Genomic DNA, 81,408 nt, shown 5'->3' on the forward strand with positions numbered 1-81,408 from the left:
GCGCAGGGCGGTGTGCAGGACCGCGCGGTCCTCGGTCACGTTGATCTTCTCGCCGCGGAACATGGCGTCCCGGAGGCCGAACACGTCCGTGGCGGCGGCCAGCGCGTGCAGCAGCCGCAGGGTCTCGTCGGTGACGAGGTGCTTCGAGTAGTCGAGGTGCAGGTCACCGACCCGGAGCGTGTAGCCGGTGCCACGTCCGGGATCGGCGGCGAACAGCTCCCGCAACCGGACCTCGCCGAGCTCCTCACGGTGCTTGGCCAGAGCGGTCCACTCGGGCGTCTGGTTGAGCCTGGTACGGCCGTCTGCGTTCATTGCGACTTCAGCCTTCTTTCCTACCGACCTGGGGGCCGGTTCCAACCTAATTGATCAGCCCGTGGCGCGAGCCGTCGTCGCGCCGTCCTGCGGGGCAACAACAGGTACGTCCGGCTTGACCCCAGGTATCAGTGCGATGACCGACAGGACGAAGAAGGCGGCGGTGAGCAGGGCCGGTGTGTTCAGGCCCCAGGCCGTGGCGGCGGCACCGCCGAGGAGGGCGCCCAGCGGGGCCCCGGCGACGGCCAGGGTGCGGAAGGCGGAGCTGACCCGGCCCAGCATGTCGGCGGGGGCCCGCTGCTGCATCAACGTGGTCGTGTTGACGTTCCACAGCATCCCCATGAAGCCGAAGGCCGCGAGGGCCGCCACCACGGCGGCCAGGCTCCGCACACTGCCCATGACGACGAGGGCGGCGATCTGTACGAGGCCCGCGAGCAGCACGCTCCGCAGTGGGCGGAGCCGGGCCGTGATCCGCCGGTTCAGGACTCCCCCGGCCAGGCCGCCGACGGAGTACGCGGTGGTCGCCACCGCGTATCCGGCGGTGCCCGCGTCCAGCCAGCCGGTCACCAGAATGACCAACGTGGCGATCAGAGCGCCCATGCCGATGTTGCACAGGGCCGTCGCGGCGCACAGCCCGCGCAGGGGCCGGTCGTGCCACAGGGTGCGCAGTCCGTCGGCGATCTCCCCGCGCAGTGTGCCGCCGGCCGGTCTGGGCGCCCGCTCGGGTGCCCCGGCCCGCAGGGAGGCCACCAGCGCGGCGGCGAGGAGGAAGGTCCCCGCGTCGGCCACGAAGGGGACCGCCGCCCCCGCGGCGATCAGCAGGGGCACCACGGGTGCCCCGATCAGGCCGCCCGCGATCTGCTGGCCGGTCATCAGCCGGGCGTTGGCGCTGCTGAGCGCCGCGCGGTCGACGAGGGCCGGCAGCAGGGCCGTGGAGGCGTTGTCGAAGAGGGTCTGGAGCGTGGTCAGTGCGAAGGCCAGCGCGATGAGCAGGAGGATCGACGCATGGCCGAGGGCGACGGCCGCGGCGAAGGCGGCGACGAGAAGGGCGCGGACCGCGTCCACCGTCCACATCGCGCGCCGCTGGTCCACCCGGTCGGCGACCGCGCCGCCGAGCAGCCCGAAGACGATCCAGGGCAGATAGCCGCAGGCGGTCACGGAGGCGATGAGCAGGGGCCGGTCGGTGAGCGAGACGGCGAGCAGGGGCAGGGCCGCACCTCGCAGTGCGTCCCCGAACCGTGAGATCACGGCGGCGCTCCACAGCCGCCCGAATCCCCCGTGCCACGTGGGCACATGACTGCCCGTCACCTCGACCGTCGTCACCACTCCCCCTCACGGTTCGCCGATGCACAAACCGTAGAGGGTGCCACTGACAACCGGTCCGGAGGCGGGGTCGGCCACCGGCTGGCGAAACAGCTCCGGCCAGACACCTTGTGGGCGTCCGGCCGGTTCAACTCCTAGATTTCTCCCCGCAGTTTGGCGAGTGCCTCGGCGAGGATCGCCTCGCCGTCCGCGTCGCTGCGCCGCTCCCGTACATACGCGAGGTGCGTCTTGTAGGGCTCGGTGCGCGGCGGGTCCGGCGGGTTGTCCCGGTCCTGTCCGGCGGGAAAGCCGCAGCGGGGGCAGTCCCAGGTGTCGGGGACCTGCGCGTCGCTGGCGAAGCTGGGCTGCGTCTCGTGCCCGTTGGAGCACCAGAAGGAGATGCGCAGCCGGGGCGCGGACTCGCCACGCTCGGCCTCGCCCATCGGCCCCGCCCCGACCCGGCTTCCACGGATCGCGTTGCCACTTGCCACGGTCGTAACTCCCTGCGTGATGGTGCCGCGAAGCGAGTCGGCGTTTTCGCTCCGTTGCGAGCGCCTCAGTCTACGTAAGGCCCAACGCGCGTCCAGTGGTTGGAGTTACAGCCCCTACACCTAGACGCAAGCCCCATGATAGGCCGCGCTCAGCGGCGCGTACCGAACATGGGGCCTTACGTACGGAATGTGCGAAGGAACGTGCGGTCAGTTCGTCTTCATCAGCAGGCCGAGCACGACGATGCAGGCGAACCAGAGCAGACCGAGCACCACGGTGATGCGGTCGAGGTTGCGCTCGGCGACCGAAGAGCCACCGACGGACGACGCCATGCCGCCACCGAACATGTCGGAGAGACCGCCGCCCTTCCCCTTGTGCATCAGCACCAGCAGCATCAGCAGCAGGCTGAAGACGATCAGGGCGATCGAGAACCCCAAAACCACGGCTGGACCAACTTCCTCGGATACGGACGGACGACGGGGACATGGCTGTGGAGCCATGTCCCCGCAAGGGTACGACGGATCGCCGCTACGGCCTACTCACGGTCTCACTGATCGCGGAAGCGCACGATCTTGACGAACTCGTCGGCGTCCAGCGAGGCACCGCCGACCAGGGCGCCGTCGACGTCGGGCTTGGCCATGATCTCGGCGACGTTGCCGGACTTGACGGAGCCGCCGTACTGGATGCGGACCTGGTCGGCCAGCTCCTGGGTGTACAGCTCGGCGAGCTTGCCGCGGATGGCCTGGCAGACCTCCTGTGCGTCGTCGGCGCCGCAGACCTTGCCGGTGCCGATGGCCCAGACGGGCTCGTAGGCGATGACCACGGACTCGGCCTGCTCGGCCGGGACGTCCTTGAGGCCGCCCTCGACCTGGGAGAGCGTGTGGGCGACGTGGTTGCCCGCCTCGCGGATCTCCAGTTCCTCGCCGACGCACAGGATCGGGGTGAGGCCGTGCTTGTAGGCGGCCTTGACCTTGGTGTTCACGATCTCGTCGGTCTCGGCGTGGTACTGGCGGCGCTCGGAGTGGCCGACGGCCACGTACGTGCACTTCAGCTTGGCCAGCATCGCTCCGGAGATCTCGCCGGTGTAGGCGCCGGAGTCGTGCGCCGAAATGTCCTGGGCGCCGTACTTGATCTTGAGCTTGTCGCCGTCGACCAGGGTCTGCACGGAGCGCAGGTCGGTGAAGGGCGGCAGGACGGCGACCTCGACGGCCTCGTAGTCCTTGTCCGCGAGGGCGAAGGCGAGCTTCTGGACGTGAGCGATGGCCTCGAGGTGGTTGAGGTTCATCTTCCAGTTGCCCGCCATCAGCGGCGTGCGCGTGCTCATGTAGGTCAGTCCTCCAGTGCGGCGAGGCCGGGGAGCGTCTTGCCCTCGAGGTATTCGAGGGAGGCGCCGCCGCCGGTCGAGATGTGTCCGAATGCCGTCTCGTCGAAGCCCAGGATGCGGACGGCGGCGGCGGAGTCGCCACCGCCGACGACGGTGAAGGCCTGGGAGTCGACGAGGGCCTGGGCGACCGCCTTGGTGCCCTCGGCGTAGTCGGGGTGCTCGAAGACGCCCATCGGGCCGTTCCAGAAGATGGTGGCCGCGTCGGCGAGCTTCGAGGCGTACAGCGCACCGGTCTCGGGACCGATGTCGAGGCCCATGTGGTCGGCCGGGATGGCGTCCGCGGCGACGGTGACGGGGTTGGACGGGGCCTTCGTCTTCAGGTCCGGGAAGGCAGTGGCGGCCACGACGTCCACGGGGACGACCAGTTCGACGCCGTTCTTCTCGGCGCGCTCGACGTACTCGGTGACGGCGGGCAGCTGGTCGTCCTGGACCAGGGAGGCGCCGATCTCGTAGCCCTTGGCCTTGAGGAAGGTGAAGGCCATGCCGCCGCCGATGAGCAGCCGGTCGGCCTTTCCGAGGAGCTGGTCGATGACGGCGAGCTTGTCGGAGACCTTGGAGCCGCCGAGGGCGACCACGTAGGGCCGCTTGACGTCCTCGGTGAGCTTCTTCAGGACGCCGACCTCGGTGGCGATGAGGTAGCCGGCGTAGTGCGGCAGCCGGGCCGGGAGGTCGTACACGGAGGCGTGCTTGCGGTGCACGGCGCCGAAACCGTCGCCCACGTAGATGTCGGCCAGGGCGGCGAGCCGGTCGGCGAACTCGCCGCGCTCGGTGTCGTCCTTGGAGGTCTCACCCGCGTTGAAGCGCAGGTTCTCGATGACCGCGACCTGGCCGGGTTCGAGGCCGCGCACCGCGTCGTGGGCGGCGGGGCCGACGGTGTCCTGGGCGAACGCGACGGGCGCGCCGAGGAGTTCGGCGAGTCGCTCGGCGGGCTGGAGCAGGGAGAAGGCCGGGTCCGGGGCGCCCTTGGGGCGGCCCAGGTGCGAGGCCACGATCACCTTGGCGCCCGCCTCGACGAGGGCCTTGACGGTGGGCAGTACGGCGCGGATGCGGCCGTCGTCGGTGATGAGGCCGTCGGCCAGCGGGACGTTGAGGTCGGCGCGGACGAAGACCCGCTTGCCGTCCACACCTTCGGCGAGAAGTTCGTCGATCGTCTTCATGAAAAGGGCTCCTAGGGAAGGCTCTCAGGCTCTTCAGGCTCTTCGGATCCGAGAGGGCTGATCGATCACTACGCAGTAGCCGATCGATCTCTACGCAGTACAGGGCTCGGACAGCGCGGCGTGCGCTGCCCGAGCCCTGGCTCACATCGAGTTGCCTGGTCCGGGAACTAGAGCTGGCCGCCGACGAAGACCGTGAGGTCGACGAGGCGGTTCGAGTAGCCCCACTCGTTGTCGTACCAGCCGAGGATCTTCACCGTGGTGCCCTCCTGGACCATGGTCAGGGAGGAGTCGAAGGTGCAGGACGCCGGGTCGCTGACGATGTCCGAGGAGACGATCTCGTCCTCGGTGTACGCCAGGTAGCCCTTGAGGGGGCCGTCCTCGGAGGCCTTCTTGAACGCGGCGTTGACCTCGTCCTTGGTGACCTCGCGCTGGAGGGTCACGACCAGGTCGGTGGCCGAGCCGGTCGGGACCGGGACGCGCATCGCGATGCCGTCGAGCTTGCCCTTGAGCTGCGGGAGGACCAGGGCGGTCGCCTTGGCGGCACCGGTCGTCGTCGGGATGATGTTCTCGGCGGCGGCGCGGGCGCGGCGCAGGTCCTTGTGCGGGAAGTCCAGGATGCGCTGGTCGTTGGTGTACGCGTGGACCGTCGTCATCAGGCCCTTGACGATGCCGAAGTTCTCGTCGAGAACCTTGGCCATCGGCGCCACGCAGTTGGTGGTGCAGGAGGCGTTCGAGATGACGTGGTGCTGGGCCGCGTCGTACTTGTCCTGGTTGACGCCCATCACGATCGTGATGTCCTCGTCCTTGGCCGGAGCCGAGATGAGGACCTTCTTGGCGCCGCCGGCGATGTGCTTCTCGGCGTCGGCCTTCTTCGTGAAGATGCCGGTCGACTCGATGACGATGTCGACGCCCAGATCGCCCCACGGGATGTCCGCGGGGTTGCGCTCGGACAGCACCTTGATGGTGTGTCCGTCGACGGTGATCGTGTCGGCGGTGTGCGACACCTCGGCCTTGAGTCGGCCCAGGATGGTGTCGTACTTCAGAAGGTGAGCGGTGGTCGCGGTGTCACCCAGGTCGTTGACAGCCACGATCTCGATGTCAGCACCCTGCTCCAGCAGCGCGCGGAAGTAGTTACGACCGATGCGGCCAAAGCCGTTGATGCCTACGCGGATCGTCACGAACCGATCTCCTCGTTGGTACGCCGGCTCAGTGCCGGCGAGTTGTATGGGATGTCCCCGACCGCCTACGACCCTACCTCCCTGAGCCCTCCGTGGTGACATCGAGATGCCCCATACACCGCAGGGCGGTCCGTACCCGCCAGTAGGGGTACGGACCGCCCTGGATGTTCATGACATCGTCACACCGAGTCAGCTCTTCAGAGCCGCCAGTGCCTTCTTGAGCAGGGCCGCGCGGTCGGCGGTCGAGGTGACCTGCTCCAGACCGAAGCCCAGCAGTACGGTCCGGTCGGTGGTGACCGCGCCGTACGTCTGGAAGAGGGCTCCGGTGCGGGTCCAGTCGTTCAGGACCGCGGGGCTGCCTGCGGGCGGACCCGTGACGGTCCAGGCACCGAGGGAGGTCTCGAAGCCCTCGGTCTGGGTCGCCGTGCCGCCCACGACGAGCGAGGTGTCGTCGGCGAGGACGCCGTGGCCGCCGGTGCCCGGGTCGGTGATGTAACTGATCGAGACGTCCACGGACTTGCCCGCGTAGGCGCTCAGGTCGAAGCCGACCTGCTGCCAGCCGTTGGAGGCGCCGGTGAGGCTGTTCCACGAGCCGGTGGTGCCGGTCGCGGTGCAGCCGCTGCTCGCGACCGTGAGGTAGTGCTTGAGCCAGGGGTGCTCGGCGACCAGGAATCCGGCCTCGCACTCCGTCGGTACGGCGGTGCTGGTGGCGCCGCCCACCTCCGGGAGCGTGGTCCAGTCGTCGGCCCCGGTGGTGTGGATCTCGACCACGGCGTGGTCGTAGCCGGGCTCGGTGTCCCACAGCAGCTCGGTGCGGAGCGTGGGCTTGTCGGCCGCGCTCACCCCGGTGAGGTCGATGGTGCGGGTGAGGCGCTTGTAGGCGTCGTCGGTGTGGACGGCGGCGGCCATGTAGGAGCCCGCGTAGGGCCCGTACGGGTTGACGGTTCCGGCGAACTTGCCCGCCCCCGCGCTCGCGAACTGCGGGTACGTGGTGGGCGACAGCGAGTCGGAGGTGACGCTGTAGGTGCCCGCCCGGTCCAGCGGGTTGCCGGGCGCGCCGCTGAGCGGTCCGGTGAAACCGTCGAGCTTGCCGGAGCCGGTGAAGCCGGTGGCCCCGGGGGTGGACGTACGCGAGTAGGCGCCCAGGTAGTACTGGCTGAAGTCGTTCGAGGGGGTGCCGTCGGCCAGGGCGACGAAACCACCGGCCTGTTCACCGGCCTCGATCAGCTTGCCGCCCTCGTTGAGGAAGGCGCGCAGCTGGAGCTGGGTGTCGTTGCCCGGTCCGGCCGGCCCCGAGTAGTGGACGACCGTCTTGAAGTGGTCGAGCACACCGAGCGCGTCGGGCGCGCCCTGGGTGGCGACGTCCCAGACGATCGCCTTGCGGCCGTTCGCCTTCAGCGCGTCCACGTATGCCTGCGCCTGGGTGGCGGCAGCGCCCTCCTCGGCGACCACCAGGGTGTCGGCGGCCGGCCGTTGGGCGACCGTGTACGTGAAGTGGGCGCTGGAGGTGGGCTTCCCGGCCTTCGTCCTGCCGGTGAACCACACCTCGACCTTGTCGCCCGGGTCGCCGTCCTTGACCTTGGCCCGGTACTCGTCGAAGTACAGGTTGTCGTCCCCGCCGTAGGTCTGGCCGCCCTTCCACGCCTTGAGCGCCATGTCCTGCGTACGGCCGCCGTTGACGCGGTACTTGAGCTCCTTGTCGCGCACGGACTTCCGTACGACGACGGAGACCTCCTGGTCGGCGCCGCGCGAGTACGACGTCGCGAAGCTGGCCGGGGTGAAGTCGGCGGCGCTGAGGCCGACGGACGACTTCGGCTGGTCGGGGTGGACGGCCGTCTCGGCGACGGAGAGCGCGAAGGGGATGTTCTTCGCGAACTCGTCCTGGATCAGCTTCTCGTCGTCGGGGAAGTTGAAGACGGACTGGCAGTCGGCCGCGTTCCAGGCGTCGTTGGAGTCGATGTTCGACGCGGTCTGGCAGGTCGACATCTCCGGGGTGAACATCGACATGCCGTTGACGTTCGACGCGTGGCCGTCCGCCTCGCCGTTGGTCGTGTACAGCTCCGAGGAGACCTGCGAGTGGTAGCCGGGGATCGCCGGGTTGTCGGGCGTGCCCGCGAGTGCCTTGTAGAGCACGTCGTCCGGGGTCGGCGTCGCGACCTGCCAGCCGACCCCGTAGAGGAGGAGTTCGGCGGCGGAGTGGTAGTTGATGCCGTAGGTGAAGCCGATCCGCTTCTCGAAGTTGTCGAGCGCCTGCGTCTCGGGCTCGGAGGCGGGGGCCGTGCCGCGGTAGGTCTCGCTCGTCGGGTTCGGGGACGAACCCTCGTCGTCGTAGCCCCACTTGTAGGCGAAGTTGCGGTTGAGGTCGACGCCGTCGCCGGTGGAGATGGTGCCGTCGCCGTTGACGTCCCGCAGGTTCTTGCGCCACAGGCGGGTGTCGGAGTTCTTGAAGGTGTAGTCGTAGCCGTCCGGGTTGGCGGAGAGCACGAACCACAGTTCCGTGGAGTCGACGATCTTCTTGATGCGCTTGTCGGTCTTGTAGTTGTCCAGGTAGTAGTGCATCAGCCGGCGGGTCATTTCCGGTGTGATCCACTCGCGCGCGTGCTGGTTGGACACGTACAGCACCGAGGGCTTGGAGCCGTCCTTGGTCTTCTTCGCGTTCTTGGTCAGTTTGAGCGCGAGGATGTCCTGGCCGTTGATCGTCTTGCCGATGGACTCGACCTTGGTGAGACCGGGGTTGGCCTGCCCGGTCCTGACGATCTCCTCCTTCAGGCCGCCGCTTCCGCCGTACGGCCGGAACACGCCCTGCGCCGCGTTCTCGACGCGCGTCTCGGCCTTCGCCGAGAGGGTGTGCTCGGTGAGGTCGACGCCCTGCTTCTCCAGCTTCTGGGCCTGCTGGTCGGTCAGATAGACCTCCACGGAGGTCTTGCCGGCGGCCGAGAACTGGTTGTCGCCGAGTTCGTGCGCGTCCTGTCCGGCCTTCAGAAGCAGGGGTATCTGCTTCTGGGTGACGTCGGCGTGGAAGACCTTGACCTCGTCGGGGTCGGCCTTCGCGGAACTCCCGCCCTGCGCCTGGGCGACGGGTGCGATGCTCGCCCCGGCCATCAGGAGCGCGCCGACAGCGAGGATCGATCTCGCTCTGTGTCTCATGAACCCCCCTTGCGACTGTCCGCCACAGCAGCGAACAGTTGCCAGGCTCATGACACTTCATGATCGAGTCAAGGGCGCGCATCGGGACGGTCAAACGCCGGGTGGGGTCCAAGGAGGCGTCCGCACCGGCGTGTTGAACCGGCGCCGCGCCGTCGGCGAGCGGTGCGAGGCAGGGGCATCTATCCGAGGAAGCGTGACACCCCTCTCGGGAGTGTCACGCTTCCTCGACTCCATACGTCCCCGACCCGCTCCGACCGCTCGTCAGCCGACCATGTTGTCGGCCATCTCCTCGGTGATGCTGGACTCCGTGCCCGGGATACCGAGGTCCTGGGCCCGCTTGTCGGCCATCGCCAGCAGGCGGCGGATACGGCCCGCCACCGCGTCCTTGGTGAGCGGCGGGTCGGCGAGGGCGCCCAGCTCCTCCAGGGAGGCCTGCTTGTGGTCCATGCGCAGCCGACCGGCCGCGGCGAGGTGCTCGGGGACCTCGTCGGCGAGGATCTCCAGCGCGCGCTGCACACGGGCGCCGGCGGCGACGGCCGCGCGGGCCGAGCGGCGCAGGTTGGCGTCGTCGAAGTTGGCGAGACGGTTCGCCGTGGCGCGCACCTCGCGGCGCATCCGGCGCTCCTCCCAGGCCAGCACCGACTCGTGCGCGCCGAGCCGGGTGAGCAGCGCGCCGATCGCGTCGCCGTCACGGACGACCACCCGGTCGACCCCGCGCACCTCACGGGCCTTCGCCGCGATCGAGAGCCGGCGGGCGGCGCCGACCAGCGCGAGCGCGGCCTCAGGACCCGGGCAGGTCACCTCCAGGGAGGAGGAGCGGCCGGGCTCGGTCAGCGAGCCGTGGGCCAGGAACGCGCCTCTCCAGGCCGCCTCGGCGTCACAGGTGGCCCCGGAGACCACCTGAGGCGGCAGGCCCCGGATGGGGCGTCCACGGCCGTCCACGAGCCCCGTCTGCCGGGCCAGCTGATCGCCGCCCGCGACCACCCGGACGACGTAACGGGAGCCGCGGCGCAGTCCGCCGGGCGCCATCACGATCAGTTCGGAGCTGTGGCCGAAGATCTCCAGGATGTCCCGCTTGAGCCGGCGCGCCGCCATCGCGGTGTCCAGCTCCGCCTCGATCACGATGCGCCCGCTCACCAGGTGGAGGCCTCCGGCGAACCGCAGAATGGCGGAGACCTCCGCCTTCCTGCAGCAGGTCCGGGTGACGGGGAGCCGGGAGATCTCATCCTTCACCGCTGCCGTCATCGCCATGGGCCGATCCTTCCATGCATCCGAAAAATACGGTCGTACGCGGCGGCCAACAGCTCCGGGTCGTGCCTTGGAGTTCCGTCCGGCCGGGCCACCGGCGCCAGCTCGACCGCGGCGCCGAGCCGCTTGGCGGCCTCGGTGAGCAACGCGCGATCGGGCACGGCGGCCTCGTCGGCCAGCACCACGTCCAGGGCGAGTTTAGGGGCGTGTCGTCCCAAAACCTCCAAATGACGCTGCGGGGAGAAGCCATCGGTTTCTCCGGGCTGCGGAGCGAGGTTCAGGGAGAGTACCCGGCGCGCCTTCGTCTCGGTGAGCGCGTCGAGCAGTTCCGGCACCAGCAGATGCGGGATGACCGACGAGAACCAGGAACCGGGACCGAGCACCACCCAGTCCGCGTCGAGCACGGCGGCGACGGCCTCGGGCACGGCCGGCGGGTCGTGCGGCACCACGTGCACGGACTGCACCTCGCCGGGTGTGAGCGCCACGGTCGCCTGGCCCCGCACGGTGTCGACGTCGTCGGGCCGCTCCGGATCGTGCCCCTTGACCAGGGCCTGCAGCTCCAGCGGTACGGCGGACATGGGCAGCACGCGCCCGTGCGCGCCGAGCAGCTTGCCGACCAGGTCGAGAGCCTGGACATGGTCCCCTAGCTGCTCCCACAGGGCGACGATCAGCAGATTGCCGACCGCGTGCTCGTGCAGGTCGCCCTTGGACTGGAATCGGTGCTGGATGACCCGGGCCCAGGTCTGGCCCCAGTCGTCGTCGCCGCACAGCGCGGCCAGCGCCTTGCGCAGGTCGCCCGGGGGCAGGACGCCCAGTTCGTCGCGCAGGCGTCCGCTGGAGCCGCCGTCGTCGGCCACGGTGACGACGGCGGTGAGGTCGCCGGTGATGCGGCGCAGTGCGGTGAGCGAGGCGGACAGGCCCATGCCGCCGCCGAGGGCGACCACCTTGGGCTGGGTGCCGCGCCGGCGGGGCTTGCCGCCACGGGCCTCCACGGGCCTGGTCGTACGTCCCTCGGGCACCGCTCGGCGCAGCCGGCCGAGCCGTGGGCTGCGTCCCGTCATTCCCGTCCCATGTCCCGGTGTACGACCACCGTCTCCACGCCTTCGGCCACGAGCCGCGCGGCGAGCTTCTCCGCCGTGGCGACCGAGCGGTGCTTGCCGCCGGTGCAGCCGATCGCGATCGTCACGTACCGCTTGCCCTCACGGCGGTAGCCGGCCGCGATGAGGCGCAGCAGCTCGGCGTACCGGTCGAGGAACTCCTTGGCGCCGGGCTGGTTGAAGACGTACGCCGAGACCTCCTCGTTGAGGCCGTTGAAGGGACGCAGCTCCGGGATCCAGTGCGGGTTGGGCAGGAAGCGCATGTCGGCGACGAGGTCGGCGTCGACCGGGAGGCCGTACTTGAAGCCGAAGGACATGACGGTGGCCCGCAGTTCGGGCTCCTCCTCGCCGGCGAACTGGGCGTCCATCTTGGCGCGCAGTTCGTGGACGTTGAGGCTGGAGGTGTCGATGACGAGGTCGGCGTCGCCGCGCAGTTCGCGCAGCAGCTCGCGTTCGGCGTCGATGCCGTCGACGATGCGGCCGTCGCCCTGGAGGGGGTGGGGGCGGCGCACGGACTCGAAGCGGCGCACCAGGGCGTCGTCGGAGGACTCCAGGAAGACGATCCGCCGGGTGACGTTCTTGGACTCCAGGTCGGCGAGGGACTCACGGAGGTTGTCGAAGAAGCGCCGTCCGCGTACGTCGACGACGACCGCGATCCGCGCCACGTTGCCCTGGGAGCGGGCGCCGAGCTCCACCATGGTGGGGATCAGGGCGGGCGGGAGGTTGTCGACGACGAACCAGCCGAGGTCCTCCAGACACTTGGCGGCCGTGGACCGCCCGGCCCCGGACATGCCGGAGATGATCACCAGCTCGGGGATGGCCGCCTCGGGCACCCCGCCGGCTGTCGTGCTGTCCGTACTCACCTGTGCTCCGTCGTCCTGGACCGCCTGCTGCGAGGCCTGATCCTCGCTCGTTTCCTTGTGCGTCCGATCTCGGCCCGCTGTGGGCTGCTTGTCCTGCTCGGTCATGTCTCCTGCCCCCGTCGCTCGTCCGGGGCGCCCGCGGGTACGGGCTCCCCCGGTGCACCCGCCGTCGTCACGGGTGTCCCGTCTTCCATGTCATCCATGATCTCTCCAGTCGCCGTGTTCACGGCGGGTGCGGCCGGGGCCGCCTGGGCGAGGGCCACCGCGATCGTCTCGGCGGTCTTGCGACCTATGCCCGGAACCTCGCAGATCTGATCGATTGTCGCGGATCGCAGCTTCTTCACCGAACCGAAGTGCTTGATCAGCGCCTGCTTGCGGGTCTCGCCGAGTCCGGGCACGTCGTCCAGGGGGCTCGCCCGGAACCGCTTGGCGCGCTTGGCACGCTGGTAGGTGATCGCGAAGCGGTGCGCCTCGTCGCGGACGCGCTGGAGAAGGTAGAGACCCTCGCTGGTGCGGGGCAGCACCACCGGGTCGTCCTCGTCGGGCAGCCAGACCTCCTCCAGACGCTTGGCGAGACCGCACACGGCGATGTCGTCGATGCCCAGCTCGTCGAGGGCCTTCTTGGCGGCGGCGACCTGGGGCTGTCCGCCGTCGACCACCACGAGCTGCGGCGGATAGGCGAACCGTTTGGGACGGCCCTCCTCGTCCTTGAGCTCGTCGCCGTCCGCCCACTCCCCCGTCTTCTCCTTCTCGGCGAGATAGCGCCGGAAGCGGCGGGTGATCACCTCGTGCATGGAACGGACGTCGTCCTGACCCTCGAAGCCCTTGATCTGGAAACGGCGGTACTCGCTCTTGCGCGACAGCCCGTCCTCGAAGACGACCATCGACGCCACGACGTCGTCGCCCTGGAGGTGCGAGATGTCGTAGCACTCGATCCTGAGGGGGGCGCTGTCCAGGTCGAGGGCCTCGGAGATCTCCTCCAGGGCGCGCGAGCGGGTGGTGAGGTCGGAGGCGCGCTTGGTCTTGTGGAGGACGAGGGACTGCTGCGCGTTGCGCGCGACGGTCTCCATGAGGGACTTCTTGTCGCCGCGCTGCGGGATGCGCAGCGACACGTTCGCACCGCGCCGGTCGGTGAGCCACTGCTGGACGGGCTCCACCGGGTCGGGCAGGGCCGGGACGAGGACCTCCTTGGGGACGGAGTCCCCGGTCTCCTCGCCGTAGAGCTGCTGCAGGGCGTGCTCGACGAGGGCCGCGGTGGTGACGTCCTCGACCTTGTCGGTGACCCAGCCGCGCTGACCGCGCACGCGTCCGCCGCGGACGTGGAAGATCTGGACGGCCGCCTCCAGTTCGTCCTCGGCGACCGCGATCAGGTCGGCGTCGGTCGCGTCGGCGAGGACGACCGCGCTCTTCTCCATGGCCTTGCGCAGAGCCTCGATGTCGTCGCGCAGGCGGGCCGCCCGCTCGTACTCCATCTCCTCGGCGGCCTCCGTCATCCGCTGCTCCAGGCGGCGGATGTACGTGCCGGTGCGGCCGGCCATGAAGTCACTGAACTCCTCGGCCAGTTCGCGGTGTTCTTCCTCGGAGACACGGCCGACGCAGGGCGCGGAGCACTTGCCGATGTAGCCGAGCAGGCAGGGGCGGCCGGTGCGGGCGGCGTTCTTGAAGACGCCGGCCGAGCAGGTGCGGACGGGGAACACGCGCAGCAGCAGGTCCACGGTGTCGCGGATCGCCCACGCGTGTCCGTACGGCCCGAAGTAGCGGACGCCCTTCTTCTTGTGACCGCGCATCACCTGCACACGCGGGTACTCCTCGTTCATCGTCACCGCGAGGTACGGGTAGCTCTTGTCGTCGCGGTACTTGACGTTGAACCGGGGGTCGAACTCCTTGATCCAGGAGTACTCCAGCTGAAGTGCCTCGACCTCCGTGGACACGACCGTCCACTCCACCGACGCGGCCGTGGTGACCATCGTGCGCGTGCGCGGGTGGAGTCCGGCCAGGTCCTGGAAGTAGTTCGCCAGGCGCTGGCGCAGGCTCTTCGCCTTTCCGACGTAGATCACCCGGCGGTGCTCGTCGCGGAACTTGTAGACCCCGGGCGAGTCCGGGATCTCTCCCGGCCTGGGGCGGTAGCTGGAGGGATCGGCCATGTTTCACACCCTACTGGCGCGGAGTGACAGCGCGGCGGGGCTGTGGACAACGACGGGCACGCCCGGCGGGACTCCGGACGGAACTCCTACCGCGACTCCAGAAAGGTGAGAACCGCCAGGACCCGGCGGTGGTCGTCGGCGGCCTCCGGAAGGCGGAGTTTGCCCAGGATGCTGCGGACGTGCTTCTCGACCGTGCCCTCGGTGACCCACAGCCTGCGGCCGATGCCCGCGTTGGAGCGGCCCTCCGCCATCAGTGCCAGGACCTCGCGCTCACGGGTGCTGAGGACGGACAGCGGGTCGTCGCGGCGCTGCGCCGAGAACAGTTCGTGCACCAGGGAGGGGTCGACGACCGAGCCGCCCTTGTGGATGCGGTCGAGGGCCTCGATGAAGTCGTCGACGACCGTGACGCGGCTCTTGAGGAGATACCCGATCCTGTGCCCGCCGGCCAGCAGTTCCAGGGCCTCTTCCACCTCGACGTACGCCGAGAGGACGAGGATGCCGGTGCCCGGGTGGCGCTCCCGGATCGTACGGGCCGCCTTCAGACCCTCGGTGGAGTGGTCCGGGGGCATCCTGATGTCGACGATCGCGAGGTCGGGCCGCTCGGTGTCGACCAGTTCCAGGAGCTGTACGGCGTCGCCCGCCTGGCCCGCCACCTCGTAGCCCACGCGTTCGCACAGGCTCGCCAGGCCCTCTCTGAGGAGGACGTCGTCGTCCGCGAGAACGATCCGTCCCCGCGCGGTCTGCTGCGATGCGTCCATCGTCTCGGCTCCCCTTGCCCGACCGGTGCCGTGCGCCGGGCACAGCCTGCCGGACCCGTTCGGGTACGGCTAGCGGGTAAGGGAATTGGGGGGACCATGACGACAAGGGGCCGGGTCCGGACGATTCTCGTAGCAGTGCCGACGCAAGCGGACCGCCCGCCCCGGGTGAGGGGCAACGGGCCTCGGGTCGGAAGGGCTGCGGGAGATGCGGCGGACACGGACGGAGCGACGACGACGGTCGGTCCGTGTCCGCCGGTACGCGGACGACACCCGGTCCCCGAAGGACTTACTGGACCCCCGGGACCCGGACACAGTGCGCGCCGAGCAGCTGCGCGCGAGTCCCTCGCGGCACGCCTGAAGCCGGACGGTCGCCTCTCCGTCCAAGAGGACCGCCCGAGGCGTACGCAACGTCACCGAGTCCACGCTCCCCCGGCCTGGACCCCCATCGCGTACGCCTCGGGCGGTCACGACTCCGTCCGGGGCAGCGGCAGCCGTACGGTGAGTGTCGTGCCCTCCCCCGGTGGGCTGTCGACGCGCAGCTTGCCGCCGATCGCCTCGACCCGGTCGACGAGTCCGATGAGCCCGGAGCCGTGCCCGAGGTCGGCGCCGCCCACTCCGTCGTCGGCGATCGTCACCTCCAGGACGTCGTCCCCGGCCCGCGCCGTAACCTGCACGAAGCTCGCGCGCGCGTGCTTGGCCGCGTTGGTGAGGCACTCGGAGGTCACGTAGTAGACGGCGACCTCCGTCTGTTCCGGGAGGCGGCCCGGAGGCAGCCGCAGGTCGAGTTCCACCGGGACGGCCGAGCGGCGGCCGAGCGCGCGCAGGGCGGGGCCCAGACCGCCCTTGGAGAGGATCGCGGGGTGGATGCCGCGCGCGACCTGCAGCAGGTCGGTGAAGGCGTCGTCCAGGCCCTTGGCCATGTGGTCGAGTTGCTCGGCGAGTTCCTCCGGCTGCTCGTCCAGCATCGACTGGGCCGTTCTGAGGTCGAGTTGGAGCGAGACGATCCGCTGTTGGACACCGTCGTGCAGATCGCGTTCGATACGGCGCCTGGAGGCGTCCCCGGCGGCCACCACGCGCGCGCGTGACGCCGTGAGCTGGTCGCGGCTGTCGGCGTTGGCGAGGGCGGTGGCGACGAGTTCGGTGAAGTCGGCGAGCCGGGACTCGGTGCCCGGGGGCAGTGGTTCGGGCCCGGTGGCGGTCGCGACGACGGCACCCCACAGCCGGTCGTCCACCACGATGGGGGCGCCCACCGAGCAGCCCACGCGCGCGGGGCGGGCGGTGAGTGCCACCTCCTCCGCAGCCGCCGTCGCGGCCGTGTCGCTCTCGGCAGTGGGCCCGTGGGCTGAACCGAGGACGGTGGCCGTCCCGTCGGCGCCGTAGCGCAGAACGGCGGCCGAGCCGCTGCTCAGGACCTTGCCGACCTGGTCGGCGACTTCGGAGAACACCTCGTGCGGTGGCACCCCGCGCGCGACGAGGGTGGCGACCCGGCGCAGCGCGGTCTGTTCGCGGGCGGCGCGGCGGCTCTCGGTGACATCGCGCGCGGCGGCGTAGATCAGGCCCTCTCGGGTGACCGGGCGGGCGCTCCACTGGAGCCAGCGTTCGGTTCCGTCGTCCCGGAGGAAGCGGTTCTCGAACTCGTCCAGTGCGACGCCGCTCGCCAGCCGGTCGAGGGCGGCACGCGTGCGTGCCCGGTCCTTTGGGTGCACGAACTCCAGCCACGGTCTGCCGAGCAGCGCCTCGGCGGAGTGGCCGAGGGTCCGCTCGAAGGCGGGGTTCACGCGCTTGAAGTAGCCGTCGAGTCCCGCGATGCACAACAGGTCGAGGGAGAGATGGAAGATGCTCGCCAGTTCCTGCTCGGCCTCGTCGCGTCGCCCGTGGGCGGCCGCGAAGGACGCCATGGTGCCGTTCATGCCGCCCAGCAGCTGCGCCCAGGCCCCCTGGAAGGCGACGACGTCCGCGCGGTGGCCGAGCCGGTTGTCGTCGATCGCCGCGCTCATGGCGTTGATCTCGGCGGCGAGGCGTCCGGTGGTGACCCGCAGTTCGCGGAACGTGTCGGCGACGGCGCCGAGTTCGTCCCGGCCGGCGTACCGGATGTCGTACGACAGATCACCCTCGGAGAGCGCCCGGGCGCCCGCGGAGACCTCGCTGAGCGGGCGGGTGATCGACAGCCGCAGGGCCAGCGCGAGGACGGTGACGCCAACCAGGACGGTCAGCGACACGCTGAGGTCGCGGATCTCACGCGCGCGTGCGGTGTCCAGGTCGCGCGTGGCGTCACGGCCCAGTTCCGCGGCGGCCCGGTGCTGGATGACGCGCAGTGCCTCGATGAGTCGGGTGGAGGCGGTCAGCCAACTGTCGTACGTGGGCCAGGCGTTCCGTTTGGCGTGCGGGTCGGCGAGCGTCTCTCGGATCTTGCGGACGACGAGGCCGGGGTGCTGGAGGAGGACGACGTACAGCCTGCCCTTGAGGCCGGCGGGCGCGGTCTGGCCGAAGTCGTCCAGGAGCGACTTCTCCAGGGCGGACCAGCGGTCCGTGGCGGTGGGGTGCGGGGCGTCGGGGGCGGCGAACAGGACGGCCAGCTCGGTGCGTTCGCGTTCGGCGGCCTCGATGGCGTTCAGGAGCGCGATGTGGGCGTCGGCGGCCTGGCCCGATGTGCGGGTCGGGCGACCGGACTCCAGGGTGGCGGCCAGCTCCAGGAGATCGTTCTCGATCGTGTCGTACTGGCCGGCGAGTTGGGGCGCGGTGAGGGAGCCGGTCCCGGTCTGCAGCCGCAGGGCGCGCAGTTGACGGCTGCGGGCGTCGAGCCGGCCCGGCACGTCGAGCGGTCCGGTCCGGTCGGCGGTGTCGAGGAGGGCCGCGTGCAGGGCTCCGTCGGTGGCGTGCTGCGCCCCGGCACGTTCCTTCAGGGTCGCCGGTCCGGGACGCAGCCGGGCCTTCACTGCGGCGATGCGTTCCCTGGCGAGCGCGTCGGTCAGCGCGGTGGTCCGGAACGACAGCTCGGTCGCCGTTCGGAAGTCCCGCAGGGTCTGCGCGTCGTGCCACTGCGAGACGGCGCCGAAGGCGGTGAACGCCATCATGCCGGTCACCGGGAGCAGCACCAGGAGCATCAGCTTGCGCCCGACGCGCAGCCGGGCGAGGAAGGGGATGCGGAGGGCGGCGGTGGGCCGGGGGCGGCGCATGGCGGGTTCTCAGCAGCGGCCGGTGGGTGGGGAGTGCGGGTGGTGGTCGGTCACGTGCTCAGCCTGCCCCGAACCGGCCATGATCGTCAGGGTCTTGGAGAGGACGGGTAACGCGACGTCGGGCACGCGCGCGTGGCGCTCGGGGCGGGCACACGCGCGTGAGGCCCGTTTTCACGAGGTGTTCGTCGGATACCCGTCGTGCGCCGCGATGTCCTTGTCGATCTTCTCGGCGGCCTCGTCGAGGGTGGCCCGGACCGGAGCCCGATTGAAGATGATCTTCGCGAAGGCCCGGGAGAAGGCGTCCGTGATCGCCGGGTAGGCCGGCGTCTGCGGCCGGGGGCGGGCCACGCCGTCCCGGAGCTGCTCGATGAGCAGGTGCTCGGGTCCGCCGGGCGCGTACTGCGGCGAGAGTCCGATCGCGCTCTCGGTGGCCGGGATCGCCCCGTTGGCCACGGTCATCCGGTGCACCTGGGCGGGCTGGAGCAGGAAGGACAGGAAGCGCCAGACGGCGTCCCCGTCGGCGTTGCCCGCCGGAACGCCCCACTGGAAGGAGCCCATGCCGGTGACGGTGCCCTGGCCGAAATCGGGCAGCGGGACGATCGTGACGTCCCCGGGGAAGGCCTTGTTGAATTCCGGATAGGTCCAGTGGCCGCACCAGGAGATCGCGCTGCGGCCGCCGACGAACGCCTTGTCGTCCTTGACCATGTCGATGAGCCCGGCCTTGGCCCAGTTCTGCATGGTGGTGAGCGCCTTCACCGAACCGGGGCCGTTCACATAGCCGTCGGCGGTGCGGTGGTTCCCGGGTTCGACGAGGTCGCCGCCCGCCGACCACACGGCGGGCACGAAACCGTAGGTGTTCCACTCCTGGCCCGGCTGCGAGTGGACGAGCCGCAGGTCGAGCGGCGCCTTGTAGCCCTGGGTGCGCAACTTGCGCAGGATGCCGGTCAGTTCGGTGGCCGTCCAGGCGTCCTTGGGACCGGTCGGGATGCGTATTCCGGCCTTCTTCATGACGGACTTGCGCACATACAGGCCCATGCCCGAGTCGAAGGTGCCGATGCCCCACAACCTGCCCGCGTAGGTGCCCTGTTGACGGATCGTCGGCAGCAGGTCGGCGCGGACGCTCGCGGGCACGCAGGAGTCGATCGGCCGGAGCTTGCCCGACCATGCGTAGCTGTAGAGGTTGGGCCCGTCGAAGTCGAGGAGGTCGGGCAGGTCCCCGCTGGCGGCGGCGGACAGCACCAGGTCGGTGTAGGCGCGGTTCTCCGGGAGGGTGACCAGTTCGACCCGCACCTTCTTCTGCCGCTTGTTGAACTCCTTCACCTGGCTCTGCAGCGTGGTGAGTTCGCCGCTCGGGCCCGCGTGGAACCACACGGTGATGTGCGCGGTGCCGTTGATCTTCCCGTCGCAGGTGGTGTCCTTCGGGGACGCGCTCACTCCCTTGGCGTCGCTTCCGCCGCCGTCGCACGCGGCCAGCAGCAGGGCCGCGCACAGCACCCAGGGGATCAGGGTGCCCCGTACCCGGCGGACCGCAGGGCACGCGCGCGTGGTGCTCGTACCGCTCATGGCACTCCCCCACTCGACCAGACGACTCGGCCTCCCCAGGGTGGCGACATGCTACCGCCCGTCGTATCGCCATCGCCCTGTGTGCCCGAGAACCTTCGTACGCGGCAAGGGACTTCAGTACTTTCCGGCTAGCCGGAAGGCGCGACCGACCGCTCGTTGGCAAGCTGTGGACATGTCGCTGCGCTGTCTCCTCGTCGATGACAGCGCCCGGTTCCTGGAGGCGGCTCGCGCCCTGCTGGAACGCGGTGGAGTCGAGGTCGTCGGTACTGCCTCGACGGGCGCGGACGCCGTCTCCCGAGCCCGGGAGACGGCACCTGACGTCGTCCTGGTCGATCTCGACCTCGACGGCGAGAACGGCTTCGACGTCGCACGCCGCCTGGTGGGCGACGTACCGGCGGTGATCCTCATCTCGACCCACTCCGGGGAGGACTTCCAGGAACTGGTCGCCGCCAGCCCCGCGCGCGGATTCCTGCACAAGTCGTCCCTGTCCGCACGGGCGATCAGAGACGTCCTGAACGACGGCGGGCCGACCGCACCACCCTGAACCCACCCACCACGACTCGGCCAGGTCACACCGGGCTGTTGGGCGACAGGTGTTGTCGGGACTTGGTCAACACGCTTCAATGCGGGGGAACTCGGGGCGTGAACGACGGCGTACGGATGTGAAGACCCTTCTCCGGCGCCGACGGGGGCCCCGAAGCAACCCGCGTGAACGGCCTGACCAGCCGTTGCGAACATTCACAGAAAGGGCCCCTGCATGCCGCACGCCACACAGCAGGCGGATGCCGCCACCGCCGAACTCGACTCGGCCCTGCGCGGCGGCCCCTTCCATGTCGCACTGCGCGCCGCCATCGCCGCCCGCGGACTGCCGCTGCAGCGCGTCCAGCACCATCTGACGCGCTACGGGGTCAAGGTCGGCGTCACCAGCCTGAGCTACTGGCAGCAGGGCGCCCGCCGCCCGCAGCGCCCCGAGTCGCTGCGCGCCGTACGAGCGCTGGAGGAGATCCTCCAACTCCCGGAGGAGTCACTGATCCGGCTGCTCGCCGAGGCCGAGGAACGCTCGGTCGCCGCCCGCCCCGCGGCCCGCTCCTACCGCTCCTTCGTCGAGGCCTCGGGCGTCCTGGAGCAGCTGCTGGCCGAGCTGGAGTCCACGCCCGACAGCGGGCTGCACACCTTCGGGCACCACGAGCGGGTGCGCGTCGGCCCGCGCCGCGAGCTGGCGAGCCGCGAGTCGCACCACATCGTCCGCGCCCACCGGGACGGCATCGACCGCTTCATCGCCGTCCACTACGGCGACCCGGGCTGCACCCCGGAGCACATGACCGTGCACGCCCTGGAGAACTGCCGCACGGGCCGCGTCCGCCGCCATCACGACACCGGCATGCTGGTCGCCGAGCTCCTCTTCGGCACCCGGTTGCGCTCCGGAGATACGTTCCTCTTCCGCTACGGCGTCGAGGACGGCACCGCCGGCGTCTCCCGCGAGTACGTGCGCGACTTCGGTTCCGCGGGCGGTCAGTACGCGCTCCAGGTGAGCTTCGACGAGAGCGCACTGCCGACGCGCTGCCACCGCTTCACCCAGCACTCGGCGGCGGCCCCGCGCAGCGGCCGTCAGGAGCTGCGTCTGACCGGACACCACTCGGTGCACCTCGTGGAGCCGCGGATGCGGTCGGGGATCGTGGGGATCGGCTGGGACTGGGAGTGAACCGCCGCGGCCTCGGCGCCCCAGGGGTCAGGCGCCCGGTCCCGCGACGATCCTGCCGTTCTCGGCCGTCGCCTTCAGCTCCTGCAGCGGCTCGGTGGCCGGGGACTGGAGCACCTTGCCCGTGGTGGCGTCGAACTGGCTGCCGTGGCACGGGCAGATGAGGGTCGTGCCGTCCAGCTTGTTGATGGGGCACTGCGCGTGCGTGCAGATCGTGCTGTACGCCTTGAGGGTGCCGTCCGGACCCCGGCTGACGACCACGTTGCTGTCCCGGTAGAGCTTGGCGCTCCCCTTGGCGACCTCGCTCTCCGCGCCGAGGTCCACGGGCGCGGTCGGCGTCGCGGGGGCCCCTGAGCCGCCGCCCGAGCAGGCGGCGAGCCCGAGCCCGGCGACGGGCGTGAGGGCCGCTCCACGCAGGACGGTACGACGGCTCGGGACGGGTCGGCGGGACATACGGGTCTCCAGCTGTTCGGGCTGTTCAGAGGTCGTACAGGCCGACGATACCGGTGGTGTTCCGCCCGCTTTGAGTCAGGATCACCCTATGACCGCTCACGGTACGTAAACGTTTGCGCAAGCGTTTACGTCAGGCGCCGGATGGGATACGTTCCCGACCGAAAGGCTCGCCGTAATTCGGGGAGGGGACCCATGATGGCCACCATGGCCGATGTCGCCCGCAGCGCCGGTGTGTCCGTCGCGACCGTCTCGCACGTCCTGAACGACACCCGCCCGGTGCTGCCCGGCACCCGGCAGGCCGTGCTGAGCGCGATCGAGGAGCTGGGCTACACCCCCAACACCCTCGCCCGCTCCCTGGTGACGTCCCGCACCCGCTCGATCGGTCTCGCGGTGTCAGCGATCAGCAACCCGTACTTCACGGAGATCCTCCAGGGCGTCGAGGCCGGCGCCCTGGAGCATGGCTACAGCCTGCTCATCGCCGACCCGCACGACGACCCGGAGCACGAGCTCAAGGTCGTCCAACTCCTGCACGAGCGCCGGGTGGACGGCATGATCGTCGCGCCGTCGGCGGACCCCGACTCCCTCGTCGCGTACCTGGGGCGGCACTCCGTACCGACGGTGTTCCTGGACCGGGTGGTCGAGGCGCCCTCGGACGACCCGGTCACCTCCGACGACCCCGTCACCTCCGACCAGACAGTCACCTCCGGCCAGGCGGGCGCCTTCGACCAGGTGTGCGCCGAGAACGTCGAACCGACGGCGCGGCTGGTCACCCACCTCGCCGGACTCGGCCACCGCCGGATCGGCCTCGTCGCGGGCCTGCCCGGGCTCAGTACCACCGGCGAGCGGATCGCCGGATACCGGCACGGCCTCGCCGCCGCCGGACTCCCTTACGACGAGCGGCTGTTGGCGCACGGCGACTCCGAGTCGGCCGCCGCCGAGCGGGCCACGGCGACCCTGCTTTCCCTCGCCGCCCCGCCCACGGCCCTGGTCACCGCCAACAACACGATGACCATCGGCGCCCTGCGCGCCCTGCGCGAGCGCGGTCTGTCCGTCCCCGGCGACCTCGCGCTGTGCTGCTTCGACGACTTCACCTGGGCGGACCTGTTCGAGCCCAGGCTCACCGCGATCGCCCAGCCCAGCAAGGAGATCGGCGCCGAGGCCGTACGGCTGCTGCTGGACCGGCTCGCCGCGCCGGACCGGCCCGCCCGTGTGCTGCGGCTCCCCTGCGCGTTCGTCCACCGCACGTCGTGCGGCTGCCCGGACCAGCCCGAGAAGTCCACGAAGGGAAACGTCTCGTGATCGTCGTCGCCGGTGAGGCCCTGATCGATCTGGTACCGCAGGGCCCGGGCGCTCTCGCGGTCCTCAAGCCGGCGCTCGGCGGCGGCCCCTACAACACCGCCCTCGCCCTCGGCCGCCTCGGCTCCGCCACCGCCTTCTGCTCGCGCGTCTCCCAGGACGCGTTCGGCGAGGCCCTGCTCGCCGGGCTGCGACAGGTCGACGTGGACGTCCTTGACGTACAGCGCGGCCCGGAGCCGACCACGCTCGCGGCGGCCACGCTCGACGCGAACGGCTCGGCCACCTACTCCTTCTACGTCGACGGCACCGCCGACCGGCTCTTCGCGATGCCCTATGCGCTGCCGGCCGAGACCGAGGCGGTGTCCTTCGGCACCTGTTCGCTCGTGCTGGAGCCGGGTGCGAGTGCCTACGAGGAGTTGATGGGAACCGCTGCCGCACAGGGCGTGTTCACCGCGCTCGACCCGAACATCCGGGCCGGTCTGATCCCCGACGCCGATGCCTACCGGGCGCGTTTCAGGAGCTGGCTGCCGCACGTGTCGCTGCTGAAGCTCTCCGAGGAGGACGCGCTGTGGCTCGGGGGCAATCCCGTCGAGTGGCTTGACGCGGGTCCCTCGGCCGTCGTGATCACCCAGGGCGGCGACGGGCTCACCGCGTTCACCCGGGACGGCAAGGTGTATCCGGTGCCGGGCGAGAAGGTCGACGTCGTGGACACGATCGGGGCCGGCGACACGGTCAACGCGGCCCTGTTGCACGGTCTGTCCGCCCAGGACGCGCTGTCTCCGGAGGGGCTGGCCGGCCTCGGCCGCGACGGCTGGACGCGGTTGCTGCGGTTCGCGGCGCGGGCGGCGGCGATCACCTGTTCACGGGCCGGGGCGGAACCGCCGTACGCCTCCGAACTGGGCGCCCTGTAGGGGGCGTTGAGTGGATGCGGCGCCCTACGGGAGTTCCCGTAGGGCGCCGCATCCGTGTGTCTGCTCCGCGACGGTCAGGCCTTGCGGGCCCGCGTCGTCTTCTTCGCGGGCGTGGCCTTCCTGGCAGGCGCGGCGGTCTTCTTCGCGACCGCCGCGGTCTTCTTGGCGGCCACCTTGCGCGGGGCCTTCACCGGGGCACCGTCGCTGATCCGGTCGGCGTCGAGGATCTCGCGCAGGAACTTGCCGGTGTGGCTGGCCCCCACCGCGGCGACCTGCTCCGGCGTTCCCTCGGCGATGACGAGACCGCCGCCCGCTCCACCCTCCGGGCCCATGTCGACGACCCAGTCGGCCACCTTGATCACATCGAGGTTGTGCTCGATGACGATGACCGTGTTGCCCTTGTCGACCAGGCCGCCGAGCACGGTGAGGAGCTTGCTGATGTCCTCGAAGTGCAGGCCGGTGGTGGGCTCGTCCAGGACGTAGACCGTACGGCCGGTGGAGCGGCGCTGGAGCTCGCTGGCGAGCTTGACGCGCTGGGCCTCACCGCCGGACAGGGTGGTCGCGGACTGGCCGAGCCGGACGTAGCCGAGGCCGACGTCCTTGAGGGTGTTGAGGTGGCGGGCGATTCCGGGGACCGCCTCGAAGAACTCCGTGGCCTCCTCGATCGGCATGTTCAGGACGTCGGCGATGGACTTGCCCTTGTAGTGGACGTCCAGGGTCTCGCGGTTGTAGCGGGCGCCGTGGCACACCTCGCACGGGACGTAGACGTCCGGCAGGAAGTTCATCTCGATCTTGATGGTGCCGTCGCCCGCGCAGTTCTCGCAGCGACCGCCCTTGACGTTGAAGGAGAAGCGGCCGGGCAGATAGCCCCGCACCTTCGCCTCGGTCGTCTCCGCGAACAGCTTGCGGACGTGGTCGAAGACTCCGGTGTACGTCGCCGGGTTGGACCGGGGGGTGCGGCCGATGGGCGACTGGTCCACGTGCACGACCTTGTCGACGAGGTCGTCGCCGTCCACGCGCGTGTGCCGCCCCGGTACGTTCCTCGCGCCATTCAGCTCGCGGGCCAGGTGCGTGTACAGGATGTCGTTGACCAGGGTCGACTTGCCGGAGCCGGAAACGCCGGTGACCGCGGTGAACACGCCCAGGGGGAACGAGACGTCGATGTCCTGGAGGTTGTTCTCCCGGGCGCCGTGGACCGTGAGCTGCCGGGACGGATCGCGCGGACGCCGGATCTCGGGCAACGGGATGGCCTTCTTGCCGGACAGGTACTGCCCGGTCATCGACTCCTCGTTGGCGAGCAGTTCCTTCAGCGAGCCGCTGTGCACGACCTTGCCGCCGTGCTCGCCCGCGCCGGGGCCGATGTCGACGATCCAGTCGGCGACCTTGATGGTGTCCTCGTCGTGCTCGACGACGATGAGCGTGTTGCCCATGTCGCGGAGCCGGACCAGGGTCTCGATCAGCCGGTGGTTGTCGCGCTGGTGCAGGCCGATGGACGGCTCGTCGAGGACGTACAGGACGCCGACGAGTCCGGAGCCGATCTGGGTGGCCAGGCGGATGCGCTGGGCCTCGCCGCCGGAGAGGGTGCCGGCCGCGCGGTTCAGCGAGAGGTAGTCGAGGCCGACGTCCACCAGGAACCGCAGTCTCTCGTTGCACTCCTTCAGCACGCGCTCGGCGATCTTCTTGTCGCGGGCGTCGAGCTTCATCGCGCCCAGGAACTCCGCGCAGTCGCTGATGGACATGCCGGAGATCTCGGCGATCGACTTGTCCATGATCGTGACCGCGAGCACGACCGGCTTCAGGCGCGTGCCGTGACAGGTGGGACAGGGCACCTCGCGCATGTAGCCCTCGAAGCGCTCCCTGCTGGCGTCGCTCTCCGCCTCGCCGTGCCGGCGCTTGACGAAGGGGACGGCGCCTTCGAAGGGCGTCGTGTAGACCCGCTCGCGGCCGTACCTGTTGCGGTACCGCACCTCGATCTGCGTCTTGTGGCCGTAGAGCAGGGCCTTCTTGGCGCGCTGCGGGAGGCCCGCGAAGGGGATGTCGGTGCGGAAGCCCAGGGCGTCCGCGAGGGCGCCGATGAGGCGGCCGAAGTAGTCCTTGGTGTGGCCGTGCGACCACGGGTGGATGGCGCCCTCGTCCAGGGACTTGTCCTCGTCCGGGACGATCAGCTCGGCGTCGACCTCCATGCGCGTGCCGATGCCGGAGCACTCCGGGCAGGCGCCGAAGGGCGAGTTGAAGGAGAAGGAGCGGGGCTCCAGCTCCTCGAAGGACAGGTCGTCGTACGGGCAGTACAGGTGCTCCGAGAACATGCGCTCGCGCTCGGGGTCGTCCTCGGGGAGGTCGACGAAGTCGAGCACGACCATGCCGCCGGACAGGCCGAGGGCGGTCTCCACGGAGTCGGTGAGGCGGCGCTTGGCGGAGTCCTTCACCGTGAGGCGGTCGATGACCACCTCGATGGTGTGCTTCTCCTGCTTCTTCAGGACGGGCGGCTCGGAGAGCTGGATGGTCTCGCCGTCCACGCGCGCGCGGCTGTAGCCCTTGGTCTGGAGGTCCGCGAACAGGTCGACGAACTCGCCCTTGCGCTCGCGCACCAGCGGCGACAGGACCTGGAAGCGGCTCCCCTCCGGCAGCGCCAGGACCTTGTCGACGACGGCCTGCGGCGACTGGCGCGTGATCGGCCGGCCGCACTCCGGGCAGTGCGGCTTGCCGATGCGCGCGAAGAGCAGGCGCAGGTAGTCGTAGACCTCGGTGATGGTGCCGACCGTCGAGCGCGGGTTGCGCGAGGTCGACTTCTGGTCGATGGAGACGGCCGGGGAGAGACCTTCGATGAAGTCGACGTCCGGCTTGTCCATCTGGCCGAGGAACTGGCGGGCGTACGAGGAGAGCGATTCCACGTAGCGCCGCTGGCCCTCGGCGAAGATCGTGTCGAAGGCCAGGGAGGACTTGCCCGACCCGGACAGGCCCGTGAACACGATGAGCGAGTCGCGTGGCAGGTCGAGCGAGACATTCTTCAGATTGTGCTCGCGCGCGCCACGGACGATGAGACGGTCGGCCACGCCGGTCCGCACCTTTCTTGAGAGAAGTGACAGGGGCGGGGCCCCCGTCGTTCTCAGACTAGGGGGAGCCACTGACAACGCCGGTCGGAATCCCGGCCGAGGCATAACAACCTCCGGCCTTCCAGCATGCCCGACGCCGCACCCGACGATATAGCACGTGCATTCGATTTACGGCACAGCTTCACCACCTTCACCCAAAGGTGTGGCGGGGCTAGGGTCAGCAGCATGATTGATCACGCTCATGACCTGGCCTCTGTACATGACGCGACCGAACGGCTGCTCACCGCAGCCGCCGCACTGGACAACGCCTCGGCCGCCGAGCCGTCACGGCTCCCCGGATGGAGCCGCAATCACGTTCTCGCGCACGTCGCCCGCAACGCGGACGCCCTCGTGAACGTCCTGGAGGGGCGTCCCATGTACGCCACGGCGAGCGTCCGTGACGCCGACATCGAGCGCGACGCGCCGCGCCCCCTCGACGTCCAGCTCGCCGACGTGCGCGAGAGCGCGGCCGGCTTCCAGTCGGCGGGCGCGGCTCCGGCGGACTGGTCGCGCACCGTGGAGCTGCGCAACGGGGTCGTCGACACCGCGTCCCGGATCCCGTTCCGGCGGTGGGTCGAGGTCGAGCTGCATCACGTGGACATGGGGGTCGGGTACGAACTGGAGGACCTGCCCGAGGAGTTCACCGAGCGGGAGATCGACTTCCTGGCCGAACGGTTCACCGGGCACCCTGATGTGCCGTCGACACACCTTTCGGACGGCACGCACGCGTGGAGCACGGGCAGGCCCGCCGAGAAGCCCGAAGTCACCGTCACCGGCAGCCCGGCGGATCTGCTCGGCTGGCTCTGCGGGCGCCGTGACGGGTCCGGCCTGACGGTCGACGGCGGCCCCTTGCCGGCGCTTCCCCCGCTATAGGCCTCCGGCCCTGTCGTAGAGCCGCTGATGCCACTCGGTGGCGTCGTGTGCGGGCCGCGCGGTGAGCACCGGGTTCGGGCCGGTCTCGATGAGGTGGAGAAGTGTCCAGGCGACGCCGTAGCAGTCGTCGGGGCCGAAGCAGGAGACGAGCACCAGGGCCTCCTCCGCCGTGACCGGCTTCGGGATCGCCACGAGTTGGCGGTCCCGCCGGTCGTTCTCCTCTTCGCTCGCGTCCCAGTCGGGAAGCGGGCCGCCGGCGACGAACGTGCGCACTTCGGGGCTCATGGGGGAATGTTCGGCCTCCGTCGCCGCCGCGCTCAAGGCATCCCGTTTCCGCACCCGAACGGCCGGGAGACGTCGGCCACTTCAGAAGGTCCTCCGGAAACGGATTAGGCTGGCCGCCATGACGTACAGCGGAGAGGTGACGGTCGGTGGCCCGGCGGACGTGCATGAGCTCACGGACCTGATGATCACCAAGATCGCGGTCGGACCCATGAACAACAACGCCTATCTGCTGCGCTGCCGGGCCACGGACGAGCAGTTGCTGATCGACGCGGCCAACGACGCGGAGACCCTGCTCGGCACGATCGGTGACGACGGCATCGCGTCCGTAGTCACCACCCACCAGCACGGCGACCACTGGCAGGCGCTCGCCGAGGTCGTGACGGCCACGCGCGCGCGTACGTACGCGGGCCGCGAGGACGCCGACGGCATCCCGGTGCCGACCGACGTCCTGGTCGACGACGGCGACACGATCCGGGTGGGGCAGGTCGAACTGACCGCGCGTCACCTCGTGGGCCATACACCGGGCTCGATCGCGCTCGTCTACGACGACCCGCACGGACACCCTCACGTGTTCACCGGCGACTGTCTGTTCCCGGGGGGCGTGGGCAACACATGGAAGGACCCCGAGGCGTTCGCCAGCCTGATCCGCGACGTCGAGACGAAGATCTTCGACACGCTCCCCGACGAGACGTGGGTCTACCCGGGGCACGGCAACGACACGACGCTGGGCGCGGAGCGCCCGCATCTGCCGGAGTGGCACGCGCGCGGGTGGTGAACTCCTGGGCGTGAAGCGGTTCCCGCGCGCCCCGTGTGAATCCTTCGCACGCGCCGGTGTCGTACGCGCGCTCCCGGCACACATGGTTGAGCGGTCAACTGGAAGCAGCCCCGCTCAGGATGACGGCTCCTGTGCGGATGGGCCGCCGGTCCATCGATCCCCGCCCTCGACCGGCGGCCCCGGCAAGCGTGTCGCGGGCGGGATCGCACAGGGATTGTTCACGAAAACGCAACACCCGTTCCCAATATGCGGACATTGAGGGCTGTGACCTCGACAAACAGGACGTTTGGCTGTCACTCTCCCGCCATGCACCTTGCCCCTCGCGCACCGCGTCGCGCGATAGCCGCCGTCACCATAGCCCTCTTCGCCACCGCTGTCGGCTGTGCTCCGCAACCGGACGACAAGGCCTCCGACAAGGCCTCCTCCACGTCCGCCGGGACCACCTGCGCCAAGGGCAAGCTGGCCACCCAGACCTCCGGCAAGCTGACGATCGCGACGGACGAGCCGGCGTACGAGCCCTGGTTCGAGGACGACAAGCCCGCCAACGGCAAGGGCTTCGAGTCGGCGGTCGCCTACGCCGTGGCGAAGCAACTCGGCTACGACAAGAGCGCCGTCGTCTGGCAGAGCGTGCCCTTCAACAAGGCCTTCGCGCCCGGTGTGAAGACCTTCGACTTCGACATCAACCAGGTGTCGATCAGCGCCGAGCGCAAGAAGGCCGTCGACTTCTCGTCCGGCTACTACGACGTCCGCCAGGCCGTCATCGCGCTCAAGAGCAGCAAGGCCGCCAAGGCGACGAGCATCGCGGACCTCAAGGGCCTCAAGCTGGGCGCCCAGGTCGGCACCACGAGCCTGAACTACATCAGCGACGTGGTGAAGCCGACGCAGCAGGAGGCCGCGTTCTCCAAGAACGACCAGGCCGTCTCCGCGCTCAAGAACGGCCAGGTCGACGCGATCGTCGTCGACCTGCCGACCGCCTTCTACATCACCTCGGCCGAGGTGACCAACGCCAAGATCGTCGGCCAGTTCGAGAACCAGGGCGGCACGCCCGAGCAGTTCGGGCTCGTGCTCGACAAGGGCAGCGACCTCACGTCGTGCGTGACGTCGGCCGTTGACGCCCTCCGCAAGGACGGCACCCTGGCGGCGCTGGAGAAGCAGTGGCTGTCCGACGCCGTCGACGCCCCGGTCCTCAAGTGACCGTGGTGAAGGACGAGCCGGGCCGGGAGGCCGCGGACGACAAGGGCGACATGCCCGGCGGGGGCGACGCGTACGTCCCCTCGCAGCGGCGGCTGGAGCGGGAGCGGCACAAGCGCGCGCGTGCCCGCCGCGCGACCGCGATCGCCGCGGTGTCGACCCTTGTCACCGCCGTCGTCCTGTACGTGGTCGTGGTCAGCGCGCCGGGCTGGGAGCGCACCAAGGAGACGTTCTTCGACGGGCACTACGCGCGTGAGGCGTTCCCCAAGGTCCTCGAAGGGCTCTGGCTGAACATCCGGCTGCTGCTGATCTGCGGTGTCCTGGTGCTCGTCCTGGGGATGCTGATCGCCGTCGCGCGCACCCTGCGCGGACCGGTGTTCTTCCCCCTGCGGGTGCTGGCCGCCGCCTACACGGACTTCTTCCGCGGGCTGCCGCTGATCATCAACCTGATGATCGTGGTCTTCGGAGTGCCCGCGCTGCGCCTCCAGGGCGTGACCGTCGATCCCGTGTGGCTGGGCGGTACGGCGCTGACGCTGACGTACTCGGCGTACGTGGCCGAGGTGTTCCGCGCAGGCATCGAGTCCGTGCACCCCTCGCAGCGCGCGGCGGCCCGTTCGCTGGGCCTGACCAACCGGCAGGCGCTGCGGCACGTGGTGCTCCCCCAGGCCGTACGCCGGCAGGTGCCGCCCTTGTTGAACGATCTGGTGTCCCTCCAGAAGGACACCGGACTGGTGTCGATCGGCGGCGCGATCGACGCCGTACGAGCGTCCGACATCATCGCGCAGCGCGCCCTGAACTACACGCCGTACATCGTCGCGGGGCTCGTCTTCGTGGCGCTGACCATCCCGATGACCCGCTTCACGGACTGGGTGACGGCCAGGATGGACCGGCAGCGCGCCCAGGGAGGCACGACATGAGCACCGCCGAGAACTCCACCGCCTCCCCCGTGCTGCGCATGGAGTCCGTCCGCAAGACCTTCGGTACGTCCGTCGTCCTGCGGGACGTCGACCTGGAGGTCCCGCAGCACACCGTGACCGCGCTGATCGGCGCCTCCGGCTCCGGCAAGTCCACGCTGCTGCGGTGCGCGAACCTCCTGGAGGACATCGACGACGGCGCGATCTGGCTCGACGGCGAGGAGATCACCGATCCGCGCGTCGACCAGGACGCGATACGGCGCCGTATCGGCGTGGTGTTCCAGGCGTACAACCTGTTCCCGCACATGACGGTCCTGGAGAACATCACCCTCGCCCCACGCCGGGTGCACGGCGTGTCCCGCGCGGAGGCCGAGGCACACGCGCGTGAGCTGCTGGAGCGGCTCGGACTCGGGGACAAGGCGGGCGCCTATCCGGACCGGCTGAGCGGCGGCCAGCAGCAGCGGGTCGCGATCGTGCGCGCCCTCGCCGCACGGCCCCGGCTGCTGCTCTTCGACGAGATCACCGCCGCGCTCGACCCCGAGCTGGTCGGTGAAGTGCTCGCCGTCGTCCGGGACTTGAAGGACGAGGGCATGACCATGGTGCTGGCCACGCACGAGATGGGCTTCGCCCGGGACGTCGCCGACCAGGTGTGCTTCCTGGACGGAGGCGTGGTCCTGGAACGCGGCACGGCCCGGCAGATCTTCGGCGACCCGCAGCAGGAGCGCACACAGCGCTTCCTGCGACGGATCGTGGAGGCGGGCCGGCTGTGACGGGGCGTCTGTAACTGGTGGTCTGTAAGGGGCGGGCTCCTGGAGGCCGGTGCTTACGCGTCGGCCTTCCCCGCCCCCGCAAGCGCGGCGACCCGCTCCACACCGAACACGTACCCCTGCACACCGCACCCCGCGATGACACCGTCGGCACGCAGCGAAACGTAGGAGTGGTGCCGGAACGACTCGCGCTGGTGGATGTTGGAGATGTGGACCTCCAACACCGGCAGCCCGTCACAGGTGTTGAGGGCGTCCAGGATCGCGACGGAGGTGTGCGAGTACGCCCCCGGGTTGATCACGATGCCGCAGTGGTTGAGCCGCGCCTCGTGGATCCAGTCGACCAGTTCGCCCTCGTGGTTGGACTGCCGGAAGTCCACCGTGCCGCCGTGCCCGGCCGCCGCCTTGACGCACAGCGCCTCGACGTCGGCGAGCGTGTCGGAGCCGTAGATCTCAGGCTGGCGCTGGCCGAGGAGGTTCAGGTTGGGGCCGTTGAGGATCATGATCGGGGCGTTGGCCAGGGTGCGGGGCACGGTTCCTCCGGTCCGTTCGGACATGTCGTTCGAGATGGGCCGCCGATTGACGACCACTGCTCGGTCCCGGTCTATCACGCCGCCTCCGCACCACCGTGCGCCCCCGTAACCGTTGTTCACTGTGGGTAGTTGACGCGGCATGCACGATGCACGCACCGTAGTTCCACCGTCCATGCTGCGGCTCGCCGCCGCCTCCCTCGCCGGAACCGCGATCGAGTTCTACGACTTCTTCGTCTACGGCACCGCGGCGGCCCTGGTCCTCGGGCCCCTGTTCTTCCCGACGTTCTCGCCGGTCGCGGGGACGCTGGCCGCCTTCGGGACGTTCGGTGTGGGCTTCGTGGCGCGACCGCTGGGCTCGATCCTGTTCGGGCACTTCGGGGATCGGCACGGGCGGCGGCCGGTCCTCGTCGCCTCGCTGCTGCTGACCGGTGCCTCGACGGTCGCGGTCGGCTGCGTGCCGTCGTACGGCTCGATCGGGGTGGCCGCTCCCGTACTCCTCCTGGTGCTGCGATTTCTGCAGGGCCTGGGGCTCGGCGGGGAGTGGGGCGGGGCGGTGCTGCTGACCGCCGAGCACGCGCCCGCCGGGCGGCGCGGTCTGTGGTCGAGCTTTCCGCAGATCGGGCCCGCGGTGGGGTTCCTGCTCGCCAACGGCGTGATGCTGGCGCTGTCCGCGACCCTGACCGACGCACAGTTCGGGCAGTGGGGCTGGCGCGTGCCGTTCTGGGTGGCCGGGGCGCTGGCACTGGGCGGGCTGTGGTTGCGTTCGTCGCTCGTCGAGAGCCCCCGGTTCCTCGAAATCGACGACCACGCGCGCGTGCCGCTCGCCGAAGTCGTGCGCGACCACTGGCGGCTGGTCCTGCTGACCGCCGGCGCGCTGTCGGTGGGGTACGCCATCTTCTACGCCGTGACGACCTGGTCCCTCGCCTACGGCACGGAGCGGCTCGGGGTCGGCCGTACCGTCATGCTGGCCTGCATCATGGCCGCCGTGGTGGTGAAGGGCTCGCTCACCCCGCTGGTGGCACTGCTGAGCGACCGCTACGGGCGCCGGCCGCTGTGCCTGCTGGGGTGCGCGGCCGCCGCGCTGTGGATGCTCCCGATGGTCGCGCTGCTCGCCACTGGGGCGCCCCTGCTGATGTTCCTCGGATTCCTGGGGGCGCTGCTCGCGTTCGTGACGATGTTCGCCGTGCTCGGCGCGTATCTGCCGGAGCTGTACGAGCCGCGGGTGCGCTGCACGGGCGCCGCCGTGGGTTACAACCTCGGCGGGGTGCTCGGTGGCGCCCTCACCCCGATCGTGGCGACGGCGCTCGCCGAGCACGGCGGGCGGGTTCCCTGGGGTGTGGGCGCCTATCTGACGGGGGTCGCGCTGTTCAGTCTGGGGTGTTTCGCGCTGCTGCCGGAGACGCGGCCGGTGGCGACGGCAGTCCCCGAGCCTGCCGTCGGGTGACACGCTACGGATTGATCGCGAGCTCCAAGTACGCCGCGAACAGCACCAGATGGACCCCGCCCTGGAGCGGTGTCGCCCGTCCCGGCACCACTGTCAGGGAGCTGACCACCACGGTCAGGGCGAGCAGCACCATGTGGGTCGAGCCGAGTCCGAGGACGAGCGGTCCGGAGAGCCAGATGGATGCCAGGGCGACGGCGGGGATGGTGAGGCCGATGCTGGCCATCGCCGAGCCGAGCGCGAGGTTGAGGCTGGTCTGTACGCGGTCGCGGCGGGCGGAGCGCAGGGCAGCGATGGTCTCGGGGAGCAGGACGAGCAGCGCGATGATCACGCCGACGACGGCGTGGCGCAGGCCGGCCGCCTCGACGCCGGACTCGATGGTCGGCGACACACCCTTGGCCAGTCCTACGACACCGATCAGGGCGAGGCCCAGCAGGCCCAGGCTGATCAGGGCGGTACGGGCGGTCGGCGCGTCCGCGTGGTGGTCCTTGGTGATCACCGCACCCTGCCGGGAGACCGGCAGGAAGTAGTCGCGGTGCCGCACGGTCTGCGTGGCCACGAAAAGGCCGTACAGGGCGAGTGAGGACAGCGCGGCGAAGGTGAGCTGGGCGCCGGAGAACTCCGGGCCCGGCTTGCTGGTGGTGAAGGTCGGCAGGACCAGGCTGAGCGTGGCCAGGGTCGCCACAGTGGCGAGGGCGGCGCCGGTGCCCTCGGGGTTGAAGACCGCCGTGCCGTGCCGCAGCGAGGCGACGATGAGGCACAGGCCGACGATGCCGTTGCAGGTGATCATGACGGCCGCGAAGACGGTGTCTCTGGCGAGGGTCGAGCTCTTGTCGCCACCGTCGGCCATCAGGGTGACGATCAGGGCGACCTCGATGATCGTCACCGCGACGGCGAGGACCAGGGAGCCGAAGGGTTCACCGACGCGGTGGGCGATGACCTCGGCGTGATGGACCGCGGCCAGGACGGCCCCGGCGAGGACCAGGGTCACCAGGGCGACGACCACGCCGGGCAGGTCCTTGCGCCCCCAGGTGAAGACCAGCAGGACGGCTGCGAGCACCGGCACGAAGGTCGTCCACGGGGTGGTGAGCGACCTGAGCCGAGTGATCATGAAGAGATCCTCGCAGAGGCGTACGGGCCCCGCACTCCGGCGTCATGGGGCCCGCCCCGCGCTACTTGAACTCGGTCATGTCCAGTACGTCGCAGTCGGTGAAGGACGGCGGCCTGGTACACAGCGCGGCCATCTGCTCGGCCATCTTGCCGGTCTCGGGGTCCTGGCTGTTGCGCATGGCGTCCTCGTACGAGTCGAACTCGACGACCACGAGGACATGGCCGGGATTGCTCCGGTCCCGCAGGACGAGCCGGTGCGTCGGTCCGTCGGCCCGGCCCGCGAAGCGCTTGTCCGCCTCCTCCGCCACCGCTCGCATCTCGTCGAAGCGGTCGGTCTCGAAGTCGACGATCTGCACGAACTTCATCGATGCGTCCATGGATGCCTCCACCCGGCCGTGCCACCCCCGGGGCGGGGGCGCTCGGTATCCAACGAAGCACCGGGAGCGGTGGTCGGCAATTCATCGTGCGGTGCTCCCGGTGATCGTTGTTCCTACGTCCGGCGTGGTCAGGCGTCGATGCTGTCCTTCGGAGCGCCTTCGGTCCCCGTCTGCGCCGCCTCGGCCGCCGCCTGCTTCTTGTTGGCCATCAGGCTGGTGATCGTGGTGACGATCAGGACCCCGCAGATCACACCCAGCGAGACCGGGATGGAGATCTCCGGGACATGGACCCCGGACTCGTGCAGCGCGTGCAGCACCAGCTTGACGCCGATGAAGCCGAGGATGACCGACAGGCCGTAGCTGAGGTGGACCAGCTTCTTGAGCAGGCCGCCGATGAGGAAGTACAGCTGCCTCAGGCCCATCAGGGCGAACGCGTTGGCCGTGAACACGATGTACGGGTCCTGCGTCAGGCCGAAGATCGCGGGGATGGAGTCGAGGGCGAACAGCACGTCCGTCGTACCGATGGCGAGCATCACGACCAGCATCGGGGTCATGACCCGCTTGCCGTTCTCCTGGATCCACAGCTTGGTGCCGTGGTACCGGTCGGCCACGCCGAAGCGGCGCTCGGCGGCCTTGAGCAGCTTGTTCTCCTCGAACTCCTCGTCCTCCTCGTCGGCCCGGGCCTCCTGGACGAGCTTCCAGGCGGTCCAGATGAGGAAGGCGCCGAAGATGTAGAAGACCCAGGCGAAGTTGGCGAGGACGGCCGCGCCCGCCGCGATGAAGATGGCGCGCAGGACCAGGGCTATGAGGACGCCGACCAGCAGCACCCGCTGCTGGTACTGCGAGGGCACGGCGAACTTCGCCATGATCAGGACGAAGACGAAGAGGTTGTCGACGCTCAGCGACTTCTCGGTGATGAAGCCGGCGAAGAACTCGCCGCCGGCCTGGCCGCCTCCGAAGGTGAGAAGGCCGAGTCCGAAGAGTCCGGCGAGGACGATCCAGACGATCGTCCAGATCCCGGCTTCCTTGATCGACACGTCATGCGGCTTGCGGCCGATGAAGAAGTCGACGGCGATGAGGGCGGCCAGCCCCACAACGGTCAGGACCCACAGGGTCACGGAAACATCCACTACTGCTCCTCCGGCGGTATTAACGGCAAATGGTCAGCGTCGTCGCTACCGGAGGTCTCTTCCACCTTGGACGGGCGTCCAGGGCCGACGCCCCGGGATCTGGCCTGATCCGTATTGACGGGTACGCCGCAGCAGATAGGGAGTACTCCCCTCCGTACGGAAGAGCTTACCCCAATCACCAAGGAAAGGTAAAGGTATGGGCAAAAGAAAGGCAAAACAGCAGGTGGGAGCGCTTTACCTGTACTTGGTACGCGCAGTCGCGACCTCGGTCAGCACCCGCTGGAGCACCTGGCTGCCGGGCGGTACGAGCGAGGGCTCGTACGTCCAGGCATGTCCCACCCACGGGTCGGCGAGATGGTCGTCGGGCAGCGGGGTGAGTCGCATCAGCGAACGCCAGAGCGGGTCGAGCAACGGGCCGTAGCCCGCCGCGTCCTCGCGGTCCGCGACCATCATCAGATGGACGCCGACGGCCGGGCCCTCGTCAGCGAGATAGCGCAGCTGGGTCACGGCACGGTCGTCGAAGCCGTGCGGGAAGTCGTTGACGATCAGCAGCTGTTCGGCCGTGTCGAGGCCGGGCGGCAGCGAGTCGGCGGCTCCGCCGCGCACCGCCATCTGCACCAGATCCACCCGCTGGGTGAGCCGGGCCAGCACGTCCGCGACCCCGGCGGCCCCCACGGCGGGCGGCGCCGCGAGCACGCCCGTGTGCACCAGGGGAACCAGCGCCTGCGCCGCCGAACCGGCCGGGTCGATGACATGCACGGCGAACTCGCCCACCGGGTAGACGGCCAGCAGCCGGGCCGCGTGCGCCACGGCCGTGTCGAGCGCGAGGCGCCGCAGCTCGTGGGAGTCGGCGAACGAGCCGTCCAGGGACTCCCCGCCACCGCTGTCGATCCACATACCGCGCTCCAAGGGGAGCCGGACCAGCATCGGGATGCGCAGGTCGGGGCTCTCCGGGAGATGAAGGGCTCCCAGGCGCAGGGCCATGGGGATCTCCATCGGGACGCGGTAGCCGTGCCAGACCGGATTGTCCCAGCCGGCGAACGCAAGCGGGAGCGCGGGTTCGACCACGTCGGACTCGGCGGCCAGCTGGGCGAGGTCCCGGTCGAGGGCCGCTCGCGCCTGGTCGACGAGTTGGGCGTGCTTGGCCTGGGCCGCCTCACGGGCCGCGTCGCCCTGGCCGCCGATCCGGCTGCGCGGGTCGGACAGCGCCTGGTCGAGTTCCTTCTCCATGCGCGAGTCGGCGAAGTCGACCGCGCTGCGATACGCGGCCATGGTGCGGGCCAGGTCCTCGAACATGCCCCACACCTGGTTGTAGAGCCGCTCCTCCATCGACCACCCGGTCGCGTCACCGGCGACCGGCTGGGCGGCCTGTCCGGGCGGAGCCGGGGGCGCGGTCGGCGCGGGCGACGGGGGCGCCCCGGCCTGCCGGCGCGGGTGGCTGTAGTCGATCGGGCCACCGGCGGCGGGGGCGGCGGGCTGGGTGGCAGCCGGGTCCGCGGGATATCCGGACGGCGGCGCCACAGCACCTTGTGCACCGTACGGAGAGGTCGACGGCTGCGGGGCCACGGCGCCGGAGCCACCTGGTGTCGTAGGGCCGCTCCCGTCGGGGCCGATGCCCGGTGTGGCCGTCTGGCGGGTGCGGTCGCCGTCCGGGGTGCGGGGTGGGGGCGTAGCCACCGAGCGGGCCAGGCCCCGGGCCACCGCTTCGTTGATGCTGCCCGCGAGGTGGGCGGCCTGGGGCAGGCCCTGGTCGGTGAGGAGTTCGGCCAGGCCGCCCGCGTAGCCCTGGCCGACGGCGCGCACTTTCCAGGCGCCCTGCCTGCGGTACAACTCCAGGGCCACGAGGGCCGATTCGGCGTCCAGGCCGGTGATCGTGTAGCTGGCGACCTCGGTGCCGTCCAGGCCGGTGACCGCGACGAAGGGTGCGGCGACCGCCCCGAATCGGGTGGGGCGGTCGGCGCCGAGGGGCAGCGCGAGCAGCACGCTGACGCGGTGCACGGCCTCCGGCATGGCACCGAGGTCCACCGCGAGACGGTGATCGGCGGCGGCCTGCTTGGAGACCTCCAGGCCGGGCAGAGTGGGGGTGCCCGGGTGGGCCACCCACTCGACGCCATGGATCCTGCCGCGCTCGTCGCCGAGCGTGGCGGCGGCCACGACCGGCTTGCCGGCCGCGACCCGGATCTCCAGACGCATCTGGGAGAGCGGGTGGTTCTGCCCTCGCACCAGCTCGGCCGCCATCGCTCTCGTCCCCCTGCTCAGCCGTGTCGTCTCGTGTGCGCCGGGCCGCCCTAGAGGTGCGGCAGGATCGCCGGCATCAGGTCCTGGAAGGTGCGGCCGTTGGTCGGTGTGCCGAGGGCCGTCAGCGTCCAGCCGGAGCCGGAGCGGTGCACCTTCGCCATGATCTGGGCCGTGTACTGGCCGCCGCCCGCCAGCGTGTACCGGGCCAGTTCCTGGCCGTTGGTCTCGTCGACCAGACGGCAGAACGCGTTCTGCACCTCCTGGAAGGTCTGGCCCGTGAAGGAGTTCACGGTGAAGACGATCTGGTCGATGTGGACCGGCACGCGCGCGAGGTCGACGAGGATGGCCTCGTCGTCGCCGCCCTGGCCCACCCCGCCGACGAGGTTGTCACCGGTGTGGCGCACGGAGCCGTCGTCGCTCACCAAGTGGCGGAAGAACACCACGTCGACCGGCTGCTTGTCGGCGAACAGCACGGCGGACGCGTCGAGGTCGATCTCCCGGGTGCGCGAGCCGAACAGGCCGCGCCGGGGAGCCGCCTGCCAACCGAGACCCATGCGCACCGCGGTCAGGCCGGTCCCGTCGTTCTTCTCAAGACTGATGGCCTGACCCTTGGTCATGTTGACGGTCACGGCTGTTCCCCTCTCGAACGTCCCCTGTTGCCGCGGAATCCGCGGCTGCCCAGAACCCTACGCAGCGGCACTGACAGTGCCGAACCCCGCATCGGACTTTGTGTCGGTCTTGCAACACAGAGCGCATATCCCGAGGTCCGGCACTCCCCCGAGGGGATCAGGCGATGCCCGCCTCCTTCATCTGGCGCAGTTCCTTCTTCATCTCGTGCACCTCGTCGCGCAGCCGGGCGGCGACCTCGAACTGGAGGTCCGCGGCGGCGGCGCGCATGCGTGCGGTCATCTCCTCGATCTGCTCGGCGAGTTCGGCCGCGGGACGGTCGGTCGGCACCCCGTCCTTGGCCTTCCCCTTGGCCGACCTGGACGCCTTCGCGGCCTTGCCGCCGAGCGCGGGCACGGGGGCCTTCGCGCCCTTGCCGTCCTTGGCCGCCTTGCGGTAGCCGGAGCCGAGCAGCTGCTCCGTGTCGACGTCCTCGCGGGCGATCTGCGCGACGATGTCGTTGATCTTCTTGCGGAGCGGCTGGGGGTCGATGCCGTGCGCCGTGTTGTACGCGACCTGCTTCTCCCGGCGGCGGTTGGTCTCCTCGATGGCCTTCTCCATCGCCGGGGTGATCTTGTCGGCGTACATGTGGACCTGGCCGGAGACGTTGCGCGCCGCGCGGCCGATGGTCTGGATCAGGGAGGTGCCGGAGCGCAGGAAGCCCTCTTTGTCGGCGTCCAGGATGGCGACCAGGGACACCTCGGGCAGGTCCAGGCCCTCGCGGAGGAGGTTGATGCCGACCAGTACGTCGAACTCGCCGGAGCGCAGCTCGCGCAGCAGCTCGATGCGGCGCAGGGTGTCGACGTCGCTGTGCAAGTACCGGACCTGGATGCCGAGTTCGAGGAAGTAGTCGGTGAGGTCCTCGGCCATCTTCTTGGTGAGGGTGGTGACCAGAACGCGTTCGTCCTTCTCGGTGCGCTTGCGGATCTCGTGCACCAGGTCGTCGATCTGACCCTCGGTGGGCTTGACGACGACCTCGGGGTCGATGAGGCCGGTGGGGCGGATGATCTGCTCGACGGTGCCGTCCGCGCGCGAGAGCTCGTACTTGCCGGGGGTCGCCGACAGGTAGACCGTCTGTCCGATGCGCTTCTGGAACTCCTCCCACTTCAGGGGGCGGTTGTCCAGGGCCGAGGGCAGCCGGAAGCCGTGGTCGACGAGGGTGCGCTTGCGGGAGGCGTCGCCCTCGTACATCGCGCCGATCTGCGGAACCGTGTTGTGCGACTCGTCGATGACGAGGAGGAAGTCCTCGGGGAAGTAGTCGATCAGGGTGTTCGGCGCGGAGCCGGGCTCGCGGCCGTCGAAGTGCATCGAGTAGTTCTCGACACCGGAGCAGGAGCCGATCTGGCGGAGCATCTCAAGGTCGTACGTGGTGCGCATCCGCAGGCGCTGGGCCTCCAGGAGCTTGCCCTGCTTCTCCATCTCGGCCAGCCGCTCGGCGAGTTCCTTCTCGATGTCGTTGACGGCCCGCTCCATGCGCTCGGGGCCCGCGATGTAGTGGGAGGCCGGGAAGACGTAGAGGTGCTCGTCCTCGCTGATGATCTCGCCGGTGAGCGGGTGGAGGGTGGAGAGGGCCTCGATCTCGTCGCCGAACATCTCGATGCGGACGGCCAGTTCCTCGTAGACCGGGAAGATCTCGATGGTGTCGCCGCGGACGCGGAAGGTGCCCCGGGTGAAGGCCATGTCGTTGCGCGTGTACTGGATGTCCACGAAGCGGCGCAGCAGCTGGTCTCGGTCGATCTCGTCGCCGACCTTGAGGGGGACCATGCGGTCCACGTACTCCTGCGGAGTACCGAGGCCGTAGATGCAGGAGACCGAGGCGACCACGATGACGTCGCGGCGGGTGAGCAGCGAGTTGGTCGCGGAGTGGCGCAGGCGCTCTACCTCCTCGTTGACCGAGGAGTCCTTCTCGATGTAGGTGTCCGACTGTGGGACGTAGGCCTCGGGCTGGTAGTAGTCGTAGTACGAGACGAAGTACTCGACCGCGTTGTTCGGCAGGAGCTCGCGGAACTCGTTGGCCAGCTGGGCGGCCAGGGTCTTGTTCGGCGCCATCACGAGGGTGGGGCGCTGGAGCTTCTCGATCATCCACGCGGTGGTGGCGGACTTGCCGGTGCCGGTCGCGCCGAGCAGGACGACGTCCTTCTCACCTGCCTCGACGCGCCGGGCCAGCTCGGCGATGGCCGCCGGCTGGTCGCCGCTGGGCTGGTAGGAACTGACGACCTCGAAAGGCGCCACCGTGCGTTCGATGTGGGAAACGGGCCGCATGGAACCAACCGTACGACCCGCCACTGACAACGGGGTCGGATCAGCGGTTCTGTGGGGTGCGGGGGCGGCGGTGTCCGAGGTCGCGGTCGGTGCGGACCGGGGTGCGCCGGGGGTGCGGGACGACGGCGCCGGCCGGGACACCGGGCTTGTGCTCGACGGGGAACCGGGCGGGCTTGCCCATGACCATCAGCGGGTCGAACATCACGACGACACCGGCCAGGAGGAGGAAGGCGAGGGGGCCGATCATCATGGGCGCCAGCAGTGACGCGGCGGAGACTCCGTCGGTGGTCGCGGCCGTGCCGTGGACGTGGACGGTGAGGGCGGCCATGCCCGTGTAGTGCATGCCGGTGACGGCGAGTCCCATGACGAGGCTCGCGCCCACGCTCCACAGGAACCCGCGGACCTGTCCGGCCGCCCACAGGGCGCTGATCGCGGCGACAACCGCTATGACGACGGAGGCAGTGACGGTGAAGGTGTTGTATTCGAGCTTTCCGTTGAGGCGCATGCCGGCCATGCCCAGGTAGTGCATCGAGGCGATGCCCAGGCCGGTGAGGGTGCCGCCGGTGAACAGGGCCGTCCCCCTGGCTCCCCGGTAGCCGACGATGAAGATCCCGACGCCCACCATGACGATGGCGACGGCGAGGCTCGCGAAGGTCATCGGCTTGTCGTAGTGGACCGGTGTCTGGCGGACCGAGAAACCCATCATCGCGATGAAGTGCATCGTCCATATGCCGGAACCGATCGCCGCCGATCCCAGGGCGAGCCAGCCGGGCCTCCAGGACTGGGTCACGAGCATCGATCTGGTGGTGCAGCGCAGGCCGAGCGCACCGCCGAGGCAGGCCATGAGGTAAGCCACCAGCGGCGTGACGAGTCCGTAGCTGAAACCGTCGACCGTGCCCTGCATGCGCAGTAACCCTTCCGCCCTGTTCCGTCCCGCAAATTCCCGAAACCCGCCCAGCCCCAGGACCGCACGAGCGGTCAGGGTCGACGCAGAGAGTATGACCCCCACCGGAATGGTCGAACGATTTTCCGGCAAAGAAACACGGCCCTGCCCCACTTGTGCGGCACCGGTGAGCGGACTTGGGCAACTCCATTCATTCTGTGTCCATCCTGTACCCCACGGGTAGTGACGTTCCGCTGTCACTCTTGAGCTTTATGTGATCGCTCGACGCGAGGAGTACGCATGCACCTGCGCGCAGTTGCCGCCTCGACCACCGCGCTCCTGGGGGCCGCCGCCCTCCTGCTCCCCTCCCCCCGGGCCAGTGCCGGCGACGCCACCCAGTGGCCCACCGTGGTCGCCCATCGCGGCGCGTCCGCCTACGCCCCCGAGAACACCCTGGCCTCCATCGACAAGGCGGCCCGGCTCGGTTTCCAGTGGGTGGAGAACGACGTCCAGCGCACCAGGGACGGCGAACTCGTCGTCATCCACGACGACAGCCTGAAGCGCACGACCGACGTCGCGAAGGTGTTCCCCGACCGGGCCCCCTGGAAGGTGAAGGACTTCACCGCCGCCGAGATCGCCCGCCTCGACGCGGGCAGCTGGTTCGGTGCCGCGTTCACCGGTACGCGCGTGCCCACGCTCACGCAGTACATGCGCGAGGTGGAGCACAACCACCAGAGCCTGCTCCTGGAGATCAAGAACCCGGAACTGTACCCCGGCATCGAGCAGCAGACCCTCAAGATCCTGGGCAACGAAGGGTGGCTGGACCAGTCCCACGTCGACAGCCGGCTGATCGTGCAGAGCTTCAGCGCGGACAGCATCCGGATCGTGCACGACCTCAGTCCCGGCATCAGGACAGGCTTCCTCGGCACACCTTCCGTGTCCGCCCTGCACGAGTACGCCGCCTTCACCGACCTGATCAATCCGTCGTACGGCTCGATCTCCACGAGCTACGTCTCCGCCGTGCACGGGTTGACGGGCCCGCACGGCACTCCGATGGAGGTGTACGCCTGGACCGTCGACGACGCACCCACGGCATGGAAGGTCGCCGGGTACGGCGTGGACGGAATCATCACCAACAGGCCGGACGTGGTGCGGTCCGCGCTGAACGGGTTCTGAGACCGCTCGCGGGGCGTTGTCAGTGCCGGGTCGTACGGTGGGCGCATGGACAGCCATGGGCAGAACGAGCAGCGGGTCGTGTGGACCGTCGTCGGCACCGACATCGGTCCGCTGCTGCTGGCCGCGACACAGGACGGCCTGGTCAACGTCGTCTTCCACGCCTCGGACGCGGTACGCGGGAAGACACTCGACCGGCTGGCGTCCCGGCTGGGCACCGAACCGGTCGAGGCGCCCGACTCCCCCTTGCTGGCCGAGGCGATACGTCAGTTCGAGGCCTACTTCGCCGGAACGCGGCGCGACTTCGACCTGCCGCTCGACTGGTCCCTGATCTCCGGCTTCAACCGGCAGGTGCTGCGCGAGCTCGCGTCCGGCGTCCCGTACGGCTCGGTCGTCGGCTACGGCGATCTCGCCGGGCGGGTCGGTCAGCCGCGCGCGGCCCAGGCGGTGGGGGTGGCGATGGGTTCCAATCCGCTGCCGGTCGTCGTGCCCTGCCATCGGGTCGTCGAGAGCGACGGCGGAATCGGCGGGTTCGGGGGCGGCCTGGAGACGAAGAGGAAGCTGCTGGCACTGGAGGGAGTGCTGCCCGAGCCGTTGTTCTGAGCTCGGGCAGGAGCCTACGGGGGGAGAGACCGTGCTGGGGAAGACCGGTTGCACCTGCGCGTGCGGCCACAGCGGTACCGGGTGCGCGCTGTGACCGCCCTGGAAGAGCGGGCCGTCACGGCCGAACGGCTACCCGCCCTGCGACGTCGGACCTCCGGCGTGCTGATCACGACCCAGATCCTGGGCGGGCTCGGTGTCGCCACCGGGATCGCCCTGGCCGCCGTACTGGCCAAGCAGATCAGCGGGACCGAGTCGCTGTCCGGACTGGCGCCCACGGCGACCGTCACGGGCACCGCGCTGCTGTCGATGCCACTCGCGGCGCTGATGACGGCGCGCGGCCGACGTCCCGGCCTGGTCCTCGGCTATCTGGTCGGGGCGCTCGGAGCCGGTGTCGTGGTGCTCGCGGCGAGCATCGGGAACTTTCCGCTGCTGTTGTGCGGCATGGCCTGCTTCGGGGCGGCCTCGTCGGCGAACCTGCAGTCCAGATTCGCAGCCGCAGATCTGGCCGAGCCTGAGCAGCGGGCCCGGGCCATCTCGCGTGTCGTCTGGGCGACGACCATAGGGGCGGTCCTCGGACCCAACATCGCCGCGCCCGCGGGACGTAGCGTCGCCGGGCTCGGGATACCCGAGGCGGCAGGCCCCTTCCTGTGGGCGGGCGGAATCTTCCTGGTCGCCGCGGTCGTGGTCGCCGTACTGCTGCGGCCCGACCCGTTGCTGACGGCCCGGGCGCTCGCGCCGGAGGAGGACCGGTCGCCGGCCGCGCGGTCGCTGCGGGCGGGGTTCGCCGCGGTGGCCGCCTCGCCGCGGGCGCGGCTCGCGCTGGTGACGGTGGCCGTGGTGCACACGGCGATGGTGTCGGTGATGGCGATGACTCCGGTCGAGCTGGGCCATCACGGGGCGAGTATCGATCTGGTCGGGCTGGTGATCAGCGGACACATCGCGGGGATGTACGCGTTCTCGCCGCTGATGGGCAGGCTGTCCGACCGGGTGGGGCGGCTGTCCGGGATAGGGCTCGCGGTGGGGCTGCTGGCCTGTGCCGCGTTCCTCGCCGGTACGGCGGGCGGGAGTCATGGGCGGATCGCGCTGGGGCTGTTCGTGCTGGGACTGGGCTGGTCGGCGGGGCTCGTCTCCGGTTCGGCGCTGCTCACCGACTCGGTACCGCAGCCCGCGCGTGCCGCCGCGCAGGGCCTGTCCGACCTCACCATGAACACCTCGGCGGGCATCGGCGGGGCGGTGGCCGGCCTGGTGGTCGCCGAGGCGAGCTACGGCTGGCTGAACCTCGCCGCCGCCTGCCTGCTGATACCCCTGGCCGCGCTGGCGCTGTTCACCCGCTCCCGGAAAACTCCGGCTTCCGATGGCCCGCGGAGGGTGGCCGGGAGGCCGAGCCGTTAGCAGACTCCGCCATGCGCGCGCACAGCCACTGGCATCCGGGGGATCGGAGCCGAAGGGACGGCGATCACGCATGAGTGGAAGCGGAAACAGGGCAGTCGCGTATCTCAAGCCGGGAGCGGTGGAAGTCAGGACCATCGACCACCCGACGCTCGAACTCCAGGACGGGCCGGGAGTCGCCCCCGCCAACGTCGGCCGCAAGGTCCGGCACGGGGTGATCCTGAAGGTGCTCGCCAGCAACATCTGTGGCAGCGACCAGCACATGGTGCGTGGTCGGACGACCGCGCCCGAGGGGCTGGTCCTCGGACACGAGATCACCGGAGAGGTCGTCGAACGGGGTCCGGACGTCGAGTTCATCGACGTGGGCGACATCGTCTCCGTACCGTTCAACATCGCCTGCGGGCGGTGCCGCAACTGCAAGGAACGCAAGACCGGCATCTGCCTGAACGTCAACCCGGCCCGGCCGGGGGCGGCCTACGGCTATGTCGACATGGGCGGCTGGGCCGGCGGTCAGGCCGAGTACGCCATGGTCCCGTACGCGGACTTCAACCTGCTGAAGTTCCCGGACCGGGACGAGGCACGCGAGAAGCTGCTCGATCTGACCATGCTCTCGGACATCTTCCCGACCGGTTTCCACGGCGCGGTCACCGCGGGCGCCGGGGTCGGGTCCACGGTGTACGTCGCCGGAGCGGGTCCGGTCGGCCTGGCGGCGGCAGCGTCGGCACAACTGCTGGGCGCCGCGGTCGTCATCGTCGGCGACCTCAACGCCGAACGCCTGGCCCAGGCAAGGAGTTTCGGCTGCGAGACCGTCGACGTCTCGCGCGGCGACATCGGGGAGCAGATCGCGGAGATCGTCGGCGAGCCCGAGGTGGACGCGGCGGTCGACGCGGTCGGCTTCGAGGCACGGGCGCACGGCCCGAACGCCCCGGAGGCGCCTGCGACCGTCCTCAACTCGCTGATGGGCGTCACGCGCGCGGGCGGTGCCCTGGGCATCCCCGGGCTGTATGTCACCGATGACCCCGGCGGGGTCGACGAGGACGCGAAGAGCGGCACCCTGAAGGTGCGGCTCGGTCTCGGCTGGGCCAAGAGCCACCGGTTCACGACCGGTCAGTGCCCGGTGATGACGTACCACCGGAGTCTGATGATGGCGATCCTGCACGGGCGCGTGCATATCGCGAAGGCGGTCAACGCCACCCCGATCGCACTGGAGGACGCACCGCGCGGCTACGCCGAGTTCGACCAGGGCGCCAGCCGCAAGTACGTGCTCGACCCGCACGGGACGCTGACGGGCATCAGCCCGGTCTGACGCTCGGGAACGCGGGGGCCACGCACGCGTGGCCCCCGTTTTCCATGTCGGACGGTGATGATGTCTCCCACAGCCCGCGAGGGTTTGACCGGGGGCCGAGCCCGCCAGGGATGAGGGAAGACCGAACGACAGGAGGCGCGTGGTGCTGGTGGTGTCCGAGGAAGTACGCGAGGCGATCGACGCGCGTCGACCCGTGGTGGCCCTGGAGTCGACGATCATCGCGCACGGGCTGCCGCGCCCGCGCAATCTGCAGGTGGCGCTGGAGTTGGAGGCGGCGGTACGCCAGGAGGGCGCCGTCCCCGCGACGATCGCCGTGCTCGACGGACGGCCCCATGTCGGCCTGGACAAGGAGCAGTTGGAGCGGGTCGCCAACGAGGACGGGATCCGCAAACTCGGCCACCGTGATCTGCCGCTCGCGGTGACGGCGGGGGCCAGCGGGGCGACCACGGTGTCGGCGACGGCACTGCTGGCGGCGCGGGCGGGTGTCCGGGTGTTCGCGACCGGGGGCCTGGGCGGGGTGCACCGGGAGTGGACGGTGACGCAGGACGAGTCCGCCGACCTGGGACTGCTGGCGTCCACCCGGATCACGGTGGTGTGCGCGGGCGTGAAGTCGATCCTGGACGTGCCGGCGACCTTGCAGCGCCTGGAGACGCTGGGCGTGGCGGTCGCCGGGTACGGCACGGACCGCTTCCCCGGCTTCTACCTCTCCGACTCCGGGTACCCGGTGGAGTGGACGCTGGAGACCCCGCAGCAGGTGGCGGCCGTGATGCGGGCGCAGGACGCGCTCGATGCCCCGGAGTCGACCCTGATCATCGCCAACCCGGTGCCCGAGGAAGAGCAGTTGGATCCCGCGCTGCACGCGCGCGTGCTCGCCGACGCGCTGCACGCGTGCGAGGCGGAGGGCATCACCGGGCAGGCGGTCACGCCGTTCCTGCTCGGCTACCTCGTGGAGCACACTGACGGTGCCTCGCTGAGCGCCAACCTGGCGGCCGTGCGCGGCAACGTAAGGCTGGCGGGGCGGATCGCGGCGGCCTGGGCCGAGGAGGCGTGACGACCGGGCCGACCGGCGCGCTCCTGGTCGTCGGGGACGTGGTCACGGACATCGTGGCCCGGCATCGGGGGCCGCTCGCCCCGGGCACCGACACGGCCGCCGTGATCCGGACCGTACCGGGCGGCGCCGGCGCCAACGTGGCGTGCTGGGCGGCCCATTGGGGCTGTGCGGACGTACGGCTGCTCGGCCGCGTGGGCGCGGACGCGGCGGCGTGGCACGAGCGGGAGCTGGTCGCCTCCGGGGTACGGCCCCGTCTCGTCGTCGATCCGGAGGCGGCGACCGGCACGGTGATCTGTCTGGTCGACACGGGGGCCTCGGCCGAGCGGACGTTCCTGACCGACAGTGGCGCGGCGCTACGGCTCGGCCCCGAGGACTGGTCGGACTCGCTGCTGGACGGCGTCGTACAGCTGCATCTGTCGGGCTATCTGCTGTTCTCCGGGCCGAGCCGGGCGTTCGTGGCCACGGCGGTGGAGTCGGCACGCGCGCGTGGGGTGCCGGTGAGTCTGGATCCGGCGTCGGCGGGGTTCCTGGTGGAACTCGGTGTGGATCGCTTCCTGGCGCTCGTCGAGGGGGTGGACGTGCTGCTGCCCAGCCGGGACGAGGCGTGTCTGCTCACGGGGTTGCCCGATCCGGCGGACGCGGCGGCCAAGTTGAGCCGGCATGTTCCCCTGGTGGTCACCAAACAGGGCGCCGAGGGAGCCCTGTTGGCCCACTCCGGCACGGTCCACGCACACGTACCGGCCGAGCCCGCCACGCCCCGGGACACCACGGGCGCCGGCGACGCGTTCACGGGCGCGTTCCTCGCGACCCTGCTGACGGGCGCAGATCCCGAGAAAGCGGCGCGGGAGGGGTGCCGGGCGGGGGCACAGGCGGTGGAACGGGTGGGAGGGCGACCGCCTGGGCGGGAGTGACGAGCAACCCCGCCCCCGCGCCCACCCGGCACCAACTCCCGCTCCCCGCCTACCCCTTCCGCCCCCAGGCCGAGATCATCGGTGCCGTCGCCAGATCCATCGTGCCGGAGGCGACGTTGGCCAGATGGCGGTCGATGTCCTCGTCCGTGGCGAGGCCCGCGGTGACGAGCTGGTCGCGGATCTGGCGGACCGTGGCTGATTCCAGGGCGGCGGACGCCGGTGAGGTGACCGGGAAGTAGGCGTCGGCCTCCACCCGGCGCAGGCCGGCCTCGCGGAGCAGGCGCGGGAGTTTGCGGCCGTAGGAGAGGTCGGCGCCGCGGTCGGCGAGGAGGGCGCGGAAGCCGTTGCGGAGACGGTTCGCGAGTTGCTGCTCGGGGCCGTGTTCGTCGGGGCAGAGCAGGGGCTGGAGGGCGGGGTCGGCGTCCTCGATCAGGAGGCGTCCGCCGGGGCGCAGGGACTTGATCATCGAGCGCAACGCCCTTTCCCGGTCCGGGACATGGACGAGGACCAGTCGGGCGTGCACGAGGTCGAAGCCCTCCCCCGGCGGCTCCTCGGCGCCCACGTCGTGGACGCGCACCTCGATCGGCGGGCGGGCCACCGAGGAGACCTGGGAGGTGTCGATGTCGGTCGCGAGGACCTTCCCGGTCGGTCCGACCTTCTTGGCCAGCCAGGACACCACCGAGGTACCTCCGACGCCGACCTCCCAGACCCGCCAGCCGGGTCCGACGCCGAATCCCTCCAGGTGCCGGAACGTCGTGGGGTCGAAGAGCGTGGCGAAGGCGTCGAAGCGCTGCCCCGCCTCGGACTGCCGGTTGTCGAGGAGATACCCGTCGGATCGCGTCATGCCGCGATCATCCCAGTTGCTCCGCTTCTCGGGAGGGGGCGACGCTCCGGTTCGGAACGCCTTGCCACGGCCGTGCGCCCGCTCTCGCACGGCTTCGTCCGCAGCGGGAACGAGGCGCACACACGGCTTCGTCCACAGGCGGGAACAAAGCGGAGGAATCCGTTCCCACAGGCTTACCCGTCGCTCACGCCGGCCTGGCAAACTGGCACGCCAGGCGCAGAAATGCGATGCGAGGGGATCCACGCAAGGAGATCCGGATGTCCATGGCAGGGAATCTTCGGAAGGTCACGGGCCTCGGCAGGGTCGGCGGCCTCCGCAAGGTGGCGCGGCTGGCGCGGCGGCGCCCGCGGGTCGACCTGAGCCACCACGCCCGGTCACCTCTGGGCTCCTCGGTGGTGAAGTGCGTCACGTATCAGGACGGCGTCCGGGTCCCGGTCGGCGGCGATCTGGTGGACGCCGTCGAGCGGGTGCGCAAGAAGGACGACGGGTTCGTCTGGCTGGGTCTGCACGAGCCCACGAACGAGGAGTTCGCGGGCATCGCCGAACTCTTCGACCTGCACCCGCTGGCGGTCGAGGACGCGGTCGAGGCGCATCAGCGCCCGAAGGTGGAGCGCTACGGCGAGACGCTGTTCGCGGTGTTCAAGACGGTCTGCTACGTAGAGCACGAGAAGCTGACGGCGACGAGCGAGGTCGTGGACACCGGCGAGATCATGGTGTTCGTCGGCGCCGAGTTCGTCATCACCGTGCGGCACGGACGGCACGGCTCACTGGGGCCGCTGCGGGAGGAACTGGAGTCGAACCCCCGGCAGCTCGCGAAGGGGCCGGCCGCGGTGCTGCACGCGATCGCGGACCACGTGGTCGACGACTATCTGAGCGTCACGGACTCGGTGCAGGCGGACATCGACCAGGTGGAGACGGACGTGTTCGCTGAGAACGGCGCACGGGCGGACCCGGGCCGTATCTACCAACTCAAGCGTGAACTGCTGGAGTTGAAGCGGGCAGTGGTCCCCCTCAGCGGCCCGCTGGAGGCGTTGTCCACTCGGCCGATGCGGGTGGTCGGACCGGAGATACAGGCCTACTTCCGCGATGTCTCCGACCACCTGCTGCGGGCGAAGGAGCAGATCGCGTCCTTCGACGAACTGCTCAACTCGATTCTGCAGGCGCACCTCGCCCAGGTGACGGTCGCGCAGAACGAGGACATGCGGAAGATCACGGCCTGGGCCGCGGTGATCGCCGTGCCGACGATGGTGTGCGGTGTGTACGGCATGAACTTCGACCACATGCCGGAGCTGCACTGGCGGTTCGGCTATCCCCTGGTCCTCGGCGTGATAACCCTGGCCTGTCTGGCGCTGTACAGGGGCTTCCGGCGCAACGGCTGGCTCTGAGAGGCAGCCGTTGAACCGGAACCGTCCGGCGGTTCAGCGCATGCCGCTCCGGGCGTAGACGCTCTCGACCCACCCTGCGAGTTGTTCCTCCGTCAGGTGCTGGGCGAGGTCGGCCTCGCTGATCATGCCGACGAGGCGTTTGTTCTCGATGACGGGAAGCCGGCGGATCTGGTGCCCCTGCATCTCCTGGAGCACCTCGCCGACATCGGCGCCGGCGTCGATCCAGCGGGGCGTGCCCTGGGCCATCTCGCCCGCGGTGATCTTCGCCGGATCGTGGCCCACGGCCACACAGCCGACGACGATGTCCCGGTCGGTGAGGATGCCGCAGAGCCGTTCGTTCTCGTCGCTGATGGGCAGGGCTCCGACGCCCAGTTCACGCATCAGCTGGGCGGCGCGGTCCAGGGTTTCATGGGCGGGGATCCACTGGGCGCCCCGGTGCATGATGTCTCCGGCGGTGGTCATGAAGTACCTCCCGGTGCCGGACGGCCGGCGCGGCACAGAACGTTCCGCTAGTCCCGGCGCCCTACATTCTCGCCGCGCGGCGGGGCGAACGCACCCGGACGGTCGGGACTTCCGGTGCGCCGGCGGGAAGTCCGGGACGGCGCTCAGACCTGGAAGCCCACGATCTTCCGCGGCACGACGCGGACGATCACCCGCACCTGGTCGTCCCGTTCGCCGGGCGGGTCGATGCCGAGGTACTTGTGCGAGAGCTCGTGCGGGAGCCGCTTGTCCGGGTCGGGGAGGACCTCGGCGGTACCGCGGATCTCGACCGAGGCATAGGGGTTGGCGAGGTCGAACACCGACAGGCTGACGCGGGGATCGTGCCGGAGGTTGCGCACCTTCTGACGGTCCTGGAGGGAGGAGAAGACGACGGTGTCACCCTCGCGCTTGATCCAGACCACTGAGGTCTGCGGAGCGCCGTCGGGGCGGAGAGTGGCGACGCTGGCGAAGTTCTTGCCATCGAGCAGGGCGCGGACGGACTCGTCGAAGATCGGCATACCGACACCCTAACTAAATGCACGCGCATATAACAAGCCCTTGGGTCGAGTCGCTCAACTCTTGGGCAACCCGCCCCACGCCGGGTGCCGTGGATCGTCGGCACGCACCAGGACGTCCACCGCGCCCGCCGGATCGGCCTCGTCCTCGTAACGCTCGAAGGCGGGAAGGGTCCAGTGCTCGGCCTCGGGGGTACGGCGGCGCAGGGCGCCCGGTGAGAGGAGGACATGGAGGGTCAGGTCGAAGGGGAACCAGTGCCGCAGGAGGAAGGGACCGTGCAGCAACAGAAGGGCGCCGGGCTGGAGTTGGACGTAGGGGCTGCGGGTGGCGCGGTCGGCGGTCGGGTCCCACAGGTCGGGCAGGACACGGCCGTCGCCGTCCGGTTCGAGCGGGCCGAAGACCTCGCGCCACAGGGCCCGGGTGTCGAACCAGCCGTCGTAGTAGGCGTCGGCGTCCTGGTGCCCGTACTCCAGGCGAAGCGAGGCAGGGCGCAGAAAGCCCTCCGTGCCGACGACGAGCGAGGAACGGCCGCGGAGGCGCAGCGCCTCCGCGACCCGCTCGGCGAGGTCGCCCGGGCGGGCCGCCGGGGCACCGTCGAAGGCAATGCGCGGCCAGGGGCCGCCGTCGGCCGGCTTCAGTTCGAGCAGGCGCTCGGCGAGGAGGTCGCCGAGCCGGTCCCAGGTGATCGCTTCCAGTCGCACAGGGCCCATGATGCGTCAGGCCTCGGCCCGGAGGTGTCGCGCGGTGGCTTCGGCGGGCGGGCACCGGACGCGGGTGTCGGTGTTGTTCCGTGCGAGGCGCACGGGCGGCGGACGTAGAAGAAACAGGAGGGAGAAGAAACAGGAGGGAGAAGAACAGGAGAGAGAAGAACAGGAGAGAGGTGGCCGGTGGCAGGGAATGGATCTCGTATGGCATCGCTCTCGACTCCCCCGACCCGCAACGGACTTGTGGTCGTCGGCGGACTTGTGGTCGTCCAGCCGCTCAGGAGACGGCACTGTGCGGGGTGTCGTCGAGGGCCGTTGACGCTGCTGGTCGTCGAGGGCGGGGTGTCGCGGTGTCTCGACTGTGCCGACCTCGGGCATCTGGTGTTCCTGCCGCGCGGCGACACGGCGCTGACGCGCAGGGCTCGGGAGGAGAGCGCGCTGTCGGCGGTGGTCGTGCGGTTCAACCGGCGCCACAGCCGGTACGAGCGGCAGGGCGTCCTCGTCGAGGAGGCTGGGCTCGCCCGGGCCGAGGAGCGGTGCCTGGCGGACGCGGAGGCACGGCGGCGGCGCCGGGTGCGGGACGCGGGGCGGCGGGCCGTGGAGGACGTGCGGTTCACGGAGGCGTTCGCGGCGGAGATACGACAGCTGTTCCCGGGCTGTCCGGAGGAGCGGGCCCGGACGATCGCCGCGCACGCCTCGCTGCGGGGCAGCGGGCGGGTGGGGCGGAGCGCGGCGGGACGGGCGTTGTCCGAGGGCGCGGTGGTCTCGGCGGTGGCGGCGTCCGTACGGCATGTGGACACGCCGTACGACCAGTTGCTGATGAGCGGGGTGCCGAGACACGAGGCACGACGGCGGATCGCGACGGGGGTGGAGCAGGTGCTGCGGGACTGGCGGGCTGCCCCGGGATGACGTCCACCGGTGTCGGCCGGTGCCCACCAGTGTCGCCTGATGTCGGCCCGTGCAGGCCGGTGTTGGCGGGTGTAGGCCCGGTATCGGCGGGCGGGCGGTGTTCGGCGTCCTGGACGCGCGCGAATGGTCCGGCGATTCTCGGCCATGGTTGCGCGGACGGGGATGGGTTCGACTTGTCGTGATGGTTGGTGGTGGGCAGGATCTCGGCTCTACGGGCGGGAGTTGGTGTCGGCATGATCGGTGAACCGTATTTCGCTCTGACGGTTCTGGGGGTGCTCGCGACCGGGGTGATGGCGGGCGTGTTCTGTGCCTTCTCCGTGCTGGTCGTGCGGGGGCTGGCCGAGTTGCCGCCCGCGCAGGGTGTCGCCGCGATGAACGCGATCAACAGGACGGCGATGACTCCGGCGTTCATGCTGCTGTTCGCCGGTTCGGCTCTGGTGTGCGCGGTGATCGCGGTGGTGACGTTCGTGCTGTGGCCGGACCGGGGGACCGTGGAGTTGCTGCTGGGCAGCGCGCTGTATCTGTTCGGGTCGTTCGGGCTGACCCTCGTCGCGAACGTGCCCCGCAACGACGCCCTGCTGAAGCTGGACCCGGGCACCCCGGAGGCCGCCGCGTACTGGCCGTCGTACGTACGCGAGTGGACGATGTGGAATCACGTCCGCGCGGTGACCTCGGCCGCCGCCGCGCTGGTCTACATTCTGGCTCTCGCCTGAGCGAAGCCCCAAGATCAACTGGGCGCGGGCTGAGAAACAACGGGGAAGGGCGGCACAAGCCTGCGGAAACCCCCTTGAGAAAGCGGTCTCGCCCACTCTGCGCGCTCGGCCGGGGGGCCTTATCGTGGCTGAAAGAGTGCCGCTCGATGACGCACGGCCTGTCGCATGCGGACGCGAGGAAGACCGCCATGGCCGATCCCAAGGGTTTTATGACCACTCCCCGCGAGGAGTGGCCCCGCAGGCCCGTCGACGAGCGGGTGCGGGACTGGGACGAGGTGTATGTCCCGGGCGCGCTGCTGCCGATCGTGAGCAGACAGGCCGACCGGTGCATGGACTGCGGTGTCCCGTTCTGCCACGACGCCTGTCCGCTCGGCAACCTGATCCCCGAGTGGAACGATCTGGTCAGCCGGGAGGATTGGCGGGCGGCGGCCGACCGGCTGCACGCCACCAACAACTTCCCCGAATTCACCGGGCGGTTGTGTCCGGCGCCGTGCGAGGCCGGGTGTGTGCTCGCCATCAACCAGCCCGCGGTCACCATCAAGAACGTCGAGGTGGCCATCGCCGACCGCGCGTGGGCCGATGGTTTCACGCCACCCCGGCCGCCGGACCGGTTGTCCGGGCGGACCGTCGCGGTGGTCGGCTCCGGGCCCACCGGCCTCGCCGCGGCACAGCAGTTGACGCGCGCCGGGCACACGGTCGCCGTGTACGAGCGGGACGACCGGCTGGGCGGACTGATGCGGTACGGCATCCCCGAGTTCAAGATGGAGAAGCGGCATCTCGAACGACGGCTGGAGCAGATGCGGGCCGAGGGCACGAAGTTCCGTACGTCCACGATGGTCGGGCGGGATGTCGGAGCGACCGAGCTGCGGGCGCGCTACGACGCGGTGGTGATCGCCACGGGAGCGACGGCGTGGCGTGAACTAGCCGTGCCTGGGCGGGAGTTGACCGGCATCCACCAGGCGATGGAGTATCTGCCGCTGGCCAACCGGGTGTGCGAGGGAGACCTGGCCGAGTCCCCGATGTCCGCCGCCGGGAAACATGTCGTCATCGTCGGCGGCGGCGACACAGGGGCCGACTGTCTCGGCACGGCGGTGCGTGAAGGGGCCGCGTCCGTCACGCAGTTGGACATCTACGCCCAGCCGGACGCCGAGCGCGACGAGGACGCGGAGCCCTGGCCGACGTATCCGAAGATCTATCGGCTGTCGGCCGCGCACGAGGAGGCGCGGGATCTGGAGACGGCGCCCGCGGCGGACGCGGACGCTCGGCTGTTCGCGGCGTCCACGCTCCGCTTCGAGGGTGACGCGGACGGGCGGGTGCGGTCCCTGCATCTGGTCGAAGTGGACGCGGAGCGGCGCCCGTTGGACGGTTCCGGCCGCAGTCTGCCCGCCGATCTCGTGCTGCTCGCGCTCGGGTTCTCCGGGCCCGACCGGGCGGACGGGCTCATCGATCAGCTGCGGCTGGCGATGGCACCGCGCGGCACGATCACCCGGGACGCGGACTTCGCGACGAGCGCGCGGGGCGTGTTCGTAGCGGGGGACGCGGCGCGGGGCCAGTCGCTGATCGTGTGGGCGATCGCGGAGGGGCGGGCGGTGGCGGCGGCCGTCGACCGTTATCTGACGGGCAGTTCGCAGCTGCCGGCGCCGATCGGGCCGTACGACCGGCCGATGACGGTGTGACGGACCGCCTCAGCGTCGCTGGTCCGTGCCCGCCACCTTCGCCGTCGACAGGGCCACCCGGTTCCAGGTGTTGATCGTGAGGATCAGGGACAGGACGTGGGCCAGTTCCTCCTCGTCGAACTGGGCGGCCGCCTGCGCGTAGACGTCGTCCGGGACGCCGCCGTCGGCCACCAGGGTCACCGACTCCGTGAGGGCGAGGGCCGCCTGCTCGCGCTCGGTGAAGAAGTGCCGGGCCTCGCGCCAGACGGCGACCATGTGCAGCCGGTCCTCGCTCTCGCCGGCCTTGCGGGCGTCGTTCGTGTGCATGTGGAGGCAGTAGGCGCAGTGGTTGAGGTGCGAGGCACGGATCTGGATGAGCTCGACCAGGGCCGGGGCGAGACCCTCGCGGGCGGCGGCGTCGAGGCCGATGAGGGCGCGGAAGACCTTCGGGGCGGAGCGCGCGAGGTCGAGGCGGGTCGTCATGGTGCCGGCAGGAGCGTTCGCGTTCGTCGTCATGCGACAAATCTACGAGCCGGAAAGACCCATTGTAGGGTGCATTTTTATGGCGGAATCGTGGGTCAATTCGGCGGAGCGGATCGGGGCCGATCTGCATCTGGAGCTGTCGGGCGGTGGTGGCCGGCGGGCCGCCCTCATCGACGCGCTGCGGGAGGCCGTGCGCGGCGGGCGGCTCGCCCCCGGCACCCGGCTGCCGCCGTACCGCTCGCTCGCCGCCGATCTCGGAGTCGCCCGCAACACGGTCGCGGACGCGTACGCGGAACTCGTCGCGGAGGGCTGGCTGACCGCGCGCCAGGGGTCGGGCACCCGGGTCGCCGACAGAACCCGGCCGCTACGGGCGCAGCCGACGCGGCACGCCGGGAACGGCCCGGTTACGGCACCCCCACGCGCGCGTGCGCCCCGGCACGACCTGCGGCAGGGCACGCCCGACGCGTCGGCGTTCCCGCGCGCGGCCTGGCTCGCGTCCTACCGGCGGGCGCTCCAGCAGGCGCCCGACGAGGTGTTCGGGCCCGGCGACCCGGCCGGCCGGGTCGAGTTGCGGGAGGCGCTCACCGAATACCTGGCACGCGCGCGTGGCGTACGCACCGCACCCGACCGGATCGTCGTCTGCTCCGGCTTCGCGCACGGGCTGCGGCTGCTGTTCGGCCGGGGCGGCGGCGGGGTGCTGCGCGGACCGCTGGCCGTGGAGGCGTACGGACTCGGCTTCCACCGGGAGCTGCTGCGCGCGGCCGGTGTACGGACCGTGCCGCTGCCGGTCGACGAACACGGCGCGCGCGTCGACGAGTTGGCGAACGAGCGGGCCGTACTGCTCACGCCCGCGCACCAGTTCCCCACCGGCGGACCTCTGCACGCCGAGCGCCGGGCCGCCGTGATCGACTGGGCACGCGCGCGTGGCGGGGTGGTCCTGGAGGACGACTACGACGGCGAGTTCCGCTACGACCGCAAGCCCGTCGGCGCCGTCCAGGGCCTCGACCCGGAGCGGGTGATCCTCCTGGGCTCGGTCAGCAAGAGCCTGTCCCCCGCGCTGCGCCTGGGGTGGATGGTCCTGCCGGAGCGGTACGTCGAGGGCGTACGCGCGGCCAAGGGCGAACGCGAGGCCTGGGCGAGCGTCCCCGACCAGCTGAGCCTGGCCGACTTCATCACATCGGGGTCCTACGACCGTCATGTGCGCCGGATGCGGCAGCGCTACCGGAGCCGCCGTGACCGCCTGGTCGCGGCGCTCGCCGCGCGGGCCCCGCACATCGAGGTCACCGGGGTCGCCGCGGGCCTGCACGCAGTGCTGCGGCTGCCGCCCGGCACGGAACGCTCCGCGCTGAAGGCCGCAGTGTGGCAGGGCGTCGCGCTGGACGGGCTGGCCGCGTTCCGGCATCCGGAGGCGGCGACCACCGTGCCGGGGGCAGCGGTTCAGGACGGTCTCGTCGTGGGGTACGCGACGCCCTCGGAGGCCAGGTTCGGGGCTGCGCTGGAGGCGCTGTGCGAGGTGCTCCCGCCCGGCGCGACGGATTTCCCGTCCACCGGATGAGTCCGCGGATACCGCGGAGACCGCGAGTGCTGCCCACCGCCGTGGACGTACGGCGTGAACGTCTCCCGCCCCGGCCCGAGCCGCGTCCCGCCCGCCGCTTCCGCCGATCGCGGGCGCCTTCACCCTGGCCTTGACCGGGCTCGACCGGCCTTGACCGGGATCGCCCGACGAAGCCGCCCGCCCGCCCTCTGTGACCGGTGACGCCCGCCCACGTCGGCGGCTAGGCGCGCACATGCAGGCCGAACCCCTTGCGGCCGGGGACCTCCAGGCCCTCCTTCAAGCGCAGTGACGGGATCTCGTAGTCGCCGAAGTTCTGGCGCCGGAACGCGATCGGCTCGGTCGTCTCCAGCGACAGCAGCCGCTCCCGCCAGGCCTTCGCGGCGTCCTCGAAGTCGCTGTCGGTGATCTTGTCGGTGCCGTACAGCACGAACGGTGGCAGCACTTCCACGCCCGGGTAGTACAGGATCCCGTGGTGGATCGGGAACAGGAGGTCCTCGATCGGACCGTTGATCCCGCGGTCCGTGTAGTGGGACTGAGGGCCGCCGACGGTCACCGACAGGATCGCCCGGCGCCCCTGCAGCGTCCCCTCACCGAAACGCTCGCCGTACCGCGTCTCGTCGTGCACTCCGACTCCGTACGCGAAGTGGAAGGAGAACACCCGGTCCACCCAGCCTTTCAGGATTGCCGGCATGGTGTACCACCACATGGGGAACTGGAAAACCACCGTGTCGGCCCACAGGAGCTTCCGCTGTTCGGCCGCCACGTCGGGCGTGAGCGCGCCGGCGTCGTACGCCCCGGCCGAACTCGGCACCACCCGCAGCGGGTTCGTGGCGTGCTCGCCGAAGTCCGCCGCGTCCACCACGGCCTTCCAGTTCATCGCGTACAGATCGCTCACCCGCACCTCGTGCCCGGCGGCCTCGAGAGTGGACACGGCGAGGTCCTTCAGCGAGCCGTTCAGCGAACGCGGCTCGGGGTGGGCGTAGACGATGAGCGTCTTCATGGCTGATCCCTTCGGCAAGGTGTGTCGCCACAGATGCTCGGCCGCCCGGGGCCGCGTGGTACAGGGGCGCCCCTTCCGCCGGACGGGACTTCCTGGTATTGGCAAGACCACCTTCAAGTGTCTTGGCCGAGGCCACACTTGGGGATACTTGGGGACATGGACGATCTTGCGGGCTTCCTGCGGACCCGGCGTTCCCGGGTCGACCCGGCGGCCGTCGGCATCCCCGCGGACAGTCGTCGCCGGGTCGAGGGGCTGCGCCGCGAGGAGGTCGCGCACCTGTCCGGTGTGAGCGTGGACTACTACGTACGCCTGGAGCAGGGCCGCGCGACCCAGCCCTCCGGGCAGATCCTCGACGCGCTCGCCCGCGTTCTCGGCCTCGACGAGACCGAGCGCGGGCACCTGTACCGGCTGGCCCGGCAGCGCCGCCGGCGGGCGAAGGCTCCGGGCGGGCGGGTCCGGCCGGAGCTGCTGCGTGTCCTGGGCCTGGTCGCCGACGCACCCGCGCTGGTCATGGACCACCACCTGGACGTGCTCGCCGGGAACCGCCTCGCCGGGCTCCTCTTCGGCCGGCCGCTGCCGGGCCTGAACACCGCGAGGCACATCTTCCTGGAGGAGGCCGGGCGCGGCCTCTACGCGGAGTGGGAGAAATGCACCCTCGACGTGGTCGGGCATCTGCGTCTGGCCGCCGGCAAATACCCCGAGGACCCCCGACTGGCCTCGCTCATCGGTGAGTTGGCGATGGGCAGCGAGCGCTTCCGCCGCCTCTGGGCCCGCGCGGACGTGCGCGCCCGCACCCATGGACGCAAGGCGTACCGGCATCCGCTGGTCGGACTGCTGGAACTGCATCAGGAGAACTTCGCGCTGCCGGGCGAATCAGGTATGGAGCTGCTGGTGCTGTCCGCGGCCCCCGGCAGCCCCGCCGAGGACGGGCTGCGCCTGCTCGGGAGCCTGGGCGCGGACAGCGATGGGGCGCATCCCATCCCAACAGAATCGACGGATTCAATCAGAACCAATGGTGGCTGATACCGAAATAATCAGGTTCGACAAGGAAAAAGCATTCAGCACAGCTGGGTCACAGGCCGGGTCAGGACAGCAGGAAATCCGCCTCGCCCGCTTTCGCCCCCTTGATGAAGGCCGTCATCTCGTCGGTGGTGTAGATAAGTGCCGGCCCGTCCGGGTCGGTGGACTGACGGACGGCGATCCGGCCGTCGGCGAGTTTCATCGCCTCCAGGCAGTTGCCGCCGTTGCCGCCGCTCCACGGCTTGTGCCAGCCTTCGCTTCCCAAGTCCCGCGCGGGCATACCGTTGTAGACGCTCATACGCGGCTTGATGCGATCCATTCACAGCTCCTTGCGGAGATCCTTGAGGATCTCCTTCGTGCGATGTGCCGTAGCGGCCTGCGCCGCCATGCGGTCCATGACCTCGAGGTGGGTCGCCACCTCTTCGCGCGCGTCCAGATAGACGGCGCCGGTCAGGTACTCGCTGTAGACCATGTCCGGCAGTTCCGGCATGGCAAATCGGAACAGCACGAAGGGCCCGTACGTGCCCGGGTGCGGCCCCGAGGAGAACGGGGCGACCTGCAGGGTCACGTTGGGCAGCTTCGTGGCGTCGAGCAGTTTGTCGATCTGGGCACGCATCACCTCCGGGCCGCCGACCGGGCGGCGCAGGACGGTCTCGTCCATGACGGCCCAGAAGCGGGGCGCGTCCGGACGCGTCAGCAGGTCCTGGCGCTGCATGCGCAGCGCGACATGGCGCTCGATCTCGTCGGGCTCGGTCTGGCCGATGGCACCGGACAGCAGCACACCGCGCGCGTACTCCTCGGTCTGCAGCAGCCCTGGCACGAAGTGCGGTTCGTACGACCTGATGAGCGCGGCGGCACCCTCCAGGCTGACGTGCATCGAGAACCAGCCGGGCAGGATGTCGTGGAAACGCTGCCACCAGCCCGGCTTGTTGGCCTCCTCGGCCAGCTGGACGAAGGCCACGGCCTCCTCGTCGGAGACGCCGTAGGACCTCAGGAGGAGCTGGAGGTACGGGATCTTGAGGGAGACCTCGGCCATCTCCATACGGCGGACGGTGGCGGGCGCGACGCGCAGGACCTTGGCGGCCTCCTCGCGCTTGAGCCCGGCGCGTTCCCGCAGGTCCAGCAGGCGCCGGCCGAGGACGACCTGGCCGACCGTCGGTGCGGACCGCGGCTCGCTCACGCTCCACCTCCCCCCAATGAGTCCCGTTGAGTCCCGTACGGCGAATGAGCCCGGCGGTTGAATCCTGACAGCCCTGCGGCGCCATTCGAAGACTCATTCGAAGATCGGGACAGACCTCCGGAGATTCCAACTGGCGCCGCGCGACGTTCTGTTGCGAGCAGTGTGCCACGACCGTGCAGAGCGTCATACGGCACTCTGCATTTTTCATAGTGACACTTGCCAAGTGTTCACGGCGGGGCGATAGTGGCAAGCGTGATTCCGTCCGCGCCCTTAGGAACAGACGCCACCGCAGGCCGCCTCGGTCTCGGTGCCGCCCCGGGAGCCGCCCCAGGTGGGGCCGCTGCCGAGCGCCGGTTCCGGTTCGAGCTGGCCGCCCATCCGGGTTCCCCTGCCCAGGCGAGACGCCTGACGCGGGCCCGGCTGTCCGGCTGGTCCGTGTGCGAGGACACCTGCGACACGGCGGTTCTGGTCGTCTCCGAGCTGGTCACCAACGCCATCGTGCACACCGCGAGCAGGCACATAGTCTGCGAGCTGCACGACGGCGGCGACCTGGTGCGGATAGCCGTCCGTGACGAGGGCTGTGCTCCTGGCGAGCCGCATCCGTCCCCGCAGCGGCCCGATGAGGAGCACGGGAGGGGATTGTTTCTCATCGACGCGCTGTGCCGGGCCTGGGGCGCTCAGGAACACGGACCCGGCCTGCTCGTCTGGGCCGACCTGCCCCGGCAGGCCGACCCGACCCACGGCCACCACCCGGCCCCCGGCCACGGCAGTTCCGTACCGCGCAACGACCTGGGGTGGGGCGCACGACCCAAACCGGTGCCGTCTGGCGGTACGGGCGACGAGGACGAGGCGACGGCACACTTCGGGGCCTTCGAGAATCTGGGCGTATTTCCGGGACGGGGGCATGGGGATGCCCCCCGCGGGCATGGGGGTGCCGGCGACTTCGGAGACCTGGATCTCGGCGGCTTCGGGAGCCGGGAACACGGAAACGGGGTGGGTCCCGGCAGCGGGACCGGCTCCGTACACCGGAGCCGGGAGGTCGCCGGACACTTCGGGGAGCCGGGCCGGGAGGACACAGGAACCTCCAGAGGCCGGGGCCACCTGGACGCCGGCGACCTCCCGGACTCCGCGGACACGGCGGGTACCGGGGGTGCCGTCGGGTTCGGGGACTTCGGGTCGGGGGTCGAATGGGTCTGAGCGGCGCTTCCGGTCCCGGCCAGGTACTCAGTCTCGACACGCTGGTCCGTCTGGGGCGCGCGCTGCACGGACCGGGCATGCCCCGGCGACTGCCCGTCCCCGAGGGCATGACGGCTCCGCTCGGCTGCGACGCCGTGGCGGTCCCCGCGCGATTCGGACCGCTGGTCCTGCCCCGCCTGCCGCGCGTCGGCTGTGTCTACGCCGACGAGGCGCACTGGTGGTGGATCGTGCCGTCCGACTCCGACTACGCGCTGGACTGGCCGGCGCCGGCGCGGTACACCACCGGCGCGCTGGTGCCCGACGCGCCGCGCGCGCCCGGCCTCATTCATCGGCCTGACGGCAAGCTGCCGTACACGCCGCCGATTCCGCTGTATCTGGCTGTGTGCCGGGTTACGGGGGCTACGCCTTCCTGGTCTCGGCCCATCAGCGCGTAGCGCTCTCGGGGCGGCTGCGGATTTGGCTGCGGGTCCGGTGGGGGCTGGTCGCGCCCACGCGGCGGAGCCGCATATCGACACAGCCCCGCACCCCTTGCGGGGCGCGTACGCCCGCGCGCCCGATCTCTTCTCCGTGCGCCCTGCCCCCGACCGCCCCGCCCCGAGACAGTGGCCGTTCGTCCGCTATCGGGGGAGGTCGACGGTGGGAAGCAAGGGTGACTCGGGGCAGGCGGGGCCGTCCGCGTCGGAGCAGCTGCTCTTCGGTGGGCCCTTGCGCTACGACATGGGGTGGAACCAGCACACCGACGCGTTCCTGGAGCTGGGCTTCCGGGCCATGGTGACGCGGTTGCCGGCGATGCTGGGGTCGAGTTTCCGGCTGGCCTGGCAGGCCGATCCCCGGGCCGCGCGGATCGTGCTGGCCGCCGAGAGGGGCCGGGGTGTCACGCAGGCGGTGAGTCTGCTCGCGGTCAACAGCGTGCTGGGGCGGCTGATCACCGGCGGCGCGATCGCCGACCGGCTGCGCGGCGCTGTGCCGGCGCTGGTCACGATGGCCGCCGTGCTGCTGGTGGGCGCGCTGCTGCGGGCCGCGTCGACGTATGCGACGGGCCGGCTGGAGCCGAAGGTGGAGCGGGTCGCCACCGAGCTGTACCTGGAGCGGGCGGCGGCCGTGGAGCTGGCCGCGATCGAGGACCACGCGTTCCACAAGCTGCTGGACACCGCGCAGTACGGTGCCTCCTCGGCCCGCCGGATGATCTCGCTGGCGACGCGGGTGATGAACGCGGTGATCTCGCTGATCGCGGCGGCGGGTGTGCTGACCGTGCTGCATCCGGCGCTGCTCCCGCTGCTGGTGACGATGACGCTGCCGAGCGCGTGGGGCGCCCTGACCAACGCGCGCCGCCGCTACGAGTCGTTCCACATCTGGGTGCAGCACGCCCGCGCCGGCCATCTCATCAGCGGTCTGCTCACCGAACCGGAGGCGGCTCCGGAGATCCGCGTGCACGGGGTCGGCCCGTTCCTGCTGCGCCACTTCCACGCGATGTCGGAGAGCGCGGAGGCGGAGCAGGCCCGGCTGGCCAGGCTCGCGGCCCGTACCGGTCCGATCGCGGCGACCTGGACGGGCCTGGCGACGGCGGCGACGTACGCGACGCTGGGCGGGCTGCTGCTGTCCGGTGCGATGGCGCTGTCGGTGGCGGGCACGGCGGTGATCGCGATCCGCACCGGTTCCGGGAGCCTCGACACGCTGGTGCTTGCGGTGAACCAGTTGCACGAGGAGGCCCTGTTCGTGGGCGATCTGCAGAAGCTGTACGAGGAGGCGGCCGAGCGGGCGATTCCGGTCGGCGGGGCGGAGCTGCCCGAAGAGCCGCGGGAGATCCGCTTCGAGAACGTCACGTTCAGCTACCCGGGCGAGTCCACCCGTCCCGCGCTCGACGACGTCACGCTCAGTTGGGCGGCCGCCCCTCGTGCCGACTAATCCAATAGCCCAATAGGCGGATAGCTATCCGCCTAGCCGGACCGACCGAAGCAGCTCTCGTGCCTGACCACTCCCCTACGCCCGCCAGCTGCGTGAAATCGCCGATGCGCTCGACGCCGAGTTCCAACCAACCGACGACACCCTTACGCCGCATCCGGACACTCTCGACGTCATCAGAAACCCGCACACCAAACGCGGACAACTCAACTACGCCGCCCCCGAAGCCCTCCAGCTCCAGCGCCGGATCCCCCGGTACAACACCGACACCGGAGTACCGCACGGAGACATCGTGACTCTGGCAGTCGACACCTGGCTCCGGGCAAAGGGCTACCCGCCCGGCATGGCCCCGACGAAGCGGTAGCGTCATGATCGGGCCGCCCGATCAGTGCCCTCGATTCACTCATCCCGCAGCCCGGTGCACTTACCAGGGCACCGGAACAGCTCTCACTGCCCGATCACCCCCACGCCTATCCGACCGCCAGCCGACCTCTGGGCACACAAACCGCGCCCTCAGAGGGCGCCGAGCGCATGCTGGGCCACCCTTTCCGGGCTGTCACCGGTCACCTGCACGAGCGGGTCTCTGTGCACGACCGCCCCGGGGCGCAGTCGTAGGTCGTGATCCCGATTCGGTTCTGGGCGGGGCGCATCGGGCAGTCGTCGACGCGCAGCATCACTGCGGAGCCCGCGGCCTGGGGCCCGACATAGGGTTGCCGGAACTCGATCATGAAGTTCTCGCGGTGCTCGTCACTCCGCGGGGCGATCTCGGTGAGCAGCGCCGTCGCCGCCTCGGAACTCCGGGAAAGCCCGTCCCGAACCGCGCCGAGCTGGGTGAGCAGCGCCCAGTAGTCTTCCGGGCGTGGGCGAAACCACGCCTGGGGTCGAGGGCGATCTACCGCCCTTCGACCCCATGCTCGGCCAACTGCCCTATTTTTGACGTCAGTTCGGGGCAGATGTCGGCGACGACATCTGTATGGGCGACGTGCCGGGCCATCACCCTGCTCGGTGCCCGCCACCGAGTCACCGCATGCGGCACCCCGGACGCGGCGACAACGTCGGCACGGCATGGGGGCGATGCCCCGCCCCTCGTACCGCCCGGTCAGCCGCGCCGGTGTCCCACGGGCTGAGCGGTGCCCACCGCCCGGGCGTTCTCGGCGGAGGCGCCCGGATGGTCGTGCTGTGCCGTGCCTGCACCCTTCGCCGCACCCCCTGCGGCCTGCTCGGGACGGCGCAGGAGGGTGACCGCGCACCCTGCCGCGATCAGCACCAGCACCGCCGCCACGATGAGGCACAGCCGCATGCCGTCGATGAGGGAGTCCCCCAGGGCGCCGTAGACCTGACCGGCGGTGGAGCCGAGGTTCATCCCGGCGACCGCGCCCAGGCCGCCGTCCTTCGCGGTGGCGACGATCGTGTGGGCCTGGATGCCCGTCACGCCGGCGTCGGCGAGGTGGCCGGGCAGGGTGTGGACGGCGCGGGTGGACAGCAGGGCGCCGAGGACGGCCGGGCCGAGCGCGCCGCCGACCTGGCGGAAGGCGTTGTTGGCGGCCGAGGCCATACCGGCCAGGTGGTGCGGGACGGAGGCGACGGCGGTGGCCGTCATCGGGGTGGTGACCAGGCCCAGACCGACGCCCAGCACGATCAGCCGCCAGGCGATCGAGCCGTAGGAGGTGTGGGCGTCGAGGGTGGTCATGGCCAGCAGCGGCCCGGCGATCAGCAGCAGACCGGCGGTGATCATCCAGCGGGCCGGGACGCGGTGCATGAGGCGTCCGGCCGGGGCACCGGCCACGATCGCGGCGGCGGGGACGAGCAGCAGGCGGGCGCCGGCCTCCAGGGTGCCGAGCTGCTGCACCATGCCGAAGTACAGGCTGAGGACGAAGAAGAATCCGATCAGCCCGAGGAAGGTGATCAGGGCGATGAGGGCGGTGGCGGTGAAAGCCGCACTGCGGAAGACCGCCAGGTCCAGCATGGGGCTGGCGCTGCGCTTCTCGGCCACTACGAAGGCGACCAGCGCGACGACGCCCAGTGCGAGGGCGGCAACGACCTTCGGCGTGGTGAAGGAGTCGGCGCCGCCCTCGATCACGCCGTAGACCAGGGCGGTGACGCCGACGGCCGCGGTGATCTGGCCGGGCCAGTCGAGCTTGCGGCCGTGCGGGGCGCGCGAGTCGGTCAGCAGCGGGGCGGCGACGGCCATCGCGGCCAGCGAGAGGGGGATGGACAGCAGGTAGATCCAGCGCCACGAGTAGTGGTTGAGGATCACTCCGGCGATGACCGGGCCGACGGCCAGAGCCGCAAGCAGGGCCATGGCCCACATGCCGATGAACTTGCCGCGTTCGCGGAAGTCGGGCACGGCGTGGCTGATCAGCGCGAGTGTGGTGGGCAGCAGCGCGGCCGAGCCCAGGCCTGCCAGCGCCTGTCCGGCCCACAGGGTCTGGATGTTGTGTGCGCACAGGGCGACCGTGGCGCCGACAGCGCTGAAGAACAGGCCGGCCTGGAAGACCTTCTTGCGGCCGTGTACGTCGCCGAAGACACCGGCGGTCAGGATGAACGCGGCCATGGGCAGGACGAACGCGTCCTGAACCCAGGACAGTTGGGCGGTGGAGGTGTTCAGCGCCCGCTGGATGGCGGGCAGGCTGACGGCAACCGTGGTGATCGGCAGGTAGGCGACGAACACGCCGAGGCAGGCCATGACGATGGTGGCCGCCCGCCTGTCCGTCGGCCCGCTCGCCAGTGTGGTGACGTTCACGGAAATTCTCCGTTTTCTCCCGTACGGCGTGGGGCGCCGCAGTCGGTTGGGTGGGGAGGGTGGGTGGTGCTCAGGGGCTGCCGTGCTGAAGTGGGCAGCCCCCGCCTGGGGGGGCGCAGTCGGTGTCGTCCCTCAGACGTAGGTGGGCGACAGCGCCCCGCGGCTTACGCCGTCAGCCCGAACTCCGCCCGGTGCGCGGCCGGATGGCGTGCAGCTCGGCTCGGGAACGGGCGCGCTCGGCGGTGTCGAGCGGAAGGCGTCGGCGGTGAGGTCCACGGGGACGGATGCCTCTCTGGGGAAGTGGTACTGCTTTGTGTGCGGTGGTGCGACCGACTCGTCGGCACAGTGCGATCCAGAGGCCCGGAGCGCCCATGGGGGGGGATGCGAGGAGGGCACTCCGGGCCGGTCAGGGAGCGTCGGCGACGCCGCGCCGGGCAGCCCCCAGGAGTGCCGCGGCGGGCGCCGGCGCCATGTCACCGATCACCCGCTGGATGCGGGAGAGACCGGCGTGTGGGAGCGCCACCCGGTGGGACGGCGCCATGCCCGCCGCGGTGAGGTGCGTCAGCAGGACGAAGGTGCCGATGCAGACCGCCGTCGGCGCCAGCCGCGTACCCATGGGAGTCACGCCCTTTCTTCTGGACATGACCAGCATCCGCCTCACAGCCCATAACCATGAACTCAAGGGCTCGAAACGAACAGAAACCTCTAAACAGCCACGGCTACGTGTCAGACTCCTCTCGTGATCGACGATGTAGACAGGAAAATCCTCCACACGCTCCAGTGCGCGCCCCGCCTCCCGTTCCGGCACATCGCCGAGGTGACCGACGTGTCGGAGCAGACGGCCGCCCGCCGCTACCACGCCCTGCGCCGCAGCGGGGTGATGCGTGTGGTCGGCCTGGTCAACCCGGCCGTTCACGGCAAAGCCCAGTGGGTGGCCCGCATCCGCTCCCGCCCCGACCGGGTCGGGCCCCTGGCGGACTCCCTGGCCAAGCGGCCGGACATCGCCTACGCCAACCTGGCCTCCGGCGGCTCGGAGATCATCTGCATGATCCGATCCCCCGTCGAGGCTGAGCGCGACGACATCCTCCTGCGTCAACTGCCCCGTTCCGCCTCGGTCCTGGACGTCAGCATCGACCTCCTCCTGCACTCCTTCGGCGAGACCGGCACCAGCGAATGGACCGCCTACGGCGACGGCCTCACCCCCGAGCAGGTGAGGCAGGTCACCGCCGACCGGCCAACCGCGCCCACCGGACCACTGCGGCCCCCCACGGACGAGGACGCTCCCCTGCTGGACGCCCTCGCCGAGGACGGCCGCACCACCCACACCCGCCTCGCCGAACTCACCGGCTGGTCCAACGCCCGCGTCGCCCGCCGCCTGGAAACCCTGGAGACCTCGGGCACCCTCTTCTACGACGTGGAGCTGCTGCCCGAGCGCCTCGGCCACACCCTCAACGCCACCCTCTGGCTGCGCGTCTCCCCCGCCCGCCTCGAAGAGACCGGGGAGGCACTCGCGCGACACCCCGAGGTCGCCTTCGCCGGCGCCATCAGCGGCCACCACAACCTGATGGTCAGCGTCATCTGCCGCGACGCCGAGGACTTCTACCGCTACCTCACCACCAGCGTCGCCGCCATCGACGGCATCGACGCCTACGAGGTCAGCATCCGCGTCCGCCGCCTCAAACAGGCCGCCTCACTCATCTTCCACGGCCGCCTGGTCCATACGACACCCGCATAGGAGCCCGCAACGTGCTCGCGCCCCCCGGGCGGGGCCGGCGCCTCGGCCCGGACCACTCGATTCGGGTCCGGCGACGCGGAGGAGGTGTCGTATCGACCCAACGACACCTCCTGCCGTCGCCCGGATCTCCGAGCACCCCTGTCGGACTCCGGGCGCACCGCCGATTCGGCGGGAACCGGGCACCCGGACCAGTCGCGGCACCGCTCGACACCGCCGACCGTCTCTCGGTCTCGAAAGACCGGCCCTTCGCCCCTTTCGCCGGTCGAATCGCCTGTGCCCACGGCGGCCCCGGGGATGTGCGGCGCGTGCCGGCATCGGAAACGACCCGCCTATCCTCGGCGCGCGATTTTTCACCCTGCCGAAACCGGCTGCTGAACAATGTCCCGCTGCCCAGTCTCGGTCTCGCCCCGCTGGATTCCCGGCACAGACCACGCCGGATCCCCGGCAGACCGAGCAACCGGAGACGCAAGGCGTTCCCCGCAGTCAAGCGCAGCAGGAAGCCCCGTAGCCGCCTCGGCAAGACCTTGCTCGTCGCGCTCAGCGCCACCGCGCTGAGCGCCGGCCTGCAGGGCAGCGCCTCGGCCGCCGTGCTGAACCCAAGTCCCTGTGCAGAAACGGCTGGTGCGCCTCTACTCCGAGAAGGACAGACATTGAACGGCGCCGACGCCTTCGTGCGCCGCCGCGACTGGGAGTCCGTCGTGGTCTTCCGGAAGCAGGGCGAGGAGCGCCCCCGCCATCTCGCCGCCTCCCGGCACCGCGGCTATGGACCCACCGATCAACGAGGTGCCCAGGGACAGCAATCACGTCGAGATCGTGTACCACAAGGACGGCGCGAGCGCGCACGCCTTCCGCTTCGCCGAGTGGGGTGAGGTACCGGAGGCCTGGAGCAACGGCGGATGGGACAAGCCGGGCCTGGTCACCCTGGATCTGATGAGAAGCGACCTGACGACCAAGATGTCCGACGCCACTTGGGGCAGAGCCGACTTCCCGCTGGCCGGCAACCTCGCCGGCAACATCGACAAGGCTCGCCCCTCAGCGGTCCCCGCGTTCTGAGGACGAGGCCCGCACCGAGCAGCCCCCGGCGGCGCACTCCGTGCGTCCCGCCGGGGGCATCCCTGTGTCGGCCCGCCGCGGCGCCAAAACCGTGATGCCGTGGGTGGTCGGTGCCGTTGTCCTCCCTCAGGGCCTGGAGGATCCAGGTGGTGGACCAGCCGTGGAAGGTGCCGAAATCCGCCACCGTCTCGGGGCGGGTCCCACGCAGCAGGAGCCAGGTGATCTCCGCCTCGAGGTCGTCGAGTTGGGCTTTCAGCAAGGTCGGCGGCGCGAGCAGTTTCCGCTGCTTCTCGCGGACCCGGTCGAGGTCGTGGGCGTAGGCGCGGTAGAGCCGGACGATGTGATCGATGTCGATGCGCCGGTGCATGCGCGCTCCGTGCGAAACCGGTCCTGGTCGGTCAGGGCGCGGTGACGCTGGAGCGCCGGCAGGGGGCGCACGTCACACCCAGGTGTCAACTCCGGTGTCACACCCGGGTATCAGGTGCCCGGGGCCGGGTGGGACCTCCCCGGGGCGACCAGCCCCGACTCGTAGGCGAGGACAACGAGTTGCGCACGGTCGCGGGCACCGAGCTTGGTGAGAAGCCGGGTCATGTGAGTCTTGACGGTCTGCTGGGCCACCACCAGCCTCGCGGCGATCTCGGCGTTCGACAGGCCCTGCGCGACCAGGAGCAGAACCTCCGTCTCCCGGGGCGTGAGGCCGTTCAGCCGCACGCGTGTGTCCTGGCGCGGGACGGGGCGGCTCCGGGCCACGTCCTCAATGAGGCGTCGGGTGACGGACGGTGCGAGCAGCGCCTCACCGGCGGCGATCACCCGTACCGCCTGCACCAGTTCGGCGACCGGGGCGTCCTTCAGCAGGAAGCCGCTGGCCCCGGCGTGCAGGGCCGCGTAGACGTAGTCGTCGATGTCGAACGTGGTCAGCATGAGCACCCTGGGCCGGTGCACCACACCGGGCAGCGGATCGAGCAGTTGCCGCGCCGCCTCCAGCCCGTCCATCTCCGGCATGCGGACGTCCATCAGCACCACGTCGGGATGCGTGCTGCGGCTGACCTCGATGCCGAGCCGGCCGTTGGGTGCCTGACCCACGACGTCGATGTCGCTCTGCGCCGACAGCAACGCCGCGAACCCCGAACGCACCATGTCCTGGTCGTCAACGACGACCACCCGGATGGTCATGCTCATCTCTCCTGCCCCTGTGACCTGACAAGCCTCCAATCTCCCTTCGTGACAAGGGCCGCCGCCTCGGCCGAACGGCCACGAGCAACCGGCCCGACAGCCCGGACCTCGGCCGAACGGCTGATGACGGAACGTCACGGTTCTCTGGCACGTCCCCGCGGTTCCGTCCGGCGCTCAGCGGCGTGGAGCCGAGCGCGCTGCGGCACTCACGACGACTTCTTCTCCGCCGGCAGGATCGCCATGACCTCCCAGCCCCGGCGACCGGGACGGGGTCCCGTGCGCAGTTCGCCGCCGAGCGCGGTGACCCGTTCGGTCAGCCCGACCAGGCCGAAGCCGCCGCCGCGCGCGGCCTGGGGCAGCCGGGTTCCGCCACGGCCGTCATCGCGCACCGTCACCTCCAGCGCACGGCCGTCGTAGGCCAGGCCGACCGTCACCTCGGCGGCGTCGGCTGCGTGCCGCCGCACGTTGGTCAGGGCCTCCTGGACGACCCGGTAGGCGGCGGCCTGCACCTCATGGGGCAGGTCGTCGGGCACCGACGGATCGCGGTGCAGCGCGGCTTTCGGGCCGACGGGCCCGCAAAAGCCCGCCACCAGTTCGGGGAGTGCGGCCAGATCGCCCGCCGGGTTGCGGTCGGTGGTACCCGCCTCTGGGGTCTCGCGCATCAGGCCGACCGTACGCCGCATGGAGGCGAGTGCCTCGGTGGCGGAGTGTTCGACGTCCTTGAGGATCTCGGCCAGACGCTCGGGGTCGGTCGAGGCCAGGAGCTGGGCCACCTGCGTCTGCACCAGGATCCCGGTGACGTGGTGGGCCACGAAGTCGTGCAGGTCGGCAGCCATGGCGAGGCGTTCGGCCCGCTGGGTCTCGGTGATCGCCACACGACGGCGGTGGTCCAGTGCCCGCAGGTACCCGCCGAGTCCGACGGCCACGCCGGCCAACACCAGCATTCCGAACGGATTGACCGACGAGTGGCCGGCAGCCTGTCTGTAGGGCAGCCCCACAACCGCAGCACCGTCCAGAACGCCGCACGCCACCGCCCACCGCACGGGGCAGTCGCGCACCGCGACAAGGAGCAGGCACAGCAGGATCGCGATTTCGCCGGGTCCGGACAACGCCTCCCTGCCGGACAGGAACACCACCGCCGTCACTGCACCGGAGAGGACCGCGGGCACGGCCGTGAGCACCGCCGTGGTGAGCCATGCCGGCCGCCGGGCGACGGGCCACAGGAGTGCCGCCAGACCCATCGGAAGCACCACCAGCTGAGGCCACCACGAACCGCCGTCGGCGCCGGCCAACAGCAGGTCCACCCCTGCCGCCGACAGCAGCAGGACGATGCCGAACGCCCGCACGAGGCCCTGCCGGCGACCGAACGGTGCGGGAGACGCGCCGATGGCGCGCACGCTGCTCAGGAGATCCACGGCGCGACCCCAACCTCCCACCGGCACAGCCGGGTCGGCCGAAAGGCCACCTTCCGTCGCGTAACCGGCCGCGCACGTCGGCCGAACGGCCGAGGCCGAGCGAACAGGGATCTCCCCCGATTTTTCAGTGCCCGAGAGGGGCTACTGACCAATTCCCCGGAGGCCAAGACTCGTTCACGGCCGACGGCACTGCACCGCCGACGGCTCAGGCGGCCCCGGCTCACACGCCCCCCTTGTGTGGGCCCGGGCCGCCCGTGCGCCCGCGCGGACGGGCCTCATCCACGGCCATCCACCGAGTCGACTCACGGGGAAGCGAGACAGCACATTGCGCAACAAGCACAGCCGGACAGGGAAGAGACTGACGGCTCGGGGTGCCGCGTACGGGACTTCGGCCCTGCTGGTGGTGGCCGGGCTCGCAGCCGCCGTCACCCCGGCGGCAGCGGGCCCGTCGGCAGACCTGACGGCCACGGCGGCCGGCGGGTCGGCCCGGGGCGGCGTCCCCGTGACGCTGGTGACCGGTGACACCGTGAGCATGGACGGCACGGGCCGGGTGACCGGTGTGCGGCGTGGCAAAGGCCGCGGGCACATCGGTTTCTCGATACGGCGGTTCGCGGGCCACACCTACGTCGTCCCGCAGGACGCGACCCGGCTGCTGGACAGCGGCCGGCTGGACCGCCGCCTGTTCGACATCACGCAACTCGTCAAGGACGGCTACGACGACGCCCACCGCAAGCAGCTGCCGCTGATCGTCTCCTACCGGGGCGGCAGCGGCATCCAGGCCGGTGCCCGACGTGCCCTGGCCGCCACCGACGCCGATGTCGAGCAAGTGCTGCCCGCCGTCCGCGGCGTGGCACTGGCCGCCGACAAGCCGGACGTCGGCGGCGTGTGGCGGGCGCTCACCGACCCGGTCGCCGACCACGCCTCCGTGGCCGCGGCCCCCGGCATCGACCGGGTGTGGCTCGACGGGCGGGTCAAGGTGGCGGCGCAGGCCGACGGCGACCCCGATCCCGAGGGAGGCGTCGCGCAGATCGGTGCCCCCACGGCCTGGAAGAAGGGCTACGACGGCAAGGGCGTGAAGGTCGCCGTCCTGGACACCGGCATCGACGCCACCCACCCCGACCTCAAGGGCAGCATCCTCAAGACCAAGGACTTCGCCGACTCCGACTCCGACACCGGCTCCGACTCCGGCTCGACCGACGACAAGCAGGGCCACGGCACCCACGTCGCCTCCACCATCGTCGGCTCCGGTGCGGAAAGCCACGGCAAGTACAAGGGCGTGGCGCCCGGTGCGAAGCTGCTGGTCGGCAAGGTCATGGACGACACCGGCGTCGGATCCGACTCGTCGATCATCGCCGGAATGCAGTGGGCCGTGGCGCAGGGCGCCAAAGTCGTCAGCATGAGCCTGGGCGACACCGACACCCCCGGGGTGGACCCCCTGGAGAAGGCCGTGAACACCCTGTCGGCCTCCTCCCACGCCCTGTTCGTGGTCGCCGCGGGCAACGAAGGCCCCTCCGACACCACCGTCGGCACTCCGGGCTCGGCCGCGTCGGCCCTGACCGTCGCCGCGGTGGACCGGCACGACAAGGTCGCCGACTTCTCCAGCCGCGGCCCGACCGCGGACGGCGCGCTGAAGCCGGACATCGCCGCGCCCGGTGTCGACATCGTCGCGGCGCGGGCCGCCCACGGCAGCGAGGGCGAGGAGGTGGCGCCCGGATACGTGAAGATGTCGGGCACCTCCATGGCCACCCCGCATGTCGCGGGCGCCGCAGCGATCCTCGCCCAGGAGCACCCGGACTGGACCGGCGACCGGATCAAGGCCGCGCTGACCGCCTCGGCAGAGCCGCTGACCAGCACGACGGCGTACGAGGTCGGGGCGGGCCGGGTCGACCTGGCCCGGGCGACCGGCGCCGACGTCACCACCGAGCCGTCCTCGACCGGCTTCGGCGTCGCCGCCTGGCCGCACGACGACGACCAGCCGGCGACCCGGACGCTGACGTACCGCAACTCGGGCACGAAGCCCGTCACTCTGGACCTGACCTCCGACGTCACCGGCCCCGACGGCGGCAGCGCTCCCGCCGGCATGTTCACGGTCTCCCCGGCCCGGCTGACCGTCCCGGCCGGCGGCACCGCGCAGGCCACGGTCAGCGCCGACACCCGGCTCGGCGGCACCGACGGCGCCTACTCCGGTGCGGTGACCGCGAGCGGCGGCGGGCAGAGTGTGCGCACCGCTCTGGGCGTCGTCCGTGAGGTGGAGTCGCACAAGCTGAAGCTGACCGTCACCCGCCGCGACGGCAAGCGGGACGACTCACCCGGCGTCGTCGTCGCGAACCTGGACACCGGCAAGCAGTACACGCCGTTCGACGACGGCAAGAACCACCCCGACGGCACGGTCACCCTGCGGCTGCCCAGGGGCCACTACGTGGTCGACGTCCAGACCACCGACCCCCGGGGGAAGACCGCCCTGCTGGTGGCACCCCGCCTGACGCTCGACCACGACACCAGCCTCGCCCTCGACGGGCGCAGGGCCAAGCCGGTGAAGATCACCGCCCCCGACCGCCGGGCGACCCCGCGCGACGCGCAGGTCCTCTTCGCGGCCCACGGCGCCAAGGCCGCCTACGACTACGTCGGCGGGAACACCGTCGACGTCGGTGACACCGCCCTCGGCCAGATCGGCTCCGGCACCCCGGCCGGCTCCTTCGTCGCCCAGTTCGGCGGGATCTGGCAGCGCACCGCCACCTCCCCGGCGTACAACCTGGTCACCACCCGTACCGGCTCCTTCTTCACCGGTCTGAACCGCAGCTTCTCCAGCACCCGGGACATGGCCCGGGTGAACACCTCCGTCGCGACCACCCTGACCGGCGCCGAGACCACGCCCCAGGTGAACTGGTCCATACCCGACTGGCCGCAGCTCGGCCGGGCGTCCGTCGCCCTGGAAGGCGCCCGGCGCCCGGCACCGACCGCCTCTGTCGTGCAGTACCTGAGCACCGACCGCGGGCTGCGCTGGAACCTGGGCGCCGAGATCGGCAACGGCTTGCACAACGAGGACATATTCAACTTCCTCACCGACCGCCGCTTCGAGCCGGGCCACACGTACCGGGTCACGTTCGGCGGCGGTGTCCACGGGCCGGCCGTCGCGCCGGCCTCCGGAACCGGCGCCAAGCGGCTCGGCGGGTTCTCCTATGTGTGCGTGCCGATGTTCTCCGACGGCCCGGGCGACCTGGCCTACCTCCCCCAGGCGACCATCACCACCCGGCTCAGCTCCGGCTCCCGGGTCTTCACTTCCACCACCGACGACACCTGCCTGAACGTCTACGGCGGCCTGCCCGCCGGACCGACCCGCTACCGGCTGTCCATCAGCACCGACCGCACCAAGGACTACCGGACCAGCGATCACGTGGACGCGGTGTGGACCTTCACCTCCCGCGACAACGGCGAGACCAAAGGGGTCCCCTTCCCGCTCTCCGTCGTCCGCTTCCACCCGAAGCTGAGCCTGACCGACACCGCCAAGGCGGGCGCCCGCCTCACGGTGCCGCTGTCGCTCCAGGGCCCGGCCGGGGCCAAGGGCCACCTGAAGTCGCTGACCGTGCGGGTGTCGTACGACGGCGGCCGCACCTGGAAGACAGTCACCGTCCACACGGACCACGCCGGCAAGCGGTACCTCACCCTCACCCACCCGAAGAAGCCCGGCACCGTCTCCTTCCGGGCGTCCCTGACCGACACCGACGGCAACACCGCCACGGAGACCATCCACACGGCCTACCGCACTGTGCGCTAGCCATCCGGACAGCTCCACGGCGTGCCTCCGCCCATACCGGTCGGAGGCACGCCGTGTCGGTCCCGCGTCCGCAGAATGGGCCGGAATTGCCTCGAATCGGCAGCCGAACGTAGGTTGGGCGCCGATCACTGGTGTGTTTGCAGGTCGAAAGGTACGGCCCGGTGGGACGACGCGAAAAACCGGTGGACCCCGATGCCGGACCCGTGCAGCGGTTCGCGCACGAGCTGCGGCTGCTGCGCGAGAAGGCGGGAAAGCCGCCGTACCGGGAGATGGCCGAGCGGGCGGGCTACTCGACCACCGCGCTGTCCCAGGCGGCGGCAGGCGACCAGCTGCCCTCGCTCGCGTTGGTGCGCGCCTACGTTCAGGCGCTGGCCGCCGACCCCGACGAGTGGGAGCGGCGCTGGCGGGAGGCGGACGCGGAGGTCCGGGCGCCCTCGGCCGAGGAGCGGGCACCCTACCGGGGCCTGGCCCGCTTCGAACCGGGTGACAGCGATCTCTTCTTCGGCCGGGACGAGCAGGTCGGCGAGCTGCTGGGCCTGGTGCGCGCGCACCGGTTCGCGGTCGTGTCGGGCCCGTCCGGCAGCGGCAAGTCGTCCCTGCTGCGGGCCGGGCTGATCCCGGCGCTGCGGCAGGCGCAGGGCGCCGACCGTCCCGCGGTGATCCGGGTGCTCACTCCCGGTGAACAGCCCGCGTGCACGCACGAACGGGCACTCGTCCCGAAAGACGCGGGGGACGGAGAGGACGGCGGCCTGGACACCTGGGTGATCGTCGACCAGTTCGAGGAGCTGTTCACCCTCTGCCATGACCGCGCGGAACGCGACCGCTTCCTGGATCTGCTGCTGTCCGCCCGCGATCCCGCGAGCCGGCTGCGCGTGGCCATCGCCGTGCGCGGCGACTTCTACGGCCACTGCGGCACCCATCCGCAGCTGGCAGCGGCGGTCGGCCGGGCAACCCTGCTGATCGGGCCGATGGGCCGGGAGGAACTGCGGGACGTGATCACGAAGCCCGCGATCGCCGAGGGCCTGAACGTCGAGCGCGCGCTGACCGCCCGCGTCATCGACGAGGTCACCGACCAGCCGGGCGCCCTGCCGATGCTCTCGCATGCCCTGCTGGAGACCTGGCGCCGACGCCGCGGCCGCACCCTCACCCTGGCGGCGTACGAGGAGGCGGGCGGCGTGCACGGCGCGATCGCCACCACCGCCGAACAGGTCTACGGCGAGCTGGCGCCGGAGCAGGCCCGCACCGCCCGCCGCATCCTGCTGCGGCTGATCGCCCCCGGGGACGGCGCCGCCGACACGCGCCGCCCGGCGTCCCGGGCCGAGCTTGGGCCCGACGCGCAGGACGTGCTGGAACGCCTCGCCGCCGCCCGGCTCGTCACCCTGGACGGCGACACCGTCGAACTGGCCCACGAAGTGCTGATCACCGGCTGGCCCCGGCTGGCAGGCTGGATCGAGGAGGGCCGGGAGCGGCTGCGCGCGCAGCGCCTGCTCGGCGAGTCGGCCCGCGCCTGGGAGCAGCTGGACCGGGATGCCAGCGCGCTGTACCGGGGGGCGCGGCTGGCCCAGGCCGAGGAGCTGCTCGGCGGACCCTCACAGGACGACCTCGCCGAGCTGGAGCGGGCGTTCCTTGACGCCTCGCGCGCCGCGCGGGACGCCGAGCAAGAGGCCGAGGCACGGGCCACCCGCCGTACCCGCGTGCTCACCGCGGGCCTGTCCGCGTTCCTGGTGCTCGCGCTGGCCGCGGGCCTGCTGGCCTGGCAAAGGGGCCGGACGAGCGAGGAGGAGGCGGCCAAGGCGGCCGCCCGCCGCCTGGCCACAGTGGCCGGCAGCCTGCGCGCCGCAGACCCCCGCACAGCCGCCCGGCTCTCGGTCGCGGCCTGGCGGCTCGCCCCGCTGACCGAGTCCCGCTCGGCCCTGCTCGAGGCTCTGGCCCGGCCGGAGCGGGACACCTTCACCGACCCGCAGACGGGCGAGAACGTCCAGCGCTACCTCACCGGCCAGGGTCGCTCCCTGGTCACCGTCACTGACGGCAGGGTGACCGTCCGGAACGTGGCCGACCACCGGGTCACCGCCACCTACCACCTGCCCGCCGGCACCGAGGTCGCCGAGGGCGGCCCCGACGCCCGCTTCCTCGTCGTCAGCGGCCAGGACGGCGACCAACTGTGGAACCTCGCCTCCGGCAGAACCGTCGCCGACCTGGGCGACACGGTCGACTGGGCGGCCGACGGCAGCACCTACCTCACCGGTCCGTCGGACGGCGCCGGCTCGGTGCGCGTGCACCGGACCGGCGACGGCAAGGCGCTGTTCACCACGGACGTGCCGCGCGGCCTGACCGCCGCCGCCGTCAGCCCGGACGGCCGTCTCCTCGCCCTGTGCACGGCCGGCGGCGCACCCCAGGCGTGGGACACCGTCCACGGCAGGAAGCTGACGGGCGCCTGGGAGAGGGCGCGCGGCGGCGTCTGCGGTACCGGCTCGGGAGCAGACGGCGGTTCGCGTCTGCTGCGGTTCAGCGCGGACGGTCGGCGCCTGGCCGCCGTCCTCGGAAACACGTCCACGGTCTGGAACGTCTCCGGCGGGCGAGAGGTCGCCGACTTCGCCAGCGCCGACACCACGGGCTTCACGGACGCCGTCCTCTCCCCGGACGGGCAGTTCCTGGCCACGGCCGACAGCAAGGAGATCGCCGTGTGGCGACTGGCCAACGGCGGCACTCAGGTCTTCCACACGCCGCTGGCCGGCGCCGAGGTGACAGGCCTGGCCTGGGACCCGGACACGAGCCACCGGACACTCCGTTATCTCGACGGCGCCACGGTCCGCACGTACGACATGAGCGACCGCCTGGACGCCCACTGGCAGCGCACGCCGACCGACGCGACCGCGCTCGACCCGGACGGCTCCGTCCTGGCCACCGCCACCCGCTCCGGCACCGGCTACCGCTTCGAGCTGCGCGCCACCGGCAGCCGAGCCGTCCTCACCCGCACCACGCTCGGCCCCCAGCCGACCGACACCGGCGACGGCCCCCCGCTACTGGCCTACAGCCCGGACGGCCGCTTCCTCGCCGTCGCCGACACCGTCTCCTCGCACGGCTCCCTGCGCCAGCGCTTCAGCGTCTGGGACATGCGCGCGCACCGGGTCCGCACGTCGTTCGAGACGTCCGGCGCGGCCGACCGCACCGTCTACGCACTGGCCCTCGGCCCCGGCGGCCGGACACTGCTGGCCGTCCGCTCCACGGGCGGCGGCAGTGCGGCCGAGGTCTGGGACACCCGTGGCCACCGGCGGACCGCCACCTTGAACGCCCTTTCCCAGGGCAGTCTCGCGCTGCGGCCCGACGGGCGCCTGCTCGCCGACGCCGCCGACCAGTACGCCGAGCTGCCGTCCGGCCGCGTGCGCGGGCACGCCCTGGCCGACGGCCGGCAGGTCACCGCGCTGGCCTTCAGCCCCGACGGCACCCGGCTCGCCGCCGGCGACTCCACCGGGCACGTGACGCTGTGGGACGGTGACCTGCGTACTCGGATGGGCCTGCTGACCGGCACCTCGGACACCGGCCCCCGCGGTGCCGCCGAGGCCGTGGGCGCACTCGCCTTCTCGCCCGACGGCTCCACCCTTGCCGTGGGCGGCCAGTACGGCACCCTGCGCCTGTGGGACACCGCCGGGCAGCAGCAGCTCGGCACCGACCTGCCCACCGCCGGCGACGAGATCGACACCCTCGCCTTCACCGACGACGGCGCCACCCTGTACGCCGGCGGGCTGGACGTGCTGCTGCAGGGCTACCCGGTCGCCCCGGACGACATCGTCCGCGTCCTGTGTGCCCGGGCCGGAGGCGGACTCACCGGCGCACAGTGGCGCACGTACGTGCCCGACGTGTCGTACCGGCAGGTGTGCCCCAGGACACGGTGAGTGATGACGGACCTGGAGCGCGAGAGGAGTTTTTTGTTCACAGCGACTGCGACAGTCGCTGAAAAATAGCCCTGACCTGCAGGATCGGACTCCGCTGGTCCCCGATCCCAGGTTCTGGTCCTCATGCGCACACACCTCGTCCTCCCCTCTCTCCTCCTGCTCGGCTCGCTCTCCGCGACAGCGGCGTGCTCGTCCGGATCGTCCGGAACGGCGAGTTCGACGACCGCCGGAGCACGGCCCGGCTCGTCCTCCACCGTCTCCCCGGTCCACTCCGTGGACCCCTCGAAGATCAAGGGCCTGCAGCTCGTCAACGACAACAGCGAGAGCACCTCCTGCGCGTGGGCCACCAGCTACCCCGACGTGCCCGGCGCGAGCGCGATGACCGACGTGATGAAGAAGTACGTGGAGGAGCGCCTGGCAACCTTCCGCTCGACGTGTCAGGGCGACCACAGCGAGCTCAACATCAGCCACCAGTTCCTGGTCGCCTCAGGGGACGTCCTCGGCGTCCGGCTCAGCACTCAGGACGGCACCACCGCCGGGAACGGACTGTCCAGTCGCACCTACTGGTACGACGGGAAGGCCGACGCATACCGCACGGCACTCGCACTCGTCGCGGACGGTTCCCGAGACGCCTTCGTCACCGCCCTGAAAGACAGGCTCAAGGGGCGGGAGGGCACGGACGCGGACACGCTGAACGAGGCGTTCACGGACCGCTCGAACCTCACGTCCCTCCTCGACGACATGGACTTCACCGCGGACGGCGGGCTGCGGGTGACCTTCGACGCGGGCGCCGTGGGCGCCGACGCCGCCGGCTCCTACATCGTGACCCTGTCCAAGGAGACGGTCACCCCCTGGCTGTCCGCCTTCGGCAGGCGCGCCCAGCACCAGACCCTCCAGCCGTCCCGCTCACTCGACCTCGGGGCGACGAGCACGC

66 protein-coding genes and 3 pseudogenes are annotated in these 81,408 nt (G+C 70.7%); 31 read left to right on the forward strand and 38 right to left on the reverse strand.

Going from position 1 to position 81,408, the window contains the following annotated elements; all coding sequences use genetic code 11:
* From AB0I51_RS39980 to AB0I51_RS40050, 15 genes and pseudogenes are all read right to left on the reverse strand, one after another.
* A pseudogene (locus tag AB0I51_RS39980) lies at positions 1–312 on the reverse strand (glucose-6-phosphate isomerase); the annotation flags it as partial.
* 54 nt (positions 313–366) lie between these two features.
* Positions 367–1,635: an MFS transporter gene (locus AB0I51_RS39985; protein ID WP_362983304.1), complete on the reverse strand. Its 1,269-nt coding sequence runs from the start codon at positions 1,633–1,635 to the stop codon at positions 367–369.
* 134 nt (positions 1,636–1,769) lie between these two features.
* Positions 1,770–2,105 (reverse strand): RNA polymerase-binding protein RbpA, encoded by a 336-nt coding sequence (locus AB0I51_RS39990; protein WP_003957010.1) that lies wholly within the window; start codon positions 2,103–2,105, stop codon positions 1,770–1,772.
* Positions 2,106–2,312: 207 nt separating this feature from the next.
* Positions 2,313–2,546, reverse strand: coding sequence for a preprotein translocase subunit SecG (gene secG / locus AB0I51_RS39995; protein ID WP_078532404.1), 234 nt, complete (start codon positions 2,544–2,546; stop codon positions 2,313–2,315).
* A gap of 104 nt (positions 2,547–2,650) precedes the next feature.
* On the reverse strand, positions 2,651–3,427 hold the full coding sequence (tpiA, locus tag AB0I51_RS40000; RefSeq protein WP_362983305.1) for a triose-phosphate isomerase: 777 nt from the start codon (positions 3,425–3,427) through the stop codon (positions 2,651–2,653).
* A 5-nt stretch (positions 3,428–3,432) separates the two neighbouring features.
* Positions 3,433–4,644, reverse strand: a complete 1,212-nt coding sequence (locus AB0I51_RS40005) for a phosphoglycerate kinase (protein WP_362983306.1) — start codon at positions 4,642–4,644, stop codon at positions 3,433–3,435.
* Positions 4,645–4,811: 167 nt separating this feature from the next.
* Positions 4,812–5,822, reverse strand: coding sequence for a type I glyceraldehyde-3-phosphate dehydrogenase (gene gap, locus AB0I51_RS40010; RefSeq protein WP_362983307.1), 1,011 nt, complete (start codon positions 5,820–5,822; stop codon positions 4,812–4,814).
* 189 nt (positions 5,823–6,011) lie between these two features.
* Positions 6,012–8,969, reverse strand: coding sequence for a M14 family zinc carboxypeptidase (locus tag AB0I51_RS40015; RefSeq protein WP_362983308.1), 2,958 nt, complete (start codon positions 8,967–8,969; stop codon positions 6,012–6,014).
* A gap of 261 nt (positions 8,970–9,230) precedes the next feature.
* Positions 9,231–10,220 (reverse strand): DNA-binding protein WhiA, encoded by a 990-nt coding sequence (gene whiA / locus AB0I51_RS40020; RefSeq protein ID WP_019067568.1) that lies wholly within the window; start codon positions 10,218–10,220, stop codon positions 9,231–9,233.
* On the reverse strand, positions 10,211–11,278 hold the full coding sequence (gene yvcK, locus AB0I51_RS40025; protein ID WP_362983309.1) for a uridine diphosphate-N-acetylglucosamine-binding protein YvcK: 1,068 nt from the start codon (positions 11,276–11,278) through the stop codon (positions 10,211–10,213). The genes whiA and yvcK overlap by 10 nt, the downstream gene beginning before the upstream one ends.
* Positions 11,275–12,282, reverse strand: a complete 1,008-nt coding sequence (gene rapZ, locus AB0I51_RS40030) for an RNase adapter RapZ (protein ID WP_362983310.1) — start codon at positions 12,280–12,282, stop codon at positions 11,275–11,277. The genes yvcK and rapZ overlap by 4 nt, the downstream gene beginning before the upstream one ends.
* A complete protein-coding gene (gene uvrC / locus AB0I51_RS40035; protein ID WP_362983311.1) occupies positions 12,279–14,321 on the reverse strand; it encodes an excinuclease ABC subunit UvrC in 2,043 nt (680 codons plus the stop codon). Before uvrC ends, rapZ begins: the two co-directional genes overlap by 4 nt.
* Before the next feature lie 86 nt (positions 14,322–14,407).
* Entirely contained in the window at positions 14,408–15,079 is a 672-nt protein-coding gene (locus AB0I51_RS40040) for a response regulator transcription factor (RefSeq protein ID WP_362983312.1), read from the reverse strand.
* A 464-nt stretch (positions 15,080–15,543) separates the two neighbouring features.
* Positions 15,544–18,255 (reverse strand): PAS domain S-box protein, encoded by a 2,712-nt coding sequence (locus tag AB0I51_RS40045; protein ID WP_362983313.1) that lies wholly within the window; start codon positions 18,253–18,255, stop codon positions 15,544–15,546.
* Between the two features lie 171 nt (positions 18,256–18,426).
* A complete protein-coding gene (locus AB0I51_RS40050; protein WP_362983314.1) occupies positions 18,427–19,818 on the reverse strand; it encodes an extracellular solute-binding protein in 1,392 nt (463 codons plus the stop codon).
* A 172-nt stretch (positions 19,819–19,990) separates the two neighbouring features.
* Between AB0I51_RS40050 and AB0I51_RS40055 the strand changes: the two genes are divergently transcribed.
* Both AB0I51_RS40055 and AB0I51_RS40060 read left to right on the forward strand, forming a co-directional pair.
* Positions 19,991–20,362, forward strand: coding sequence for a response regulator (locus tag AB0I51_RS40055; RefSeq protein WP_362983315.1), 372 nt, complete (start codon positions 19,991–19,993; stop codon positions 20,360–20,362).
* 213 nt (positions 20,363–20,575) lie between these two features.
* The gene (locus AB0I51_RS40060) at positions 20,576–21,520 is read left to right on the forward strand and encodes a hypothetical protein (protein ID WP_362983316.1); all 945 of its coding nucleotides are present in this window, start codon (positions 20,576–20,578) and stop codon (positions 21,518–21,520) included.
* A 27-nt stretch (positions 21,521–21,547) separates the two neighbouring features.
* On the opposite strand, the gene AB0I51_RS40065 is transcribed toward AB0I51_RS40060, so the two are convergent.
* A complete protein-coding gene (locus tag AB0I51_RS40065) occupies positions 21,548–21,970 on the reverse strand; it encodes a Rieske 2Fe-2S domain-containing protein (protein WP_362983317.1) in 423 nt (140 codons plus the stop codon).
* Between the two features lie 195 nt (positions 21,971–22,165).
* Here AB0I51_RS40065 and AB0I51_RS40070 point away from each other — a divergent pair, with 195 nt between their 5' ends.
* Positions 22,166–23,269 (forward strand): LacI family DNA-binding transcriptional regulator, encoded by a 1,104-nt coding sequence (locus AB0I51_RS40070; protein ID WP_362983364.1) that lies wholly within the window; start codon positions 22,166–22,168, stop codon positions 23,267–23,269.
* Complete coding sequence (locus AB0I51_RS40075; RefSeq protein WP_362983318.1) at positions 23,266–24,177, forward strand: carbohydrate kinase; 912 nt, start codon at positions 23,266–23,268, stop codon at positions 24,175–24,177. Before AB0I51_RS40070 ends, AB0I51_RS40075 begins: the two co-directional genes overlap by 4 nt.
* A 74-nt stretch (positions 24,178–24,251) precedes the next feature.
* On the opposite strand, the gene uvrA is transcribed toward AB0I51_RS40075, so the two are convergent.
* Positions 24,252–27,230 carry an excinuclease ABC subunit UvrA gene (uvrA, locus tag AB0I51_RS40080; protein ID WP_362983319.1) on the reverse strand — a complete coding sequence of 993 codons (2,979 nt, stop codon included), beginning with the start codon at positions 27,228–27,230 and terminating at the stop codon, positions 24,252–24,254.
* Positions 27,231–27,455: 225 nt separating this feature from the next.
* Between uvrA and AB0I51_RS40085 the strand changes: the two genes are divergently transcribed.
* Complete coding sequence (locus AB0I51_RS40085) at positions 27,456–28,142, forward strand: maleylpyruvate isomerase family mycothiol-dependent enzyme (protein WP_362983320.1); 687 nt, start codon at positions 27,456–27,458, stop codon at positions 28,140–28,142.
* Here the strand turns inward: AB0I51_RS40085 and AB0I51_RS40090 are convergent.
* Positions 28,137–28,427 carry a hypothetical protein gene (locus AB0I51_RS40090; protein WP_362983321.1) on the reverse strand — a complete coding sequence of 97 codons (291 nt, stop codon included), beginning with the start codon at positions 28,425–28,427 and terminating at the stop codon, positions 28,137–28,139. The two genes, AB0I51_RS40085 and AB0I51_RS40090, sit on opposite strands and share 6 nt — an antisense overlap.
* 118 nt (positions 28,428–28,545) lie before the next feature.
* Between AB0I51_RS40090 and AB0I51_RS40095 the strand changes: the two genes are divergently transcribed.
* The 4 genes from AB0I51_RS40095 to AB0I51_RS40110 all read left to right on the forward strand — a co-directional run bounded on the left by AB0I51_RS40095 (position 28,546) and on the right by AB0I51_RS40110 (position 32,077).
* Positions 28,546–29,202 carry an MBL fold metallo-hydrolase gene (locus AB0I51_RS40095; RefSeq protein ID WP_362983322.1) on the forward strand — a complete coding sequence of 219 codons (657 nt, stop codon included), beginning with the start codon at positions 28,546–28,548 and terminating at the stop codon, positions 29,200–29,202.
* A gap of 306 nt (positions 29,203–29,508) precedes the next feature.
* The gene (locus AB0I51_RS40100; RefSeq protein ID WP_362983323.1) at positions 29,509–30,396 is read left to right on the forward strand and encodes an ABC transporter substrate-binding protein; all 888 of its coding nucleotides are present in this window, start codon (positions 29,509–29,511) and stop codon (positions 30,394–30,396) included.
* A complete protein-coding gene (locus tag AB0I51_RS40105; protein WP_362983324.1) occupies positions 30,393–31,310 on the forward strand; it encodes an amino acid ABC transporter permease in 918 nt (305 codons plus the stop codon). Before AB0I51_RS40100 ends, AB0I51_RS40105 begins: the two co-directional genes overlap by 4 nt.
* Entirely contained in the window at positions 31,307–32,077 is a 771-nt protein-coding gene (locus AB0I51_RS40110) for an amino acid ABC transporter ATP-binding protein (protein ID WP_362983325.1), read from the forward strand. Before AB0I51_RS40105 ends, AB0I51_RS40110 begins: the two co-directional genes overlap by 4 nt.
* Positions 32,078–32,130: 53 nt before the next feature.
* Here AB0I51_RS40110 and aroQ read toward each other — a convergent pair whose 3' ends face one another.
* A complete protein-coding gene (gene aroQ, locus AB0I51_RS40115; RefSeq protein WP_362983326.1) occupies positions 32,131–32,604 on the reverse strand; it encodes a type II 3-dehydroquinate dehydratase in 474 nt (157 codons plus the stop codon).
* Positions 32,605–32,776: 172 nt separating this feature from the next.
* On the opposite strand from aroQ, the gene AB0I51_RS40120 reads away from it, so the two are divergent.
* Entirely contained in the window at positions 32,777–34,048 is a 1,272-nt protein-coding gene (locus tag AB0I51_RS40120) for an MFS transporter (RefSeq protein WP_362983365.1), read from the forward strand.
* 4 nt (positions 34,049–34,052) lie between these two features.
* Here the strand turns inward: AB0I51_RS40120 and AB0I51_RS40125 are convergent, their stop codons facing one another.
* The 7 genes from AB0I51_RS40125 to AB0I51_RS40155 form a co-directional block, all read right to left on the reverse strand.
* Positions 34,053–35,156 carry an ionic transporter y4hA gene (locus AB0I51_RS40125; RefSeq protein ID WP_362983327.1) on the reverse strand — a complete coding sequence of 368 codons (1,104 nt, stop codon included), beginning with the start codon at positions 35,154–35,156 and terminating at the stop codon, positions 34,053–34,055.
* A 61-nt stretch (positions 35,157–35,217) separates the two neighbouring features.
* Positions 35,218–35,532, reverse strand: coding sequence for a hypothetical protein (locus tag AB0I51_RS40130; protein ID WP_362983328.1), 315 nt, complete (start codon positions 35,530–35,532; stop codon positions 35,218–35,220).
* Positions 35,533–35,660: 128 nt separating this feature from the next.
* Positions 35,661–36,662, reverse strand: a complete 1,002-nt coding sequence (locus AB0I51_RS40135) for a TerC family protein (protein WP_362983329.1) — start codon at positions 36,660–36,662, stop codon at positions 35,661–35,663.
* A 234-nt stretch (positions 36,663–36,896) separates the two neighbouring features.
* The gene (locus AB0I51_RS40140) at positions 36,897–38,900 is read right to left on the reverse strand and encodes a TerD family protein (RefSeq protein ID WP_362983330.1); all 2,004 of its coding nucleotides are present in this window, start codon (positions 38,898–38,900) and stop codon (positions 36,897–36,899) included.
* Positions 38,901–38,950: 50 nt separating this feature from the next.
* Positions 38,951–39,529, reverse strand: a complete 579-nt coding sequence (locus AB0I51_RS40145) for a TerD family protein (protein WP_200710494.1) — start codon at positions 39,527–39,529, stop codon at positions 38,951–38,953.
* A 157-nt stretch (positions 39,530–39,686) separates the two neighbouring features.
* Positions 39,687–41,828: an excinuclease ABC subunit UvrB gene (gene uvrB / locus AB0I51_RS40150; RefSeq protein WP_362983331.1), complete on the reverse strand. Its 2,142-nt coding sequence runs from the start codon at positions 41,826–41,828 to the stop codon at positions 39,687–39,689.
* A gap of 40 nt (positions 41,829–41,868) precedes the next feature.
* Positions 41,869–42,732 carry an MHYT domain-containing protein gene (locus AB0I51_RS40155; protein WP_362983332.1) on the reverse strand — a complete coding sequence of 288 codons (864 nt, stop codon included), beginning with the start codon at positions 42,730–42,732 and terminating at the stop codon, positions 41,869–41,871.
* Positions 42,733–43,011: 279 nt separating this feature from the next.
* Between AB0I51_RS40155 and AB0I51_RS40160 the strand changes: the two genes are divergently transcribed.
* From AB0I51_RS40160 to AB0I51_RS40185, 6 genes are all read left to right on the forward strand, one after another.
* The gene (locus AB0I51_RS40160; protein ID WP_362983333.1) at positions 43,012–43,887 is read left to right on the forward strand and encodes a glycerophosphodiester phosphodiesterase family protein; all 876 of its coding nucleotides are present in this window, start codon (positions 43,012–43,014) and stop codon (positions 43,885–43,887) included.
* Between the two features lie 45 nt (positions 43,888–43,932).
* Complete coding sequence (locus tag AB0I51_RS40165) at positions 43,933–44,487, forward strand: methylated-DNA--[protein]-cysteine S-methyltransferase (protein WP_362983334.1); 555 nt, start codon at positions 43,933–43,935, stop codon at positions 44,485–44,487.
* Positions 44,488–44,577: 90 nt separating this feature from the next.
* Positions 44,578–45,879 carry an MFS transporter gene (locus AB0I51_RS40170; protein WP_362983335.1) on the forward strand — a complete coding sequence of 434 codons (1,302 nt, stop codon included), beginning with the start codon at positions 44,578–44,580 and terminating at the stop codon, positions 45,877–45,879.
* A gap of 70 nt (positions 45,880–45,949) precedes the next feature.
* Entirely contained in the window at positions 45,950–47,182 is a 1,233-nt protein-coding gene (fdhA, locus tag AB0I51_RS40175; protein ID WP_362983336.1) for a formaldehyde dehydrogenase, glutathione-independent, read from the forward strand.
* 139 nt (positions 47,183–47,321) lie between these two features.
* Positions 47,322–48,233, forward strand: a complete 912-nt coding sequence (locus AB0I51_RS40180; RefSeq protein ID WP_362983337.1) for a pseudouridine-5'-phosphate glycosidase — start codon at positions 47,322–47,324, stop codon at positions 48,231–48,233.
* A complete protein-coding gene (locus tag AB0I51_RS40185; protein ID WP_362983338.1) occupies positions 48,230–49,144 on the forward strand; it encodes a sugar kinase in 915 nt (304 codons plus the stop codon). Before AB0I51_RS40180 ends, AB0I51_RS40185 begins: the two co-directional genes overlap by 4 nt.
* A gap of 49 nt (positions 49,145–49,193) precedes the next feature.
* Here the strand turns inward: AB0I51_RS40185 and AB0I51_RS40190 are convergent, their stop codons facing one another.
* Positions 49,194–49,988: a methyltransferase domain-containing protein gene (locus tag AB0I51_RS40190; protein WP_362983339.1), complete on the reverse strand. Its 795-nt coding sequence runs from the start codon at positions 49,986–49,988 to the stop codon at positions 49,194–49,196.
* Between the two features lie 257 nt (positions 49,989–50,245).
* On the opposite strand from AB0I51_RS40190, the gene AB0I51_RS40195 reads away from it, so the two are divergent.
* Positions 50,246–51,373 carry a magnesium and cobalt transport protein CorA gene (locus tag AB0I51_RS40195; protein WP_362983340.1) on the forward strand — a complete coding sequence of 376 codons (1,128 nt, stop codon included), beginning with the start codon at positions 50,246–50,248 and terminating at the stop codon, positions 51,371–51,373.
* Positions 51,374–51,406: 33 nt separating this feature from the next.
* Here AB0I51_RS40195 and AB0I51_RS40200 read toward each other — a convergent pair whose 3' ends face one another.
* The 3 genes from AB0I51_RS40200 to AB0I51_RS40210 all read right to left on the reverse strand — a co-directional run bounded on the left by AB0I51_RS40200 (position 51,407) and on the right by AB0I51_RS40210 (position 53,079).
* Positions 51,407–51,835, reverse strand: coding sequence for a CBS domain-containing protein (locus AB0I51_RS40200; protein WP_362983341.1), 429 nt, complete (start codon positions 51,833–51,835; stop codon positions 51,407–51,409).
* A 143-nt stretch (positions 51,836–51,978) separates the two neighbouring features.
* A complete protein-coding gene (locus AB0I51_RS40205; protein WP_362983342.1) occupies positions 51,979–52,371 on the reverse strand; it encodes a PPOX class F420-dependent oxidoreductase in 393 nt (130 codons plus the stop codon).
* Between the two features lie 54 nt (positions 52,372–52,425).
* Positions 52,426–53,079: a uridine kinase gene (locus tag AB0I51_RS40210; protein WP_362983343.1), complete on the reverse strand. Its 654-nt coding sequence runs from the start codon at positions 53,077–53,079 to the stop codon at positions 52,426–52,428.
* Between the two features lie 198 nt (positions 53,080–53,277).
* Here AB0I51_RS40210 and AB0I51_RS40215 point away from each other — a divergent pair, with 198 nt between their 5' ends.
* The 3 genes from AB0I51_RS40215 to AB0I51_RS40225 all read left to right on the forward strand — a co-directional run bounded on the left by AB0I51_RS40215 (position 53,278) and on the right by AB0I51_RS40225 (position 56,371).
* Entirely contained in the window at positions 53,278–53,982 is a 705-nt protein-coding gene (locus AB0I51_RS40215; protein WP_362983344.1) for a DUF2293 domain-containing protein, read from the forward strand.
* A 233-nt stretch (positions 53,983–54,215) separates the two neighbouring features.
* Positions 54,216–54,695 carry an anthrone oxygenase family protein gene (locus AB0I51_RS40220; protein WP_362983345.1) on the forward strand — a complete coding sequence of 160 codons (480 nt, stop codon included), beginning with the start codon at positions 54,216–54,218 and terminating at the stop codon, positions 54,693–54,695.
* Between the two features lie 188 nt (positions 54,696–54,883).
* Positions 54,884–56,371 carry a glutamate synthase subunit beta gene (locus AB0I51_RS40225; RefSeq protein ID WP_362983346.1) on the forward strand — a complete coding sequence of 496 codons (1,488 nt, stop codon included), beginning with the start codon at positions 54,884–54,886 and terminating at the stop codon, positions 56,369–56,371.
* A 9-nt stretch (positions 56,372–56,380) separates the two neighbouring features.
* Here the strand turns inward: AB0I51_RS40225 and AB0I51_RS40230 are convergent, their stop codons facing one another.
* Entirely contained in the window at positions 56,381–56,866 is a 486-nt protein-coding gene (locus AB0I51_RS40230) for a carboxymuconolactone decarboxylase family protein (protein WP_362983347.1), read from the reverse strand.
* 46 nt (positions 56,867–56,912) lie between these two features.
* Here AB0I51_RS40230 and AB0I51_RS40235 point away from each other — a divergent pair, with 46 nt between their 5' ends.
* Positions 56,913–58,388 (forward strand): PLP-dependent aminotransferase family protein, encoded by a 1,476-nt coding sequence (locus AB0I51_RS40235; RefSeq protein WP_362983348.1) that lies wholly within the window; start codon positions 56,913–56,915, stop codon positions 58,386–58,388.
* A 220-nt stretch (positions 58,389–58,608) separates the two neighbouring features.
* Here the strand turns inward: AB0I51_RS40235 and AB0I51_RS40240 are convergent, their stop codons facing one another.
* Positions 58,609–59,388, reverse strand: coding sequence for an NAD(P)H-dependent oxidoreductase (locus tag AB0I51_RS40240; protein ID WP_362983349.1), 780 nt, complete (start codon positions 59,386–59,388; stop codon positions 58,609–58,611).
* Between the two features lie 156 nt (positions 59,389–59,544).
* Here AB0I51_RS40240 and AB0I51_RS40245 point away from each other — a divergent pair, with 156 nt between their 5' ends.
* Entirely contained in the window at positions 59,545–60,411 is an 867-nt protein-coding gene (locus AB0I51_RS40245; protein ID WP_362983350.1) for a helix-turn-helix transcriptional regulator, read from the forward strand.
* A gap of 61 nt (positions 60,412–60,472) precedes the next feature.
* Here AB0I51_RS40245 and AB0I51_RS40250 read toward each other — a convergent pair whose 3' ends face one another.
* Positions 60,473–60,727, reverse strand: coding sequence for a DUF397 domain-containing protein (locus AB0I51_RS40250; protein ID WP_362983351.1), 255 nt, complete (start codon positions 60,725–60,727; stop codon positions 60,473–60,475).
* The gene (locus AB0I51_RS40255) at positions 60,728–61,588 is read right to left on the reverse strand and encodes a helix-turn-helix transcriptional regulator (RefSeq protein WP_362983352.1); all 861 of its coding nucleotides are present in this window, start codon (positions 61,586–61,588) and stop codon (positions 60,728–60,730) included.
* Positions 61,589–61,804: 216 nt separating this feature from the next.
* On the opposite strand from AB0I51_RS40255, the pseudogene AB0I51_RS40260 reads away from it, so the two are divergent.
* The 3 genes and pseudogenes from AB0I51_RS40260 to AB0I51_RS40270 all read left to right on the forward strand — a co-directional run.
* A pseudogene (locus AB0I51_RS40260) lies at positions 61,805–62,440 on the forward strand (ATP-binding protein); the annotation flags it as partial.
* Positions 62,441–62,775: 335 nt separating this feature from the next.
* On the forward strand, positions 62,776–63,219 hold the full coding sequence (locus AB0I51_RS40265; protein WP_362983353.1) for a hypothetical protein: 444 nt from the start codon (positions 62,776–62,778) through the stop codon (positions 63,217–63,219).
* Positions 63,220–63,502: 283 nt separating this feature from the next.
* Positions 63,503–64,663, forward strand: a pseudogene (locus tag AB0I51_RS40270) (ABC transporter ATP-binding protein); the annotation flags it as partial.
* Between the two features lie 1,123 nt (positions 64,664–65,786).
* On the opposite strand, the gene AB0I51_RS40275 reads toward AB0I51_RS40270, so the two are convergent.
* Both AB0I51_RS40275 and AB0I51_RS40280 read right to left on the reverse strand, forming a co-directional pair.
* Positions 65,787–67,430 (reverse strand): MFS transporter, encoded by a 1,644-nt coding sequence (locus AB0I51_RS40275; protein ID WP_362983354.1) that lies wholly within the window; start codon positions 67,428–67,430, stop codon positions 65,787–65,789.
* A gap of 406 nt (positions 67,431–67,836) precedes the next feature.
* Positions 67,837–68,046 carry a hypothetical protein gene (locus tag AB0I51_RS40280; protein WP_362983355.1) on the reverse strand — a complete coding sequence of 70 codons (210 nt, stop codon included), beginning with the start codon at positions 68,044–68,046 and terminating at the stop codon, positions 67,837–67,839.
* Positions 68,047–68,169: 123 nt separating this feature from the next.
* Between AB0I51_RS40280 and AB0I51_RS40285 the strand changes: the two genes are divergently transcribed.
* From AB0I51_RS40285 to AB0I51_RS40295, 3 genes are all read left to right on the forward strand, one after another.
* Positions 68,170–69,165, forward strand: a complete 996-nt coding sequence (locus tag AB0I51_RS40285; RefSeq protein ID WP_362983356.1) for an Lrp/AsnC family transcriptional regulator — start codon at positions 68,170–68,172, stop codon at positions 69,163–69,165.
* A gap of 762 nt (positions 69,166–69,927) precedes the next feature.
* The gene (locus AB0I51_RS40290; RefSeq protein WP_362983357.1) at positions 69,928–70,218 is read left to right on the forward strand and encodes an NPP1 family protein; all 291 of its coding nucleotides are present in this window, start codon (positions 69,928–69,930) and stop codon (positions 70,216–70,218) included.
* Positions 70,219–70,378: 160 nt separating this feature from the next.
* Positions 70,379–70,630 carry a hypothetical protein gene (locus AB0I51_RS40295; protein WP_362983358.1) on the forward strand — a complete coding sequence of 84 codons (252 nt, stop codon included), beginning with the start codon at positions 70,379–70,381 and terminating at the stop codon, positions 70,628–70,630.
* A gap of 65 nt (positions 70,631–70,695) precedes the next feature.
* Here AB0I51_RS40295 and AB0I51_RS40300 read toward each other — a convergent pair whose 3' ends face one another.
* Positions 70,696–71,391 (reverse strand): response regulator transcription factor, encoded by a 696-nt coding sequence (locus tag AB0I51_RS40300; protein ID WP_362983359.1) that lies wholly within the window; start codon positions 71,389–71,391, stop codon positions 70,696–70,698.
* Positions 71,392–71,597: 206 nt separating this feature from the next.
* Positions 71,598–72,806, reverse strand: a complete 1,209-nt coding sequence (locus AB0I51_RS40305) for a sensor histidine kinase (protein WP_362983360.1) — start codon at positions 72,804–72,806, stop codon at positions 71,598–71,600.
* 403 nt (positions 72,807–73,209) lie between these two features.
* On the opposite strand from AB0I51_RS40305, the gene AB0I51_RS40310 reads away from it, so the two are divergent.
* The 3 genes from AB0I51_RS40310 to AB0I51_RS40320 all read left to right on the forward strand — a co-directional run.
* The gene (locus AB0I51_RS40310) at positions 73,210–76,581 is read left to right on the forward strand and encodes a S8 family peptidase (RefSeq protein ID WP_362983361.1); all 3,372 of its coding nucleotides are present in this window, start codon (positions 73,210–73,212) and stop codon (positions 76,579–76,581) included.
* A gap of 161 nt (positions 76,582–76,742) precedes the next feature.
* Positions 76,743–80,474 (forward strand): hypothetical protein, encoded by a 3,732-nt coding sequence (locus AB0I51_RS40315; protein ID WP_362983362.1) that lies wholly within the window; start codon positions 76,743–76,745, stop codon positions 80,472–80,474.
* Between the two features lie 123 nt (positions 80,475–80,597).
* Positions 80,598–81,408, forward strand: an 811-nt coding sequence (locus AB0I51_RS40320; protein WP_362983363.1) for a hypothetical protein, incomplete at its 3' end; no start/stop codon positions are given.

Origin of the sequence: Streptomyces sp. NPDC050549, assembly GCF_040655035.1 — a bacterium.
Taxonomy (GTDB): Bacteria; Actinomycetota; Actinomycetes; order Streptomycetales; family Streptomycetaceae; genus Streptomyces.

Coding starts and splice junctions, on each gene's coding strand:
- tpiA (WP_362983305.1), bottom strand. CDS start 3,427: ATGAGCACGCGCACGCCGCTGATGGCGGGCAACTGGAAGATGAACCTC.
- AB0I51_RS40005 (WP_362983306.1), bottom strand. CDS start 4,644: ATGAAGACGATCGACGAACTTCTCGCCGAAGGTGTGGACGGCAAGCGG.
- AB0I51_RS40015 (WP_362983308.1), bottom strand. CDS start 8,969: ATGAGACACAGAGCGAGATCGATCCTCGCTGTCGGCGCGCTCCTGATG.
- whiA (WP_019067568.1), bottom strand. CDS start 10,220: ATGGCGATGACGGCAGCGGTGAAGGATGAGATCTCCCGGCTCCCCGTC.
- yvcK (WP_362983309.1), bottom strand. CDS start 11,278: ATGACGGGACGCAGCCCACGGCTCGGCCGGCTGCGCCGAGCGGTGCCC.
- rapZ (WP_362983310.1), bottom strand. CDS start 12,282: ATGACCGAGCAGGACAAGCAGCCCACAGCGGGCCGAGATCGGACGCAC.
- uvrC (WP_362983311.1), bottom strand. CDS start 14,321: ATGGCCGATCCCTCCAGCTACCGCCCCAGGCCGGGAGAGATCCCGGAC.
- AB0I51_RS40040 (WP_362983312.1), bottom strand. CDS start 15,079: ATGGACGCATCGCAGCAGACCGCGCGGGGACGGATCGTTCTCGCGGAC.
- AB0I51_RS40045 (WP_362983313.1), bottom strand. CDS start 18,255: ATGCGCCGCCCCCGGCCCACCGCCGCCCTCCGCATCCCCTTCCTCGCC.
- AB0I51_RS40050 (WP_362983314.1), bottom strand. CDS start 19,818: ATGAGCGGTACGAGCACCACGCGCGCGTGCCCTGCGGTCCGCCGGGTA.
- AB0I51_RS40055 (WP_362983315.1), top strand. CDS start 19,991: ATGTCGCTGCGCTGTCTCCTCGTCGATGACAGCGCCCGGTTCCTGGAG.
- AB0I51_RS40060 (WP_362983316.1), top strand. CDS start 20,576: ATGCCGCACGCCACACAGCAGGCGGATGCCGCCACCGCCGAACTCGAC.
- AB0I51_RS40065 (WP_362983317.1), bottom strand. CDS start 21,970: ATGTCCCGCCGACCCGTCCCGAGCCGTCGTACCGTCCTGCGTGGAGCG.
- AB0I51_RS40070 (WP_362983364.1), top strand. CDS start 22,166: ATGGCCACCATGGCCGATGTCGCCCGCAGCGCCGGTGTGTCCGTCGCG.
- AB0I51_RS40085 (WP_362983320.1), top strand. CDS start 27,456: ATGATTGATCACGCTCATGACCTGGCCTCTGTACATGACGCGACCGAA.
- AB0I51_RS40090 (WP_362983321.1), bottom strand. CDS start 28,427: ATGAGCCCCGAAGTGCGCACGTTCGTCGCCGGCGGCCCGCTTCCCGAC.
- AB0I51_RS40095 (WP_362983322.1), top strand. CDS start 28,546: ATGACGTACAGCGGAGAGGTGACGGTCGGTGGCCCGGCGGACGTGCAT.
- AB0I51_RS40100 (WP_362983323.1), top strand. CDS start 29,509: ATGCACCTTGCCCCTCGCGCACCGCGTCGCGCGATAGCCGCCGTCACC.
- AB0I51_RS40110 (WP_362983325.1), top strand. CDS start 31,307: ATGAGCACCGCCGAGAACTCCACCGCCTCCCCCGTGCTGCGCATGGAG.
- AB0I51_RS40120 (WP_362983365.1), top strand. CDS start 32,777: ATGCTGCGGCTCGCCGCCGCCTCCCTCGCCGGAACCGCGATCGAGTTC.
- AB0I51_RS40125 (WP_362983327.1), bottom strand. CDS start 35,156: ATGATCACTCGGCTCAGGTCGCTCACCACCCCGTGGACGACCTTCGTG.
- AB0I51_RS40130 (WP_362983328.1), bottom strand. CDS start 35,532: ATGGACGCATCGATGAAGTTCGTGCAGATCGTCGACTTCGAGACCGAC.
- AB0I51_RS40140 (WP_362983330.1), bottom strand. CDS start 38,900: ATGGCGGCCGAGCTGGTGCGAGGGCAGAACCACCCGCTCTCCCAGATG.
- uvrB (WP_362983331.1), bottom strand. CDS start 41,828: ATGCGGCCCGTTTCCCACATCGAACGCACGGTGGCGCCTTTCGAGGTC.
- AB0I51_RS40155 (WP_362983332.1), bottom strand. CDS start 42,732: ATGCAGGGCACGGTCGACGGTTTCAGCTACGGACTCGTCACGCCGCTG.
- AB0I51_RS40160 (WP_362983333.1), top strand. CDS start 43,012: ATGCACCTGCGCGCAGTTGCCGCCTCGACCACCGCGCTCCTGGGGGCC.
- AB0I51_RS40165 (WP_362983334.1), top strand. CDS start 43,933: ATGGACAGCCATGGGCAGAACGAGCAGCGGGTCGTGTGGACCGTCGTC.
- fdhA (WP_362983336.1), top strand. CDS start 45,950: ATGAGTGGAAGCGGAAACAGGGCAGTCGCGTATCTCAAGCCGGGAGCG.
- AB0I51_RS40190 (WP_362983339.1), bottom strand. CDS start 49,988: ATGACGCGATCCGACGGGTATCTCCTCGACAACCGGCAGTCCGAGGCG.
- AB0I51_RS40195 (WP_362983340.1), top strand. CDS start 50,246: ATGTCCATGGCAGGGAATCTTCGGAAGGTCACGGGCCTCGGCAGGGTC.
- AB0I51_RS40200 (WP_362983341.1), bottom strand. CDS start 51,835: ATGACCACCGCCGGAGACATCATGCACCGGGGCGCCCAGTGGATCCCC.
- AB0I51_RS40205 (WP_362983342.1), bottom strand. CDS start 52,371: ATGCCGATCTTCGACGAGTCCGTCCGCGCCCTGCTCGATGGCAAGAAC.
- AB0I51_RS40210 (WP_362983343.1), bottom strand. CDS start 53,079: ATGGGCCCTGTGCGACTGGAAGCGATCACCTGGGACCGGCTCGGCGAC.
- AB0I51_RS40215 (WP_362983344.1), top strand. CDS start 53,278: ATGGCATCGCTCTCGACTCCCCCGACCCGCAACGGACTTGTGGTCGTC.
- AB0I51_RS40220 (WP_362983345.1), top strand. CDS start 54,216: ATGATCGGTGAACCGTATTTCGCTCTGACGGTTCTGGGGGTGCTCGCG.
- AB0I51_RS40225 (WP_362983346.1), top strand. CDS start 54,884: ATGGCCGATCCCAAGGGTTTTATGACCACTCCCCGCGAGGAGTGGCCC.
- AB0I51_RS40230 (WP_362983347.1), bottom strand. CDS start 56,866: ATGACGACGAACGCGAACGCTCCTGCCGGCACCATGACGACCCGCCTC.
- AB0I51_RS40235 (WP_362983348.1), top strand. CDS start 56,913: ATGGCGGAATCGTGGGTCAATTCGGCGGAGCGGATCGGGGCCGATCTG.
- AB0I51_RS40240 (WP_362983349.1), bottom strand. CDS start 59,388: ATGAAGACGCTCATCGTCTACGCCCACCCCGAGCCGCGTTCGCTGAAC.
- AB0I51_RS40245 (WP_362983350.1), top strand. CDS start 59,545: ATGGACGATCTTGCGGGCTTCCTGCGGACCCGGCGTTCCCGGGTCGAC.
- AB0I51_RS40250 (WP_362983351.1), bottom strand. CDS start 60,727: ATGGATCGCATCAAGCCGCGTATGAGCGTCTACAACGGTATGCCCGCG.
- AB0I51_RS40265 (WP_362983353.1), top strand. CDS start 62,776: ATGGGTCTGAGCGGCGCTTCCGGTCCCGGCCAGGTACTCAGTCTCGAC.
- AB0I51_RS40280 (WP_362983355.1), bottom strand. CDS start 68,046: ATGGGTACGCGGCTGGCGCCGACGGCGGTCTGCATCGGCACCTTCGTC.
- AB0I51_RS40290 (WP_362983357.1), top strand. CDS start 69,928: ATGGACCCACCGATCAACGAGGTGCCCAGGGACAGCAATCACGTCGAG.
- AB0I51_RS40300 (WP_362983359.1), bottom strand. CDS start 71,391: ATGACCATCCGGGTGGTCGTCGTTGACGACCAGGACATGGTGCGTTCG.